At 67.7% G+C, this 112,783-nt stretch carries 110 protein-coding genes; 52 read left to right on the top strand and 58 right to left on the bottom strand.

Translation table 11 applies throughout. The features are described from left to right. Positions 1-806 precede the first annotated feature (806 nt). On the top strand, positions 807-1,727 hold the full coding sequence (locus ON40_RS17285; protein WP_040823598.1) for an SAM-dependent methyltransferase: 921 nt from the start codon (positions 807-809) through the stop codon (positions 1,725-1,727). A 459-nt stretch (positions 1,728-2,186) separates the two neighbouring features. Here ON40_RS17285 and ON40_RS17280 read toward each other — a convergent pair whose 3' ends face one another. The 6 genes from ON40_RS17280 to ON40_RS17250 form a co-directional block, all read right to left on the bottom strand. Next, the gene (locus tag ON40_RS17280) at positions 2,187-2,585 is read right to left on the bottom strand and encodes a hypothetical protein (protein ID WP_040823597.1); all 399 of its coding nucleotides are present in this window, start codon (positions 2,583-2,585) and stop codon (positions 2,187-2,189) included. Beyond that, positions 2,537-3,172: a hypothetical protein gene (locus ON40_RS17275; RefSeq protein WP_040823595.1), complete on the bottom strand. Its 636-nt coding sequence runs from the start codon at positions 3,170-3,172 to the stop codon at positions 2,537-2,539. The genes ON40_RS17280 and ON40_RS17275 overlap by 49 nt, the downstream gene beginning before the upstream one ends. Then, on the bottom strand, positions 3,169-3,477 hold the full coding sequence (locus tag ON40_RS17270; protein WP_051193189.1) for a WXG100 family type VII secretion target: 309 nt from the start codon (positions 3,475-3,477) through the stop codon (positions 3,169-3,171). Before ON40_RS17270 ends, ON40_RS17275 begins: the two co-directional genes overlap by 4 nt. 10 nt (positions 3,478-3,487) lie before the next feature. Then, the gene (locus tag ON40_RS17265; RefSeq protein WP_040824446.1) at positions 3,488-3,811 is read right to left on the bottom strand and encodes a WXG100 family type VII secretion target; all 324 of its coding nucleotides are present in this window, start codon (positions 3,809-3,811) and stop codon (positions 3,488-3,490) included. A gap of 418 nt (positions 3,812-4,229) precedes the next feature. Then, positions 4,230-4,787 (bottom strand): hypothetical protein, encoded by a 558-nt coding sequence (locus tag ON40_RS17255; protein WP_040823594.1) that lies wholly within the window; start codon positions 4,785-4,787, stop codon positions 4,230-4,232. A 1-nt stretch (position 4,788) separates the two neighbouring features. Continuing rightward, on the bottom strand, positions 4,789-6,531 hold the full coding sequence (locus tag ON40_RS17250; protein ID WP_040823593.1) for a DEAD/DEAH box helicase: 1,743 nt from the start codon (positions 6,529-6,531) through the stop codon (positions 4,789-4,791). 157 nt (positions 6,532-6,688) lie between these two features. Here ON40_RS17250 and ON40_RS17245 point away from each other — a divergent pair, with 157 nt between their 5' ends. Both ON40_RS17245 and ON40_RS17240 read left to right on the top strand, forming a co-directional pair. After that, positions 6,689-7,399 carry a TetR/AcrR family transcriptional regulator gene (locus ON40_RS17245; RefSeq protein WP_051193263.1) on the top strand — a complete coding sequence of 237 codons (711 nt, stop codon included), beginning with the start codon at positions 6,689-6,691 and terminating at the stop codon, positions 7,397-7,399. Between the two features lie 151 nt (positions 7,400-7,550). Further along, on the top strand, positions 7,551-8,585 hold the full coding sequence (locus tag ON40_RS17240; RefSeq protein ID WP_085997723.1) for an alpha/beta hydrolase: 1,035 nt from the start codon (positions 7,551-7,553) through the stop codon (positions 8,583-8,585). A 98-nt stretch (positions 8,586-8,683) separates the two neighbouring features. On the opposite strand, the gene ON40_RS54605 is transcribed toward ON40_RS17240, so the two are convergent. Next, positions 8,684-8,878, bottom strand: a complete 195-nt coding sequence (locus ON40_RS54605) for a DUF7455 domain-containing protein (protein WP_029903635.1) — start codon at positions 8,876-8,878, stop codon at positions 8,684-8,686. A gap of 355 nt (positions 8,879-9,233) precedes the next feature. Here ON40_RS54605 and ON40_RS17230 point away from each other — a divergent pair, with 355 nt between their 5' ends. Next, the gene (locus tag ON40_RS17230; protein ID WP_040823585.1) at positions 9,234-9,620 is read left to right on the top strand and encodes a DUF952 domain-containing protein; all 387 of its coding nucleotides are present in this window, start codon (positions 9,234-9,236) and stop codon (positions 9,618-9,620) included. Here the strand turns inward: ON40_RS17230 and ON40_RS17225 are convergent. The 5 genes from ON40_RS17225 to ppgK all read right to left on the bottom strand — a co-directional run bounded on the left by ON40_RS17225 (position 9,559) and on the right by ppgK (position 15,586). Beyond that, entirely contained in the window at positions 9,559-10,365 is an 807-nt protein-coding gene (locus ON40_RS17225) for a rhomboid-like protein (protein WP_051193187.1), read from the bottom strand. The two genes, ON40_RS17230 and ON40_RS17225, sit on opposite strands and share 62 nt — an antisense overlap. 71 nt (positions 10,366-10,436) lie before the next feature. Further along, the gene (locus ON40_RS17220; protein ID WP_040823582.1) at positions 10,437-11,213 is read right to left on the bottom strand and encodes an MHYT domain-containing protein; all 777 of its coding nucleotides are present in this window, start codon (positions 11,211-11,213) and stop codon (positions 10,437-10,439) included. A 350-nt stretch (positions 11,214-11,563) separates the two neighbouring features. After that, the gene (locus tag ON40_RS17215) at positions 11,564-13,132 is read right to left on the bottom strand and encodes a Na+/H+ antiporter (RefSeq protein WP_245567841.1); all 1,569 of its coding nucleotides are present in this window, start codon (positions 13,130-13,132) and stop codon (positions 11,564-11,566) included. A gap of 174 nt (positions 13,133-13,306) precedes the next feature. Continuing rightward, positions 13,307-14,674 carry an RNA polymerase sigma factor gene (locus ON40_RS17210; protein ID WP_040824437.1) on the bottom strand — a complete coding sequence of 456 codons (1,368 nt, stop codon included), beginning with the start codon at positions 14,672-14,674 and terminating at the stop codon, positions 13,307-13,309. Between the two features lie 153 nt (positions 14,675-14,827). Beyond that, entirely contained in the window at positions 14,828-15,586 is a 759-nt protein-coding gene (gene ppgK / locus ON40_RS17205) for a polyphosphate--glucose phosphotransferase (RefSeq protein WP_040823577.1), read from the bottom strand. A gap of 141 nt (positions 15,587-15,727) precedes the next feature. On the opposite strand from ppgK, the gene ON40_RS17200 reads away from it, so the two are divergent. Then, positions 15,728-16,624, top strand: a complete 897-nt coding sequence (locus ON40_RS17200; RefSeq protein ID WP_083895740.1) for an inositol monophosphatase family protein — start codon at positions 15,728-15,730, stop codon at positions 16,622-16,624. Between the two features lie 265 nt (positions 16,625-16,889). Here the strand turns inward: ON40_RS17200 and cei are convergent, their stop codons facing one another. After that, on the bottom strand, positions 16,890-17,567 hold the full coding sequence (gene cei, locus ON40_RS17195; protein WP_040824431.1) for an envelope integrity protein Cei: 678 nt from the start codon (positions 17,565-17,567) through the stop codon (positions 16,890-16,892). Positions 17,568-18,022: 455 nt separating this feature from the next. Here cei and ON40_RS17185 point away from each other — a divergent pair, with 455 nt between their 5' ends. Continuing rightward, positions 18,023-18,325, top strand: coding sequence for a DUF4193 domain-containing protein (locus ON40_RS17185; protein WP_040823574.1), 303 nt, complete (start codon positions 18,023-18,025; stop codon positions 18,323-18,325). 173 nt (positions 18,326-18,498) lie between these two features. Here ON40_RS17185 and ON40_RS17180 read toward each other — a convergent pair whose 3' ends face one another. Continuing rightward, the gene (locus ON40_RS17180; RefSeq protein ID WP_040823573.1) at positions 18,499-18,987 is read right to left on the bottom strand and encodes a DUF3093 domain-containing protein; all 489 of its coding nucleotides are present in this window, start codon (positions 18,985-18,987) and stop codon (positions 18,499-18,501) included. Positions 18,988-19,066: 79 nt separating this feature from the next. Here ON40_RS17180 and dut point away from each other — a divergent pair, with 79 nt between their 5' ends. Both dut and ON40_RS17170 read left to right on the top strand, forming a co-directional pair. Next, complete coding sequence (gene dut, locus ON40_RS17175; RefSeq protein ID WP_083895692.1) at positions 19,067-19,570, top strand: dUTP diphosphatase; 504 nt, start codon at positions 19,067-19,069, stop codon at positions 19,568-19,570. A 2-nt stretch (positions 19,571-19,572) separates the two neighbouring features. After that, complete coding sequence (locus ON40_RS17170) at positions 19,573-20,496, top strand: DUF3710 domain-containing protein (protein ID WP_040824428.1); 924 nt, start codon at positions 19,573-19,575, stop codon at positions 20,494-20,496. Here ON40_RS17170 and ON40_RS17165 read toward each other — a convergent pair. Next, on the bottom strand, positions 20,493-21,218 hold the full coding sequence (locus ON40_RS17165) for an alpha/beta fold hydrolase (RefSeq protein ID WP_040823570.1): 726 nt from the start codon (positions 21,216-21,218) through the stop codon (positions 20,493-20,495). The genes ON40_RS17170 and ON40_RS17165 overlap by 4 nt on opposite strands. A 483-nt stretch (positions 21,219-21,701) precedes the next feature. On the opposite strand from ON40_RS17165, the gene ON40_RS17160 reads away from it, so the two are divergent. From ON40_RS17160 to shbA, 3 genes are all read left to right on the top strand, one after another. Next, the gene (locus tag ON40_RS17160; protein ID WP_040823568.1) at positions 21,702-22,085 is read left to right on the top strand and encodes an OB-fold nucleic acid binding domain-containing protein; all 384 of its coding nucleotides are present in this window, start codon (positions 21,702-21,704) and stop codon (positions 22,083-22,085) included. Positions 22,086-22,088: 3 nt separating this feature from the next. Further along, positions 22,089-22,895 (top strand): DUF3159 domain-containing protein, encoded by an 807-nt coding sequence (locus ON40_RS17155; protein WP_306305388.1) that lies wholly within the window; start codon positions 22,089-22,091, stop codon positions 22,893-22,895. A gap of 133 nt (positions 22,896-23,028) precedes the next feature. Continuing rightward, on the top strand, positions 23,029-23,700 hold the full coding sequence (gene shbA, locus ON40_RS17150) for an RNA polymerase sigma factor ShbA (RefSeq protein ID WP_245567839.1): 672 nt from the start codon (positions 23,029-23,031) through the stop codon (positions 23,698-23,700). 6 nt (positions 23,701-23,706) lie between these two features. Here the strand turns inward: shbA and ON40_RS17145 are convergent, their stop codons facing one another. Then, positions 23,707-24,390, bottom strand: a complete 684-nt coding sequence (locus ON40_RS17145; RefSeq protein ID WP_040823565.1) for a potassium channel family protein — start codon at positions 24,388-24,390, stop codon at positions 23,707-23,709. Further along, a complete protein-coding gene (locus ON40_RS17140) occupies positions 24,387-25,061 on the bottom strand; it encodes a potassium channel family protein (protein ID WP_040823563.1) in 675 nt (224 codons plus the stop codon). The genes ON40_RS17145 and ON40_RS17140 overlap by 4 nt, the downstream gene beginning before the upstream one ends. A 159-nt stretch (positions 25,062-25,220) precedes the next feature. Here ON40_RS17140 and ON40_RS53230 point away from each other — a divergent pair, with 159 nt between their 5' ends. The 3 genes from ON40_RS53230 (at position 25,221) to dxs (ending at position 29,113) form a co-directional block, all read left to right on the top strand. Further along, a complete protein-coding gene (locus ON40_RS53230; protein WP_169541865.1) occupies positions 25,221-25,637 on the top strand; it encodes a hypothetical protein in 417 nt (138 codons plus the stop codon). Beyond that, complete coding sequence (locus ON40_RS17130) at positions 25,630-27,033, top strand: class I SAM-dependent RNA methyltransferase (protein ID WP_040823560.1); 1,404 nt, start codon at positions 25,630-25,632, stop codon at positions 27,031-27,033. Before ON40_RS53230 ends, ON40_RS17130 begins: the two co-directional genes overlap by 8 nt. A 190-nt stretch (positions 27,034-27,223) precedes the next feature. Continuing rightward, positions 27,224-29,113: a 1-deoxy-D-xylulose-5-phosphate synthase gene (gene dxs, locus ON40_RS17125; RefSeq protein WP_040823558.1), complete on the top strand. Its 1,890-nt coding sequence runs from the start codon at positions 27,224-27,226 to the stop codon at positions 29,111-29,113. A 105-nt stretch (positions 29,114-29,218) separates the two neighbouring features. Here the strand turns inward: dxs and ON40_RS17120 are convergent, their stop codons facing one another. Together ON40_RS17120 and ON40_RS17115 are read right to left on the bottom strand one after the other, a co-directional pair. Then, complete coding sequence (locus ON40_RS17120; protein ID WP_040823556.1) at positions 29,219-30,517, bottom strand: HRDC domain-containing protein; 1,299 nt, start codon at positions 30,515-30,517, stop codon at positions 29,219-29,221. 22 nt (positions 30,518-30,539) lie between these two features. Next, positions 30,540-31,178: a DUF3000 domain-containing protein gene (locus ON40_RS17115; RefSeq protein WP_083895691.1), complete on the bottom strand. Its 639-nt coding sequence runs from the start codon at positions 31,176-31,178 to the stop codon at positions 30,540-30,542. Between the two features lie 641 nt (positions 31,179-31,819). On the opposite strand from ON40_RS17115, the gene hemE reads away from it, so the two are divergent. The 3 genes from hemE (at position 31,820) to hemQ (ending at position 35,524) form a co-directional block, all read left to right on the top strand. Then, positions 31,820-32,899 (top strand): uroporphyrinogen decarboxylase, encoded by a 1,080-nt coding sequence (gene hemE, locus ON40_RS17110; RefSeq protein ID WP_040823555.1) that lies wholly within the window; start codon positions 31,820-31,822, stop codon positions 32,897-32,899. A 402-nt stretch (positions 32,900-33,301) separates the two neighbouring features. Continuing rightward, positions 33,302-34,651 carry a protoporphyrinogen oxidase gene (locus ON40_RS17105; protein ID WP_040823554.1) on the top strand — a complete coding sequence of 450 codons (1,350 nt, stop codon included), beginning with the start codon at positions 33,302-33,304 and terminating at the stop codon, positions 34,649-34,651. Positions 34,652-34,828: 177 nt separating this feature from the next. Then, on the top strand, positions 34,829-35,524 hold the full coding sequence (gene hemQ / locus ON40_RS17100; protein WP_040824418.1) for a hydrogen peroxide-dependent heme synthase: 696 nt from the start codon (positions 34,829-34,831) through the stop codon (positions 35,522-35,524). A gap of 389 nt (positions 35,525-35,913) precedes the next feature. On the opposite strand, the gene ON40_RS17095 is transcribed toward hemQ, so the two are convergent. Beyond that, a complete protein-coding gene (locus ON40_RS17095) occupies positions 35,914-36,285 on the bottom strand; it encodes a winged helix-turn-helix transcriptional regulator (protein WP_306305387.1) in 372 nt (123 codons plus the stop codon). A gap of 49 nt (positions 36,286-36,334) precedes the next feature. On the opposite strand from ON40_RS17095, the gene ON40_RS17090 reads away from it, so the two are divergent. Continuing rightward, on the top strand, positions 36,335-36,691 hold the full coding sequence (locus tag ON40_RS17090) for a DoxX family protein (RefSeq protein WP_040823551.1): 357 nt from the start codon (positions 36,335-36,337) through the stop codon (positions 36,689-36,691). A gap of 35 nt (positions 36,692-36,726) precedes the next feature. Here ON40_RS17090 and ON40_RS17085 read toward each other — a convergent pair whose 3' ends face one another. Continuing rightward, the gene (locus ON40_RS17085) at positions 36,727-37,677 is read right to left on the bottom strand and encodes a TauD/TfdA dioxygenase family protein (RefSeq protein WP_063713021.1); all 951 of its coding nucleotides are present in this window, start codon (positions 37,675-37,677) and stop codon (positions 36,727-36,729) included. Positions 37,678-37,814: 137 nt separating this feature from the next. Between ON40_RS17085 and ON40_RS17080 the strand changes: the two genes are divergently transcribed. Further along, the gene (locus ON40_RS17080; protein WP_051193186.1) at positions 37,815-38,390 is read left to right on the top strand and encodes a TetR/AcrR family transcriptional regulator; all 576 of its coding nucleotides are present in this window, start codon (positions 37,815-37,817) and stop codon (positions 38,388-38,390) included. A 58-nt stretch (positions 38,391-38,448) separates the two neighbouring features. Here the strand turns inward: ON40_RS17080 and ON40_RS17075 are convergent, their stop codons facing one another. Next, positions 38,449-39,321: an SDR family oxidoreductase gene (locus ON40_RS17075; protein WP_040823547.1), complete on the bottom strand. Its 873-nt coding sequence runs from the start codon at positions 39,319-39,321 to the stop codon at positions 38,449-38,451. Positions 39,322-39,424: 103 nt separating this feature from the next. Here ON40_RS17075 and ON40_RS17070 point away from each other — a divergent pair, with 103 nt between their 5' ends. Beyond that, positions 39,425-39,859, top strand: a complete 435-nt coding sequence (locus ON40_RS17070) for a MarR family winged helix-turn-helix transcriptional regulator (RefSeq protein WP_040823546.1) — start codon at positions 39,425-39,427, stop codon at positions 39,857-39,859. 50 nt (positions 39,860-39,909) lie between these two features. Here ON40_RS17070 and ON40_RS17065 read toward each other — a convergent pair whose 3' ends face one another. Beyond that, complete coding sequence (locus ON40_RS17065) at positions 39,910-40,404, bottom strand: hypothetical protein (RefSeq protein ID WP_040823545.1); 495 nt, start codon at positions 40,402-40,404, stop codon at positions 39,910-39,912. A 384-nt stretch (positions 40,405-40,788) separates the two neighbouring features. On the opposite strand from ON40_RS17065, the gene ON40_RS51870 reads away from it, so the two are divergent. After that, positions 40,789-41,193 (top strand): hypothetical protein, encoded by a 405-nt coding sequence (locus ON40_RS51870; protein ID WP_157186313.1) that lies wholly within the window; start codon positions 40,789-40,791, stop codon positions 41,191-41,193. A 155-nt stretch (positions 41,194-41,348) separates the two neighbouring features. On the opposite strand, the gene ON40_RS17055 is transcribed toward ON40_RS51870, so the two are convergent. Further along, the gene (locus ON40_RS17055) at positions 41,349-42,119 is read right to left on the bottom strand and encodes a DeoR/GlpR family DNA-binding transcription regulator (RefSeq protein ID WP_040823543.1); all 771 of its coding nucleotides are present in this window, start codon (positions 42,117-42,119) and stop codon (positions 41,349-41,351) included. A 153-nt stretch (positions 42,120-42,272) separates the two neighbouring features. Here ON40_RS17055 and tal point away from each other — a divergent pair, with 153 nt between their 5' ends. The 3 genes from tal to gnd are packed head-to-tail and all read left to right on the top strand — an operon-like array spanning position 42,273 to position 46,489. After that, positions 42,273-43,382 carry a transaldolase gene (tal, locus tag ON40_RS17050; protein WP_040823542.1) on the top strand — a complete coding sequence of 370 codons (1,110 nt, stop codon included), beginning with the start codon at positions 42,273-42,275 and terminating at the stop codon, positions 43,380-43,382. Beyond that, complete coding sequence (gene pgi / locus ON40_RS17045) at positions 43,379-45,040, top strand: glucose-6-phosphate isomerase (RefSeq protein WP_051193185.1); 1,662 nt, start codon at positions 43,379-43,381, stop codon at positions 45,038-45,040. Before tal ends, pgi begins: the two co-directional genes overlap by 4 nt. A gap of 3 nt (positions 45,041-45,043) precedes the next feature. Further along, entirely contained in the window at positions 45,044-46,489 is a 1,446-nt protein-coding gene (gene gnd / locus ON40_RS17040) for an NADP-dependent phosphogluconate dehydrogenase (protein ID WP_040823541.1), read from the top strand. A gap of 617 nt (positions 46,490-47,106) precedes the next feature. On the opposite strand, the gene msrB is transcribed toward gnd, so the two are convergent. The 5 genes from msrB to ON40_RS17015 form a co-directional block, all read right to left on the bottom strand. Beyond that, positions 47,107-47,550: a peptide-methionine (R)-S-oxide reductase MsrB gene (gene msrB, locus ON40_RS17035; protein ID WP_040823540.1), complete on the bottom strand. Its 444-nt coding sequence runs from the start codon at positions 47,548-47,550 to the stop codon at positions 47,107-47,109. A 70-nt stretch (positions 47,551-47,620) separates the two neighbouring features. After that, positions 47,621-47,866: a hypothetical protein gene (locus tag ON40_RS17030; RefSeq protein ID WP_157186312.1), complete on the bottom strand. Its 246-nt coding sequence runs from the start codon at positions 47,864-47,866 to the stop codon at positions 47,621-47,623. A 137-nt stretch (positions 47,867-48,003) separates the two neighbouring features. Further along, positions 48,004-49,356 carry a glycosyltransferase family 87 protein gene (locus ON40_RS17025; RefSeq protein ID WP_174435036.1) on the bottom strand — a complete coding sequence of 451 codons (1,353 nt, stop codon included), beginning with the start codon at positions 49,354-49,356 and terminating at the stop codon, positions 48,004-48,006. A 57-nt stretch (positions 49,357-49,413) separates the two neighbouring features. After that, on the bottom strand, positions 49,414-50,973 hold the full coding sequence (locus ON40_RS17020) for an alpha/beta hydrolase (protein ID WP_040823537.1): 1,560 nt from the start codon (positions 50,971-50,973) through the stop codon (positions 49,414-49,416). Between the two features lie 32 nt (positions 50,974-51,005). Beyond that, positions 51,006-51,779, bottom strand: a complete 774-nt coding sequence (locus tag ON40_RS17015; protein WP_040823536.1) for a pyrimidine reductase family protein — start codon at positions 51,777-51,779, stop codon at positions 51,006-51,008. A 35-nt stretch (positions 51,780-51,814) separates the two neighbouring features. On the opposite strand from ON40_RS17015, the gene zapE reads away from it, so the two are divergent. Continuing rightward, on the top strand, positions 51,815-52,834 hold the full coding sequence (zapE, locus tag ON40_RS17010; RefSeq protein WP_040823534.1) for a cell division protein ZapE: 1,020 nt from the start codon (positions 51,815-51,817) through the stop codon (positions 52,832-52,834). A 111-nt stretch (positions 52,835-52,945) separates the two neighbouring features. After that, a complete protein-coding gene (locus tag ON40_RS17005) occupies positions 52,946-53,755 on the top strand; it encodes a tyrosine-protein phosphatase (protein ID WP_040823532.1) in 810 nt (269 codons plus the stop codon). A gap of 16 nt (positions 53,756-53,771) precedes the next feature. Here the strand turns inward: ON40_RS17005 and ON40_RS17000 are convergent, their stop codons facing one another. Together ON40_RS17000 and ON40_RS16995 are read right to left on the bottom strand one after the other, a co-directional pair. Next, on the bottom strand, positions 53,772-54,329 hold the full coding sequence (locus ON40_RS17000) for a GNAT family N-acetyltransferase (protein ID WP_245567838.1): 558 nt from the start codon (positions 54,327-54,329) through the stop codon (positions 53,772-53,774). A 48-nt stretch (positions 54,330-54,377) separates the two neighbouring features. Further along, positions 54,378-55,589 carry an MFS transporter gene (locus tag ON40_RS16995; protein WP_040824407.1) on the bottom strand — a complete coding sequence of 404 codons (1,212 nt, stop codon included), beginning with the start codon at positions 55,587-55,589 and terminating at the stop codon, positions 54,378-54,380. A gap of 292 nt (positions 55,590-55,881) precedes the next feature. On the opposite strand from ON40_RS16995, the gene ON40_RS16990 reads away from it, so the two are divergent. Next, positions 55,882-56,829: a hypothetical protein gene (locus tag ON40_RS16990; protein ID WP_245567837.1), complete on the top strand. Its 948-nt coding sequence runs from the start codon at positions 55,882-55,884 to the stop codon at positions 56,827-56,829. A gap of 54 nt (positions 56,830-56,883) precedes the next feature. Here ON40_RS16990 and ON40_RS16985 read toward each other — a convergent pair whose 3' ends face one another. Together ON40_RS16985 and ON40_RS16980 are read right to left on the bottom strand one after the other, a co-directional pair. Next, entirely contained in the window at positions 56,884-58,062 is a 1,179-nt protein-coding gene (locus ON40_RS16985) for a sigma-70 family RNA polymerase sigma factor (RefSeq protein ID WP_040823529.1), read from the bottom strand. A 343-nt stretch (positions 58,063-58,405) separates the two neighbouring features. After that, positions 58,406-59,797, bottom strand: a complete 1,392-nt coding sequence (locus ON40_RS16980) for an MFS transporter (protein ID WP_051193184.1) — start codon at positions 59,795-59,797, stop codon at positions 58,406-58,408. A gap of 120 nt (positions 59,798-59,917) precedes the next feature. Between ON40_RS16980 and ON40_RS16975 the strand changes: the two genes are divergently transcribed. The 3 genes from ON40_RS16975 to sigJ all read left to right on the top strand — a co-directional run bounded on the left by ON40_RS16975 (position 59,918) and on the right by sigJ (position 62,918). Then, positions 59,918-60,685, top strand: a complete 768-nt coding sequence (locus ON40_RS16975; RefSeq protein ID WP_085997722.1) for an ArsR/SmtB family transcription factor — start codon at positions 59,918-59,920, stop codon at positions 60,683-60,685. Positions 60,686-60,843: 158 nt separating this feature from the next. After that, complete coding sequence (locus ON40_RS16970) at positions 60,844-62,025, top strand: NAD(P)/FAD-dependent oxidoreductase (protein ID WP_040824399.1); 1,182 nt, start codon at positions 60,844-60,846, stop codon at positions 62,023-62,025. Beyond that, a complete protein-coding gene (sigJ, locus tag ON40_RS16965; RefSeq protein WP_040823524.1) occupies positions 62,022-62,918 on the top strand; it encodes an RNA polymerase sigma factor SigJ in 897 nt (298 codons plus the stop codon). Before ON40_RS16970 ends, sigJ begins: the two co-directional genes overlap by 4 nt. Before the next feature lie 99 nt (positions 62,919-63,017). Here the strand turns inward: sigJ and ON40_RS16960 are convergent, their stop codons facing one another. Next, complete coding sequence (locus ON40_RS16960) at positions 63,018-63,428, bottom strand: DUF4345 domain-containing protein (RefSeq protein WP_245567836.1); 411 nt, start codon at positions 63,426-63,428, stop codon at positions 63,018-63,020. 91 nt (positions 63,429-63,519) lie between these two features. On the opposite strand from ON40_RS16960, the gene ON40_RS16955 reads away from it, so the two are divergent. Beyond that, on the top strand, positions 63,520-64,098 hold the full coding sequence (locus tag ON40_RS16955) for a TetR/AcrR family transcriptional regulator (RefSeq protein ID WP_040823521.1): 579 nt from the start codon (positions 63,520-63,522) through the stop codon (positions 64,096-64,098). A gap of 252 nt (positions 64,099-64,350) precedes the next feature. Here the strand turns inward: ON40_RS16955 and ON40_RS16950 are convergent, their stop codons facing one another. After that, a complete protein-coding gene (locus ON40_RS16950) occupies positions 64,351-65,298 on the bottom strand; it encodes an alpha/beta hydrolase (protein ID WP_040823518.1) in 948 nt (315 codons plus the stop codon). Between the two features lie 244 nt (positions 65,299-65,542). Here ON40_RS16950 and ON40_RS16945 point away from each other — a divergent pair, with 244 nt between their 5' ends. Next, a complete protein-coding gene (locus tag ON40_RS16945; protein ID WP_040824394.1) occupies positions 65,543-66,391 on the top strand; it encodes a 3-hydroxybutyryl-CoA dehydrogenase in 849 nt (282 codons plus the stop codon). 62 nt (positions 66,392-66,453) lie between these two features. Here ON40_RS16945 and ON40_RS16940 read toward each other — a convergent pair whose 3' ends face one another. Together ON40_RS16940 and ON40_RS16935 are read right to left on the bottom strand one after the other, a co-directional pair. Next, complete coding sequence (locus tag ON40_RS16940) at positions 66,454-67,971, bottom strand: glycosyltransferase family 39 protein (protein WP_245567835.1); 1,518 nt, start codon at positions 67,969-67,971, stop codon at positions 66,454-66,456. Between the two features lie 367 nt (positions 67,972-68,338). Beyond that, complete coding sequence (locus tag ON40_RS16935; RefSeq protein ID WP_040824389.1) at positions 68,339-69,553, bottom strand: acyl-CoA dehydrogenase family protein; 1,215 nt, start codon at positions 69,551-69,553, stop codon at positions 68,339-68,341. Between the two features lie 126 nt (positions 69,554-69,679). Here ON40_RS16935 and ON40_RS16930 point away from each other — a divergent pair, with 126 nt between their 5' ends. Continuing rightward, positions 69,680-70,564 (top strand): TetR-type transcription factor C-terminal domain-containing protein, encoded by an 885-nt coding sequence (locus tag ON40_RS16930; protein WP_040823514.1) that lies wholly within the window; start codon positions 69,680-69,682, stop codon positions 70,562-70,564. A gap of 66 nt (positions 70,565-70,630) precedes the next feature. Here ON40_RS16930 and ON40_RS16925 read toward each other — a convergent pair whose 3' ends face one another. Next, positions 70,631-71,437 (bottom strand): AraC family transcriptional regulator, encoded by an 807-nt coding sequence (locus ON40_RS16925; RefSeq protein ID WP_040824387.1) that lies wholly within the window; start codon positions 71,435-71,437, stop codon positions 70,631-70,633. A gap of 49 nt (positions 71,438-71,486) precedes the next feature. Here ON40_RS16925 and ON40_RS16920 point away from each other — a divergent pair, with 49 nt between their 5' ends. From ON40_RS16920 to ON40_RS16910, 3 genes are all read left to right on the top strand, one after another. Continuing rightward, entirely contained in the window at positions 71,487-71,906 is a 420-nt protein-coding gene (locus ON40_RS16920; RefSeq protein ID WP_040823512.1) for a DUF2000 domain-containing protein, read from the top strand. Positions 71,907-72,169: 263 nt separating this feature from the next. Further along, complete coding sequence (locus tag ON40_RS16915) at positions 72,170-72,805, top strand: GntR family transcriptional regulator (RefSeq protein WP_040823510.1); 636 nt, start codon at positions 72,170-72,172, stop codon at positions 72,803-72,805. Then, positions 72,805-74,046, top strand: coding sequence for an MFS transporter (locus ON40_RS16910; RefSeq protein WP_040823508.1), 1,242 nt, complete (start codon positions 72,805-72,807; stop codon positions 74,044-74,046). Before ON40_RS16915 ends, ON40_RS16910 begins: the two co-directional genes overlap by 1 nt. A 99-nt stretch (positions 74,047-74,145) precedes the next feature. Here ON40_RS16910 and ON40_RS16905 read toward each other — a convergent pair whose 3' ends face one another. The 3 genes from ON40_RS16905 to ON40_RS16895 form a co-directional block, all read right to left on the bottom strand. Next, the gene (locus ON40_RS16905) at positions 74,146-74,574 is read right to left on the bottom strand and encodes a hypothetical protein (protein ID WP_157186311.1); all 429 of its coding nucleotides are present in this window, start codon (positions 74,572-74,574) and stop codon (positions 74,146-74,148) included. Between the two features lie 80 nt (positions 74,575-74,654). Further along, positions 74,655-76,103: a CoA transferase gene (locus ON40_RS16900; RefSeq protein WP_040823502.1), complete on the bottom strand. Its 1,449-nt coding sequence runs from the start codon at positions 76,101-76,103 to the stop codon at positions 74,655-74,657. Positions 76,104-76,261: 158 nt separating this feature from the next. Continuing rightward, positions 76,262-77,896, bottom strand: coding sequence for a glycoside hydrolase family 183 protein (locus ON40_RS16895; RefSeq protein WP_040823500.1), 1,635 nt, complete (start codon positions 77,894-77,896; stop codon positions 76,262-76,264). Between the two features lie 391 nt (positions 77,897-78,287). Here ON40_RS16895 and ON40_RS16890 point away from each other — a divergent pair, with 391 nt between their 5' ends. From ON40_RS16890 to ON40_RS16875, 4 genes are read left to right on the top strand one after another with little or no spacing between them, the layout of a single operon-like run. Beyond that, complete coding sequence (locus ON40_RS16890) at positions 78,288-79,367, top strand: ABC transporter substrate-binding protein (RefSeq protein ID WP_040823497.1); 1,080 nt, start codon at positions 78,288-78,290, stop codon at positions 79,365-79,367. After that, a complete protein-coding gene (locus ON40_RS16885; protein WP_040823494.1) occupies positions 79,364-80,224 on the top strand; it encodes an ABC transporter ATP-binding protein in 861 nt (286 codons plus the stop codon). Before ON40_RS16890 ends, ON40_RS16885 begins: the two co-directional genes overlap by 4 nt. Beyond that, positions 80,217-81,206, top strand: a complete 990-nt coding sequence (locus ON40_RS16880) for an ABC transporter permease (RefSeq protein WP_083895685.1) — start codon at positions 80,217-80,219, stop codon at positions 81,204-81,206. Before ON40_RS16885 ends, ON40_RS16880 begins: the two co-directional genes overlap by 8 nt. A gap of 20 nt (positions 81,207-81,226) precedes the next feature. Next, positions 81,227-82,576 carry an LLM class flavin-dependent oxidoreductase gene (locus tag ON40_RS16875; RefSeq protein ID WP_040823492.1) on the top strand — a complete coding sequence of 450 codons (1,350 nt, stop codon included), beginning with the start codon at positions 81,227-81,229 and terminating at the stop codon, positions 82,574-82,576. A 160-nt stretch (positions 82,577-82,736) separates the two neighbouring features. On the opposite strand, the gene ON40_RS16870 is transcribed toward ON40_RS16875, so the two are convergent. The 3 genes from ON40_RS16870 to ON40_RS16860 all read right to left on the bottom strand — a co-directional run bounded on the left by ON40_RS16870 (position 82,737) and on the right by ON40_RS16860 (position 85,733). Next, positions 82,737-83,288, bottom strand: coding sequence for a P-loop NTPase family protein (locus tag ON40_RS16870; protein WP_040823489.1), 552 nt, complete (start codon positions 83,286-83,288; stop codon positions 82,737-82,739). A gap of 237 nt (positions 83,289-83,525) precedes the next feature. Continuing rightward, positions 83,526-84,806 (bottom strand): PucR family transcriptional regulator, encoded by a 1,281-nt coding sequence (locus tag ON40_RS16865; protein ID WP_063713020.1) that lies wholly within the window; start codon positions 84,804-84,806, stop codon positions 83,526-83,528. A gap of 297 nt (positions 84,807-85,103) precedes the next feature. After that, a complete protein-coding gene (locus ON40_RS16860) occupies positions 85,104-85,733 on the bottom strand; it encodes a TetR/AcrR family transcriptional regulator (protein WP_040823486.1) in 630 nt (209 codons plus the stop codon). Positions 85,734-85,867: 134 nt separating this feature from the next. On the opposite strand from ON40_RS16860, the gene ON40_RS16855 reads away from it, so the two are divergent. Both ON40_RS16855 and ON40_RS16850 read left to right on the top strand, forming a co-directional pair. After that, on the top strand, positions 85,868-87,238 hold the full coding sequence (locus ON40_RS16855) for an ABC1 kinase family protein (RefSeq protein WP_040823483.1): 1,371 nt from the start codon (positions 85,868-85,870) through the stop codon (positions 87,236-87,238). 50 nt (positions 87,239-87,288) lie between these two features. Beyond that, positions 87,289-88,020, top strand: coding sequence for a TetR/AcrR family transcriptional regulator (locus ON40_RS16850; RefSeq protein ID WP_051193182.1), 732 nt, complete (start codon positions 87,289-87,291; stop codon positions 88,018-88,020). 32 nt (positions 88,021-88,052) lie between these two features. On the opposite strand, the gene ON40_RS16845 is transcribed toward ON40_RS16850, so the two are convergent. The 3 genes from ON40_RS16845 to ON40_RS16835 form a co-directional block, all read right to left on the bottom strand. Continuing rightward, complete coding sequence (locus ON40_RS16845) at positions 88,053-89,069, bottom strand: AurF N-oxygenase family protein (protein ID WP_040823478.1); 1,017 nt, start codon at positions 89,067-89,069, stop codon at positions 88,053-88,055. 161 nt (positions 89,070-89,230) lie between these two features. Next, positions 89,231-90,124: an LLM class F420-dependent oxidoreductase gene (locus ON40_RS16840; protein WP_040823476.1), complete on the bottom strand. Its 894-nt coding sequence runs from the start codon at positions 90,122-90,124 to the stop codon at positions 89,231-89,233. A gap of 66 nt (positions 90,125-90,190) precedes the next feature. Then, complete coding sequence (locus ON40_RS16835) at positions 90,191-91,291, bottom strand: alpha/beta hydrolase family protein (RefSeq protein ID WP_040823473.1); 1,101 nt, start codon at positions 91,289-91,291, stop codon at positions 90,191-90,193. Positions 91,292-91,372: 81 nt separating this feature from the next. On the opposite strand from ON40_RS16835, the gene ON40_RS16830 reads away from it, so the two are divergent. From ON40_RS16830 to ON40_RS16820, 3 genes are read left to right on the top strand one after another with little or no spacing between them, the layout of a single operon-like run. Further along, the gene (locus ON40_RS16830) at positions 91,373-92,230 is read left to right on the top strand and encodes a tryptophan 2,3-dioxygenase (RefSeq protein WP_040823470.1); all 858 of its coding nucleotides are present in this window, start codon (positions 91,373-91,375) and stop codon (positions 92,228-92,230) included. Further along, the gene (locus ON40_RS16825; protein ID WP_040823467.1) at positions 92,227-93,450 is read left to right on the top strand and encodes a kynureninase; all 1,224 of its coding nucleotides are present in this window, start codon (positions 92,227-92,229) and stop codon (positions 93,448-93,450) included. Before ON40_RS16830 ends, ON40_RS16825 begins: the two co-directional genes overlap by 4 nt. Continuing rightward, positions 93,431-94,276, top strand: coding sequence for a PaaX family transcriptional regulator (locus ON40_RS16820; protein WP_040823464.1), 846 nt, complete (start codon positions 93,431-93,433; stop codon positions 94,274-94,276). Before ON40_RS16825 ends, ON40_RS16820 begins: the two co-directional genes overlap by 20 nt. Before the next feature lie 15 nt (positions 94,277-94,291). On the opposite strand, the gene ON40_RS16815 is transcribed toward ON40_RS16820, so the two are convergent. The 3 genes from ON40_RS16815 to ON40_RS16805 form a co-directional block, all read right to left on the bottom strand. Then, the gene (locus ON40_RS16815; protein WP_051193181.1) at positions 94,292-95,263 is read right to left on the bottom strand and encodes a serine hydrolase; all 972 of its coding nucleotides are present in this window, start codon (positions 95,261-95,263) and stop codon (positions 94,292-94,294) included. 126 nt (positions 95,264-95,389) lie between these two features. Continuing rightward, positions 95,390-96,067, bottom strand: coding sequence for a PASTA domain-containing protein (locus ON40_RS16810; protein WP_040823461.1), 678 nt, complete (start codon positions 96,065-96,067; stop codon positions 95,390-95,392). Positions 96,068-96,119: 52 nt separating this feature from the next. Further along, positions 96,120-96,530 carry a DoxX family protein gene (locus ON40_RS16805; protein ID WP_040823458.1) on the bottom strand — a complete coding sequence of 137 codons (411 nt, stop codon included), beginning with the start codon at positions 96,528-96,530 and terminating at the stop codon, positions 96,120-96,122. Between the two features lie 74 nt (positions 96,531-96,604). Here ON40_RS16805 and ON40_RS16800 point away from each other — a divergent pair, with 74 nt between their 5' ends. After that, on the top strand, positions 96,605-97,462 hold the full coding sequence (locus ON40_RS16800; RefSeq protein WP_040823456.1) for a sigma-70 family RNA polymerase sigma factor: 858 nt from the start codon (positions 96,605-96,607) through the stop codon (positions 97,460-97,462). A 2-nt stretch (positions 97,463-97,464) separates the two neighbouring features. On the opposite strand, the gene ON40_RS16795 is transcribed toward ON40_RS16800, so the two are convergent. Further along, positions 97,465-98,331, bottom strand: coding sequence for a LysR family transcriptional regulator (locus tag ON40_RS16795; protein WP_040823453.1), 867 nt, complete (start codon positions 98,329-98,331; stop codon positions 97,465-97,467). An 83-nt stretch (positions 98,332-98,414) separates the two neighbouring features. Here ON40_RS16795 and ON40_RS16790 point away from each other — a divergent pair, with 83 nt between their 5' ends. Next, complete coding sequence (locus ON40_RS16790; protein ID WP_051193180.1) at positions 98,415-99,659, top strand: MFS transporter; 1,245 nt, start codon at positions 98,415-98,417, stop codon at positions 99,657-99,659. Positions 99,660-99,665: 6 nt separating this feature from the next. Here ON40_RS16790 and ON40_RS16785 read toward each other — a convergent pair whose 3' ends face one another. Next, positions 99,666-100,109 (bottom strand): MarR family winged helix-turn-helix transcriptional regulator, encoded by a 444-nt coding sequence (locus ON40_RS16785; protein WP_040823450.1) that lies wholly within the window; start codon positions 100,107-100,109, stop codon positions 99,666-99,668. A 230-nt stretch (positions 100,110-100,339) separates the two neighbouring features. Here ON40_RS16785 and ON40_RS16780 point away from each other — a divergent pair, with 230 nt between their 5' ends. After that, a complete protein-coding gene (locus ON40_RS16780) occupies positions 100,340-101,029 on the top strand; it encodes a TetR/AcrR family transcriptional regulator (RefSeq protein ID WP_306305386.1) in 690 nt (229 codons plus the stop codon). Positions 101,030-101,051: 22 nt separating this feature from the next. Here the strand turns inward: ON40_RS16780 and ON40_RS16775 are convergent, their stop codons facing one another. From ON40_RS16775 to ON40_RS16760, 4 genes are all read right to left on the bottom strand, one after another. Further along, positions 101,052-102,278 carry an acyl-CoA dehydrogenase family protein gene (locus ON40_RS16775; protein ID WP_040823448.1) on the bottom strand — a complete coding sequence of 409 codons (1,227 nt, stop codon included), beginning with the start codon at positions 102,276-102,278 and terminating at the stop codon, positions 101,052-101,054. A gap of 73 nt (positions 102,279-102,351) precedes the next feature. After that, the gene (locus tag ON40_RS16770) at positions 102,352-103,287 is read right to left on the bottom strand and encodes an alpha/beta fold hydrolase (protein ID WP_051193179.1); all 936 of its coding nucleotides are present in this window, start codon (positions 103,285-103,287) and stop codon (positions 102,352-102,354) included. A 153-nt stretch (positions 103,288-103,440) separates the two neighbouring features. Then, a complete protein-coding gene (locus ON40_RS16765) occupies positions 103,441-103,917 on the bottom strand; it encodes a hypothetical protein (protein WP_040824370.1) in 477 nt (158 codons plus the stop codon). 23 nt (positions 103,918-103,940) lie between these two features. Further along, complete coding sequence (locus ON40_RS16760) at positions 103,941-105,035, bottom strand: DNA polymerase III subunit beta family protein (RefSeq protein ID WP_245567833.1); 1,095 nt, start codon at positions 105,033-105,035, stop codon at positions 103,941-103,943. Between the two features lie 137 nt (positions 105,036-105,172). On the opposite strand from ON40_RS16760, the gene ON40_RS16755 reads away from it, so the two are divergent. Together ON40_RS16755 and ON40_RS16750 are read left to right on the top strand one after the other, a co-directional pair. Next, positions 105,173-107,569, top strand: coding sequence for a beta-glucosidase family protein (locus ON40_RS16755; protein WP_040823445.1), 2,397 nt, complete (start codon positions 105,173-105,175; stop codon positions 107,567-107,569). A gap of 533 nt (positions 107,570-108,102) precedes the next feature. After that, complete coding sequence (locus ON40_RS16750) at positions 108,103-110,166, top strand: neutral/alkaline ceramidase (protein WP_040823442.1); 2,064 nt, start codon at positions 108,103-108,105, stop codon at positions 110,164-110,166. Here the strand turns inward: ON40_RS16750 and ON40_RS16745 are convergent. Continuing rightward, positions 110,153-110,791: a TetR/AcrR family transcriptional regulator gene (locus ON40_RS16745; protein ID WP_051193257.1), complete on the bottom strand. Its 639-nt coding sequence runs from the start codon at positions 110,789-110,791 to the stop codon at positions 110,153-110,155. The genes ON40_RS16750 and ON40_RS16745 overlap by 14 nt on opposite strands. A 70-nt stretch (positions 110,792-110,861) precedes the next feature. Here ON40_RS16745 and ON40_RS16740 point away from each other — a divergent pair, with 70 nt between their 5' ends. Further along, positions 110,862-111,695, top strand: coding sequence for an alpha/beta fold hydrolase (locus tag ON40_RS16740; RefSeq protein WP_040823441.1), 834 nt, complete (start codon positions 110,862-110,864; stop codon positions 111,693-111,695). An 84-nt stretch (positions 111,696-111,779) separates the two neighbouring features. Further along, a complete protein-coding gene (locus ON40_RS16735) occupies positions 111,780-112,268 on the top strand; it encodes a nitroreductase family deazaflavin-dependent oxidoreductase (RefSeq protein ID WP_063713019.1) in 489 nt (162 codons plus the stop codon). A 10-nt stretch (positions 112,269-112,278) separates the two neighbouring features. Here ON40_RS16735 and ON40_RS16730 read toward each other — a convergent pair whose 3' ends face one another. Next, on the bottom strand, positions 112,279-112,764 hold the full coding sequence (locus ON40_RS16730) for a universal stress protein (RefSeq protein ID WP_245567832.1): 486 nt from the start codon (positions 112,762-112,764) through the stop codon (positions 112,279-112,281). Positions 112,765-112,783 lie beyond the last annotated feature (19 nt).

Raw genomic sequence — 112,783 nt, 5'->3', positions numbered from 1 at the left:
TCGTATCCGACCATCCAGCAGACCGCGCTCGATCCGTCTTGCCTCGAGTGCGCACCCCGCCGCGAACCGATGCGCCCGCTCCCCGGGGCCGCGATGAAAACCCGCCGGTCCTGACATCCGGGCCGCTACATCGTCGGCCGACTCGAACTTTCGCCCGTCAGCCGCCACGCGGAGCCGATATGTCTTGGGGGCAACACTTCTACCTCTGCCTGTCACTTGTGCGAGAGTGCAACGGTTGCGATCCCCATCGTCGTCGGGCCAATCGAAGGCGTGTGCTCCGAATCGGTCGGGCAGCTCGGTTTCTCGCTCCTGCTCGGGCAGTTGTGGCAGGTCACATTTGGAGGTGGACGTGCGATGGCGAACGCCAAGGCTGTGACGCACCCCCAACCTGACCGGTCGCCGAATCCGAAATGCCCGGTACGTCGGGATATCGGCTCGATCGGCCGTCGAAACTGAGCTGATCGCCCCCCATAACCATTCAGCGACGACGTTCGGACCGCAATCGACACTGTCGGGCCCCGGCCTCGGCGTTGAACCAGCAGGGTCCAGCTTCGGCGTGGAACTGCTCTGGTCGAAATCTCCTGCTCGCTACCTGCGGTGGGGAAGGCACCTGACGACTCTGGTCGCGGCCATGATCTGCGTCTAACCGGAGGGGCTGGCCTTCGACTGCTTGCATGCCAGGTGTCGGATGACAGCCCCGGCAACGCGTGTCGCTCAGACAAGACCCGCCGCTCGACCTGCGCTGCTCACCTTGAGGTAGCTCATCAATTGCCGCACTGGTGATCAGGCGAGTAAATTGACTTCACATGACGAGCGCGAGCGAGTTCGCGGGAGGAATGTCGGCGCAGTGGGACATCGTCACGGGCGTGGGATTCACTGCGCTCGCGGTCGCGGCGGGGCGGGCGATGGAGACCAATCGTGAGGGTGGATTGGTGTCCGACCCGTATGCGGAGGCATTCGTACGAGCAGCCGACGCGCCGATCGAATTGCCGACTCGATCGGACGCGGCCGAGGAGGATCCCGACGTCCCCTGGTCGACGATGGCCCGCTACATGGGAGTTCGGTCGCGGTATTTCGACGAGTACTTCGGGACCGCATCGGCCGGGGTGTCGCAGATGGTTCTGCTCGCCGCAGGGTTGGACGCCCGCGCGTTCCGCCTGAACTGGCCCGCGGGAACCACGGTCTACGAGCTGGACGCACCGAAGGTGCTGGAGTTCAAGGATCGCGTCCTCGGCGAGCAGGGTGCGCGCCCCAGAGCGGATCGCCGACTGGTAGCGGTGGATTTGCGAGAAGAGTGGACGAGACCGCTGCGAGCGGCAGGTTTCGATCCGACCCGCCCTTCGGCGTGGCTGGCCGAGGGACTACTACCTTTCCTGCCGAACGCGGCGAAGGAGCAACTGCTCCGCACGGTCGACGAACTCACCGTCGCAGGCAGCACCATCGAACTGGAGTATGTCGCCGATCTGGCGAGCCTGCGCCGCGACCCGGATTTCATCGAACGCCGAAACCGCATGGTCGAACGAACCGGCTTCGACATCACGCAACTCTGGCCGGACGAGGAAGAGGACTTCCCCGTCGACACCTGGCTGCGCGAGCACGGCTGGACGGTAGCCGTCGACCACGTCGACGACGTAGCGGAGCGATACGGCGTGCAGTTCGAGGAGGAAACCATGTTCCCAGCGCACGGAGGCCAATTCGTCACGGCCCGCAAATCCGGCTCCGCTTAGAACCGCGCGGCACCGCCTCCTCCGACGACAAGCCCTACCGCATTCCCGAAGCTTCGAACTCCGCTACCGACGCCTCCCGAAGTGTCGGATGCTATGCGTCCCAGCAACATTCCGCCACAGTTCGACCACCTTCGCTGACGACTGCCTGGGTTGAATGCTTACGCGCCACTGGTCTTGCCGGAGTTCTCCCACCCGATTCGGGTTCCTCCGACGGGCGCACCACGATCGTCGAGGCTGACCTTCCTGAGTATGTCCGGTGCCCAAAAATGGCGGGTTGCTGGGCGATGCTGTCCGGGAGGGGGCGCGGCGATCGGCCTCGATTCTTCGTAGCGCGGACAGGAACCACCGATGCGTGAGAGTTGTTGTCCTTCTTCTGAATTCCAGTGCTCAACGTCAGCGACGGTCCAGCCGTCACTGACGACCACCGGCAGCGGTGACGTAGCTTGCGAAGCGGCGCTTCTATGAAGACAGCGCCGGTGAGGTTGTGCCCTTTTGGGTGCTCGGGCCTCGGCGCAACGCCTCGATATCGTCGTAGGTGAGCGGTTCGCCGGTGTTGGCCTTTTGAGTCTTGGCGTCTTGTTTCGCCTTGTCTTCGGTTTCCTTTTTCGCTTGCGCTTCGCCCTTTTTCAGCCGCGCCGCGGCGTCGCGTTCTCTTTTCGCGGCGGCGGCGAGCGTTTTGGTGGCGTCGTAGTCCTTTTCCGCTGTCCGGACTTTGAGCCAGCCGGTGACCATGTCCCGGATGGGAACGGCGAATTCGTCGACTATCTTCGCGATGCGTGCGGCGGTCACAATGGTGGCCAAACCCGCAGTCAGGCAGTTGGCGACCGCGCCGAGGATGATCGTGACACCGACCTGCACGGCCAGTTCTTTCGCCAGCTCCTCGAGCTTTTTTGCAGCTGTTCGCGCAGTCGGTGTAGGTCGTCGTGGTGGGTCTGGTAGGACTTCGCGATCTCGTTGCAGCCGTCGGTGATCGTGCTGGCCGAGAGCTTCATTCCTTGCAGGTCTTCGACCACCTGCGCGGCCTCGGGCGATTTGACCAGCGATACCGACGAGATGATGCGCCCGATGCCATCGGCCAGGCCGCTGATGGCGCGATCGGTGTGCATGGCGGTCCAGGTGCCCGCGATCGAGGCGAGTTTGTCCAGGTCGCCGTCCGGGATGACGATGCCGACCTTCTCGGCGAGGTGGATCGCATCGGACAGGCCATTGCCGGGGCCGCCCGCCGAGGGCGGCGGTTTGCGGCAACTGAGCACCGCTGGAAGCGGGTCGGCAGGCTTGACCGGCGCGGGGCCCTTGGTGCCGATGGTGGCGTTCCAGTCCGCGAGCTGGTGGTTATCCAGCGCATCGGCGCGGTTGTTGAACGCGTTGTACAGGTTCACCGCCGAGGTGTGCAGGGCCGAGGCGGCGGTGTAGTAGATCGATGGCTGGACGTCGATCGTGGTCACGCGTCAGATTCCGAGGGTTTTGCGGTTGGCGGCGATGGCGTCGGTGTACGAGGGTGTGCGGTTTCGGCGGCCGCGCGCATGGCCTCGATGCCGTCGCGGGCCTCGGTGGCCGCTTTCATCCACTCGCGGTGGGCCTCGGCGTGTTTTTCCGCGGCCGCGCCGGTCCAATCCTGGTGTGTGGCGGCAATTCTCGAATCCAGGCCCGATAGGGAATCGGTGATGAAGCTGTGCAGGCCGGCGATGCGGGCGGTCACTGCGTCGAGGTGGTCCAGGTCGACGCTGTATCCGCGGTCGTGGTCGCTCATGGTGTGCTCCTCACGGCAGGTCGAGGGACGAGACGCGCTGGGTGGTGGCTGCCGCGCGGGTGGTGTCCTGGTCGGTGATGCTGGCAGCGGTGACGCCGAGCAGATCGGCCATCGTGTGCAGGGCTTCCAGGACTTCGAGGGCTGCCTTGCGGGCCTCCTCCCAGCCTGCGACGTACGCGTCGGCCGCCGCGCCTTTCCAGGTGGCGGTCAGGCCCTGAACCTCTTTGTCGGCGTTGTGAACACCCGAGACCAGGGCTTCGGCGGTCTGCTGGACGTAGGTACCCGCCGAGCGCACCGTCTCGGGAACCATCGTGAACGACGTTGCGTCTGCCATGTATACGAATCCCCCTCCCTCGACGCCGACCCCACGGTAACCCATGCCGATCCGAGTGGTGCCGCACGGCGGCATCCAGTGAACTGGCCGATGCCGATGCCGATGCCGATGCCGATGCCGATGCCGATGCCGATGCCGATGCCGATGCCGATGCCGATGCCGATGCCGATGCCGATGCCGATGCGTGCGCTGTTGCCGTTGCCGACGCGTGTGCGATCCGGGCCTGTTTCGGAGACAACTACGGTCGCGGCTACCTACCCGGTGACGACAGCGTTGCTGGTGCCCGCGAAGGGAGTATCGCGCGCCGGCGTGAGGGGTCGCCGACAGTTCCCGGGGCCTCGCCGCTGAAGGGGTTGCCGCCAGGGCTATTACCGGATCCCTGATGGTGCGAGTTGTCGTGCTCGGGTAATTCCGCTCATCACGTGGCAACGCCGAAGAACGTTGCGGGGTCGAGGGATGTGATGGGAGTCCAGCGGGGTACCGGTGTCTCGTTCGTCGGTGACTGTTCGGCCGTCGAACTGTGATAACCCTGGAGATCCAGTGCCAGCCAAGGGTTTTCATCGATCTGACGGGCCAAGGCGTAGCAGGTGGCCAGCAGATGCAGGCAGCGCGGAGTGCGGGCGGTGCAGGAGCAGTCGGTGAGATGGAGAGTCGGAGCCACGGTGATTCCGGCGGCGCGGAGTGACACGTGGGTGTCGTCGCCCAGTTCTACTGTGTCCGTGGGGATTCTGGTGGTTATGGCGGTGATCGTCTCGGGTGACAGTGGGGCGAGTTCCAGGTAGGTGATCGAGGCTTGGGAGCCGCGGTGGATGCTCGCTCGTACTGCCGTGCCGTCGATTTCGGTGTGTACGCCGCCGTTGCGGGCGATGCTGCGGGCGCGGGGGAGGAGGGGATCGGGGCGGGTGGTGCGCAGGGGTTCGGCCAGGCGAACCCAGTCCATGCCCCACGCGGTGTAGCCGAATTCGTTGTCGGGCATGTCAATTGCCTCGCTTACGGCGCAGGATGGTGAGCAGGTGGTCGTCGTCCAGGCGGGCCAGTGCGGCGACCGCGCTGTTGTCGGAATCGGCGTCGGTGGTGAGATCGGCCAGTGCGGATTTGCGGTCGTGCATGCTCGCGATATGTTCCTCGACGGTCGTTCCGGTGGTCAGGGTGATGACGGTGACCGTGCGCGTCTGCCCGATGCGGTGCGCGCGATCGGAGGCCTGCGCCTCGACGGCGGGATTCCACCAGCGGTCGTAGTGGATCACGTCGGCCGCGCGGGTGAGCGTCAGGCCGGTGCCCGCCGCGCGCAGGCTCAGGATCAGCACCGGTGGCCCGTCGGGCGACTGGAACCGTGTGACGATCCGGGTGCGTTCATCGATGCTCAGGCCGCCGTGGAAGAACGGCGCGGTGACGCCGAGACGTTCGGCGCAGTGCCGCACCAGCAGTTCGCCGGTGCGCCGGAACCGGGTGAACACGAGCGTCGGATCGCCCAGTTCGACGTTGTTGGCCAGGATATCGGCGCAGACGTCGAATTTTCCCGAACGCCCGGATAATTCGTCGAGATCGCCGGAGATCAGGCCGGGGTGGTTGCACAGCTGACCGAGCGCGGTGAGCACCGCCAGCACGCGCGAATGCCGCTGGACTCCACTGCCGAACCCCTCGGCCTCCGCGCGATCGAGCAGCTCGTCGTACAGTCGCCCCTGCTCGTCGGTCAGATCGCAGATCAGATCGCAGTGGATCTTCGGCGGCAGCGCCGCGGCCACCTGAGACTTCTTGCGAGTCAGCACGATCGGTTCGAGAGTGTCCCGTAGACGCAGCGCCGCGTCGGCCGAGCCCTCGTGGATCGGCCGAACGAACCGCCGCCGGAACTGCGCTCGATGCGTGAATGCCCGGGGCGCAGCGAGATTGAGCAGCGCCCACAACTCGTCGAGATGGTTCTCCACCGGCGTTCCGGTCAACGCGACTCGCGCCTGCGCGCTGATCGAGCGTGCTGCCTTCGCGACCTGGGTGCGCGGATTCTTCAATACTTGAGCTTCGTCGAATACCGCTGTCGCCCATGGGGTGTCGGACAGTGGCCCGGCATGTCCGCGCAACGTCGGATAACCCGCGATGACGACGAGATTCGCTGCGGGCGAGGGTAGTACACCCCCGCGCCAGGCGACCGGTCGCAGACTCGGCGCGAAACGCTCGATCTCGTGCACCCAGTTGCTCACCAGCGAGGTCGGGCACAGCACCAGTTGCGGTCCATCCGCCGCGCGCCCGAGGAGAAATCCGATGGCCTGCACGGTCTTTCCCAGACCCATCTCGTCGGCGAGCACCGCGCCGCCGTGCACCGCCGTGGTCTCCCGCAGCCAGGCGATACCGCGAGCCTGATAGGGCCGCAGACGCGCGCGCAGCGTCGTCTCGAGTTCCGCGCCGACCGCGAGCGTGCCGGTGAGGGCGCGCAGTGCCCGGTCGGCCGAGATGATCCCGGTTTCGGTGGCATTCGGCACCGCGTGTGCGGCCGGTGGCAACGCGCTCGGATCCGCGCGGCCGTCCAGAGCCGCTCGCCAGGCGCGCACGGACGGGGTGCGCCGCGCCATGGTGAGGTGATCCGGTTCGACCAGCGTGCAGTCGACCTGCGCGACGGCGATATCGCCCGTGGTCGACGGAATCGCCAGCGCGATCCGGTCCGGTTCGCCCGCTCCGGTGGGTGCGGGGCCGGGCCGGCGTCCGGTCCAGGTCCACAGGGCGAACATGTGCCGATCGGGCAGATAGGTGGCGTGCGTGGTGGGCAGGGCGTGCCTCCCTTATCGGCGTACAGCGTACGGTATAGAGTAACGCCGTACAGCGTACCGAAATTCCAGGAGCTGCGCCGTGACCGAAGAATCCGCCCTCGACCAGGCCACTCGTCTGATGAGCCTGCTGTGGCGCGATGCGCTGCCGCCCCCGGCGCGAGCGCGCGGCCCTCGACAGGGCCTGTCCGTGGACGCGGTCGTGCGCGCCGGCATCGCGATCGCCGACCGCGACGGCTACCACCGGGTGTCGATCCGTACGGTCGCCGCCGAACTGGGAGTGCGCCCGATGAGCCTCTACACCTACGTGCCAGGTAAGGAGGCGCTGATCATGCTCATGGTCGACTCGGTCGCCGCCGAGGACGCGCCCATCGATGCGGCCCTGCCGGTGCGCGACCGCATGGCGTCGATCGCGCGAGGGGTGCGGGCCGAACTCCTGGCCCATCCCTGGCTGCTGGAGGTGCCGCCGTGGCGTCAGGTACTCGGGCCGGGCCGGATCCGCCGCTTCGAACGCCAGCTCGCCGCGCTCGACGGCGCCGGATTCGATGATCTGGAAATGGATCGCGTCATCGCGGTGCTGTCCGAATTCGCCACCGGGAACGCCCGCATGGCCGTCGCCGCGGCGCGCAGCGCGCAGGAGATGAGCGATGCGCAGTGGTGGGAGGTGCACGGGCCGCTGCTGACGCAGGTCATGCCCGAGGCGGACTATCCGCTGTCCAGCCGGGTCGGCGCCGCGGCCGGACAGGCGTATCAGGCTCCCGGCGATCCCGACGGCGCGTTCGACTACGGCCTCGCCCGGTTGCTGGACGGTATCGAGAACCGCCCGCGATAGCGGCTCCTCGGCTGCCAAACAATCGAATTACCTGTCTGCGAGCCGCGACGGATTGCATCCTGATTTCCGATACGGTGGCTCGCTGGTAGCCAGCCAGCTCGACAGGAAAGGCGCGGAGTTGAAATCTCGTCGGATACGTCGCGGCACACGGATGGCGGCGATCGCCGCGGCCACGATCGTCCTCGCCGCCGTCGGCATCGACACCGGTGCCACCACTGCGCATGCCGATCCGATCATGACGTCCGGCTCGCTGCTGGGCGACCGGTCCGCGCCCGACGGTTCCCGGGTGCAGTCGGCGCACCTGCTCGGCAAACGCGACCTGCGGCTCATGGTGTACTCGGCGGCGATGGGCAAGGCGTTCCCGGTGGACGTGCACCGCCCCGCGGACGCCTCGGTCCCGCGCCCGACGTTGTATCTGCTCAACGGCGCCGGCGGTGGCGAGGACACCGCGACCTGGGATCACAACACCGATATCGTCTCCGGATTCATGGCAGACAAGAACGTCAACGTGATCCAGGTGATCGGCGGCAGGTGGAGCTACTACACCGACTGGATCAAGGACGATCCGACGCTGGGCCGCAACAAGTGGCGGACCTTCTTCACCGAGGAGTTGCCGCCGATCATCAACGCGGCGCTGGGCACCAACGGCATCAATGCCATCGCCGGACTGTCCACCTCCGGGACGACGGTGCTGGCGCTGCCGATCGCGAAACCGGGCCTGTATCGCGCGGCTGCCGCGTACAGCGGATGCGCCCAGACCAGCGATCCGGTCGGCTCGCAATATGTCAAGCTGACCGTCAACGTGTGGGGCGGGGGCAACACGGACAATATGTGGGGCCCGGACGGGTCGCCCGAATGGGCGGCCAACGACCCCTATCTGCACGCCGCACAGCTGCGCGGACTGAACCTGTACGTCTCCTCCGGCAACGGTCTGCCCGGTCCGTACGACACGCTGGACGGCCCGTACACGCTGCCCGGTCCGGGCGGGCTGGCCAATCAGCTCATCATCGGCGGCGTCATCGAAGCGGGTGTGGACTACTGCACACACAACCTCGCCACCAGGCTCGCGCAGCTGCATATCCCGGCGACCTTCAACTTCCAGCCCTCGGGCACGCACTCGTGGGGTTATTGGCGGGAGAACTTCATCCGGTCCTGGCCGGTTCTGGCCAAGGGGCTGGGCGTATAGATCCGGTTCGAGAACAGGAAACGGGCGGCCCCGGAAGGGACCGCCCGTATGCGTACTTCGGAAGATTCAGTTGTCGAGCGGACGAGAGGAGCTGATGGTTACAGCGCCGGTGCCGACTCCGTATCGATCACGGCCTCGAGCTCGCGCAGGCGATCCATGTGCTCGTTGGCGTGATGCTGGCAGAAGAGCAACTCACCACCGGCGGGAAGGACTGCACGCACACGTGCAGCTGCCCCGCAGCGGTCGCACCGATCGACCGCGGTCAGTGGGGTGCTAGTCAGGGTTCCTGGCATGACTCCTCCGTCCTGGCTCCCGGTGCAGAAGACCGTTCGCCTGGGTGTGGGGCCCGCGGTCTCCTCCGCGAGCTCGCTGCCGCTACTTCCCAGCAGTGGTATTGACTACTCTGTCAGACGTTTGGGACGGGGGCTTTGTTCCCGAAGATGTTTCACTGTGTTTTCCGTAACATGACCAGGTGTTTCGCTGTGGGCGAACATACCCGTCGGATACGGTCTCACCTTCTTTTCGGTTGTCGAGAACTTGCCGATCCAGTTGTCTATTTCGGAGATTACCCCGGGGCACCGACACTCACACTCGGGATGCGGCAAACTTCGAGGCCAGAGGGTGCGGCGAATCGGCTAGGGTCGGGGCATGAACGCCACCGAAGCCTCAATCCCGCACGCGCGCAGGCTTGTTCACATGTGCACCCGCGGGGAGTGGGACCGCGCGCGGGCCGACGGGATCCGGCGCACGGACTCGCTCGACGCCGAGGGCTTCATCCACCTCTCCGCGCCACAGCAGGTTCACCTCCCGGCCAACCGATTGTTCGGCGGCCGCGACGATGTGGTTCTGCTATGGCTCGATCCGGAGCTGCTCGACGCCCCCGTGGCCTGGGAGCCGGGCGTGCCGACGGATCCGGAATCGATGCGCTTCCCGCACCTGTACGGCCCGCTGCCGATGCGGGCGGTGGTGTCGGTCACCGAGTATCGGCCTGGTCCGGACGGGAGCTATCCGACGCTGTCGGACCCTCGGGAGTAGCCGCGCGGCGTCGCCGGCCCAGTCGTTCCAGTCGCCGCGAGATCAGCAAGGCGATTCCGCCGGCCGCGAATCCGATCAGGATCGCGGTCAGATGGCCGTAGTCGGTGAAGGTGCGACCACGCCACACACCCAGTGCGTACCAGCCCAGCAGACAGACCGCCCACACGATCCGCGCGAGACCGGGCAGATGGAAGGCCAACGCGGCGAGCACCGCCGAAAAGCCGTACGAGGTACCGACATCCGCGGCGTGCACCACCTTCAGCGGAATCAGGTGATGCTGCACCGCATAGGAGATGCCGGTGACCACGATCAACGTCGCGCCGACGTGACCGGAGGCGAACACCAGGACCCAGCGCACCGTGCCCAGCCAGCGTTCGGCGTAGGCCATCACGACGAGGAAGCCCAGCATCGTCCCCCACGGAAAGCCGCCCTCGGTCCAGAACGCCGAGGCGACCAGCACCTGAACCGGTTCGCGGCGCATATTGGCCAGATTCGTGGACAGCGACAGGATCAACCGGTGCCCGGCGACATCGCTGATCCCGCGCAGGGTCCACCAGGTGACGAACAGGGTGAACGCGTAGGCGCAGGAGGCGGGTGCGCCGCCGAGATGGTGGCGGGCCGCGCGTAGCGCCCGCAGGGTCCGCCCGGGGGAGTGCCACCAGTCCCGCAGTGTCCGGCGGACCGCACCCACATCGACGGTCCGGGTCCAGGGGGACCGGTAGTGGATCAGTGGCGAGGCGGGCACAGGATCATCCTTGCGCGCCCGAGGAGTGCTCGCCTGGCGACGCGCCCTCGAAATCGGGTCGGCGGGTCGGGTCAGTCCCGGCTGGGCCAGTAGCGGCTCGCATGCTGGCCCTGCACGCGCGTGAGGTCGGGTTCGTCGGGATCGGTGATGCCCACTTGCAGGAACAGCAGGATCGTCACCATGCTCACGCCGATGATCAGGGGGGTGAGCAGTGCCTGGGCCGTTGCGCCCGAAGGCATGTGCATCTGGTCCGACAGGTGGGTGTGCATGGCGTACATGCCGGTGTAGTGCATTCCGCAGACCGCGATACCCATGATCATCGCGGCGCCGATAGCGGCCAGGACGCCGTGCACGTGCAGGGAGAACCACAGCGCCGCGGTCGAGGCGAGGATCGCGATGGCGATCGAGAGCAGCACCATCCAGGGGTCGTATTCCATTGCGGCGTCGGACTTCATCGCGTACATGCCCGCGTAGTGCATCGCGGCCACGCCCAGTCCGGTGGCCGTCCCGCCGGTCAGCAGCGAGGCGGGCTCACCCTGTCGGCGGACCACGACCCAGAGTCCGATCCACACCACGGCGATCGCGAGCGCCGCGCTCAGCAGCGTGATGGGGATGTTGTACCGGATGGTCGCGCCGTGGATCGAAAAGCCGAGCATCGCAACGAAATGCATGACCCAGATGCCCGTGCCGCCCAGTGCGACGGCCGCGGTGATGATCCAGCCGCGGGGCTGGGGGCTGGTGCGTGCGCGGGTCATGCATCGCAACGCCAGCAACGACCCGATGACGGAGAGTAGATAGGCGAGACCGGGTGTGAGCCACCCATAGGTGAATTGGTCGATAGCGGGCATGCCGACTCCTTGCTAGCCAGTCATCGCCTCATCGATCGGCGGCGACATCATCGAACAGTAGCCGCATACTCGCTGGTAGCAAATTTAAACTAGAAACTTCCGGTAAATTGCTGGGATGTGGAAACCGAACGGCCCAGGTTCATGCGAGGTCGAGGTGACCGCGCAATCGGTCGGTGTGTCGCGAGTACGTCAATGGCACTGGAACGCCGCGGCTCGCCGACCGGGCGAACCTCGGGCGACCACGGACCGGTATCGGACGGCTCGTGTGGAACATCCAGTCGCACAAGCGATGTCACCATTCGGTACGATCGCCCGCGGATCGGGTGTGCCGCGTCCCGGGGCGGGCGATACTACAGGAACGGCGGCGGTCGCAGGTCGAGTCGGCGCATCATGCGGTCCACCAGCTCCGGCGGCATACCCGGCTCGCGCCGGGCTGTCATCGCCTCGGAACGTCCCGCCTCGAGCACCTCGTTGGTGATCGCGCGGATCGTATTGGAGAACCGCAGCGGTTTGTCGGCATCCTTCACATCGCCCGCCGTCGCCGGATCCGCGGTCGCCAGACGACGTTCGAAGCCCTCGCGCAGGCGCTGGGAGACCGCGGGCGGCAGTTGCTCGTTGTCGACCAGTTCGTCCAGCCGGGTCAGTTCGGCCCGCAGGATCCGCACCCACAGCCCGCGTTCGAGGGCGCGCTCGATCTCGGTATCCGCCTGGACGTGACTCACGCGCACCACCGACGGCAGAGTCGTGCCCTGCAGCAGCAGGGTGAACAGCACGACCGCGAACGCGGTGAACAGGATTTCCGAACGTCCGGGGAACTGCGCACCGGAGTTGGTGGTCAACGGGACGGCCAGGGCCAGCGCGACCGTCGCCACCCCGCGCATACCGGCCCACCACGTCACCAGCGTCTCGCGCCAGGTGTGTGGTTCGTCGGTGGTGCTGCTGTGGAACACGCCCCGCACGATGAGGGTGCTGATCATCAGCCACACCAGCCGCAGCCCGACCACGACCGCGATGACGATGCCCGCCCCGGCCAGCATCTTGGACCATTCGGGTCCGGTGGCTGCCAGGACCGAGCTCAGTTCCAGACCGATCAGCCCGAAGGCGAATCCGGTCACCAGCATATCGATGACGTCCCAGAACGAATCGCCGACGATGCGGTAGTCGCTGTCGCTGAAATCCGTTGCGGCATCGGTCAGATACAGCGCGCACACCAGAACCGAGAGCACCGCGGAACCGTGTGCGGCCTCGCTCAGACCGTAGGCGGCGAACGGCAGCAGCAGGCCCAGCGCCACCTGCCAGGGCGCCTCCGACAGCCGGCGCATGATTCGGCTGCCCACCCAGCCCAGCACCAACCCGACCACGATCGCGACCACCGCGGAGATCACGAACTCCAGAATCGTGTGCAGCGTGGAGATCTTGCCGGTCGCCACGGCCTGGATGGCGACGTTGTAGAGCACGATCGCGGTGACGTCGTTGAACAGGCCCTCACCTTCGAGCACCGACATCAGACGGCGGGGCAGGCCGAGCCGGTCGGCCAGCGCGCTCACCGCGACCGGATCCGGTGGCGCCACCACCGCGCCCAGCGCCAGCGCCGCGGCCACCGGAATCGACGGATACCAGAGGTGGAACACCGCGGCCACGGCCGCTGCCGTCGCGACGACGAGCCCGACGGCGCGCAGCAGAATCGGACTCGCATTACCGGCGAACTGCTGCCAGGAGGTGCGCCGGGCCGAGGCGTACAACAGCGGCGGGAGCACCAGCGGCAGGATCAACTCCGGCGACAGCGTCACATTCGGAACCTGCGGAATGATGGCCAGCACCAGACCGAAGACGGTCATCAGCACAGCTGGTGCGAGACCTGTCTTGCGACCCAATGGTTGAGCCAGGATTGTCGCGAACGCCAGAATGAAAACCAACACCAACTGCTCCACAATTGACCAGTTTGCCAGCATTTGTGTTGTCGGCGAAGGCATGTCGGCGGGGAGTCCGCGAAATTGTCACCGAAGACGTTGCGCGACAATCGAATTGGTGATGTGTACGAATACGGGCGCGCCGCCGGGTCTTCCCGGCGGCGCGCCCGTCGTTCGGATGTCCTAGTCCAGGTAGTCCCGCAGCACCTGGGACCGGCTCGGATGACGCAGCTTGCTCATCGTCTTCGATTCGATCTGCCGGATGCGCTCACGGGTGACTCCGTACACCTGACCGATCTCGTCGAGAGTGCGCGGCTGGCCGTCGGTGAGGCCGAAGCGCAACCGGACCACGCCCGCCTCGCGCTCGGACAGCGTCTCCAGCACCGACTGCAACTGATCCTGCAGCAGCGTGAAGCTCACCGCGTCGACCGCGACGACCGCCTCGGAATCCTCGATGAAGTCGCCGAGCTGGGAATCGCCCTCGTCGCCGATGGTCTGGTCCAGCGAGATGGGCTCGCGGGCGTACTGCTGGATCTCGAGGACCTTCTCCGGGGTGATGTCCATTTCCTTGGCCAGCTCCTCGGGCGTGGGCTCGCGGCCCAGGTCCTGCAGCAGCTCGCGCTGGATACGGCCCAGCTTGTTGATGACCTCGACCATGTGCACCGGGATACGAATGGTGCGGGCCTGGTCGGCCATCGCGCGGGTGATCGCCTGACGGATCCACCAGGTGGCGTACGTGGAGAACTTGTAGCCCTTGGTGTAGTCGAACTTCTCCACCGCGCGGATCAGACCCAGGTTGCCCTCCTGGATCAGGTCCAGGAACGCCATGCCGCGACCGGTGTAGCGCTTGGCCAGCGACACCACCAGACGCAGGTTGGCCTCGAGCAGGTGGTTCTTGGCGCGGTTGCCGTCGCGCATGATCCAGTTCAGATCGCGGCGCGTGGTGACCGGCAGCTTGTCGCCCTTCTCGGACAGCTCGCGGAACTTCTCGGTGGCGTAGAGCCCGGCCTCGATGCGCTTGGCGAGCTCGACCTCCTCCTCCGCGTTGAGCAGCGCGACCTTACCGATCTGCTTGAGGTAGGCGCGGACCGAGTCGGCGGAGGCGGTGAGCTCGGCGTCCTTGCGGGCCTGGCGTAGCGCCTCGGACTCCTCCTCGTCCCAGACGAAGTCGCCGGAGGCCTTGTCGGCCGCGGTGGGCTCGTCGGCCTCGGCCTCCTCTTCCTCGGCGGCCTCCTCGACGACCTCCTCTTCGGTGAGGTCGTCCTCGGAGACTTCCAGATCGCCCAGATCCTCGAGGTCGATGCCCTCTTCGTCCGGGTTCTCCTCGCCCTCGCCGTCGGGCCCGGCCTTCTTGGTCGTGGCCTTCTTGGCAGGCGCCTTCTTGGCCGCAGCCTTGGCACCTGCCTTCTTGGCCGGCGCCTTCTTGGCTACGGCCTTCTTGGCCGGAGCCTTCTTCGCGGCAGCCTTTCGGACCGGCCGTGCGGCGGGGTTGTCTGCGGAGTCGGCCTCGTCGGCCGATTCGGCGGTCTGTCGGGTATTCGTGGCTACCACGTACGCCCTTTCGTGACTGTGTTCGTGCGGCGTCACGCCAGAGTGATCATTCCGGCGGAGCGGTTCTGTCGGGGTATCCCGGCTCTCGTGCCGGGGTCGGTTTCCGGCTCACCGCCGGGCATGCGTTCCATTGTAACTATCCGAACGATGTGCTTACGGCGCGATACCGGCATCGACGGCCATTGCGGCCCCCACGATGCCCGCGGTGTTGCGCAGGTGCGCGGCCACCACCGGAGTTCGATTGCCCAGCAACGGGATCCAATGCTCGGCGTCGCGGCTGATGCCGCCACCCGCCACGAACACATCAGGCCAGAGCAGATTTTCCAGGGTCACCAGCACCTTCGTCACCTGCGTGGCCCATTGCTTGTAGGACAGATTCTTTCGTTCCTTGACCGAGGAGGCGGCCCGGTGCTCGGCCTCCTTGCCACCGATATCGATGTGTCCGAATTCCGTGTTCGGCATCAGCGTGCCGCGGTACATCAGCGCCGAGCCGATGCCGGTGCCGAACGTCAGCAGCATGACCAGACCGTCGATGTTCTTGGCCGCGCCGTACCGGTCCTCGGCCATCCCGGCGGCGTCCGCGTCGTTGAGCACCACCACCTCGCGCCCGCCCAGCGCCAGCGAGAACAGCTGTCGAGCGTCGGTGTCCACCCAGCTGGAATCGATGTTGGCGGCGGTGCGGGCGATGCCGTTGACCATCACGCTGGGCAGGGTGATGCCGACCGGGCCGTCCCAGTCGGCCTTGGCCACCAGTTCGGAGACCGTCTCGGCGATGGCGTTCGGTGTGGCCGGATGTGGCGTGGCGATCTTGATGCGCTCGTGTGCGAGGTCTCCGGTGGCCAGATCCACCACCGCTCCCTTGACGCCGCTCCCTCCGATGTCTATCCCGAATGCTTGTCCCCGAGTGGACATTGACGACTCCTCGTTCCTGTGATGCCGGGCCGAAACAAGTGCGCGCGGCACGATACACGCCGATGTGCGGTGGAGTGCGCGACGGACGATCTGTGTCGTGCATGACAAGCCTAATGCGCGGTGCGGGACATCTGTGATGCGATGGAGGTCGTGCCGGAATCGACCATCTCTGCCGCCCCTGTCCCGACCCCCGAACAGATTGCCGAATTGCGCAGTGTCGCAGTACATCTCGTGCAAACCGCAGCAGCGCACGTGCGGCTGCGGCGGACCCGGATCCGCGGCGCGGCGGGCGCGTTGCGCGCCGACGCCGTGCAGTCCAAGAGCACCCCGACCGACCCGGTCACCGTCGTGGACACCGAGACCGAGGAGTTGATCCGCACCCTGCTCGCCGAGCTGCGCCCCGGTGAGCGCGTGTTCGGCGAGGAGGGCGGTGGCAGCGTCGGCGACGGGTCGCAGATCGTCTGGGTCGTCGATCCGATCGACGGCACCGTGAACTTCATGTACGGCATCCCGGCCTACTCGGTGTCCGTCGCCGCGATGTGGGACGGCCGGTCGCTGGCCGGTGCGGTCGCCGACGTGGCCGGGGAGCAGGTGTACAGCGCGGGCCTGGGCGCGGGAGCCGAGCGGATCGGCCCGGACGGCACGGTCACCGCACTGCGCTGCACCGAGGTCGACACGATCTCGATGGCGCTGCTGGCGACCGGCTTCGGGTACAGCGCCGAACGTCGCGCCCGGCAGGGTCAGCTCATCGCCGAAGTGCTGCCCCGGGTGCGCGATATCCGGCGGATCGGCTCGGCGGCCCTGGACCTGTGCATGGTCGCGGCCGGTCTGGTCGACGCCCACTACGAGCACGGACTCAACACCTGGGACTGGGCCGCGGGCGCGCTGATCGCCGCGGAAGCGGGCGCCCGCCTGCGCCTGCCCGCGGCCGGAACGGTCGCGAAAACCGGTGAACTCGTCGTCGCGGCAGCGCCCGGCATCGCCGATGAACTCCTGGAACTCTTCGACGACCTCGGCGTCGCGAAACCCGTCCCGTAATTTTGGCCTCCGCTCCGCTCCGGCGGGTTTGCGGCGCCCGAAGGCTTACCGCCCGGCCCCGTGTCGGGCACTCGTTCCTCGCACCCGCCACGCGTCCGGGCGGCAAGCCGCGCCGCAAACTAGGGCTGGCGTGGCCCAGGGGCGGTGGAACGAGGTGTGAAGGGCTGTGGATCTGCGGCTGTCCGGGGGCCTTTCACGGTTCGGGGATCATCGAGCCAGCCGAGAGGCGGCCGATGGGTACGAGACGGAGGCCAAAAATTCAGCGTCAGCAGTTGGCGGTGCGGGCGGCGTCCAGGAGGCCGGAGTCGACTGCGGGGTTGCCCGGGGCCGGGTTCTTGAGGGCCTTGAGCACTTCCTCGGCGTTGTCGCTGGGCTGCAGGTCGTTGCCGAACACGGAGCCCAGGGCCAGGTCGACGGTGTCGTCCTTGCGCTGGTCCTCGATCAGTTCCGCACAGGGGGCGACGAGTTGCACCGCTGCGGCGGCGGGGCGGCCGCTGACGCCGAAGCGGATCTGGCCGGTGCAGTTCAGATCGCCGTTGACGTAGACCGGATCGTTGGCGTACTGCGGCGGGGGCGGGCTGGCGAAGCCGTAGTCGCGCAGGCTCGTGGCGATGTGTTCGGCGAGGCCGCGCTCACCCGAGGCGTTGTAGACGCGCACCTTGGACTGTGCCAGCGCTGCTGGTTCCACATCGTGCAGGCGCGAGGGCGACACCCGTTCGCCCAGCCCCATCGGTTGGGCAGACTTCGGGTCGGTGGCCGGAGACGGCGAGTTGCAGACCATGGCGGTATGGCTGTGGTCCTCGGTCGTCAGCGCCTTGATCCAGATGATTGCGCAGATCAGCGCCAGGATCGCAACCATCGCGACCCATGGCTGATAGCGCCGTCGCAGGAACGGACGCCCCTTCTTGTCGATCGGGCTGCCTTCGGTGATCAGTGAAACCACATGCACACCATACGAGTTGGTTGGGCACAACCGAGTATTTGGCCTCGGACGCCTCGGAGGCCTCGGACGTAAAGATCGGGTCTCGTGTCGATCACGGGGCGTGTCAGGAGTGGACACCGAATCGTGTCGGTCCCCGTGTGACGTGTCGATTACCCCTCAGTTTCGACTCACGAGTGTTTTGATTGCGACTTTTGCCCGTACGTCCGCTATTGTCTGGCGGCCTGATTCGAATCGACCGAGGTGAATCAGGTGTGCGTTATCGGGAACAACCAGGGCATGTCCTGCGTTTACCGAGCGCGATCCGGAACGGATTCCGCAGATCCGGACCGGTGTGCGATGGGTGTACACGTGACGTACACCACCGGCGGGGCGGTACTCGCCGAGCCGATTCCGTCAGGGATCGGTGCGGAGGGAACCGGTCCGGGATATACGAAGTAAGGACGAGGGGATACGACATGGCAACCGACTATGACGCACCTAGGCGCACCGAATCCGATGAGGTTTCCGAGGACTCGCTCGAGGAGCTGAAGGCCCGTCGCAACGAGGCCGCGTCCGCCGTCGTGGATGTCGACGAATCCGATACCGCGGAGTCGTTCGAGCTTCCCGGGGCGGATCTGTCCGAGGAAGTGCTCTCGGTACGGGTGATCCCGAAGCAGGCCGACGAGTTCACCTGTACGAGCTGCTTCCTGGTTCATCACCGCAGCCGACTCGCCAGCGAGGCCGGCGGACAGCTCATATGCATGGACTGCGCTGCCTGAACAGGGCGCAGACGCACCACAGGACGGTGTCCGCGTATGTGCCGCACGGGCACGCGAACAGCCGTCCACGCTTCACACAGCTCCCCGCGCAGCCCACGGGAAATACATCCGGCAGCCCGCGCTCGGTACGCCGAGCGCGGCATCTACCTGTGCTGCGCGGATGCGGCCCGGCGCTAGGCCTTGCGCGGCTCGATGCCCAGTGCGGCCAGGACCTTGTCCGGGTGACGGGCACTGATCAGCCAGTACGGCGTCGGATCGTCCGGGTCGTCTAGGACGAGCAGCACCATGGGCCCGATCCAGGGTCGATGCTGCACGAAGGCGGCAGGGTCGAGCTGGCGGCCCATCGCGGCGCTCTTGGCGCTGGTCGGGACTACCGCTGCCCGAGCAACATACGTTACCGGTAGATGAGCCTTGTCCGTGCGCAATTCGAGAGTTCCGTTCGCATCCGGCGCGACTTCCACTCGATGGCGGCCCATCCACAGCAGCACCCACACCGGCACCGGAACCAGAAGGACGTACGGCAGCCAGGCGTGGATTCCCGGCGCGCCCAGATGCAGCGTGGCCGCCAACAAGGCCACGACACCCAGGCCCACCGGCCACCACCACAGCGGCGCCCACTGGCGTTCGGAGTACACGGGCGCGGCGGTCTTCTCGTTCGGCATGGTTACCTGCGCAGGCTGGTCGGACACCACATCAGACTAGGTCAGTCGGTGACCGGGTGACCGCGTAGGCTCCCTGGATGTGACCGGTATTCCATCCATCCCCCTGCTGCGGCTCGATCCCGGCATCCCCGTGCCCACGCGTGCGCACCCGGACGATGCGGGCGTGGACCTGTGCACCACCGAGGACGTCATCCTGGAGCCGGGCGAGCGGGTGCTCGTGGGAACCGGCATCGCGATCGCCCTGCCCACCGGCACGGTCGGCCTCATCCATCCGCGTTCCGGACTGGCCGCCAAGACCGGACTCTCGATCGTCAACACCCCTGGCACGATCGATGCCGGATACCGCGGTGAGATCAAGGTCTGCCTGATCAACCACGACCTCCGCACGGCGATCGAACTGCGTCGTGGGGACCGCATCGCCCAGCTGCTCGTGCAGCGGGTGGAGCTGGTCGATTTCGTGGCGGTCGACCGGCTCGACGACACCGTGCGCGGTGCGGGGGGATACGGGTCCAGCGGCGGACACGCCAGCCTCGATAATGGGAGCAGTGCCGGTGGGGAAGGCCCGGCCGGCGAGGAGGCATGAAGATGTTCGGACGGAAGAAACGCTCCGGAGACGACGCCCGCGGCGCGGGCGAATACGACGACTACGCCTACGAGGACGACTACGACGAGGCGGAGTACGACGATTACGACGAGGACGGCGACGACTACGACGAGCCGGTCTACCAGGAACCGGCTGCCCATCGTCAACGGTCCTACGAGGCAACGCATTACGAGGACGAGGTCGAGGAGTCGGACGAGGGTCCGGGTACCGGCCCCTACGATTTCGACGACGTGGCCGATCTGCTCGACGACGTGACCGACCAGCGCCTGGACCTCGGCTCTGTCATCGTTCCGGTGCCTCAGGGCGGGCAGTTGCAGGTGGAGATGACCCCCGACGGCACGCCGCAGGCGGTCCACCTGGCCACCGAGTACGGCCGCTTGACCGTGGCCGCCTACGCCGCGCCGAAATCGCCCGGACAATGGCGCATGGTGGCCGCGGATCTGGCCGAATCGCTGCGCAACGACGGCGCTCAGGTGTCCGTGCAGACCGGTCCGTGGGGTCGTGAACTGCACGCGGTGACCGACGGGGCCGATCTGCGGTTCATCGGGGTCGACGGATATCGGTGGATGGTGCGCCTGGTCGCGGCCGGGCCGTCCGGTGCGGTGGACGAGGGGCAGCCGCTGGTCCAGGCGGCCCGCAGCGTGCTCGCCGAGACGGTGATCCGGCGCGGTGAGGATCCGCTGCCGGTGCGCGATCCGCTGCCGGTGGTGCTCCCGCAGGAACTGGCCGATCAGTTGCAGGCCGCACATCAGCAGCAGGTGCAGGCCCAGGAGCAGGCGCTGGCGGCGCAGGCCGCTGCCGCGCAGGCGCACGCGACGGGCAGTTACCCGGCGGTCACGCCCGAAGCCGAGAGGCCGCGTCGCGGTTCGGAGGGTTCGGCGATGCAGCAGCTCGGCCTGAACTAGCGGTCGCTGGTCGCCCCGGCCCGGCGGTCCATCAGACCGTCGAGGCCGTGGGCGCCCAGTACCGCCGGGTTCGCGCCCATCTCGGCCAGGGTGATGCGGTGCAGTTCGGCGTGCGGGATCAGCTCGGCCCAGTCCGCGGCGACCGCGGCCGGATGGACCGGATCGTCCACCGCCGAGACGATGACGGTAGGAACCGTCAGTCCCGCAAGGGTTTCCGCTGTCGGCCAGGCATAGCCGGCGGCCTCCTCCAGGGCTCGGGGCAGATCCGGCCACTGGCCGCGCCAGGATTGCGTCAGCGCCTGCGCCAGCCAGGCCGGACTGCTCTGACGCATCCGCTCGACCACGGCCTCCAGGCCGTCCGCACGCAACTGCGCGGCGGTGGCCGCGGCGCTGAGCGCGGCCGGGCAGCCGGTGGTGTCGGCCCCGGTCCAGGCGGGCAGCGCCGCGATCACGCCGAACGCGGATTCAGTTCGCGCACAAGCCCATTCGACGGCGATGGCGGCTCCCAGGGAGATCCCCGCCGCCAGCACCGGACCGGAGCGGGCGGCCTCGTCGAGCGCGGCCCGGCAACTGGCCACCACGTCCCGCGGATCGGGCTCCACCGCGATGAACGGCAGATCCCGTGCGGCACAGGCGGGTTCGAACGCGCGGCGGGCGAAGTCGGCATCGGAGCCGGTTCCGGGCAGGCCGACGACGATCGCCGGGCGGGAGAGATCGGGCACGGGCCGAGCGTAATGGGTGGCGTGCCTGCCTGGGCCGAGCCCGTCGGGCGGAAACGTCTCGGCAGGTCGGTGTGTGGGTGGCCACCGGGCGGTGGCCGCAGGTGACGCCAGGCAGGTCCGGACGCCGTCAGGCAGCCGGTGCTGCGTCCGGGCAGGTGGTCGGTGGGCTCGTCCGAGCGGGCTGTTCGGCGGTCTGCGGGCGCGGAGCGCTGCGAAGTGTTTCGCCTCGTCAGCGTGGATCCGGTCGAGGTGGGTTGACTGGTTGGGACCGGGGGTATCACTGGGGTGACAGCATCGCCGGTGCAATGGCCGTCACATGAGGGCCGGGCACCGTAGCGGGCCTGGTGGGCTCGATCTACAGTGGCGGTGTACGGCCAACCGGCCCGTCGTACGGAAAACCGATGGCGCCCGCGCCGTCAGCAGTGCAGGAAGTGTTGCTACATGCCTTTCTCCGGCAGAAACAGGGCGGGTTCAGGTGCCCTCGTGCGCAAGGCCGGACCCGACAGCGGGTACTTCCGGCGTCTGGGTTACCGGCTGACGGCCGATCTGGACCGGCTCGACGCTCAGGAGCTGGCCGAGACCTCGGAGGCGTCGGGAGCCTGTCAGGCCGCCGAGTGCCGTCGTGGCGAGGAAGTCACCATGCTGGGCCGGCTGCGCAGTGTGGAGGCCTGTCCGAAGGCGGCCAGCGCCTGCCTCGAGGCCGAATTCTTCGACGGCACCGATGCGATCACCCTGGTGTGGATCGGCCGGCGTCGCATACCCGGCATCGAGCCGGGACGTCGTATCCTGGTTCGCGGCCGCATCGGTGAACGTGATGGCGCCAAGGTGATCTTCAACCCCTACTACGAACTCCGCGGGAATTCCTGACGTATGTCGACACCCACGAACGACGAGGGCGCTCTCGTCGCCGACAACGAGCGCCGCGCCGTGTCCCCCGGCGAGCCCCGCTCGTCCGCCACACCCACTGATCGCGGGCCGCGCCACGCCCTACGCGGCGATACCGCGCCCGGTGCGCGGTTCGACTCCGCGGCCGAGGACCCCGACTCGGACGATGCGGACGCCGAGGATCGCGACGATCCCGAAGACACGCTGCTCGAGCAGCTCGGTGGCGTCAGCGGCCTGATCTATTCGACGCTGCCGGTGGTGGTGTTCGTCCCGGCGAACGCGCTGTGGGGCCTGGCCGCGGCCATCTGGACCGCACTGGGCGTCGCGGCCGCGATCCTGGTCTGGCGACTGGTGCGACGCAATCCCATTCAGCCCGCCATCTCCGGATTCCTGGGGGTGGGCGTGTGCGCGTTCATCGCCTATCGGATGGGTGCGGCCAAGGGCTTCTTCCTGTTCGGCATCTGGGCCAGCCTGGTGTACGCGGGGGTGTTCCTGGCTTCGCTGGTGGTGCGCTGGCCGTTGGCCGGGGTGATCTGGGGTGTGCTGAACGGGCACGGCACCGAGTGGCGTTCGGACCGCCGGGCGCTGCGGCTCTACGACGTCGCGACGCTGGTCTGGGTTCTCGTGTTCGGTGCCCGCTACCTGGTCCAATCGCATTTCTACAACGACAACAGCACCGGTCTGCTCGCGGTCACCCGGATCGGCATGGGCTGGCCGTTGACGGCGGTCGCGCTGCTGGTCACGGTGTGGGCCGTGCGTCGCGCGGGGCACGCCCCGGTCGAGCGCGACTGAGCGAACACTCGCCCGCCGGGTGGGAAATCCGGTGGGGTGAGGGTGAATCCACCCCTGGGGTGCCTGGTCGGTAGGCCCGGATCACAGCAGGATTCTCTGTGAGAGGTACGGAGAATCGGCGAAAGGGATCCGAGTGATCACGCAGGAGAACCCGGCGGCATCGACGACGCGGACGGCCGGATCGTCGCGGCACGGTGCGCCCGCCCCCGTTCGTTCGGAGAGCCAGCGGGTCGCCGCGGAACTGGATCGGCTGATCGGCCCGGCCGCGGCCGGGGACGACCGGGCGGTGACTGACATCGTGCGCATCGTGCAGCCGCTGGTGCGGCGCTACTGCGCGGCGCGGCTGGGCTCGGGCGGGAATCTTCAGGTCACCGCCGACGACGTCGCCCAGGAGATCTGCCTGGCGACCGTGCAGGCGATTCCGCGCTACCGCGATCAGGGCAAGTCGTTCCTGGCGTTCGTGTACGGCATCTCGGCCAACAAGGTGGCCGACGTGTTCCGTCGTCCCGCGCAGCAGGCCACCTATCCGGTGCCGGACTTCCCGGACCGGCCCTCGACCCTGCCGGGGCCCGAGGAGATGGCGCTGGCGGCCGAGCAGCGGCACGCCACCTTCGAACTCATGCAGATCCTCGCGCCCGCACATCGCGAGGTGCTGGTGATGCGTCTGATGCTGGGCTGGACCGCGGCGCAGACCGCCGAGGCGATCGGCACCAGCCCGGGGGTGGTGCGGGTCATGCAGCATCGCGCGCTGAACAAGCTGCGCGCGCGGCTCGAGCAGGCCGAACTGCTGCCGGAATGCGCCTGACCGCGCTCAGGAGACCGCAGGGGTGCGAAAACCGTTGACGCCCAGGGCTCTACGTAGTTCGTCCTCGGCCTCCACCGACGCCACGAACAACAGTTCGTCCTCGCCCTCGAGCGGATCGTCCGGCTGCGGCACGATGACCCGGCCGCCGCGCAGAATCGTCACCAGGGCCGCATCACGCGGCAGCGTCAGGGTCCGCACCGCGCGCCCGGCCAGGGGGGTGTCCACGGGCAGGGTGATCTCCACCAGATTGGCCTGGCCCTGCCGCAGCGTCATCAGCCGGACCAGATCGCCCACCGAGACGGCCTCCTCGGCCAGTGAGGCCAGCAGTCGCGGCGTCGAGACCGCGACGTCGACGCCCCAGGACGCATCGAAGAGCCACTCGTTGCGCGGGTCGTTGACCCGGGCCACGACCCGACGGATGCCGAATTCGGTCTTGGCGAGCAGGCTGAACACCAGATTCGCCTTGTCGTCGCCGGTGGCCGAGATCGCCACCTCGTAATCCTGCAGCCCCGCCTCCTCGAGCAGTTCCAGCTCGCAGGCATCGCCGTGCACCCAGACCGCGGCCGGGACGGCGACCTGGTCGATGTGATCGATCCGGCGTTCGATGAGCATCACCTCGTGGCTGCCGCGTAGTAGTTCCTGGGCGATGGAGCGGCCGACCGCGCCTGCCCCCGCGATGACTACCTTCACGACTCCTCCTCGCTCGAGGGTGCGGTAGCGGCGAGGGCGACCGCCTCGCCGACGTGGCCGGAGGTGGCGGCCACGTAGATGGTGTCGTCGGCCTGCAACAGCGTCTTGGCGGTGGGCAGCACCCCTTGGCCGAAGCGGATGATGAACGTGACGCGCGCGCCGATGGCGTCCTCCAGGGTCTGCACGGTGTGCCCGAACCAGTCCTCGTGCAGGGTCAGTTCGGTGATCGCGACCGTGCCGGTGGGGTCGCGCCAGGTGGCGGAGGTGTTCTCGTCGCCGATCAGGGTGCGCAGGAACCGGTCGGTGGTCCACGGCACGGTGGCGATGGTGGGTATGCCGAGACGTTCGTAGACCGCGGCGCGTTTGGCGTCGTAGATCCGCGCCACGACCCGCTCCACGCCGAACGTCTCCCGCGCGACCCGCGCGGCGATGATGTTGGAGTTGTCGCCGGAGGAAACCGCCGCGAAGGCTCCCGCGCGCTCGATTCCGGCGCGCTGCAGCACATCCCGATCGAAGCCGACGCCGGTCACCTGCTCGCCCGGGAAGTCCTTGCCCAGGCGGAGGAAGGCGCTGGGGTCGCGATCGATCACGGCCACCTGGTGGCCGATCCGCACCAGTGCGCGTGCGAGGGCGGAGCCCACGCGGCCACACCCCATGATCACTACGTACACCGTGCCAACCCCATTCCGGAAACCGTGGTGTGCGGTCTGATTCGTTCAGCAGGAACCGTACCCGCTGCTGGTCCTGGCACCGACGTTCCCCTGGACGCATCCGTCGAAACCACCGACATGCTGCGAGGTCGTCGCCGTCACAGTCCTATGCTGACCGGAATGTTCCCCTCGACGCGGACTGCCGCCGCCGAGCGCGCTCGCCCGGCGCCCGACCACCGTCACGGCCCGACCGATTTCCGGACTTGCGGGCCGTCCTGGCGTGATTGCAGCCCGGTCGCTTCGGCGCGCTCGGCCGGCCGGATCGCCGCCGTCTCGGTGCGTCCGGTGCTGTCCGTCCGCCTCGATTCGTTCGAGCAGGTCGCGGTGGCCATGCACGATTTCTCCGCATCGTTCGGGGGCGTGGTTCGCGCGTCCGGTCGGGGAGCGTCCGCAGGCCGACCGGTGCGCCGTCGTGGGGAATGCGGTTGTCCGGAGGCGATCTCGGTGCGGCGTGGTTCGTTCGGTGCGTCAGCGTCGATGAGCGCGACGGCGGGCGTCGTCGTCGAACCCGTTGGGGAGGGGCGTGCGGATGTCTAGTCATGGTGAAGCCGGCTGGGAGGGTTCGGTTTTCGAGGTTCGGTTGGGGGCTCCCGGGCATGGCGGCTTCTGTGTGGCGCGGCACGAGGGGCGGGTGTTGTTCGTGCGGCACGGTCTGCCGGGGGAGTTGGTGCGGGCCCGGGTGAGTGAGGATCGGGGCGGGTCGTTCTGCCGGGCGGAGGCGGTGGAGATTCTCGAGGCGTCCGCGGATCGGGTTCCGGCGACGTGTCCGGTGTCGGGGCCCGGCGGTGCGGGATGTTGTGATTTCTCCTTCGCCACGCCCGCGGCGCAGCGGGAGCTGAAGGCCGCCGTGGTGCGCGAGCAGTTGCGGCGGGTGGCGGGGTGGGAGACCGACGTCGAGGTGGAATCCGTTCCTTTCGGCGCGGCGGCGGCGGACGGCGGGTGGCGCACCCGGATCCGGCTGGCGGTGGATGCGCGGGGACGCGCGGGTGTGCACAGCTTTCGCAGTACCGGGATCATCACGGATCTGCGCTGCCCCCAATCGGTTTCGGGGGCGATGGACGGGATCGCCGGGCGGCGCTGGACTCCGGAGGCGGATCTCGTGGTGGCGGTGGACGGCGACGGGGTGCGTCATATCGTCGAACTCGCTCCCGCGGATCTGACCCGCGATCACGACGAGACCGGGCGAGCGCTGTCCGGGGGTGATCGACGGTCTGGTGATCGGCGGCGCGCACACGGCGGCCAGGGGCGCGCGGACCGGTCCGGCGACCGCCGACGCGGCGGGAGTGATCGTCGTAACGCTTCGGCTCGACGCGCGGCGGCGCATGCACCCCGGCGTGAACAGGTCGTCGAGGGGACCGGCCGGGCGGTGCAGTATGTGGCCGGTCGGCGGTGGGAGGTATCGGCGACCGGGTTCTGGCAGCCGCATCGCGGTGCGGCGCAATGTTATTCGGATGTCGTCGCGGAGTGGGCGGATCTCTCGCCGAGGATGCGGGCCTGGGATCTGTACTGCGGCGCAGGCGTTTTCGCCGCGCGGCTCGGGTCTGCGGTGGGGTCCGGCGGTGCGGTGTTCGGCGTCGAGTCGGCGCGGGCAGCCGTGGCGGACGGCTCGGCCGCGCTCGCCGATATGCCGTGGGTGAGTCTGGGTGTGCAACGCGTCGAACGCTGGTTGAGTGACGGAATTCACCGTGCCACACCGGATGTCGTGGTTCTGGACCCGCCGCGGGCCGGGGCGGGCAAGGCGGTGATCATCCCGCTGACGGCGGCGGAACCGGCACGCATCGTGCACATCGGCTGTGATCCCGCGGCTTTCGCCCGCGACATCTCGCTCTACCGCGCGCACGGCTACGCGCCCACCCGCCTGCGCGCCTTCGACGCCTTCCCGGCGACCCATCACGTCGAATGCCTGGCGCTGCTCGAGCCGGTTCCCGAGTGATGCCGCCGCGCCCGGGCAACGGGCCGGCCGGTGCGTGTGACGAGGATTGCCCGAGACGGTGAATCGGTGTGACGTGGCCGACTGCTCGCCGGTGTGTCGCGGACAGGTCGCTGTTCCGGTCATCGGTTCCCCGAACGGCTCCGTAGACTGTTCGGAACAGACGACACCTCCGGAGTAGGGAGCGATAGCGGTGGGAGTGCTTTCCCGGGTAGAGACACCCGAGGACCTGCGCCGGCTGACGGCACCGGAACTGGCCGAGCTGGCGCAGGAGATTCGTGAGTTCCTGGTCCAGAAGGTCGCGGTCACAGGTGGTCATCTAGGGCCGAACCTGGGTGTGGTGGAGATGACGATCGCGCTGCACCGGATCTTCGACTCCCCGGCCGATCCGATCATCTTCGACACCGGCCACCAGGCCTACGTGCACAAGATGCTCACCGGCCGCAAGGACAGCTTCGACCGGCTGCGCAAGCAGGGCGGCCTGTCGGGCTATCCGAGCCGCGCGGAGAGCGCGCACGACTGGGTGGAGTCCTCGCACGCCTCGGCCTCGCTGTCCTACGCCGACGGTCTGGCGAAGGCGTTCGCGCTGACCAAACAGCGCCGCCACGTCGTCGCGGTGGTCGGCGACGGCGCGCTCACCGGCGGCATGTGCTGGGAGGCGCTGAACAATATCGCCGCCGGACAGGACCGTTCGGTGGTGATCGTCGTCAACGACAACGGCCGGTCCTATTCGCCGACGATCGGCGGCCTGGCCGATCGGCTCGGCGCACTGCGCATGCAGCCCGCCTACGAGCAGGCCCTCGACGCGACCAAGCGGTTCGTGCAGGGGATTCCGCGGGTGGGCGGGTCGGCGTATTCGATGCTGCACGCGCTCAAGGCCGGGATCAAGGACGCCGTCGCGCCGCAGGAGCTGTTCAGCGATCTGGGCCTGAAATATCTCGGCCCGGTCGACGGCCACGACACCGTCGCGCTCGAGGCCGCGTTCCGGCGCGCCAAGGATTTCGGCGGTCCGGTCGTGGTGCACGTGGTCACCCAGAAGGGCCGCGGATATCAGCCGGCCGAGGACCACGAGGCCGATCAGATGCATTCGATCGGCTCGATCGATCCCGAGACCGGTAAGTCCACCGCCGCCAAATCGGTCGGCTGGACCTCGGTGTTCTCCGACGAGCTGATCCGCCAGGCCGAACAGCGCGAGGACGTGGTGGCGATCACCGCGGCCATGCCCGGTCCGACCGGGCTGACCCCGTTCGGGGAGCGGTTCCCGGATCGGATGTTCGATGTGGGCATCGCCGAGCAGCATGCGATGACCTCGGCGGCCGGTCTGGCGCTGGGCGGGTTGCATCCGGTCGTGGCGGTGTACTCCACCTTCCTCAACCGCGCCTTCGATCAGCTGGTCATGGACGTCGCGCTGCTCAAGCTGCCGGTGACGCTCGTTCTGGACCGGGCCGGTATCACCGGCGAGGACGGCGCGAGCCACAACGGCATGTGGGACCTGTCGGTGCTGGGCATCGTGCCTGGTATCCGGGTCGCCGCGCCGCGCGATGCGGCGACGTTGCGCGAGGAGCTGGCCGAGGCGCTCACCGTCGCCGACGGCCCGACCGTGCTGCGATTCCCGAAGAGTGCTGTCGCGGAGGATATCTCGGCGATGGAGCGGCTCGACGGGGTCGATGTGCTGCGGATGCCCGAGGGTGGTTCGGCGCAGACCGTGCGCGGTGACGTGCTGCTCGTCGCGGTCGGCCCCTTCGCGCGGACCGCGATGCAGGTCGCGGATCTGCTGGCGCCGGAAGGTATTTCGGTGACCGTCGTGGATCCGCGCTGGGTCCTGCCGGTTTCGGACACCGTCATGAAACTGGCCGAGAACTACCGCCTGGTGGTGACTCTGGAGGACGGGGGCCTGCACGGCGGCATCGGCTCCACGGTCTCCGCGCGGCTGCGCGCGGGCGGTATCGACGTGCCCACCCGCGATATCGGTGTGCCGCAACGGTTCCTGGACCACGCCTCGCGCGCGCAGATCCACGAGGAGCTCGGCCTCACCGCCCCCGACATCGCGCAGCGCATCACCGGGTGGCTCGGCGGAGTCTGAGGACTCCTTCCGCGGCGGGGCCCGAGAGCGGTCCCGCCGCGAATCGACCGTCCGGGATGATTCGGACGGTTTCGGCGAATCGTGTCCGTCGATCCCGGGACAGCCTCAGCGGTCGCGAGCGGGCGGGGCGGGCTCGGTGGCGAACAGGGCCGCGGCCAGCGGCGCGACATCCAGTTCGCGCTGCCAGGGCCGGGCCCCGCCGGCGGTCAGATAATCGTCGATGGCACGGGCCGGGTCGTCCGGCACTGCGCCGGAACGGAATTCGGGCAGCCCGTCCCAGCAGAGGCGGCGCAGCAGATCCGGGGTCAGCAGATTCTCCACCGGAACCGTGTAGCGCGTCGACAGCTCGCCCATGGCGGCGCGGGCGGCGGTGAGCCGGGCCGAGGCGACCGGATCACGCCGCTCCCAGCGATTCACCGGCGGCGGGCCGTCGAAGGGCTGGCTGAGTGTGGGTAGCTCCGAATCCGGCAGGGCGCGTGCGCGTTCCACCGCGCCGAGCCAGTCCCGCGAGTACCGGCGCTGTCGCGGGCCACCGAAGACCGGCAGGGCGCGCAGTGCGCCGACATTTTTCGGATCAGCGGTTGCGGCCGCCACGATCGCCGAATCCGGCAGGATCCGCGCGGGGGCCACATCCCGGTTCCTGGCCAAAACGTCGCGGGTGGACCACAATTCACGGACCACCGCCAGCTGGCGCGGACGACGCAGGGTGTGAATACCCGAGGTGCGCCGCCACCGATCCGGCTTCGGCGCGGCCGGTTCGATCATCCGGACATGCTCGAATTCCTGTGCCGCCCAATCATTCTTGCCCTGCTCGCGGAGCGATTCATCGACCGCCTCGCGCAATTCCAGCAGCAGTTCCACATCGAGAGCCGCGTAGTTGAGCCAATCGTCGGGTAGCGGGCGGGTCGACCAGTCGGCAGCGCCGTGTCCCTTGCGTAATTCCCGGCCGAGCAATTTGTCCACCATCGCGGCCAGGCCCACCCGCTCGAATCCGGCCAGACGCCCGCCCAATTCGGTGTCGAACAAACGCGCCGGATGTAAACCCAGTTCGGCCAGCCCGGGTAGGTCCTGATCGGCCGAATGCAGCACCCATTCCAGACCGTTGATCGCCTCCGCCAGCGGCTCGAGCGCATCGGCCACCGGAATCGGATCGATGAGAACAGTGCCGGAACCCGTGCGGCGCAACTGAATCAGATAGGCACGATTGGAATACCGGAAACCCGAAGCCCGTTCGGCGTCCACCGCCAGCGGTCCGGTCCCTGCGGCCAAACGCGCCGCGACCTCCTCGACGGCCCGCGCCGTATCCGTGACCGGGGGCACGCCCTCGGCAGGTTCGAGCAGCGGGACGGCGGTATCGTCCCGGCTCTCACCCTGGAATTTCGCGGACTCGTCGGCAACTGACATAGCCAAGAACTTTACGTCGCGGTCAGAACTGGTCGTCGGTATTCTGCGGACGCGGCCGCAAATGGGTTATGCCCGCGGGCGGCAAGCCGGCCGCGTAGGCCAGCACTTCGCAGAATGCCTCGACATGTGGTCCGAGCTCGGGGGAGTCCACCGTCCACGAGGCGCGCAACTCCAGCTGATAGGCGCGCGGCGGCCCGGCGATATCCCCGTACCGGATCGAGCTGGTCGAGGTGACCGTACCGCCCAGCGCTGTGAACGACTCCCCGCGCGACTCCAGCGCGTCCACCAGCCAGCTCCACGCGACCTCCGGCAGCAGCGGATCCCCGGCCAGGGCCGCATCGATATCGGCCTGGATGTACGCGACCATCCGGAACACCCCGTGCCAGGCATCCTGGCCGTTCGGGTCGTGCAGCAGGATCAAACGGCCGAACGCGTCGTCCTCGGAATCGACGGGAATCACATTGGTCTCGGGGTGCTTGACTTCGGCACCGATGGCATAGGAATACGGGGCCAGGCGTTGCGGCGGCCGAATCGGTGCAAGCTCGATCCGGGGATGCACGGAAGCGGTGCCCATCGCATCGACCGCGGCGCGAAACTGGGCAGGTTCGCCGGCTGGGCCCGGGGTCGGTGCGGCGCCGTCGCGGAAGTCGAGCGGTGTCACGATTGTGAACCTATCCCCGAACCGGTCGCTGAGACCGGAGGCGCGCCCTAATTTCGGCCTGCTGGAATTTTTGCCTCCGCTCTGCCCCGGTGTGTTCGCGGCGCCCGAAGGCTCACCGCTCGGCCCGGTGTCGGGCACTCGTTCCCTCGCACCCGCCACGCGTCGGGGCGGCGAGCCGCGCCGCAAATCTGGTGTCGGCGTTGTCCGGGGTTGGTGGCATGAGGTGCGTGGGATCTGTTCTGTGCTTTTGGCATTCGCATTGCTGTGGCGCGGTTGCGGTGCCCGGGGCTTACCGCGCCGCAAGCTTGGTGTTGGCGTTCAACGGGGTTGGCGGAACAAGGTGTGAGGGATCTGTTCTGTGTTTCGGCGCTATGCGGCTCGGCGCGGTATCGGGTCCTGGTTCCGGGTGCCCGCCATGTGTCCGGGTGGCAATCCGCGTTGTAAACCGGGGTTGGCATTTCGCGGGATCGGCCGACCGAGGGGCGAGGGGGGATCTGGGTGGAAGCACGGAGTGGTGTTCGGGGTCTGCCTCTCGTTGGGCCGGCTGCGGGCGTTCGTTTCCGGTACCGCACCGGGCAGCGGGGTGCGGAGTCGTGTGGCTGGTCACCGCTGTCCGGGGCCGGGGTGGTGGGTCGCATACGATGGCCGTGATGAGCACACCAATACGTCGCCGGTTGTCCGACGCGCCGTTCCTCGCCGCTGCCACCGGGGCGAGTCCGAAGCGGCGTCCCGTCTGGTTCATGCGGCAGGCCGGGCGGTCGCTGCCCGAGTACCGCGAGGTGCGTGCCGGGATCGGCATGCTGGAGTCCTGTTTCGATCCGGAGCTGGTCTGTGAGATCACCCTGCAGCCGATTCGGCGGCACGGGGTGGATGCGGCGATCCTGTTCTCCGACATCGTCGTTCCGCTCAAGGCGGCCGGGATCGACCTGGACATCGTGTCCGGCGTGGGTCCCGTCGTAGCGAATCCGGTGCGTTCGACCGCCGATGTGCGGGCGCTGCCGCGGCTGCGGCACGAGGAGGTCGGTGCGATTGCCGAGGCCGTGCGGCTGCTGGTGGGTGAGCTCGGCGACACACCGCTGATCGGATTCGCCGGTGCCCCTTTCACTCTCGCGTCCTATCTGGTCGAGGGCGGGCCCAGTAAGAATCACGAGCGCACCAAGGCCATGATGCTCGCCGACCCGGACATCTGGCACGAGCTCCTCGGTGTGCTCACCGATATCACCATCGAGTTCCTGCGCGCCCAGCTCGCCGCCGGGATCGATGCGATGCAGCTGTTCGACTCCTGGGCAGGTGCGCTGTCGCTGGCGCAGTACCGCGAGTTCGTCCTGCCGCATTCGGAGCGGGTCTTCGCTGAGGTCGCCGCGGCGGCCGGACCGGGACTGCCGCGCATCCACTTCGGCGTCGGCACCGGTGAGCTGCTCGGCGTGATGGGCGAGGCCGGAGCCGATGTGGTCGGGGTGGACTGGCGCCTCCCGTTGACCGAGGCCGTGCGCCGCGTCGGTCCGGGAAAGGCGTTGCAGGGCAACCTCGATCCCGCGACGCTGTTCGCCGGACCCGAGGTGGTCGAGCGCGAGGTGCGCCGCATCGCCCACGAGGCGGACGAGGCGATCACCCTGGGCGCGACAGGCCACATCTTCAACCTCGGCCACGGCGTCCTGCCCGATACCGATCCGGGTGCCCTCACCGCCGCCGTCGAGCTGATCCACAGCCTGCCTGTGTAGGACCGCAGCCCGAAGCCGGCGTGTCCTGATCGGCCGTGCCTGCCGTGACCACGTTGGCCATATGTCCTCGATAGCTGCGGGCGGGTGCGCACTGCCGGTTGATTCCCGGAGCACGGGAGCCATCGGGTGTGCTGTGTCAGCCGCAGGTGGTGGCCGCAGTCCTGGGCGAAGGGCACGCCCTCGAACCGGGCACTGTCGTCGAAGGTCCGCGTGCGGGCTCGATGGTTGAGTCCCGGGGCAGGGGCGGTCGGATCGTGGGGACGGCGGAGTGATGCATCGGCCGTGCGACGCGGTGGGAGGGTGTGAGCCGGGCCGCTGTTGCAGCGGGCGTTCGAGGTCGCCGAGTAGGTTCGGTACGGGCTCGGTGAGGCAGTTTCGTCGATGCGGTGAGGAGTGTGGTCGATGCGGGTCGCGGTGGTCGGTGCGGGGATCAGCGGGCTGGTCGCGGCCTATCGGTTGCGGGCGGCGCTGGGCGCCGAGCTCGAACTGGTGCTCGTGGAGCGGCGCGACCGGATCGGGGGGACGCTGCATACCGGCGTGCTCGCGGGCGGGCCGGTGGACCTGGGTGCGGAGGCATTCGTCGGGCGACGTCCCGAAATCCCGGCTCTGCTGCGCGAATTGGGTCTCGAGGACCAGCTGGTGCATCCCTCCGGGCGACGGCCACTGATCTGGTCCGGTGGCGCGGCGCATCCGCTGCCGACCGGCACGCTGATGGGTATTCCCGCAGAAGCGGAGTCCATGGCCGGACTGGTCGACGAGGCGACGCTGCGGCAGATCGCCGCGGAACCGGACCGACCGCTGCACTGGACGCCCCGCGATGACGTGTCGGTGGCGGATCTGGTCGCCGAACGGTTCGGCGCACAGGTGGTGAGCCGCAGCGTCGAGCCACTGCTGGGCGGAGTGTATGCGGGACTGGCGAATTCGATCGGGGTGCGCTCGGCACTGCCGGGACTGGCCGCCGCGCTGGATGCGGGAGCGTCGAATCTGTCCGAGGCGGTATCGCGGGCCTTGCCGCCGCCCTCGACCGCACCGGTCTTCGGTGGCATCCGCGACGGTTACCGCGTCCTGCTCGACGCGCTGCTTTCCGCGGCCGCGCCGGAACTCGAGATCGATACCACCGCACAGGATCTGACCCGCACCTCGCGCGGCTGGCGGTTGGCGCCGGTGGGGGAGTGTGACGCGATCGTCCTCGCCACGCCCGCACCCGTCACCGCCGATCTGCTGGCCCCGGTACTGCCCGAGGCCGCGCGTGCGACGTCGCGCATCGAGCTGTCCTCCTCGGCGGTGGTGGCGCTGGCCCTGCCGGCGGACACGCCGCTGCCGGAGAATTCCGGCATCCTGGTCGCCACCGGAGAATCGTTGCGAGCCAAGGCTTTCACGCTCTCCAGTCGTAAGTGGCCGCATCTGGCCGATCGTGCCGTCGCGATCGTGCGCGCCTCGTTCGGGCGGTTCGGCGACGACAGCCTGCTGGCGCTGTCCGACGCCGAACTCATCGCCGCCGCGACCGAGGATCTGGCGACGGTGACCGGTATCTCGGTACAGCCGGTCACCGCGGCCGTCCAGCGTTGGCGCGGCGGCCTGCCGCAATACGCACCCGGGCACGCCGACCTCGTGTCCACGATCGAATCGGCGATCGACGCGGTGCCCGGACTGGCGCTGGCGGGCGCCTACCTGCACGGCGTCGGCGTCCCGGCCTGTGCGGCCTCGGGTACGGCCGCCGCCGAGCAGATCCTCGCGGGGCAGACGAACTGAACCGAGGCGGAGGGTGGGTGTCGTCATGCGGAAAACGTTGGCACACAGGGCATTACAAGTCCATAACCGTCTGATTCCCGCACCCGTTACCCGGATCCGCACCCGATGTCCTCGGCGTGTTCGCCGGTAAACGGTGCGGCTGTGTGACCGGGTGATCCGCAGTGGCACCATATGGGTATGGCACGACTCGATTACCAGGCGCTCAATTCGACCATCCGGTATCTGATGTTCTCGGTGTTCCAGGTGCAGCCCGGGGCATTGGGGGAGGACCGCGAGGCGGCGATCAAGGAGGCGCGCGCGTTCTTCGACGGTCTCGCCGACAAGGGCGTCGTCGTGCGCGGCCTGTACGACGTCGCCGGGATGCGCGCCGATGCCGACTTCATGGTCTGGTGGCACGCCGACCGCATCGAGGATCTGCAGGCCGCCTACGCCGATCTGCGCCGCACCACCGCACTGGGCCGGGCCAGCGCCCCGGTGTGGAGCAACGCCGCGGTGCACCGCCCGGCCGAGTTCAACAAGAGCCACATCCCGGCCTTCCTGGCCGGTGAGGAGCCGGGCAACTACCTGTGCGTCTACCCGTTCGTGCGCTCGTACGACTGGTACCTGCTGCCCGACGCCGAGCGCCGCAAGATGCTGGCCGACCACGGCAAGGAGGCCCGCGACTATCCCGACGTGCGTGCCAACACCGTCCCCGCCTTCGCCCTGGGCGATTACGAGTGGATCCTCGCGTTCGAGGCGCCCGAACTGCACCGCATCGTCGATCTGATGCGCGATCTGCGGGCCACCGAAGCCCGGCGGCACGTGCGCGAGGAGGTGCCGTTCTTCACCGGCCCGCGCGTCGAACTCGAGCAGTTGATCACCGCTCTGCCCTGAGCGCGGCCGCACCCCGACGCACTACCGGTTCGGGGCACGCATCGCGAGCCCCGGTAATTCGGGTCATGCGCAGTGCGAGCCCCACACCGTACTGTTCCCCCGTCGCCTCAGTGTGTTGCGTCGTCCGAGGGGTGCAGGCGCAGCGAGATGGAGTTGATGCAGTACCCGCCCGAACATCGTCAGGCCACCTGGCCGGTGAGCGCGGCTTTCGGCTGGTCAGAGGAAGGATTGGTGTTCGACAGGGCGTCGCGTGAATCACTGTGAGGCCGCGTAGATCACGGACGATCAGCCTGAATTCGTTCGCGAAAACGTGCACGACAATCGAGTGCTCTTCGGCGTGGTGATCAACGACACGCCGAAGCATTCGGTTGCATGGCTCTGTCCGGAACCTAGTTCGTCTGGTTCGCGGCTGTCGATTCCTGGAAGTCGACGAGTGCTTCTCCGTATGTCTGCGCCCACTCCGTCAGCATCGCTATCGGCGCCTGGAGTGTCCGGCCGAGCGGGGTCAGGCTGTATTCCACCCGTGGGGGCACTTCGGCGTACCGCTGTCGATCGATGAGGCCGTTGCTCTGCAGGCGGCGCAGGGTCTGGGTCAGCACCTTCCGGGAGATCCCGCCGGACAGAGCGACAAGTTCACTGTGCCGCTTGGGGCCCGCTGCCAGCGCGTACAAGGTGACTACGGTCCACTTGTTCGCGATGACCTCGATCGCTGTGCGCGCAGGGCAGTCGGACATGAACATGATTCCGGCAGGAGAGCTCACCGTCCGAAGGTTACCAAAGGGTACCTATCGGATTCCTAGCGTTGCCATCATGCATATCGCAGCCCTGACCCTGTCCGTCCTGCTCGCTCTGGCGATGCTCCAGTCCGGCGTGATGAAGTTCGTCCGCCCAGCGTGGATACGCCAATTCGCCGAAGCGGTCCACCTCACCAATCCCCAGCTCACCGTGCTCGGGAGCCTGCAGATCGCCGCGACGGTCGGTCTCATCTGGGGCATCTGGTTCCCGCCCTTCGCGATCGCCCCCGCGATCGGACTGGTGCTCTACTTCGGCGGCGCGATCATCGCCCACACCCGCAGCGGCGACCGGAACATGGTGGGAGCCGTGGTTTTCCTCGCGTTCTCGATCGTGACGTCGGTCGTGCTCGTTCTCGATGTTCTCGTCGCCTGAGTCGACAACAACCGGCACCGGAGGACGGCATTTGATCAAACGTTCTGTGTCGCCTGGGCTTTCGTGATTTTTCGTCTGGGGATCGGATCCTCCTGGCCCGCAGTGGGGTAGGCCTCGGCGCCGCTGAGCGAGGTGCTCGGTTGGTCGTGGATATCGACGGGGACATCGCCGACCAGGGTGACTCGGTGTAACAGGCGGCGTTGGTCGCGGTAGTCGGAGACCGCGCGATGCTGTGTGGCGCGGTTGTCCCAGATGGCGACATCACCGTAGTTCCAGTTCCAGCGAATGCTGTGTTCCGGCACGGTGATGTGGTCCTGCAGAAGCTGTATCAGTACTTGCGATTCGCGTGTGTCGAAGCCGACGAGTCGATCCGCGAACCGCCCGAGAAGCAGGACGCGTTCCCCGGTCTCCGGGTGAACCCGCACTACCGGGTGCTCGGTCCGAATGTCCGGCTCTGTGAACGCCGCCGCGAACCAGGCGGCCTTCGCCTTGTCCACGAGTTCGGGTGATCCGGCCTGCTGGACGAAGCCGACCCGGTTGCCGTGTACCGCCCGCAGCGATTCGGCCAACTGCTTCAACGGACGGGGAAGTGACGTGTAAGCCGCCGCGGTGGATGCCCACAATGTGGTGCCACCGTAGGTGGGCAGCGTCACTGCACGCAGGATCGACGCCTTGGGGAAGCTGAGCATGAACGTCATGTCACTGTGCCAGCTCGTAGCTCTGGCCGTTCCGGAATCGATCGGCGTGATCCGGTCGCCGTCACGCTGCGCGTGATGGGCGAAGGGTGTGCCCAGTAGTTCGCCGAATGCGTACTGTTGCTCATCGTCGAGGTGGTGCTGGTCGCGGAAGAAGATCACCTTGTGCTCCAGCAGTGCTTTGTTGATGTCGGCAACCACCAACGGATCCAAGTTGCCGTCCAGGCGCACGCCGTCGATGCGCGCTCCGATGTGCAGCCCCAGCTTGTGAACGATCACATTTGTGCTCATGACTCCTGATCTCTCCATTGTTTCGGGTACGGCGTCGCCCGGCGGAACGCCACTGTAATCAAGCGATTACACCTGCGTGTTCGAGTGTAATCACTCGATTACAGTCCTGAGCTGAGAAAACACTAAGATCGGAAGCCATGGCGACACCACGTGCAGAGGGCAAACCGGTAGGCCGGGACCAGGTGGTAGCCGCAGTTCTCGAACACGCCGCCGATCTCTTCGCCGAGCGTGGCCCCGCGGCCACTTCCACACGTGACATCGCTGCGCGCGCCACTGTCAATCCAGCGCTGGTCTTCCGGCATTTCGGCACCAAGGACCTACTCGTCGGCGCGGTCCTCGACTACCTCGCTGCCCGCTCGGCCGCCGCGCGAAAGGCCGGCGCGGACCCGTCGCTGGCCGAGTCCGAAACCCGACGGCAATGGCAAGTGATCACGCGCGCCCTGATGGACGGCTATCCCGTTGGTCGCCTGCAGCATCAGTTCCCCGGCGTGGCCGAGCTGATCGAGAAGGCCGGTGTCCGATACGACGACGAAGCCGAGGCTCGACTGGCTGCCGCCAACGTGGTCGCCCTCCGCCTGGGCTGGCAACTGGCCGAGCCTTCCGTGCGCGCGGCGGCCGGATTGGATGCCGTATCCGAAGAACGTATACAAGAGGGAATCCGGACCGCTACCGACAACATCCTCGGCAACGGCGACCGCGCCTCGGACCGCTGACCGATCAACCGCAGGCTTCGTCCTGTCCGGCCGAGCGGTGTACCAGGTCGAGGTTCGATCATGGGGTGCGAGCGGTCTGATTCGTGCGGAATGCGTCGATGTTGCGTGTGCACCAGTCGGTGAAGTTTCGGGGTCGGCGGCCCAGCAGGCGTTCGATGGTATCGGTGCGAAATCCGGTGGTGTCGTTGCGCATCAGGGTGAAGCCTTCGAGGATTGCGGCGGCCAGGGCCGGGGGTGCGCCGTGGGGATATCGGGACGCGACGGCCTGCTCGGGGGTAGCGGCCTCGCGCACGTCGATGTCGCGGCCGATCGCCGCCGCGATGACCGCGATTTGCTCGGCGATGGTGAACGTCTCGTCGCCGGTGAGGTAGTACTCCATGCCGTCATGGCCGTCTTCGGTGAGAGTCATGGCGGCGACCGCGGCGATATCGCCCGGATCGACCGGCGCGTATCGGCCGGGACCGGTGGGGTCGTCCACCACGCCTCCGGCACGGATGACCGGCGCCCATTCCAGGGCGTTGGTCATCAAGCCGCCCGGCCGCAGGATCGTATACGGCAGGCCCGCGGCTCTCACGATGCTCTCGCGTTCGTGGTGCCAGCGCCCCATCGCGGGGATCGGATCGCCCATCACGTTGTAGGACGACAGCAGCACGATCCGGCCGACCCCGGCCGCCCGCGCCGCGGCGACCATGTCGCGGGTGTGGTCCAGGCCGATCCCCGGAACGAGCAAGAACAAGCGATCGGCACCGTCGAGCGCGGGTGCGTAGGTGTTCGGATCGTCCAGGTCGCCGACCACGCGGCGAGCACGCTCGGGCAAGCCGTCGGCACGTCGTGGATCGCGGACGAAGATGCGGAACTCGACGTCCCGCGCGGCAAGGGCGTGCACGAGTTCGCGACCGATGTTTCCGGTCGCTCCGGTGAGAAGTATCATCACAACTCCAATCGTTAGCCGTCTATCGAAAAACGATAGACGGCTAACGATCCAATGACAAGCGCGAGGCCGACGGTGGCCTCGCTCCGGCTCAGGAGGCTTGATGCCCGCATTTCTCGACCTTCACAGCCGGACCTCGAAGCTGTTGCGGGCACTGGTCGAGCGCAGTGTGCGCCCGTACGGGCTCTATCCAGGCCAGGACTTGGTGCTCGGCGTGCTCTGGGACCACGACGGCCGCACCCCCGGCGAGGTCGCCGCCGCGCTGAACGTCACCACGCCGACGATCGTGAAAATGGCCAACCGCATGACCGAGACCGGATTACTGACCCGCCGTGGTGACCCCGACGACAACCGGCTCGTCCGGCTGTGGCTCACCGACAAAGGCCATGAGCTTCGAGACCGCGTCGAAAACAGCCGCACATCGCTGGAGAACCTCATCACCGCGGATCTCACCGACACCGAACGCCGATGCCTGCTCACCGCGCTCGGAAAAGTCCATCACTCCGCAGCTCGATTGCTGGAGCAGCCGCACATCTGAGAGCCCGCCGCAAACCCGTAGCCGCTGCCACCGATCGCCCGAGCGCAGCCTCAGATCACCTCGTAGACATCGTCGGCCGGGCGGCCCAACAGGCGGTCGGCCATCTCTGCCTTGAGTTGTGTGAGGTGTGCTTCCTCGGTGGCGGTTCGATCGGGCTTGCGTGCCAGGATGATGAATTCCTCGGTGACCAAGCCGTCATCGCGTAGCTGCACTCTCACGCGATCGCCGCGGTAGGTGAACTCCCAGACGTAGTCCTCGAGCAGGGGCCCGCGTCCGGGCCTGCGTAGCTGTGGGGTGACGATGTACTGCCCCTCGGTCATCGCACGCAGCACCATCTCGATGGCATCTCGCCCGCCGGGGCCGCGGAATCCGGTCCGTACCTTGACTTCTCGGCGATCGACCAGCGGCGCCAGCTGCGGCAGAGCCACCTGCATGGCGGTATAGCCGTGTGCCACACCGCCCGGGGCCGCCGGGCCGTGGTACTTCATCAGTTCTTCGAAGGTGAACTCCAAAGTGGTACTGCCTTCTCGAACTCTCAGTGACATGTCATGCCCTCTCGGTAGAGTTCGGTGGCAGAATCACCACGCCGGCGTAAGCGGGTGTTTCAGCTGGTAGGACTGTCCGTCGGCTGCAGGCGCACCGAGATGGAGTTGATGCAGTACCCGCCCGAACATCGTCAGGCCACCTGGCCGGTGAGTGCGGCTTTTCGGCTGGTCGGAGAAAGGATTGGTGTTCGACAGGGCGTCGCGTTCGGTTGCATGGCTACCTTTTGGCAACCCTTAGCCTACTTGTCTTGTCCCTACTGTGTGGGGCTGCCTGGCCTCTGAGTCGCGTTCGGTCCGCCGCAGTCGGTTGGGGACGGCGTTGCACGACCAGAGCTGATGTCGGGCTGAGTACGCGACCGGAGAGATGGCATCCAGCTGCAATCAGTGGATATTCGTCGCCGTCTTGTCGAACTCGATCTGGTCGCATTACTGCCGGTCTCGGCGATGTCATTGGAGAATCTGCCGAGAGCGCCGGTGAAAGAGCTTCTGGGCGTGCTGATTTCGACGGCAGCTGGTGCGCCTCTTCGTAATGGGCAAGCCCTTGCAGTTCTTTGTACACAACCCGCCGCTGCCGTGATGGTCGCGCGGGCCGGTCGCGCGCTGCGCGAACTCGGCCGTGCTCAGGTCGAGATTGCGCCGGTGCCGGGAGTGGTCACCGGGACCGTGGCCGTCGGGCTGCTGGAGAGCGCCGCGGATCTGCTTGCCGGAGAGTTGATTTCGACTGTCCAGCAGGGATCGGTATCGCGGAAGATGTCGCCAAGGGGCATTGAGTGCGGCGCCACTCTGTGATCCGGAGATTCAGCGGTTAGTTGTGCTGACCATGCTCGGTGCTCGGTGCTCGGTGCTCGGTGCTCGGTGCTCGGTGCTCGGTGCTCGGTGCTCGGTGCTCGGTGCTCGGTGCGCGAGGGGCGATGGCCCTCTGCACGGTTGCACACCGCTGATGCTCAACCTTCGGTTGTCGGCGGGGCCTGAATCACGACGTCGCCGAACTGTTGGGAGTCGGTGGGGGTGAGGTCGGAGTCGGTGAGGATGTTCGTGATTTCGTCGAGTCCGGCGACTTTGGCCAGTGCGCGGCGGCCGAATTTCGAGCTGTCGGCTACGACGACGGCATGTCCTGCGGCGGTGATCATGGCGCGTTTGAGTGGGACTTCGAGGGTGTTCATGTTGGTGACTCCGGCCTCGATGTCGATGGCGTCGGCGCCGAGGAATGCCCAGTCCGCGGTGTAGTCGGACAGGAACGCGATCGCGCGTTCGCCGACGAGGGTGAAGACCGAGCCGAGTAGTTCGCCGCCGGTGACGAGTAGGCGCATGCCGGGGGTTTCGGCGATGTATTTGGCGATGCGCAGGTCGTTGGTGATGACGGTGAGTCCGGTGTGGTTGCGTAGGGCGCGTGCTACTTCGTAGGTGGTGGATCCGCTGTCGAGGATCACTGTCTGGCCGTCGCGTACTCGGTCGGCGGCTGCTTGTCCGATGGCGGCCTTCTCGGTGAGGCGTTCGCCTTCTTTCATGGTGTAGGGCAGTTTGGCGGTGCCGCCGGGGGTGGGGCGTGCGCCGCCGTGGGTGCGTTGGGCTTGTCCTTCTCGCTCGAGTGCGTCGAGGTCGCGGCGGATGGTGGATGCGTCGACGCCGAGTTCGTCGGCGAGGGCTTTGGCTTCGACGTAGCCGTCGGTGACCAGTCGGTGCATGATTTCGCGCCGTCGCGTGCTCGCGAGCAACTTCGCCTCCCGGAACCTGGTCGTTCGTCTGTGATCCTGTCGTGCGGTTTCTGCATGGTACTAGGCGTTGGTGTTGACTTGTTCGTGCAACGGTGTGCATGATTTCAGGCATTGACTGCGCGATTTCGTGCGCAGCAGATGTCGAGGAACCTGATGAATCGCACACTGAAACGGTTGGCCGACGAGGGGGTGTCGGTCTGGCTGGACGACCTGAACCGGCACCTGTTGTGGTCGGGAGACTTGGCGCAGCTCGTCCGGTCGGGCACGGTCGTGGGCCTGACGACGAACCCGACGATCTTCCACAACGCGCTCGGCCAGGACGCGGAATACATCGAGGAGATGCAGGTCCTGCGGCGCCGGGGTGTTTCCGCGCTCGAGGCCGTCCGGACGTTGACCACGGGCGATGTTCGCGCGGCGTGTGACGTGCTCGACCCGGTCTACCGTGCGACCGGGGGACGTGACGGCCGGGTGTCGATCGAGGTCGACCCGCGATGGGCGCACGACACCGAGCGCACGATCGAGGAGGCGCGGGCGTTGTGGCGGCTGGTCGACCGGCCCAACGCGATGATCAAGATTCCCGCCACCGTGGAGGGTTTGCCGGCGATCACGACTTGCCTGGCCGAAGGCATCAGCGTGAACGTGACGTTGATCTTCTCCGTGCGGCGCTACCACCAGGTCATCGACGCATTCTTGGAGGGCTTGGAAAGGGCTCGCGCCGCCGGGCTCCCGCTCGCCGAGATCGGTTCTGTCGCATCGTTCTTCGTCTCGCGGGTGGATACCGAGGTGGATCGTCGTCTCGACGCGCTCGCGACACCGGCCGCCGCGGCCCTGCGTGGGCGTGCCGCGATCGCGAATGCGCGTTTGGCGTATCTGCGCTATGAGAACATGCTGCGCGACCCTCGCTGGCTGGAACTCGGTGCTGCCGGAGCGTCACCGTTGCGGCCGCTGTGGGCCTCGACCGGCGTGAAGGACCCCGCCTACCCCGACACTCGCTATGTGACCGAGCTCGTTGCGCCCGGAACCGTGAACACGATGCCGCCGGCCACTCTCGACGCGGTGATCGCGCACGGAACCGTCCTCGGCGACCGCATCAGGGGCAACTACGACGACGCCTGGGAAGTCGTCACCCAACTCGGCGAGACCGGAATCGACTTCGACGATGTGCTCGAGCAGCTCGAGCGGGAGGGCATCGCGAAGTTTCAGACGTCGTGGCAAGCGATGATCGAGGACGTCGACCGGATCCTGTCGGGCGTTCGCGCATGAGGTCTCCGGAGGGTGCGGGGCGCGGTGATGAGGTACACGCGAGTCCGTTCGAGCTGCCCGTGTGGCACGAACTGGCGACGCACCGTGCGGAATTGGCGTCGACCTCGATGGGCAGGCTGTTCGAGGACGATCCTCGGCGCGGTGTGAAGCTGTCGGCCGAGTTCGACGGTGTGGTGCTGGACTATTCGAAGAACGTGATCACCGACCGCACTGTGGATCTGCTGATGCGTCTGGCCCGCGATCGCGGCCTGGCTGCGGGAATCGACGCGATGTTCGGTGGCACACGGATCAACACGACCGAGGATCGCGCGGTGTTGCGCACTCCCGCAAGTGAATCCGTTCTGCTGGACGGTGTCGATGTCGTGCGTCCGGTGCACGAGGTACTGGGCCGGATGAGCGATCTCGCCGACGCGATTCGGTCGGGACGGTGGCGTGGCGCGACCGGCCGCTCGGTGCGCACGGTGGTGAACATCGGAATCGGCGGATCCGATCTGGGCCCCGCGATGGCCTACCACGCGTTGCGCGAATTCGCGCACGCCGAGGTCGAGGCACGGTTCGTCTCGAACGTCGACGGTCACGACATCGACCGGGTGCTGGGTGATCTGGACCCGGAAACGACGTTGTTCATCGTGTCGTCGAAGACGTTCAGCACGATCGAAACGTTGACCAACGCCCGCACCGCTCGCCGGTGGCTGGTGGATCGTCTCGGTGACGAGGCGGTCGGCAAGCATTTCGTCGCGGTGTCGACCAACGCCGAGCAGGTCGGTGCCTTCGGGATAAATCCGGCGAATATGTTCGAGTTCTGGGACTGGGTCGGTGGGCGGTACTCGTTGATGTCGGCGATCGGGTTGTCGCTGATGATCGTCATCGGCCCCGAGGGGTTCCGGGAGATGTTGGCCGGTGCGCACGCCATCGATGAGCACTTCCGCACGGCTGCGTTCGAGGAGAATCTTCCGGTGTTGCTGGGTCTGTTGGGGATCTGGCATCGGAACTTCTGTGGTGCACAGGCTTTCGCGGTCCTGCCCTATGATCAGCGGCTCGCGTTGCTGCCGGCGTATCTGCAGCAGCTCGACATGGAAAGCAACGGCAAGTCCGTCAACCGGCACGGCTGCCCGGTCGGGGTCGATACCGCACCGGTCGTCTGGGGCGCGCCGGGTACGAACGGGCAGCACGCCTTCTTCCAAATGCTGCATCAGGGAACGACTCCGGTGCCGTGTGACTTCATCGGCGTGCTCGAGCCCGCACATACTCATCGTGTGCATCACGACCTGCTGATGGCGAACCTGTTCGCGCAGACCCGAGCCCTGGCCTTCGGTGATCTCGACACCCCGGAGCCGCCGCCACATCGATCGTTCCCGGGCGATCGGCCGAGCAACACGATTCTGCTGCCCAGCCTGACTCCGTACACGCTGGGGCAGTTGATCGCCCTGTACGAGAACAAGGTGTTCGTACAGGGTTGGATCTGGGGGGTGAACTCGTTCGATCAGTGGGGTGTGGAACTGGGCAAGAAACTCGCGACCAGTATCCACGAGGACCTACGATCCGATGCGCCGCCCGATTTCGACAGCTCGACCAACGCGCTGATGCTGCGTTATCGACACGCCCGGCGATCGGGCCCGGTCGGGCAGCCGTCGGCAACTACTACAGGAGAGATCTGAATTATGGCCTCTACCAATGCAATCGCGCAGATCGGTGTCACCGGTCTGGCTGTCATGGGCAGCAACATCGCCCGCAACTTCGCCCGGCACGGGTACACCGTTGCTTTGCACAATCGCAGCGTCGCCAAGACCGACGCGCTGTTGGCCGAGCACGGTGGTGACGGGCAGTTCGTGCGCACCGAGACCATCGAGGAGTTCCTCGGTGCGCTGGAGAAGCCGCGGCGGGTGCTGATCATGGTCAAGGCGGGCGAGGCGACCGATGCGGTGATCGAGGAACTCGCGGCGGCGATGGAGCCGGGCGACATCATCATCGATGGCGGCAATGCCCTGTACACCGACACCATCCGGCGCGAGGCCGCGATGGCCGCGCGTGGACTGAATTTCGTGGGGGCGGGCATTTCCGGCGGTGAGGAGGGCGCGCTCAACGGGCCTGCCATCATGCCGGGCGGGCCCAAGGAATCCTACGAGTCGCTGGGGCCGTTGCTGGAATCGGTGGCCGCGAAGGTCGACGGCGTCCCGTGCTGCACCCATATCGGCCCGGACGGGTCCGGTCATTTCGTGAAGATGGTGCACAACGGCATCGAGTACGCCGATATGCAGCTCATCGGCGAGGCCTACCACCTGCTGCGGGACGCGCTGGGATCCAGCGCCGGGCAGATCGCCGAGGTGTTCACCGAATGGAATTCCGGCGAGTTGGAAAGCTACCTGGTGGAGATCACCGCGCAGGTGCTCCAGCAGGTCGACGCCACCACCGGCAAGCCGCTGGTCGATGTGATCGTGGACGCCGCCGAGCAGAAGGGCACCGGCCGCTGGACGGTCAAGTCCGCGCTCGATCTGGGTATCCCGGTCACCGGCATCGCCGAGGCGGTCTTCGCCCGTGCCCTGTCCGGGGCGCGTGCGCAGCGCAAGGCCGCTCAGGGCTTGGCATCCGGAAAGCTCGCGGAAAAGCCCAGCGACGCAGCGCAATTCACCGAGGACATCCGCCGCGCGCTGTACGCCTCCAAGATCGTCGCCTACGCCCAGGGTTTCGACCAGATCGCCGCGGGCAGCACCGAATACGACTGGGACCTGCACCCCGGTGACCTGGCCACGATCTGGCGCGGCGGTTGCATCATCCGGGCCCGATTCCTCAACCGCATCAAAGAGGCCTACGAACAGGACCCGGCCCTGCCCAGCCTGATCCTGGCCCCGTACTTCCGCCAAGCCATCGAGCAGGCCGTCGACAGTTGGCGACGGGTCGTCTCCACTGCGGTCCAACTGGGCATCCCGGTGCCCGCGTTCGCGTCCTCACTGGCCTACTACGATGCCCTGCGCGCAGAACGCCTGCCCGCGGCCCTCACTCAGGGGCAGCGCGATTTCTTCGGCGCGCACACCTACGAGCGGGTCGACTCGGACGGCAAGTACCACACGCTGTGGAGCGGGGACCGCACCGAAGTGCGCGTCGACTGACTGCTGCGGCGTCGAGTACGACTCAGCGGTCCATGCGTGATCATCATCGAGTCATGACAAGTCTGTATTTCCGACACGGTCGGATGAACCGGGAGGATGATGTCTGATGGCCGATCACGATGTGGGGTGAGGGAGCGGTGCACGAGATGGACAGCAGCACCAGCCGTGTCCAGCACCGACTCACCCCGCTCGCGCGAGTGTTCAAGAATCAGGCGCCGGCAGCGTCTGTGGGGCGGTCAGTGAGATCGAGGCACTCCTCACTTTGCTCCCAGGGGCCGGGGCCGTAGCTGCCGATCCAGCCCGGAGAGATGATTAATCGCATAAAAGGAGAATGAGACTCTCGCGCGATGTGATCGACCATACACCTTGGTGTCAGCCCGGTCGACGCGGTGTGCAGCCTCCAGCTTTCGGATGCCGATTGGCCGCGCGATCGCCTCGTTCCGGTCGCTGCGGTTCGGATAACCCGCAGCGCACGCCTGGCACGCTGGACGACGTCGTGGATCAGATTCCGACGAGGGCAACGATGCGAACCGGACTGTGTGGCCGTGCAGTCCTGGTGACCGGTGCGACTGCCAACATTGGGCGAGCCATCTCCGAGAGCGACCGGAGTGGGTGTTTCAGCTGGTAGGACTGTCCTTCGGCTGCAGGCGCAGCGAGATGGAGTTGATGCAGTACCGCTTGTCGGTCGGGGTCGGGTATCCCTCCCCCTCGAAGACGTGGCCGAGGTGGCTGTGGCAGTTCGCGCACAGCACCTCGACACGGCGCATGCCCAGCGAGTCGTCGGTGCGCAGGAGTACCGCGTCCGAGTCGGCCGGATCGAAGAACGAGGGCCAGCCGCAGTGCGAATGGAACTTCTCGGTGCTGCGGAACAGTTCCGCGCCGCACGCCCGGCATTCGTAGACACCGGCGGTCTCGGTGTCGGTGTATTCGCCGGTGTAGGGCCGCTCGGTACCGGCCTCCCGCAGCACCGCGTACTCCTGCGGATCGAGTTTGGCTCGCCATTGCTGCGGGGTCAGCACGATCCTGGGTGCGGGCAAGGACGTCTCGGACTCGGAACTCATAGCCCGATTCTAATGAGATGGCAGCCCGCCCGGCCGCCGTGCCGAGCACGGCGGCGCGAACAGTGCGGGCTCAGCCCGCCGACGGCGGGTTGTAGTACCACTTGCCGCTGCCGGAGGGGTATTCGAAGCAGCTGCTGTAATGACCCGTCGCGATCGACGCCTGCTGACAGGCGGCCTTGCCGGTCGGTTCGCCCGACTGGGTGAACGGACCGACCGAATGAGATCCGGGAACTATCGGATCGGCCCCGGCGATACCGGCGAGGCCGCCCATGAGCCCCAGTGACAACGCGCCCACCGCAACAACTTTCGACAACACTGCAGCTCCCAGAGGATGTTGGTGTGAATGTCCGGGTCACAGTAGTGCGAATCGGACACCTCGGAACGGCACGTTGTAATGATGGTTACCGCTGGGCGAGCTTGTCCAGCGATGGCCGGGCGACCGGCCGACGCTGCTCAGCGCAGGACGCCGGCCTCGTTCGGTGCGTTGCTGGGCTCCTCGTCGTCCGGGTCCGCCGGACCGATCGTCGCGGTGGTGTCGGGGACCGGAATTCGCGGGGTCTGCGGCGCATCCGCCACGGGCGCACCGTTGTGTTCGGGCAACAGGAACACCGGATCGATCCCGGAGTCGAGCCGTCCCTCGCGCCGCGCGGTCAGATACCGGTCGCCGAGCACGCAGAACGTCACGAACAGCAGCAGTCCCCAGCCGAAGGTGATCCGCAGATACTCCAGATCCCGGCCCACCACCTGCCAGTGGTCCAGCAGCCACTTGTCGAACGTGGTGAAGCCGAATATCGCCAGCCAGGCGGGCCAGTTCCGCAGTACCGAATTGCGCAGCACCACCGTCATCAGGAACGGGAACAGCAGCATCGAGTAGTACTGCTGGCCCAGGCCGCTGATCAGGAACTCGGCCAGCAGCAGGATGCCGGAACTGGTGCAGATGAAGAACAGTTCGTCGTGGCGGTAGTACCGGTACAGCAGCCACAGCGAGGCCAGTACGAGCACGCCCATGCCGATCCGGATGCTCCAGGTCAGCAGGGACGGCAGACCCAGGTAGGCGGAGATGCCCGGAATCGAGCTGTTGAAGTAGTCGCGAGCCTGTATCGAGTACGGCAGGGTCCGATGCAGATAGTCCATCGGATCCTTGATCAGCGGCAGCGCGATCGCCGTCAGCGCGATCGGTACGCCGAGTGCGGGCAGGAAGACCTTCCACTGGCGACGCATCAGCGGTATCAGCAACATCGGGGCGATTGTCGGTTTCACGGTAATCGCCAAACCCATCACCACACCGGCCCAGAGTTCCCGCCGGGCGAGCAGCAGCGCGATGAAGAGGACCTCCGCGAGCAGGATGCACCCGTTCACATTGCCGAAAGCCAGTGTGTTGATGACGGTTTCGGACGAGAACATGAGCAGCAGCGTCAGCGGCGCGGCATAGGACTTGATGCTCAGCTTGAACAGCTTGAGCAGCAGGTACCAGGCGACCAGCATCGCGATCGCGTTGAGTGAGTCGAAGCACCACTTCGACCGGTCCGGGTCGATGATCGCCAGCGGCGCGATGAGCAGCGTGCCACCCGGTGGATACAGGTAGTGCGGATCGACCAGGTCGAAGTTCTCGGCGTATATCGACCGCCCGTTCAGGAACGCCAGGGACGCCTTGTACACGGGTGCGAAGTCGTCGGTGATGTTGAAGTTCGTCGCCTTGACGAAGACCTGGTGCAGCACTGTCATGACCGCGAACGGCCATAGCGCGAAATTCAGGACCTCGGAGGTCGTACGAGCGGTGCGCGGCTCGAGCTGACGAAGGAACACTGGGGCACGGTACACCGGAAAGTACCCGGACCGTTGCCCGGACCCGCCGAAACGGGGTCAGGCGGGGCAGGTCGTCCCGTCGGCGGGCAACGTCCCGTCCTTCAGGTAGCCGACCAGGCTCTGCTGCACGCAGGCCGAGTGCGAGAAGACCGGGTAACCCCAGCCCTGCCAGGTGACGGTCGACGTACGCGCACCCGCCGACCCGAGCACACCCGTCACCGAGGGCCGCGCATCGCTGCCCGCGACGGGATTCGCGTCGTTGCCCAGAACCAGGGTCGGCAGATCGAACGTGGTGGGCAGCTGCGCAGCATTCGGCGTCGGCCAGGCCGTGCACGCCATGAGACCGATCGCGGCGGCTTTGCCGAAGACGGGATACTGCTTGGCCCAGACGGTTTCGAGTTGTTTCACCCGATCGGGGGTGGCCGGTTTCTGGTTGTCGCTGCAGGTCGAGACGAACTGCCCGTCGGAGTCGGTGGCGGCCGATTCCCGGCCGATCAGCTGGTTCAGTGCGGCGTTGTCGCCGTGGCCCGCGGCGGACAGCGCGTCGGCCAGCTCTGCGGTGTGGTTGGCCTGATCGGCCCGGGGATCGGCGAGGAATCCGGAGATGGCGGTCAACAGCGCGTTCGCCGAGACGCCGCCGAGTTGACCGGCGGCCGCGCGGTCGACCAGTGCGATGATCGCGCCGCGCGGATCGCTGCCCAGCGAACAGCTCAACGCCGCGCAACGCTGTGCGAATGCGGTCAGTGCGGCTTCGGACCCCTTGACTCGCTGTTCGGCACGAGTCGCCGAATCGACGTTGGCGGCCACCGGGGAATCCAGCACGAGTCGGGCCAGATGTTCGCCGTATTTGGCGGCGTAGGCCAGCGCGACCCGCGAGCCGTCGCCGGTGCCCAGCAGTGCGATGTGGTCGACCTGCCACTGCTTGCGCAGTTGATCGAGGTCGTCGGCGGCGTGCCCGGCGTCGAAGGTGCCCTGGTAGGGCTGCAGGAAATCCTGGCAGGCGATGGTCGCGTCCTGACTGACCTTGGCCATCGCGTCGATCTGGTTGCCCCCCGCGGACTGGTCGTTGTCCGCGAGGCTGCGCCGGGTGTCGTCGGTCAGGCAGTTGATCGGCTGGGAACTGCCGATCCCGCGCCGGTCCACCGCGACGATCGGATGCGCGGCCAGCACCGCGGAGGTGGGGCCGGTGGCCAGTCCGGCGAGTGTCGCGGTGGAGGAGCGGTCCGCGCCGGAGGTGAGTACCAGCGGCGCGGCGTTCGCGGGCGTCTGCGGCAGGCGAGCGCGTACGGCGGCATTGCGGAAGGTGCCCAGTACCGCGCCCCCGGCATCGATCGCGGTGGAGTAGTCGGCGCATTCGAAGATCAGTCCGGCCGGTGGCGCGCCCAGGCCCAGCGCGTTGAACGTGGCCGCCGCGCAGTCGTGCCAGCCCAGATCCGTCTTGGGCACTTCGGCCGACGGCGGCGTCGCGGGGGCCGGGCTGGTGGTGGCGGCCGCGCCACCGGAATGCGGGCGGACCTCGGCGATTCCCGGACGGTCGGACGGGCCCGCGCCGCAGGCGGCGGTGAGGAGGATCGTCAGCGATGACGATGCCAGCAGTGCGGCTCGAGTCCTGCGCATGTATTACACCCTGCCAGGTCCGGCGGGCGCTTTCAGCCTTGGGTGCGGGCGCGTTCCCAGCGGGTCAGGATCGTGCCGTCGTCGTCCAGCAGCGCGTGACGCAACGTCATCGGGGTCGGCAACGCCTTGGGGGACACCGCAATTCGGCCCGCCGTACCGCCGATGAGCAGCGGTGATGCGGTGAGGCAGAGTTCCTCGACGACGCCCGCGGCGATCAGGTCGCCGAACAGCGACGGGCCGCCTTCGCACAGCACGCGCAGCAGGCCGCGCTGGGCCAGCGCCGCGCGAATGTCGGCTGCGGCCACCGAGGTCTCGCCGCATTCGATCACTTCCGCACCCGCATCGGTGAGTGCGCGTTTGCGATCGGCCGGTGCGGCGGCGGTGGTGAGGATCATCGGCGGGCGGGTCGTGTCGGTGAACAGCCGTCCGGCCGGATCCAGCGACGCGCTCGCGGTCACCACCGCGATCGGCGGCGGCGCGCCGTCCGGACTGCCGCCGAGGCCGTGGTGGAACAGCCGCAATCGGCGGTGGGCGTCGGTGTGGGCGCCGCCGTAGTTCTCCTGGCGCGCGGTTCCCGCGCCGACCAGGACCACGTCGGCCAGATCCCGCAGGATCTCGAACACCGCGTGGTCGGCCGGACTGCCCAGCGCGCCGGACCGTCCGTCCACGGTGGCGGCGCCGTCGATACTGGTGACGAAGTTGACTCGGATCCAAGGGGATTCGAGCGAGGCCGGATAGGCGTAGAGGCGCAGGAGCTCGTCGGGCCCCAGTGTTGTGAACTGGATCGCATTGGGCACACGCTGCATAAGCACCGATCACACCACGTCAGTACGCTACTTGCGTGCAGCAACGCCTCGTCGATCGCCATCCGGAGGTTCCGGCCGATCAGCTCATCGCCCAGATGGTGCCCCCGCCCACATTCGACGAGGTGAGCTTCGACTCCTACATTCCCGACCCGAACGAGCCGAGTCAGGCCGAGGCGGTGCGCAAGGCGCGCGATTTCGCCGGGCGCGTCGCCTGGATCCACGCCACCGCGAACCGCAAGAGCCTGTTCGGCAAGAAGAAGCACGTCCAGGGTGCGGGCCTGTATCTGGACGGCGGATTCGGCGTCGGCAAGACGCACCTGCTGGCCTCGATCTTCCACGCCTCGCCCGCGCCGAAATCGTTCGGCACCTTCGGTGAGCTCACCAATCTGGTGGGTGCGCTGGGTTTCACGAACGCGGTGGACCGGCTCGCGAGCAACAGCGTGCTGTGCATCGACGAGTTCGAACTCGATGATCCCGGCGACACGACGCTGGTCTCGCGGCTGCTGACCGAGCTGACCATGCGCGGGGTCTCGGTCGCGGCGACGTCCAATACGCTGCCCAGCCAGCTCGGTGAGGGGCGTTTCGCGGCCCAGGATTTCCTGCGGGAGATCAAGAAGCTGGGTTCGCTGTTCGAGACGGTGCGAGTGGACGGCCCGGACTACCGGCACCGCGATCTGCCGCCCGCGCCCGAACCGACCGCGCCCGAACTGCTGGCGGAGAAGGCCGCGGCCACACCGGGTGCCACGCTCGACGACTTCGACGCGCTGCTGCGGCATCTGAGCACACTGCATCCCTCGCGATTCGGCGCGTTGATCTCCGGGGTGAGCGCGGTGTTCATCGCCGGTGTGCACGAGGTGACCGATCAGGCGGTGGCGTTGCGGGTGGTCGTGCTGGCGGACCGGCTGTACGACGCGGGAATTCCGGTGACGGTGTCCGGGGCCAAGCTGGACGCGATCTTCTCCCAGGAGATGCTCGACGGCGGCTACCGCAAGAAGTATCTGCGGGCGATTTCCCGGCTGCTCGCGCTGTCGCGGTACGAGGTGCCCGCGAGCTGATCGAGCGCCGCTCGGGTACCGTGACCCGCGGTATCGAAATTCTGGACGGTCGTCCAGGATGGCGGCGGCCGGTATCGTGCGGGTCGCCGACCCGAGCAGATCGGAGCTGTGATGGTCCATCGTTCGATTCGTGTCGTGGCCGCGCTGGCCGCCGCTACGGCGATCGCCGTGGGGCCCGCGGTGGGCACCGCCTTGGCCACCGACCCGCCCACGGCGACGATCTCGGTCGTGACCGACACTGCCGCGCGTGCCGTCCCGGTGCAGGGCGTGGTCAACGCCCGTGACATCGGCGGTTACCGCACCACCGACGGTCGCGTGGTCCGCTCCGGTCTGGTCTACCGCACCGGCGAGCTGACCAAGGCCACCGACGCCGACCTGGCCACCCTGACCGCACGCACGGTCCGCTCCATCCACGATCTGCGGACCTCTTACGAGCGCCTGCTGTCCCCGGACCGCGTGCCCGCGGGCGCGACCGAGAACTGGAACGACGTCATCGGCCAGGCTCCGCCGCAGGTACTCGCCTCGACCCTGTTCGCCGGCGCCGACCTGTACCGGGCGTTCATCACCGCACCGGGTGCGAATCAGGCCTTCGCCGATGTCCTGCACGACATCGCCCGCACCTCCGACGGTGCGGTGCTCTACCACTGCACCGCCGGTAAGGACCGCACCGGTTGGATGTCCGCGGTGCTGCTGACCGTCCTGGGCGTGGACCGCAAGACGGTCGACTACGACTATCTGCTGTCGAACTACTACCGCAACGCCCGCGACGGCGACATGGTCGACGGCGTCTCCCAGTCGGCGCTCGACGCGGCCTTCGACCAGGTCGACAAGTCCTACGGCACCTTCGACAACTACGTCCACCAGGGCCTGAAGCTGACCGACGCCGACATCGCCGCGCTGAAGACCAAGCTGCTGCGCTGATCGGCCGGAACGGGATTCAGCTCGTCGCGGCAGGCTCCAGGGCCTGTTCCATCAGATAGTCGTGGCACACCGTCGCGCCGACGGTGAAGGTGCGCGTGCCCACGATCCGGAATCCGCGCTTGGCGTAGAACCGCTGGGCGCGGGCGTTGTCCTGGTTGACGCCCAGCCACACCCCCGCGTAGCCGTTGTCGCGGGCGTGGTCCAGGGCCGCGTTCATCAGGGCGGTCGATACGCCGCTGCCGTGCTGACCGGACAGCACGTACATCTTGTTGATCTCCAGCACCGGCCGCAGTTCCACGGCGCTCGCGACGACCGGATCGGTGGGGCCGCCCGCGATCAGCATGGTGTAGCCGACGATCTGCCCGCCGGATACGGCCTTGAGCACCGTGCGATTCGGATCGCTGAGATAGTCGCCGAACCGTTCGTCCGAGAGGGCCTCGTCGATGTAGGTCTCGATATCGGCCGTGTCGAGTCCGGGCGGGCAGGCGAGCGGGAAGGTGGCCGCGGCGACGTCGGAGATGGCCTCCGCGTCCCAGAGTCCGGCGCGGTCCACGGTGACCAGGGTGTCGTTCACAGGTCCATGGCACCACATCGCGCATCCGCCGGGGCGCAGACGTGCCGGTTACGCTGCTTCGGCGTCCGGTTCGCCCGCCCGCGCGGTGGTGCGCGCGTGGAATGTGCGGGCGAACAGCACCAGTGCGGCGGCGAACAGCAGCGGTATGACGAATCCGATGCGCAGGCTCGATACGTCGGACACCGCACCCACCACGCCACCGCCGATCAGCGTGCCCGCGTAGTTGAACAGGTTCAGGCGCGCGATCACCGCGTCGAGCCCGGAACCGCCGGTGAGCCGTCCGGCTTCGCTGAAGCACAGCGGCGCGATCACCGGCAGGCCGATTCCGGCGATCAGGAATCCGATCAGCGCGGCCACGGGTCCGGGCGCGCTCACCACGACCAGCAGCCCGATCACGCCGATCGCGGCCGCGGCGACCACGACCGGGCGCGGCCCGAATCGCCGCACCCACAGATCCCCGGTGAGCCTGGTCAGCAGTGAGGCTCCCTGATAGGCGGCCAGCGCCAGCGCCGCGGTCGCCGAGGAGGACAGCAGTTCGTTCTTCAGATACAGCGCCGACCAGTTGCCGACGGCCAGGTCGATGGCGAACACCAGCGCCATCGCGATGCCCAGCGCCAGATAGGCCCGCAGCGGTACGACGGCCGCATGCGCGGCTTCGGTGGGCTCGGCCTCGGCCTGGCGCGTGCCCAGCAGTCGCGGTCCGAACACCAGCCCGGCCACCAGCACCACCAGCGCCGCGACGAATACCGCCTCGGTCCGCGTGACGTGGAATTTCTCGCAGCCGGAGACGAACAGCGCACCCAGGATCGATCCCGCACTCCACGCGGCGTAGAACGACGACAGCACGAACCGTCCGTATCCGTGCTGGATGAACACCGCCTGCATATTGGTGCTGGCATCGACGATGCCGACCGCGACGCCGTACCCGCTCAATGCCGCGAACAGCACCGCCTTGTCCGGCGCGAAGGCGATCAGCACGCCGGTGACCGCGATCAGCCCGAGTCCGATCCGCAACGTCACCCGGCTGGACCATCGCACGGCAAGTTGTTCGGCCACAACACTTCCCACCGCCGCCAGCAGCGAGATGACCACCACCGCGACCAGGATCAGGGTGTCGCTCAGGCCGAACCGCGACTGCGCCTGCGGTAACTCGGTGAGGATCACGGCCAGAAAGAAACCCTGTAGTGCGAACGCCACCGAATTGGCCACCCGCGCGGCGCGGAGCGGCGACGATACATTCGTGTATTCGGTGGGAGTCACCAGCGCAGCGTAACGGGCGGGGTTCGGCGCGCCAAGGTCGAAATCGTCTCGGCGAGACCGTTCGGTGCCGCGCGCGGCTCTCATGATCACGCGCGGCTCCCGGTTGCATAACGAAAGTAGTCAGGAGGCGGTGCCGACCGGCGATCTTTACGGCACTCTAGAGGGGGCGGTTTCGGATGTGCCGCCGGTGCACGGTGTAGGGGCGGTGGATCGCATGGGCGAGCGTAGCGAGCGGGTAGTGGGCACGGCCGAACCGCCGGCACGTGTCGGAGCCGAGCGTCGAGGTGCGGGCATGGTCGAACGTGAGAAACGCAGCGATGCCGGGCCGGGGCAGGCATTACTGCTGACGGCGCCCGAACCCGCGGATCTTCCTGCGGTGGAACCGAATCCGCGTGGACATCAGCCGGGAGAGCGGTGTCGCGAGCCTGGCTGTGGCGATTGTCACTGGGATGTGCAGCGGTTCAAGTACTGGTTGCGTGGACGGCTGCTGGCCGAGGGCGCCGACGACGCCGAGGTCGACAGGTCGGTGGGCGCGCAGACCCCGGGTCTGTTGTGGCGCAGCGGATCTCGGATCTGCGCGATCGAAGTGTGCAGCGCGCCGGTACATGTCGGATTCGCGCTCGAGCGCACGGCCCGACTGCGCGCGGTGGGTGTCGACGAGGTGCTGTGGCTGTGCCCGCCCGGATTCTGGGTGGCGCAGGTGCCGGGTGTGGCCGTGGACGATTTCGCGGCCGACGGTTGTGACTATCGGGTGGTGTCCGGCCTGCTCGAGGCCGGTCCGAACGGGCTCGCACGGCCGCGGGAACAGGCGTGGACGGTGCGGGAATTCATGCAGGAGTGGGTCGCCGCGGAGGTTGCCTTCGGATATCGCGACGAGACCGCAGGAGGTTGGGCGACGGTGAGCACGTGGGAGCAGCACACGCGGACGCAGGCCGCGGTGATCGCGCAGCAGCGTCAGGAACTGGTGAATCAGCGCACGGCACTGGCCTTGGCCCGCAAGGCGACTCGGGACAAGGCAAAACAGGTGCACAAGCTCCTGCACCGGCTCGAGCGGGCCGAGCAGGTCGCCGAGGAACTCGACGGCGCGCGCCGTCGCCTCGCCGATCACAGCCGGATCGATGCCACGTTGCGTCTGACGGTCGCGCGCCAGCGCACGGCGGTCATGCACTGGCAGTTGATCACCTGCTTCGCCTTGATGGTGATTGTGGCCTTCGTCGCCTCGGCGATGATCCTGCGCTGAGCCGATCGGCGAACACGGGGCGAACGGCGCTGTGGGCGAACTGGTTCGGGCTGATCACCCCTGGCGGATCAGCCGGAACGGTCCGCGCTCCCAGCGCCAGCCGTGCCGCAGCACCATGGCGCTCAGATCGGTGAGCTGGATATCGCTCTCGCCGCGGTAGCGGCGGAATTCGGTCCAGTCCACCGGCCCCTCGGCCAGTCGGTTGCGCAGAATGTTCTCCGCATGCGCGGGAACCGTGTGCGCGCGCAGGTCCGGTTCGCTCATCCGGCTTCCGGTGAACACCAGGTGACCCCAGCCGCGCTCGTGTGCCGCGGCGCGAGCGGCCGCGAGTTTGATCCGGTTGCCGTGCACCGCGATCCGGGCCAGCGGGACGACATCGATCAGCAGCGCCCGCCCGTCGGCGAGCCGGGCGGCGGCGGTGGGGTAGTGCAGCCGGTCGACCTCGTCGAGGCGGTAGTCGACCGCGAGCGGACGTTCGGTGTAGGTGGCGACCTGTTCGCTCTCGTCGAGCATGCGCAGCAGTCGCGCCTCCAGCGCCGTGTCGAAACTCGTTTCGCGGCCGAGCTTCTCGGCGAATATCGAACCGCGGGCGTCGTCGGCGGTGTCCACCGTGGTCAGTGGCAGCTCCGGCAGCGGCGTGGGGTTCCCGCTCGTCCAGTCCGTGTGTCGGATCAGTGGAATCAACTGTCCGGCAACCGGTTCGGTGAATCGCGGGACGGCGTGCCAGCGGCCGCGCTGCTGCCATCCGGCGATCTGCTGGAAGACGAAGCCCGCCACGCGTTTCGCGTCCATCAGAGCGTGCCCGGCCAGCCGCAACCGCAGATAGGCCAGATCCTGTCCGGCGATATCGGTATCGGTCGCGTAGATCTCGCCGAGCAGGGTCCGTACCAGCCGCTGATCACCCCAGTCGACCGGATAGCGGGCGGCGAAGATCGCGGTATCGGGCAGGCCGGTGGCCTGCACCCGGCGCACCATCTGGCCGACGGCGCGAGTATACAACTGGCGCACGCGATCTCGGGACAGTTCGTAGCGGGCCCCGATGAGGGTGAGCGTCTCGGGGCGTTCGCCGTCCAGGCCGAGCCGCTGGGTGATGAACTCACCGTCGCGCGGACGCTCCTGTGCCTGCTCGGCGACCATCGCGGCCACCGTCTCGTCGATCTCCTCGAGTTCGAACGTGACGGTGTCGCGCAGGTCGTCGGGCACGCCGGTATGCCCGTCCACGGTCCGGCTCATCCTCACCACCTGTATTTTCGGCCTCCGCTTCGCTCCGGCGTATTCGCGGCCCCCTGAGTCTCGCCGCTCGGCCCCGTGTCGGGCACTCGTTCCTCGCACCCGCCACGCGTCCGAGCGGCGAGACGGGCCGCGAACTGTGTTGCTGGTGTCGCTCCGTTTCGGCGGGTTCCCGGGTTTGCCGCTCGGCTCGGTGTCGGGCACTTGCTTCTGGCGCCCGCTACGCGTCCGGGCGGCAAGTTGTGCCGCGAACCGTCTGCTTTCGCTCGTTCGTTCGAACAGCCTAGCCTGGCGGCCGGTCAACGGATGGGAAGCGGTGCTGTGTCGGCTCGCGCGGTTGCCGGGTTCAGTCGCTTTCCGGACGTCCCGCGACGCCGTAAACGGTCGCGGCCAGCGCTACCGCCCAGCCTGCTGCGGATGCGATGGCCAGCAGGTGGATCGCGCCGATGAAGTGTGCGCCGGTGGGGGACCCCGCGATCGCGCCGAAGATCGCCACGCCGCCGGCGGTGCCGATCTGCCGGGCGGTATTGGAGGTGCCCGTTGCCAGCCCGGAGCGATCGCGTGGTGTCGCACGTACCACCGCCGCCACGACCGAAGCGGTGACCAGTCCCGCACCGCAGCCCAGAAGTCCGAATCCGGCCAGCAGCCAACCGATTCCGCCGTCGGCCGACAGCCGGGTCAGCAGTAGTGTTCCGACGATCGCGATGACGCATCCGGTGGCGACGGCCGTGCGCGGACCGCGTCGCGCGGTGATGCGGCCCGATACCGGCGCGAGTACGACCAGCGGCACCGCTAGTGGCAGCACCGCCAGCCCGGACAGCAGTGGCGAGCAGCCCCGGACATCCTGCAGATACAGCGTGGTCACGAACAGCAGTCCGTTGAAGATCAGGTTCATGGTCAGTGCCACCACGTTGGGGCTCAGGAAATCCTTGCGGCGCAACAGGTCCAGGGGAAGGACCGGATTCGCGCCGCGTGCGGAGGAAGTCAGCGCGGTGGTGAGGGCCGCGGCGGTGACGACAGCCGCGGCGGTGATCGTGGGCCATCCGGCGTGGTGGCCGATCGAGATGACGGTGAACACCAGTCCACCCAGTCCGACGACGAATCCGGCCAGGCCGACCGGATCGATCCGCTCGCGATCCACGCCCGGACGACCCGGCACCGTGCGCAGTGTCGCGAGGATGACCAGCGCGGTCAGCGGCACGTTGATCCAGAACACCGGACGCCACCCGAGCCACCCCGTGAGCAGCCCGCCCAGCAGCGGCCCCGCGGGCAGGGCCAGCGAGGAGATCGCCGCCCAGGCGCCCAGCGCGCGCGCCTGGTCACCGCGATCCGGGAACACCTCCACGATGACCGCCATCGTGCCGGGCAACAGCAGCGCCCCGCCCACCCCCTGCACGATTCGCGCCCCGATCAGCACTCCGATATTCGGTGCGAGCGCACAGATCAGCGAGGCCGCACCGAATACCGCGAATCCGGTGAGCAGTACGCGCCGATGCCCGATCCGGTCGCCGATGGTGCCGCCCGCCAGGAGCAGTCCGGCGATGGCGACGACATATCCGTCGACCACCCACTGCAACATCGCCACATCCGAATGCAGTCCATGACCGATGCTGGGCAGCGCGACATTGACGATCGTGACGTCCAGCAAAACCAGAAACATGCCCGCACACATCGCGCCCAGTACCCGGCCCGGCCGAACCCGCTGAGAGTGCCCGACATTCGGGCTCGAAATGCTCATGCCGCCAAGTGTTTCCCCGAAAAACTTCGGCGTGCGCCGAAGAATGAGCGCGCGGCCGTGGCATCAGGATGCGGTCATATTTCGGTGATTACCGAAGTGTCGGCGGGGCAGACTGGTGGGATGACGGATGAGCGGCCGCTGTACGGATATGCCGATGTTGCGGCGATCGGGGCGCTGTTGGCGGATGCGACGCGGGCGCGGGTTCTGCTGAGCCTGGCCGATGGTCGGGCGCTGCCGGCGTCGGTGCTCGCGGCGGAGGCGGGGGTTGCGGCCTCGACGGCCAGTGAACATCTCGCGCGGCTGGTGGACGGGGGATTGCTGAGTGTGGAGCGGTCCGGCCGCCATCGTTACTACCGGCTGGCCGATGCGCGGGTGGGTACCGCGCTCGAGGCGGTGGCCGCGCTCGCGCCGACCCGTCCGGTGCGTTCGCTGCGGGAGTCCGGGCGGGCGGCGGCTCTGCGGCGTGCTCGTAGCTGCTACGACCACCTGGCCGGTCGGCTCGGCGTTGCGGTCACCGAGGCGCTGCTCGACCACGGGGCCCTGATTCGCACCGACGGTCTGCCCGGGGCCGAACGTGCCGACGGGGACCGGTTGTCCGCCCCTGTGCGCGCGCATCCGTACGAGTTGGGCCCCGACGCCGAGCCGGTCTTCGCGGCCTTGGGCGTCGACCTGGGCGCTGCTCGCGCCCAACGCCGCCCGCTGCTGCGTTTCTGCGTCGACTGGAGCGAACAGCGCCACCACCTCAGCGGAGCCCTCGGCGCGGCACTGCTGACCCGGATGGAATCAGCCGGTTGGGTGGTCCGGCACAACACTCGCCGGGCCCTGCAACTCACCGATCCGGGCGCTCGCGCTCTGGACCGCATCCTCGGCGTCGAACTCGCCGCCTGAGCCAGGAGTGAATTCGAGAGCTGTCGAACAGGATTCGTGCGGATCGCAGTGTTCCGGCGACGTGGTCTGCGTTCGGATCGTCGAACCGGAGGATGTCGTGTGATGTGTATCACATTTGCGTGCTGTCATATTTCGTCGGCCGGCGGTGTCTCGGGGGCATGACTGAACACAACACACAGCACAGGGTGGTCGTCGTCGGGGGCGGGTATGCGGGGACGGTGGCGGCCAATCGGTTGCGCAAGCGGGACGACGTTCACATCACGATGGTCAATCCGCGTCCGGCCTTCGTGGATCGGGTGCGGTTGCATCAGCTGGTGGCCGGGACCGGTGTGGCGACGATCGATTACGAGACGTTGCTCGGTGCGGGGATCGAGCTGGTGGTCGACACTGCCACGCGTATCGACACCGCCACTCGCACAGTGCGATTGGCGTCGGGGCGCGGGCTGGGCTACGACCATGTCGTCTATGCGGTCGGCAGCACCGAGGCCGCGCCCTCGGTGCCCGGTGGGGACGAATTCGCCTGCCGTATGGGTGAATTCGAGTCCGCGCGCCGGTTGCGGGCCCGGTTGGACGAACTGCCCGCCGATGCGCCGATCACCGTGGTCGGTGGCGGGCCGACCGGTATCGAGACGGCCGCCGAACTGGCCGAGCAGGGATGGGGCGTGACGCTCGTCTGCGGTGGGACGCTGATGCCCTCGCTGAGTGCGTCGGGTCGCCGATATGTCGCGAAATGGTTGTCGCGGCAGGGTGTTTCGGTGCTCGAATCCGATCCGGTCGGCGAGGTGCGCGCGGATGCCGTCGTGCTGTCGGGTGGTGCGGTGCACCCGAGTGGCTTGACCATCTGGACGACAGGTTTCGGCGTGCCACAGCTGGCGGCTGCGAGCGGACTGCGCACCGACGCGATCGGCAGGTTGCTCACCGATGAGACGTTGACCAGCATCGATGACGACCGCGTCGTCGCGACCGGTGACGCCGCTGCACCGTCGGGTCAGCCGCTGCGGATGAGCAGCCAGGCCGCCGGGGCACTCGGCGCGCAGGCCGCCGACACGGTGTTGAGCCATATCGCGGGGGCCCCTCCGGCTGTGGTCGACGTGGCTCTGACCGGAACATGTCTGAGCCTGGGCCGCCGCATCGGCGTCCGGCAGCTCGCGCACAAGGACGACACCGCGATGAATCTGTACATCGGCGGTCGCGCGGGCGCCAGAATCAAGGAGGTGACCTGCAATTTCGCCGTGGGAAAGATTCGCCGCGAGGCCCGCAAGCCCGGTTCGCTGGTATGGGTGAAGGGCGGCCCGCGCCCCGATTCGCGCGATGTCGCGCCCGCGGTGACCTCGGTATGAGCGCCGACGAGCATGCCGAGCGGTTCACCCTGCTGCGACCACTGCTGTTCACGATCGTCTACGAAATCCTCGGCTCGGCAACCGAATCCGACGACGTCCTGCAGGACAGCTATCTGCGCTGGGCCGAGGTGGATCTGGCGACGGTCCGGGACACCAGGTCGTATCTGGCCCGATTGGTGACCCGCCAAGCGCTGAACGCGGTGCGCGCCGGCGCCCGCAGACGCGAGGACTACGTCGGCCCGTGGCTGCCCGAACCGCTGCAACTCGCCGAACCGGACGCCTCGGCGGATGTGGTGCTCGCCGAATCGGTCTCGATGGCCATGCTCGTCCTGCTGGAAACCCTCGGCCCCGACGAACGGGCGGTCTTCGTGCTGCGCGAGGTGTTCGGTTTCGAGTACCCGGATGTCGCCGCCGCGGTGGGCAAATCGGTCATGACGGTGCGTCAGGTGGCGCACCGTGCTCGCGAGCACGTGCGGGCGCGGCGCAGACGTTTCGAACCGGTGGATGCCGCGCGGATCACCCGGATCACCGAACAGTTCATGACCGCGACGAGCACGGGGGACACGCGCGGACTGCTCGACCTGCTGGCCCCGGACGTCGCGTTCATCGCCGACAGCGGCGGCAAGGCCGTGGCGGCGCGGCGGCCGGTGCTGGGGGCGGCGCGGGTCGCCCGGTATCTGATCGACCTGTTCCGCAAAGCCGAGAACGCACCCGGTCTGCGGATCGAGACGGTCAACTGCAACAGCACTCCCGCGATGGCCGTCTACTCCGGTGATCGGTTGGAGGGGGTGTATCTGATCGAGGTGGTGAACGACGTCATCACCACCTTCTACGCCGTTCGCAACCCCGACAAGCTCACTGCGGCAACGGTTCCCCGGCATATCAGCCGCTAGCGGCGGCGAATCGGTGGCGTGGGCGTCCGAGGCAGTTCGCCGCGGTTGTTCACGCCACCGCGGGCCCGCGTCGCGAACGGTATTCGAGTCCTGCCGGACCTAGTGCGTCAGCTCGGCCAGGTCCGCGCCGATCGGCCGACCGGTGACCTGCCGAAGCAACGGCGAATAGATCAGCGGCACAACGATTTCGACGACGATCATGGCGATGTAGAACCAGTGGGGCCAGCCGACGTAGGCCACGGTCAGCAACCGGACCAGCCCGCCGACGAAGAACACCAGCATCAGCAGGTGGATCAGGCCCGCGTAACGGTCCAGATCCCTTGCGGCCCACACGCACAGCAGCCCGTAAGCCAGGAACAGCACCATCACCATGCGCATATCCCCGTCCAGGGTGGCGTTCGGGGTGTTCGCCCCGATGATCGTGCGCGGTCCGATGAAAATGTGCGCCAGCGCGATGAGTGCGCAGGCGACGCCGAAAATGATGAGGAACCAACGCAATACGGCTCGCACAGCTGTCCCTTCCCCTGGGCTAGTAGACATGTGTCAACTAGTGTTTCGAGCGTAACCGCGTTAGTACACACGCGTCAACTAGTCTGGGGTGATGCCGCCTCGTCGCCGACTGACGCCCGAACAACGTCGCGCCGAACTGCTCGACGTCGGCGCGCAGGTGTTCGCCGAACTGCCCTACGACCGGGTGCAGATGGATCGGATCGCCGAACGGGCCGGGGTATCCCGCGCCCTGCTCTACCGCCATTTTCCGACCAAGAGCGCCCTGTTCGCGGCGATCTACCGTCGCGCGGCCGAGGCGCTGCAGGCGGTGGTGCACATCGATCCGGAGCTCCCGCTGACCGATCAGGTGGCCGCGGGTCTCGACGCCCATCTGGAGTATTTCGCGACGAACCGCAATACGGTCCTGGCCGCAAACCGCGCCCTGTCCGGCGATCCGGTCGTCCAGGCGATCGTCTTCGGCGAACACACCGCCATGCGCGAGGTGATGCTCACTGCCCTCGGGCTGGCCGGACCCGCCCGCGAACTGATGTCCTCCCTGCTCACCGCATGGCTCATGTTCGTGCACACCCTCTGCCTGGAATGGCTCGAGCACGACACGCTCACTCGGGAGCAGGTCCAGACCACCTGCCTCGGCGCACTGGAAGGCGCACTCAGCGCCCTGCGGACCTGACCTCGAGCCGGTCCCACTCGGCCGACTCGGAACCGGCGACGATGCGGCCGGTGACCAGCCCGTCCGCCGAGAACCTCACGCCGCTACGAGGTGACCGGGCGATTCGATATGGCGAATCGTCCCGCGCAGGTGACCCTGGAACTGCATCGCGGCACGAAGGTCTCGCCGCCGCCGATGGACAGCAAGAAATCGGATCTCACCCCGCGGGCCGGTATCAGCACCCAGAGGTCGGACCCGACGACGTCCGCCGACTCAGCTCCCGGCGGACATGCCGTCGAATTGCCGTGCCGGACCGCTGAATTCGCCGTTCTCTCGGGCCACGATGCATTCGGCGGCGAAGGCCAGGACCTCGAGGTGGTAGGCCGTCGCGGTATGTCCGATGCTGATGTTGTGTCCGGAGTTCTGCTGAATGTTCAGCACCAGGCGCGGAACGGCGGAAAACAGTTCGGCGATCTCGAGCAGACCGGCGGGATCGTTGCGCCAGACCTGCTCGTGGTCGGCGACGGTGAAACGCACCGGAATCCGTACGCGCGGGCCCAGTTCCGGGAAGTGTTCGGCCGCCCACTCCTGCACCAGCTTCCCTTCGAATCCCGGTCCGCTGGAACCGATCAGCCCGCCGCCGACATGTTCGGGCGGGTACAGCCGCGCGGGCTCCCACAGCAACCGGCCCACCTTCACATTGTCGGGCCGGGGTCGCACGGCGAGGATCTCCTCGGCGGCGGCCTGCCGCTGTCGTCCGGTGCCGGAGAGTTCCAGGCCCAGGAGTTGCGGACCGCGCTCGGCGTCGGCGGCCATCCGGACCGCGGTCTCGCACCCGGCCGAATGCGCCAGCAGAAACACCCCGGCGCCGCGCGATGCCGTGTCCAGATGATGGTCGATGGCGCGGTACATGAGTTCGACGCGTAGTTGCGGGTCTGCCAGCTGCGTGCCGTACGGGTGCGATCTGCCGTAACCGGGCCGGTCCAGCGCCAGCACGGTGAATCCGGCGGCGGCCGCGGTGCGCAGCAGCGACAGGTCCGGATGACCCGGGCAGTCGAAGTACAGCGACGTGGTTGCGCCGCCGTGCAGTGCGACCAGGGTCGCGCGCGGATTACGCGCCCGCGCGAGCAGTCCCGAGATCGGGATCCCGTCGATCTCGGCGACGACCGGTTGTGGATCGCCGTCGGCGAGGAGGGGGAGGTCGTTGTCGGTGACGGTCATGCGGGGATCCTTTCCGCCCGTGGCCTGCGCATCGGTACCGGCCCGACCGGCGCTGATCTTGCGAGAATCGTCCTCTCGTTGGATCGAGATTATCTTCTCGGTTTTTGAGAATACAAATTACAGCCCGAGTTGTGAGGAATGTCCCATGAGGTGGTGGGGTGGCGGGCGCTGTCGTCGTCCTTCGTATCCTGAGCTGTGGCCCTGGGCCGGGAACTGTTGTCGAACAGGATTTGGAGTGGTGACTGTGAAACTGATCGGTGTGATCGGTGGCGGCACGATGGGCGCGGGCATTGCCGAGGTATGCGCCAAGGCCGGAAGTGAGGTCCTGGTTCTCGAGACGAGGCAGGAGCTGGTCGAAGCCGCGCAGCAGCGGGTCGCCGCGTCGATCTCGCGCGGTGTGAGCAAGGGCAGGATCAGCCAGGAGGACGCCGACGCGGCGATCGCGCGCGTGCGGGTGACGCTGGACATCGACGACTTCGCCGATCGTGATCTGGTGGTGGAGGCGGCTCCGGAGATCGAATCGCTGAAGTACGAGATCTTCGGCAAGCTCGACAAGATCGTCAAGCCCGCCGGAATTCTGGCCACCAACACCTCCTCGATTCCGGTGATCAAGGTCGCGGGCGCGACCCAGCGTCCGGAGCAGGTGCTGGGCATGCACTTCTTCAACCCGGTCCCGGTGATGCCGCTGGTGGAGATCATCTCGACGCTGGTCACCTCGCCGGAAACCGCCGCCGCGGTCACCGATTACGCGAAGAACACGCTGAACAAGACCACCGTGCAGGCCGGTGACCGGTCCGGGTTCATCGTGAACGCGCTGCTGATCCCGTACCTGTGTCAGGCGGTGCGGATGCTCGAATCGGGCTACGCGTCGGCCGAGGACATCGACGACGCGATGAAGGGCGGCTGCGGCTACCCGATGGGTCCGCTGACGCTGCTGGATACCGTCGGCCTCGATATCGCGCTGGCCGCGTCGGAGTCGCTGTACGCCGAATTCGCCGAACCGCACTACGCACCCCCGGCGCTGCTGCGCCGCATGGTCGATGCGGGTCGCCTGGGCCGCAAGACCGGTCGCGGTTTCTACAACTACAGCTAGACGAGCCCGGCGGGCCCGAGGCAGGGCCCGCCGCACCTCGTGTGCCGCTCGTCGTGGCGATCTCAGTCGAGGTGTCGCAGGCCAGGCCACAACTGTGCCCAGGTTCCGAGTGGCTGGGTGCACAGGTAGATGGCGGCGTGCTGGGCGGTCTCCTGATCGGTCAGTCCGTCCGGCAGGGTCAGGGGTGCGATTTCGATGACCTGGGACCAGAAGCGGTGCAGGTAGGTGGTGTTCCACTGGCCCACGCACGGGACGGTGTCGGGTGTGCCCGGCGGCGGACCCCAGAGCAGATAGTTGTTGTGGCCGCTGAGCACCGTGCGGTGCAGTCCGGCCGCGGGGCCCAGGATGCTCACCGCACCGGCCTCGCCGTAGTTGCTGGCGAAGATGGGGACCTCGGCGGGCAATGGTGCTGCGGCACGGGCGATCTGGTCGACGAAGCCGGGCCAGCCGTAGGTCTCCATGGCCTGCGGGTCGACCGGCCGCAACGCGGTCTCCGCGCGGGGCGGGAGCACCGGCAGACCGATCACGATCGCGAGCAGTGCGGATACGGCCACCGCGAGCGGCCAGCGCCAGCGTTTGGGCGCGAGCCCCTCGACCCGTACCGCCCCGGCCGCGAACAGGCCCGCCAGCACCGGAGCGGCATAGTAGACCTTGCCGCCGCTGACGGTGAACAGCAGCAGGACTACGACCGAGGCTGCCAGCAGCCAGCGGTGCTCTCGCCCGTCGTGCGAAATCAGGTGGCGCACACCGGAATACCACAGAGCGATCAACGGCGGACCGGCCAGCAGCGAGACCAGTGTCGGGATCTGGGTCAGCGCACCGAGCGGGCCGCCCTGCTGATCGGCCAGCGCCTGCGCCATGTGCAGATTCGCCCACTGATGTCGCGCGTCCCAGATGATGTTCGGCACCGCGATCAGGATCGCCAGCACCCCGGCCAGCCAGGGGCCGCGCCCGCGCAGCGCGTCCCGTCGGAACGCCAGCAGGCCCACGACGATGCCGATCAGCAGCACCGCGAGAGTGTCCTTGGTCTGCAATCCGATACCGGCCACCAGCCCTGCGGTGAGCCAGGCACGGGTCGTGCCGGACCGCAGGGCCCTGGCCGTCAGCACGAGTACCGCCACCCAGCTCAGCTGATCGAGCACCGTCGTGCCGAACAGCATCGAGGCCGCCACGAACACCGGGCACGCGGCGACCGCCGCCGCGGCCAGGGTCTGCGCACGCCGTCGACCGCCGAATTCGGCGGCCAGTACGGAAGCCAGTAGGACACAACCGATCTGCGCTGCGATCGCCAGCAATCGCAGCGGCAGCACCCCGCCGGGCAGCTCGGCGGCCAGCCGCGCCAGCAGCGGGGCCAACGGCGGCTGATCGACATAACCCCAGTCCGGATGCCTGCCGCACAGGACGTAGTAGAACTCGTCGCGATGCCAGCCGAAGCGTGTGGCCACCAGCAGATGCACGATCGCCGCCACCGCCGCGATCACGAACACCGGCCGTCGAGCGATCGGCGGCCGCCCGCGATCCTCGGATCGCCCAGGCGGAACAGGATTCTCCGCGATGTCTGCCCGGTCGCCCTCGGTCACGGCCCACTCCTCGAAGTGAACGGCTCGAACGCAGTCGCCGGAACGAGTGCGATCCTGCCGCAGCTGACGGACCGTTCTGCGGCTGGTCGAGTGGCCGAGCATCGCCGAGCGGGGTCGGATGCGACGCCGCGTGAAATATGCAGTCACACATCGTCACTGCCACTGCGAAGCCTTACCGGCCACGGAGAACCACCGAAATCCGTGCTCCGGGACACCCATTGGCCGTCACGTTCACCCGAGAGGCGGTACATGTGCATCGTCCGCGGCGACGGCGAGGCGTGCTTGGACGACATCCCGCTGAACTGGAGTGCCGCCGTGCCCGACTGGCCGCACAGGAGGTGTGACGGCCGTGGGGAGTGAAAGCGAATTACTCCGACTCGGCCTCGCGGCGTGCGCGGCGGGCCGCGCCGACGGCGCGTTTGGCGATGGCCCAGCGGTGTACCTCCGAGGGGCCGTCGTAGATGCGGAACGGGCGTACTTCCCGCGAGAGCCGCGCCAGCGGCAGATCTCCGGATACGCCCAGGCCGCCGCACATCTGCACGCTGCGATCGACGATCCGGAAGATCGCTTCCGCGGCAAAGGTTTTCGCGATGGAGGTGGCGTTGGCGGCGGGCTCGCCCCGATCGAGTTCCCAGCACGCCTGGGTGAGCAGTGCGCGGGTGGCCGCGATATCGATCTCGTTGTCGGCGATCATCTTCTGGATCATGCCCAGATCGCCCAGCCGCGATCCGAAGCCCTGACGTTCGGCCACATGCGCCACCGCGACGTCGTGGCCGCGGCGAGCGGCGCCCAGCCAGCGCATCACATGCGTCATCCGGGCCGGGCCCAAGCGCACCTGCGCGTATTCGAAACCGCGGTCGACCGCACCCAGCACCGCCGAATCCGGGACCAGTACGTCGTCGAAGAACACCTCGCAGTGCCCGCCGATCATCGACTTGTCCAAGGTCTCGATGTGGCGTTCCACGCGGATGCCGGGAGTGTGGGCCGGGGCCAGGAACATCGTCGCCCCGCCGCGCTGGCCCGGCTCACCGGTGGTGCGGGCCATGATGATGAAGAAACCCGCGCCGTCGGCGCCGGTGATGAACCATTTGTGGCCGTTGATCCGCCAGCCGCCCTCCGCGCGCACCGCGCGGGTGGCCAGGGCCGAGGGATCCGAACCCGCCCCGGGAGCCGGTTCGGTCATCGCGAACGCCGAACGGACGTCGCCGCGGGCGAGGGGTTCGAGGAACTGCTGTTTCTGTTCGGGATTCGCGATGTGGGCGAGCATGTGCACATTGCCCTCGTCGGGCGCCGCGATATTCAGGGCGGTCGGGCCGAACAGTGAGTATCCGGCCTCCTCGAAGACCGGTGCCCGATTCGACATGCCCAGACCGTGTCCGCCGTACTCGACCGGCGCGTGCGGTGCGAAGACGCCCGCGTCGCGGGCGGCCTGCTGCATCTCGACCCGGTTCGCGTCCCCGCCCGCCGCGGCGATGTCGCCACCGTGCGCGTCCTCGATCGGCAGGATCGTGGTGCGGACGAATTCGCGCGTGCGCTCGGCCAGTTCGCGAATTTCGGCTGGGTGGGACAGATCGATCGCCACAGTCACTCCTCACCTGTCGGCCCGAACGTACGCTCGGCTGGGGTTCGTAGGAACATTGCCATGCAGCGATTACCTCTGTCAAAAGCGGAGATGTGCGAACTTCGAGTGTTCGGATATCCTGAACAGATGGATTCCGGGGACCGTTCCGCAGACGATATCGGCGCTCGGCTGCGAGCCGCGCGGACCGCGGCCGGTATCTCCCTTCGGGAGACCGCGCGTCGCATCGGCGTCAGCCCGGCCACGCTCAGCGCCATCGAGAACGGCCGGACCGGCGTCTCGGTACCGCGGCTGCGAACCCTGGCGAAGGAGTTGGGCACGACGGTGCCGCTGCTGATCGGTGAGCGGGATTCCGCACCGCGGCCCGATCGTCCCGAGCGAGGCCGCGCGGCTACCGCCACCGAGCGATCCGACCGCAATTGGCGTGAATTCCCGCCGCTGCCGACCGATCCGGTGCTCGAGGCGGCCGTCGATTCGTTCGTGGAGACGGGGTACCACGGTGCGACGATGCGTTCGATCGCCGACCGGGCGGGGATGAGTGTGCCCGGCGTCTACCACCATTACCCCGACAAGCAGCAGTTGCTGGTGCGAGCCTTCGATCTGACGATGGAGGAGTTGCACTGGCGGGTACCGGCCGCACGCGGGCAGGGCCGGACACCGGTCGACCGGCTGGCCTGCACCGTCGAGGCCCTCGCGCTGTTCCACACCCACCGCAGGAAGCTGGCATTCATCGGCGCCAGCGAGATGCGCAGCCTGACCGAACCGAACCGCAGACGAATCACCGCTTCCCGCAACGAGATCCAATATCAACTCGATGCGGCGATCGCCGAGGCCGCCGATGCGCACGGCCCGGCCGACGACCGGATCCACATCGCGGGCCGCGCGATCGCGACCATGTGTACCGCACTGCCGCAATGGTTTCGGCTCGACGGGCCCGTCACGCCGGAGCAACTCGCCACGCGGTACGCCGATTTCGCGCTACGGCTGATCGGACTCGATACAGCCCGACCGTGAACTCCGGTACGGCGATCGGCGATGATCCGATCTCAGCGCACGTCGGGGGACATCGATCGGGTGCGTTCAGTACGCGGGACCACTGCGCGCGTATCGGGCCGGTGTCGTGCCGAGGATCCGCTTGAAATGCCGGGTCAGATGCGGCTGGTCGTGAAAACCCGTGGCGGCTGCCACATCTCGCGTCGGCATACCGCGCAGTAGCAGTGGCCGGGCCAGATCGACCCGGCGCGCGATCAGGTACCGGTGGGGCGGCATACCGAACTCGCGGCCGAAGGCGCGGATCAGGTGGGTGGGGTCGGCATGGAGTTCGGCCGCGGCCTCCTCGAGGGAAATACCTTGCGCAACATGGGAATCGAGCAGATCTCGGAGGCGGTGCGCGAGTCCGGGATCGGCGTGCCGAGCGGGTGGATCGATGCCCTGCAACAGGGTGTCGAGGCGATCGTGGATGAGCGTGAGACGTCCGGCGGCCTCGAATTCCTCACCCGGAGTGGCGAGTACGGCATGCAGCTGGCGGATGCGCAGGTGCAGTAGCGGATCGGCGAACGTCGGTGTGTCGACCGCGGAGCCGATCATCGTCTCGGGCAGGTGATCGGTGTCGAGGTAGAGCACCCGCTTGCGGAATCCGTGCGCGGTCGCGGCCTGACCATTGTGCGGGACGTGCGGCGGCAGCAGCGAGACCGCCGAACCCAGGACGCCGTATTCGTGTCGGTCCAGGTCGTAGCGAACCGCGCCCTCGTCGACGATGAGCAGAGTCCACGCGTCATGCGCGTGCATCGGATAGACGTGCTCGACGAATCGGGCATGAAACACCTCGACGATGCCCGGAACCCGGGGCTGCCAGGCCCGGACCTGCTCGACTGCGCCGGCAACCATGCCAGAATCGTACAAGCCTTCGCGGACCCGACCGGCGCAGAGTCGTCGCATGGAGAATGTGCGTTTCGATACCAAGATCGCGGTCCTGCTGCGCGACGACCTGCCGGTGTGGCAACGGTTGAATGTGACGTCCTTCCTGGTCAGCGGGCTGGGGACGGTGCTGCCGGAGGTGATCGGCGAACCGTACGAGGATGCCGACGGCACCGCGTACCTGCCGATGTTCCGGCAGCCGGTCCTGGTCTTCGAGGCCAGCAAGGAGACGTTGCAGTCCGCACACTCGAAGGCGCTCGCGCGCGGACTGCACACGGCGGTGTTCACCTCGGACCTGTTCGCCACCGGCCACGACGCCGCCAACCGAGCCGCGGTGCGCGCGGTCGGCACGGATTCGCTCGACCTGGTCGGACTCGCCGTCTATGGACCGCGCAACGTCGTGGACAAGGTGAGCAAGGGTGCGCGCATGCATCCGTGAGCCGTGAGCCGTGAGCCGTGAGCCGTGAGCCGTGAGCCGTGAGCCGTGAGCCGTGAGCCGTGAGCCGTGAGCCGTGAGCCGTGAGCCGTGAGCCGTGAGCCGTGAGCCGTGAGCCGTGAGCGCATCGGTTGGCCCGGCGACGCGGATCGGTCATCACGTGAGCGATGTGGGTGTGCGGCGGCTGCGCACGGTTGTGACGTGGGTGTTCGCGGGGGTCGTCCAGGATGCGGTGTGGCGGTCGAGCTAAGATGCATCTTGTGTCTATGACGTATTCATCCGCCGAGCGGGCCTATCGAGAGGTCAAGGAGCGGATTCTGGGCGGTGCGCTGCCCGGTGGCGAATTGATCAGCGAGGGGGAGGTCGCGGCCGATCTGGGAACTTCGCGCACTCCGGTGCGCGAGGCATTTCTGCGGTTGGAGGCAGAAGGGTGGATGCGGCTGTATCCCAAGCGCGGTGCGCTGGTGGTGCCGGTGCCGCCGGGGGAGGCCGAACATGTCGCGCACGCTCGGTACGTCGTGGAGACGGCCGCGGTCCGTGCGCTGGCCACCCTCGACCGGACCGCGCTGCTGGCGGAGTTGCGCTCGGTGATCGAATCGCAGCGCGAGCTGGCCGCGGCGGGGGATCTGGAGCAGTTCGCGGCCCTGGACACCGAGTTCCACCGCGGGGCCGTGGCCGCCGCGGGCAATCCGCTCCTGACCGGGTTCTACGACTCGTTGCGGGAGCGGCAGCGTCGAATGAACAGCCTTGCGGTGCAACGCCGTTCGGGTAATGCGGCGCAGATCGTGGCGGAGCACGCGCGCCTGGCCGATGCAATCGAGTCCGGTGATGCCGACGGCTTCGCCGCGTTGCTCGTCGAGCATCTGTCCGGGGTGCACCAGTTGGAATTGCGGGGTTTGTGATGACGAGTTCGGTGGTCGAGGTCGAGCGCGCGCCCGGTGTGCTCGCCGCGCCGCGGGCCTGGCGGGGCGTGGGTGCGGCGATGTTCGTGATCGCCTGGGGCGGTAACGAATTCACGCCGTTGCTGGTGATGTACAAGAATCACGGGCTGTCGGTCACCACCGTGGACGTCCTGCTGTTCGACTACGTGCTGGGCATCGTGCCCGCACTGCTGATCGGCGGCCCGCTCTCGGATCGGTTCGGACGGCGCAGGCTGATGCGCCCGGCGCCGTTCATTGCCGCGGCGGCGTCGTTGCTGCTGGCTTTGGGAGCCGATTCGGTGGCGCTGCTGTCGGTCGGCCGGGTGCTCTCGGGCGTGGCGCTGGGGTTGGCGATGGCCGTGGGCGGTAGCTGGGTCAAGGAGTTGTCGCAGCCGCCGTATTCGTCGGCGGCGGCGGTCGGGACCGGTGCGCGGCGTTCGGCGATGAGTCTGACCGCGGGATTCGCACTCGGCGCAGGTGTGGCCGGAGTGCTGGCGCAGTGGGCGCCGTGGCCGCATTCGCTGGCATATCTGGTGAATGTCGCGCTGTGTGCGGTGGGCGCGGTCTGGGTGATGCGTGTTCCGGAAACTGTGGTGCGACAATCGAATCCGGGGCGTCTGCGGGACGATCTGCGTATTCCGTCGCCCGGACACCATCGGTTCCTGGGCGTCGCGCTGCCGGTGGCGGTGTGGGTGTTCGCTTCGGTCGGCACGGCCTACGCGGTCCTGCCGACGTTGCTGGCCGGAAAGGCGCACAGTCTGCAGATCGGCTTCTCGGCACTGCTCACGGTGTTGACCCTGGGCTGCGGATTCCTGATCCAGTCGGTGGCCCGGCGGATCGATCGTCCCGGGGTGGCGCGGATCGCGGCGCTCGCGCTGGTGCTGGTCACGGCCGGAATGGTGCTCGCGGCGGTCGCGGCCACCACGCTGACGCTCTGGATCGCGTTGGTCGCGGCGGCGGTGCTGGGTGCCGGGAACGGCATCGGACTCGTCGCCGGGTTACAAGAGGTCGAGCGCATCGCCGAACCGCAGGATCTGGCGGGGCTGACCGCGGTCTTCTACTCGGTCTGCTACATCGGCTTCGGCCTGCCCGCCCTGCTGGCTCTGCTGAATCAGACCACCGGGCTCGGCTATCCGGTCATGCTCGTGGCCGGAGCGCTGGTCGCACTGGCCTGCCTGGCAGTGGTGCTGCGGAACTACCGTGCGAAGCTCGAAATAAGCTGAGCCCCAATGATATCCGGCCACAAGCCGGAGGAGGGAGCGGCCGGGCTCGTGGTGTGATGGACGCCGCGAGCCCGGCCGTTGTATATCGGCAGCCGGTGGCTAGCCGGCGCTGCCGGTGGGTGCGCCGCCGGTGACGGTGACCGTCGTGGGCGCCGTGGACGAGGTGTAGTCGTGTGAACCCAACGGCGGGGTGTGGTACGCGCAGAACGCCTGCGCGTGGATCGGGCCGTTCGGCAGATTCCGGATCGAGACGGTGATCGTCCGGCCGGGACCGGCGTACGAATCCTGGCCGCCGCTGCCGAAGACGGTCTTGTTGTCGGTGTCGGTTGCCCAGCACACGGTGCCCTGCTGGGTGTTCTTGTTGTGCACGGTCGCGGTGACCGTGCCCGGTCCGGACGCCGTGAACTGCACGTCCGGCGCCGCCAACGCGGGCGCGGCCGAGGCCGCGGGCATCACGAGTACCGCGAACGCCGCGGGGGTCGCGACTGCCACGGCTGCCGCCACACGTGTCCATGCTGGTCGTCGCATCTGTGTAATCCTTTGTTCGGATCGACCTTCCGGGGACATTGTTGCCCAATCCGCTCGGTCACGCTGACGGAAAGCTCGGCTCATACGGTTCGCCACTGCGGGCGGCTCGAGCCGCGAGGCACCAGCGGCGGGTCCGGCCAGGCGGGTGCGGTGTGCGAGAAACGGACCGGCGGAGCGAGCATGTGCACGTCGCCGAGCGGGCTCGCGGCGTCGTAGGCGGCGGGGTCGAGCAGGGTGTGCCGATCGGCCGAGCCCGCGTCGGCCGGATCGACCAGGCCGAGCGTTCGATACCACATCGCGGTGCGGGTGAGGTTGACCGTGACGTGCCACGAACCGCCCTCGGTACTGCGTTTCACGAGTGCGGCCAGCGCGCCGATGGCCCCCATGTAGCCGGTGATGAAATCGTTGATCATGCCGGTGACGGGCAGTTTCGGATGCTCGTCGCCGCCCTCGATGCTCATCAGGCCCGAGGCGGCCGAGCCGTTCATGTCGAAGCCGCCGCGGGTCCGCCACGGACCTTCGGAGCCGTAGCAGGTGACCGAGACGACGATGATCCCCGGATATCGGGCCGCGAGCTGCGCCGGATCGAGACCGAGCCGCTCGAGTTTGTCGCCGCGATGGTTGTTGACCACGATGTGCGCATCCGCCAGCAGCCGCTCGGCGCGTTCGCGGCCGGAGTCGGTATTCAGGTCGACGTAGGCGCTGCGGGAGCCGACGTTGGCCTCGGCATAGATGAAATCGTGCTCGTAGTCGTTGGGGCGGGTGGCGCACAGTACGTCCGCACCCTGTTCCGCGAGGGTGCGCCCGACGGTCGGACCGGCGATGGCGTGGGTGAACGACAGTACTCGGATGCCATCCAAAGGCCGTGCGGCCGAACCGAAGTCGGCTACCGGCGCGTCCGCGATGCGCTGTAGTCCGATCACCGGCCGGGTGGCCAGCAGCGCGCCCTGCGGGTGTGCGAGCCATTCCTCCGGGGTCCGCGCCACACACAGCGGGAGTCCGGCGGCGTTCGCGGCTTCCTCGAGTTCGAAGGCGTCGCGTGCGGCGAATGCCGCGGCGACCTTCGCGTAATCCGGTGGGACGTCCAGGAATCGGCACCATTTCGCGGCCAGATGCGGATACACCCCCGAGGCCATCACGGTGCGACCGTCCGCGGTGCGATACGGCGCGAGCAGGAACGGATTGTCCGCGACCAGCGGGAACGGCGGCAACTCACCGGCGAGGGTGGGATGCCAGAACGCGTGCGGGGTGATGCCGTGCACGGCCTGGCGCAGGTCCAGGTGCAGATCCTGCGCGGGCCCACCGCGACGACGATGCACCGCGACCGCGCCGACGGCCGCACCCATCAGCGGGATGCCGATGGACGCGCCCAGCCGATGTCGCGCGGCCAGGATCGGATCCTGCCCCTCGAAGGCGACCGCACCCCCGGCGTCGGCTGCCGACAATCCGGTACTCGCGAGGAGATCGTCCAGCGCGGCGAGGTGATCGAGCTCGCCCTCATCGGCGACCGGTCGATGTTCGATGGTCATGGCGTCTCCTGCCGGTTCGGGAATCTATCGGCTTGTGTCGCTTGATATTTCGGGTAGTGGGCGGGGCGAGGACGAGATCGGCCGACGGCGCTGGGACATCGGCGTCGTCGATTCCCTCGCGGCCGGTCGGTCATGAGATGGGCAGCTGCGGGCCGAGGTCAGTGGATGGATGCGTGCATGAGGTAGACGTTGTAGTGCCGCCATTCGGACAGGGTGAAGTACAGGTCGTGGTCGGTGGACCAGGGGTGCATGAAGCCGCCGTACCCCGAGGGGTAGTCCGCGGTGCTCAGCAGGGTGGCGGGGGCGGACCAGATGCCCTGCGGGGTAGTGGATCGACGCAGCACCAGCACGTTGTTGTCCGCGTCGAGGTAGCTCATCTCCCAGCGGCCCGCGGCGGTGTCGTAGCGGACCGAGAGCTCCCCGGCGATACCGGACATGATCGGGCTGGCCGACAGTTCCATCCCCGTGCCGCCCGGTGAGGGCGCCTGGAGGGTCGGCCGCCAGAAGCCGTCGATCCAATATTGGTATGCCGATTTGTTCAGCACGTCGGCCTGCGGGACGCGTGCGAGCGCGATGGTGCCGAAACGTCCGTTGGGCGTGCCGAACATGTAGACGTATCCGTCGTGCGGCGCCATCGCCACCACCTGGAACTGGCCCTGACCGAAGACGTTGTCCCATCGGACGTGCTCGTCGTCCACCCAGGTCTGCCCGCCGTCGTCGGAATAGGCCAGGCCGCCGTAGTTGGTCCACCAGCGACTCGGCTTCTTGGACCAGCGCGCCACCGACATGTAGCTCAGGTACTGCCGATCGCCCAGCGCGAAACCGGACGTCGGGATGACGGTGATCTCGAAGTTGTTCACCTTGTAACTGCCGAGCACCTCGGTGGCGTGACACGGCGCGTCGGAGACCATGGTGTCGATCTTCATCCCGTGCGCGAGGTCGCGATCGGAGCTGAAGCCCAGGACATTGCTGCGCCAGTCCCCACCGCTGGGTCCGCCGTCCTGGAATCCGGTGCCGAACGTGTCGCCGAAGGCGACGGCGACCCGGCCCGGTGCGGATTCCCACATCAGGCCCAGATCGGTGTCGTTCACCTGCCAGCGCATATCGGTGCGGTTCTGCGATCCGGGTCCGGTCAGCTGCGTCACGGGGTAGACGTCCCCGATCCGGAACGGCGCGAGCGCGTGCGTGACGGGTGCGGGTTGCACCGGCGGGTGAACCACGGGCGGAAGTGGTTGCGGGCGTGGGCCGGTGACGTCCGGGCCGAGCAGTGTGACGGGCAGCGGGATCACCTCCGGCTGCGGGACGATCTGCAGCTTCGGCAGCTGCCACGGGGTCGGGGGTGCGGAACTGGCCGGGGGTGTGGTGCTGGGCGGCGTGGTGGTCGGCGACGTCGTGGTCGCCGGCTTCGGCGGACCTTCGGGCCAGGTCGGCGTGCCCGGCGGGATCGGATACGAGGTCCGCGCGCGCCCACCGGCCAGTTGCGGGCACGGATTGGCGCACAGATCGGCCGGGAGCGCCGCCGGTGCGATCCGGGTGTTGTGCACCTGCTTGGGAATCTTCACCGGGGTGATCTTGGGCTGCACCACCTGAACCTGGATGGTCGGCGGCTGCGCCGGTGCGGGCGGCGGGACCGGGACGGCCGGATTCGGCGTGCGGGCCTGCGGATCGAAACCGGCTTCGCCACAGGCGTTCACGGGCGCTGGCGCCCACGGCAGCGGGGCGGCGGCGCCGGGCTGCGCGGTGGTCACGGTCATCACGATCACCGCAGCGGCAACGGTAGCGTCTCGCAGCACCCGGTCGGCTCCTCGCAGGGGTTCACAATCCAGTTCTCACCACAGACCTTAATCCGTATGCCCGCGCGGCGCGCCCACACCACCGGGCGACCGGAACAGGTATGGGCTCGCCCTGCGCACAACCCTTGTCGCAGGCCGGGCGTGCGGCCATAGTTCGTCGATACGACGTGTTCCCTACGGTTGCAAAGGAGCTGGGATGATCCTGATCGTTCCGCTGACCCGGCGCCGCACCGTCGATCTGATGCGCCTGGCCTCGGCCACCTGTCGCGGCTGATCGTCGGCGCCGGTCCGGCGCCGCATCCACCGCATCGGTACGTCCCGTGGCGTACCGCTGGTTCAGTCGATCCGTAACACGCTGTATCACAGGCGTATTCAGTGAAAGTTCCACCTCATGCTGTTCCGATTACGGCGATCGCGCATGGTGCGCGCCCTCGCCTGCACTCTGGCCGTCCCACTCGCGGCCGCCGTCCTGAGCGCGTGCGGCACCCACGGGGTGAGCACCACCGCGGACGGTAAGACCGTCCTGCGGTATCAGGGTTCCACCGGCACCGTCACGCCCTTCGAGCTGGCCGCGGATCTGGGGTACTTCGCCAAGACCCGGCTGCAATGGCAGGGGGATACCACCAGTGGTCCGGCGAATATCCAGGCCGCGGCCACGCAACAGCTCGAATTCGGCAGCGCGTTCAACGGCGCCGTGGTCAAACTGATCGCCGGTGGGGCGCCGGTCACCTCGGTGCTCAGCTCCTACGGGGCCGACGAGCAGTCCTACACCGGTTATTTCGTGCGCGACGACTCCGGGATCGCGACCGCTCGGGACCTGATCGGCAAGAAGGTCGGCGTCAACACTCTCGGCGCGCACCACGAATTCATCACCCGTGAGTGGTTGCACGAGCAGGGACTGAGCGACGCGGAGATCGCCCGGGTCCAACTCGTGGTGCTGCCGCCCGCCAGCACCGAGGAGGCACTGCGCACGGGGCAGATCGATGTGGCCGCCCTGCAGGGCGTGTTCCTGGAAACCGCCGTCGCTCGCGGCGGAATTCACACGCTCTACACCGACAAGAATCTGTTCGGCCAATTCGATTACGGCACATACGTGTTCCGCAACGACTTCATTCAGCAGCATGCGGACGCGGTCGGGGATTTCGTCCAGGGCACCGCCCGCGCGATCCGCTGGCTGCAGGTGACACCGCGGGATCAGGTGGTGGCGCGTTTCGCCGACATCATCCACAAGCGCGGGCGCAACGAGAACACCGGTCTGCTGAAGTACTACAAGAGTTCCGGCATTCCCGTTCCCGGAGCGGTGATCGCGGACAAGGAACTGCAGATCTGGATCGACTGGCTGGTACGCAACCACCAGTTGACGGCGGGCAAGGTCGCCGCGAAGGACATCTACACCAACAAGTTCAATCCCTATGCCAACGGCACATATCCGCCGATCAGCGGACCCGGCGGCGAGAAGGTGGCCAAATGAGCACATCGGCGAAACTCGTGCTGAGCGGGGTGCGCAAGGAGTTCCGGGTTCGCGGCACGCGGGAGAATTTCACCGCGCTCGACGATATCGGGCTGGAACTGAACGACGGTGAATTCCTCGTGCTGGTCGGTCCCAGCGGTTCGGGTAAATCGACGCTGCTGGATCTGGTGGGTGGTCTGAGCAAGCCCAGTGCCGGGCAGCTGCTGCTGGACGGGCGGCCGATCACCGGGCCGGGTCTGGATCGTGGCATCGTCTTCCAGCAATACGCGCTGCTGCCGTGGCGCACCGCGCGGGGCAATATCGAATTCGGCCTCGAGGCCAAGGGGATTCGCCGCCGGGAGCGTCGCTCGATCGCGGAACACTACCTGGAACTGGTGGGGCTCGACGGATTCGGTGATCGGTATCCGCACGAGCTGTCCGGCGGTATGAAGCAGCGCGTGGCCATCGCTCGCAGCCTGGCGTTCGACCCGGAGGTGCTGCTGATGGACGAGCCGTTCGCCGCACTCGATGCCCAGACGCGGGAGACGTTGCAGGACGAACTGCTACGGATCTGGCGTAGCACCGGCAAGACCATCCTGTTCATCACCCACGGCATCGACGAGGCGGTGTACCTGGGCCAGCGCGTCGCGGTGCTGACCTCGCGCCCGGCTCGGGTCAAGGCCGTCGTCGAGGTCGATCTCGATCGTTCGGACGATCCGGGCCGCGACACCGAGACGGACCTCCGCTCCTCCGAGCGGTTCCGAGAAATCCGCCACCACATCTGGACGCTGCTGCACACCGAGGTCACGCGGGCCGAACAGCTCGCCGACGCCGCGGCGTCCCCGCAGGGAACCGACCGGAGGTCCGCACATGTCTAGTGCACTGTCCAGCGCCGACCAGGCGATCGATATACAGCAGCTTGCCGCATCGACGCCGGACGAACTCGCACGGCTCGACGCAGCGCCGACCACGGATTCCGTTGTCGGGCAACCGCATCCGGGTGCGCTGCGATCCGGCAGCGTGGATCCCGTTGCGGCACGGGCCGATGCCGCCGCGCCAGGCAGGTATACCGCTGTGCGGCTGCTGCGTGCGACCGTCCGGATCGCGTGGCGGTTCGGCAAACCGCTGGTCGCGATCGCGCTGTTCCTGGCGTTATGGGAGATCGCGCCGCGGATAGGGCTGGTCGACCCGGTCTTCCTACCGCCGTTCTCCACGGTCGCGCAGTCCTTCGCGGAGCTGGTCCGCAACGGGCAGATGTGGGAGCACGTCTCCGCGAGCCTCGGTCGGTCACTCGTCGGTTTCGCGCTCGCCGTGGTCACCGCGGTGCCCGTGGGTGTGGCCATCGCCTGGTACCGGCCGGTGGCCGAGTTCCTCGGACCGATCCTGGAACTGTTCCGCAACACCGCCGCCCTGGCGCTACTGCCGGTGTTCGTGCTGATCCTCGGCATCGGCGAGACCTCCAAGGTCGCGCTGGTGCTGTACGCGGGCTTCTTCCCGATTCTGCTCAATACGATCACCGGTGTCCGCACGGTCGACCCGCTGCTGGTGAAATCCGCTACGTCGCTGGGGTTCTCCTCGGTGCGACTGTTCCAGAAGGTGATCCTGCCCGCGGCGCTGCCCGCGATCTTCACCGGTCTGCGCATGGCGGCCTCGAGTTCGATCCTGGTGCTGATCGCCGCCGAAATGATCGGCGCCCGAGCCGGACTCGGCTATCTGATCACCGCGGCCCAGCAGAACTTCCAGATCCCCGACATGTATGCCGGCATCATCGCCATCTCTTTGGTGGGGCTGGTGTTCAACGGCGTACTCCTGGCCGTAGAACGACGACTCTCGCGCTGGCGCACCAGTTCCGGTCAGTAAACACCGAAGGATTCACATCGATGTCGCACTCCGGCAAGACCTTTCACATCAACGCCTTCCTGATGGGCGTCGGCCACCACGAGGCCGCCTGGCGGCATCCGCGCACCGAGGAACATCGGCTGCTGGACGTCGAGCACTTCCGGGAGTTGGGCCGCATCGCCGAACGCGGGCGGCTGGACTCGGTGTTCTTCGCCGACAACCTGGCCGTGGGCCCGCGCATCGAGCGCAACGCGCCGGCGGTGTTCGAGCCGATCACCCTGCTGTCGGCGATCGCCACGGCCACCGAGCACGTCGGGCTGATCGCGACCGCGTCGACCAGTTACAACGAACCGTTCAATCTGGCACGCAAATTCACCTCGCTCGATCACATCAGCCACGGCCGGGCCGGATGGAATATCGTCACCTCCGGAAATGCCGAGGAGGCGTACAACTTCGGATACGACGCCATTCCCGAACATGCCCGGCGCTACGAGCGCGCGCAGGAGTTCCTCGATGTCGCGCTGAATCTCTGGGACAGTTGGGAATCCGATGCGCTCGAACTTCGAACCGCCTCCGGCGTCTTCGCCGATCCGGACAAGGTGCACCGGATCGATTACAGCGGTGAGCGATTCCGGGTGCGCGGCCCGCTGAATTCGCCGCGCAGTCCGCAGGGACGTCCGTTGCTGGTGCAGGCCGGATCATCGGAGAGCGGAAAGGAATTCGCCGCCCGGCACGCCGAGGCGGTGTTCACCGCGCAGCGCACCCTGGAGGAGGGCCGCCGCTTCTACCAGGATCTGAAGTCGCGGCTGCCCCGGTACGGCCGGTCGCCGGACGAGCTGAAGGTGCTTCCCGGTCTGGTGCCGTTCATCGCCGACACCGCCGAGCAGGCGCGGGCGCTGGAACAGGAGTTCACCGATCTGATCTCGCCCGACTACGCCCTGCGGCAACTGTCCGGCATGCTCGGTGTCGACCTGACCGAACACGCCCTCGACGCACCGCTGCCCCCGCTACCCGCCGAGAGCGACATCCAAGGCGGCAAGAGCAGATTCACCCTCGTGAAGGAACTCGCCGAACGCGAGGAGCTCACCGTCCGGCAGTTGATCGGCAAACTCGGCGGCGGCCGCGGACACCGCACCTTCGCCGGAACTCCCGAGCAGATCGCCGACGAACTGCAATCCTGGTTCGAGTCCGGTGCGGCCGACGGCTTCAACATCATGCCCCCATACCTACCCGGCGGCCTCACCGATTTCGTCGACCGCGTAGTCCCGATCCTCCAGCAGCGCGGCCTGTTCCGAACCGAGTACACCGCCACCACATTGCGCGGCCACTACGGCTTGCCACCTGTCGAGAGCCGCCGCTTCACCCCGATTCCGACCGCCGCGGGCGCCTGAAACCGGCCTCGCTACGCGGGCCGGGGCCGTCTGCGCGCGGCACCTTGCTCGAGGGGACAGGGCCTGTGGCAATTGACGGCACGCCCTGCCGATCGATCCCCAGCGGTTCGTCGGTGTCCGGGACCGGCGACCTGGATGTGCGGATACCGACTCGGGCGGTTCACATCGAGCGGCGGAGGTCGGCGAGAAATGCGTCGGCGGCGCGATGCGATCGGATGCGAACGAATTCGATGTGCCGGTAAGCCGGGTCGTCCTGCGCGGCCTCGTAACGTATTCGGTTGGTGGGGTGTGATTTCCAGGACCAGATGATAATCGACCGTTGCGGATCGAGCGAGATGAGATCTCGCCAACTCTCCCGGTTGCCGTTCCACAGCGTGCGCCGGGTGAGTACCCGGCCCAGCGTCCGCAGGACGATCTGCCGCAGAACCAGGGTGCGCGGCAGATCGAACCAGATCACGGTATCGGCGTTGCGCCACAGCAGATCTCCGAGTTTGCTGTGATAGTTGCCGTCGGCCACCCACGTCCCGGTGGTGATTCGCTCGGCGACCGCGGCGCGGAATTCGTTCTCGGGCATCGGAATCCATCCCGGTTGATGGTGGATGGCGTCGAGTTCGATGTGCGGTATGTCCAGCTGCCGGGAGATCCGTTGGGCCAGCGTGGTTTTACCCGATCCGGACGTTCCCGCCACCACGATCCGTCGTCGGGTCACCATCGGTTTGCCTCGCCGGGCCGGTCACGTCTGCGGAATGCCGAAGCGGGCCACCGTGGATCGCGGCTGCTCGCGGCCTCGAATCCGCGCATGTGCCCCCTCCGGTGCGCTCCGAATCGGCTGGACTCTCGTGGCTCGTCGCCCCGAACAGAGGATACCGCTGCGGGATGCGGAACCGGGCTGCTGTTCGACGCGGTAGTCGCCCCGGTCGGGGATGCCTTGGCGGACAAGCGGTTCGGGTCAGGCGCAGTCGCTGTCGAGGCGGTTCGTGTCGTGGGCGGCGGGCAGGCGCAGGGGGGTTGCGGGGGTGAGGTGTCTGCCCATGCGGGCGACCAGCGCGGAGTGTAGGTACCACAGACCGGTGGTCTGGGACGGGTCGAAACCGGTCAGGCCCGCGATGCGGCGGAGGCGGTAGTCGACGGTGTTCGGGTGGACGTCCAGTAGGCGGGCGGTGCGGACGCGGCTGAGGTTGGCGGCGATGTAGATCCGCAGGGTCTCCAGGAGATCGGGGTGTTCGTCCAGGGGGGTGAGCTGGGTTTCGAGTGCGTCGCGGGCGATTCCGGGGCGGGTCAGCTGGTATTGCAGGGCCAGTTCGGTGAAACGGTACAGACCGGGGCCCAGGCCCAGATGTTGCACGGTGTCCAGTAGTTCGTGGGCCAGGTGGGCGGCGCCGGGGACCTCGTGCGGGCGGGCGGTGACGACCGTGACGGTGATCGGCGTCCGGGCCGCGCGGGACAATCCGCCGACCAGGCCCTCGAGTTCGGAATCGGTTGCGGCCGTGGATGGTACGAGAACGGTGCCGCCGTCGACGGAGAGCAGCGACAGCGCCTCGCCCGCGAGGGCGGTCGCCAGCTCGGCCTGCACCCGACGCAACTTGCGCCGGGCGACGACCTGGCGGTCCAGATGCGGGCGGGACTCGTCGGGATGGGCCGCCAGGCCCAGAGCCAGGACGAAATACCGGTCGGCGATCGGCAATTCGCGCGCTCCGGCCGTCGCGGTACTGGTCCCGGCGAGCAGCGCGGAGGTCAAGCTGTGTGCTGCGGTTTGCTGTTCGGCGGCCTCGGCGCGACGCTCGCGCACGTACGCCATGCCGACCGCGGCGGTGAACACCTTCGACAGTTCGAGGATCGTCATGGTGGCGGTATGCACGCCGGCACAGTTCGCGGGACTCGTGCGCGCGAACATCTGGTCCAGCACCACGGTGGACCCCGTGCGAATCGCGGACAACACCGCATCGATGGGGATGTCGGCGCGGGCGCATCCGGCCGCGGCGTTCTCCAGGCGTTCGGCGGGGCAGGGGAGCGGTCCGCCGTTCATGCCCTGGATCATCAACTCGGTGCAGGCCCGCACGACGTTCTTGATATCCGCGGCGATGAATTGCTCGGACTGCTCGGAGATTTCGGCGGATTCGGCGAGCCGGGCCAGCACGACGCGGGTGAGTGTGTCGACTTCGCGTACCGACGGGGACATCGGCTGTTTCAGAGCATGCGGTTCGAGGCGGGCGAGGCTGTCGATCGTCACGTGTGACCTCCTGTCACCGTCGTCCCCGCGCCGGTTGCACACGGGGCGGGCGTCCGGTCGGTCGGCTGCTTTGCTGTTACCGAACGTCTGCCCTATCGAAGACGGTAATCCGAGCGGTAGCTCACCTTCTACTCCTCTTCGGGTAATTCTCAGCGGGCGCTAATTATGTCTCCTACCAGCGCATATGGCAGTGGATGGACGGTCCTGCGGAGTGGCGGTGACCCCGATAGATGGCAGAGTGCTCACCTTTGGCCTCTGCCGGGTCTCCAGTGGCGTGCGGGAACGATCGGCGGCGTGTCACGCGGCCTGCGCGGCGAGCTGGGCCTCGCACCAGGCCGCGATCATCTGCGCGGTCATGGCGATGGCCTCGTGCCGCTCGGTGCTGTCCACCTCGAGCGCCGAGGCCCGCAGCACGGCGGCGAAACAGGTGTTCATCAGTACGAAGCTGGTCATGTCGTAACGGTGATCGTCACCGGGACCGAGGATCTGGATGACCATCACCTTCACCAGCAACCGCAGTCGCGGCTCGAACTCGGGAATTCCGCTGTTGTAGAACTGGACTCCGGCCACCAGGGCCCGCACCAGCCGGGCGTTGTCCACCAGCTCGTCGGTGATGACCTCGAGGATGCGGGTCACCTGTTCCAGGATGGACCGATCGGACAGCCCCAGCGCATGCTGTGTGAGCCGCTGTTCGACACTCTCCAGCAGGCGGCGCAACAGCTCCTCGACGATGACCGCGCGATCGGAGAAATAGCGGTAGACGGTGCCGATGCTGATTCCGGCCTCGGCCGCGATCCGGTTTGTGGAGGTGTCGGCGATACCGCGCTCGCCGAACAGTCGCGCGGCGGTGTCCAGGATGAGTTCCCTGGTCGCCCTGGCACGTTCCTGGGTCGGACGGCGACGCTGGCCAACAGATTTCGGCGGCATCGCTACCCTCCTGCCTGCGATCGGAAAAGATGAGCGGCGCTCAGCTTAGACCGGCTCGGGTTGCCGAGATCGGGAAAATTGCGAAGAGTGTGGCGCACCCGCGCGTCGCGGCGCGGGTGAGGGAGGTTCGGACAATGGGTGCTCGGGTGCCGAAAGGCCGTCTGGCGCGCGGCGGCAAACTGGGCAGGCTGGCCGCGGAACAGACCATCCGCGGGGTGGGCACGCGGTTGTCGATGCTGGGCCGCACCGAGCAGGCCCGGCAGGTCCTGGCCGAACGCTCCACCCTGCGGGCGGCGCAGCAGCTGGTCACCGTACTCGGCGGGTTGCGCGGTGCGGCAATGAAATTGGGGCAGATGCTCTCGGTGCTGGACGTCGATCTGCTGCCCGCCGAACATCGGGAGATGTTCCGCGGCAAGCTCGCCGAGCTGCGCGACCACGCGCCGGAGGTGCCGTTCGACCGGATGCGGACGGTCATCCAGGACGATCTGGGTCCGTTGTCGCGAGTGTTCGCCGATTTCGACGAGACCGCGGTCGCCGCGGCCTCGATCGGACAGGTCTACCGAGCCAGGTTGCGCGATGGCCGGGAGGTCGCGGTCAAGGTCAAATATCCAGGCGTGGACGAGGCCGTCGAGGCGGATATGCGCAATCTGGCGATGTTCAGCAGGCTCTGGAAATCCATTCTGCCGAGCGCGGCCGACGGTGACGTACTGGACGAGATCGCCCGCAACATCGGCAGTGAACTCGACTATCCCCGCGAGGCCCGCAATCAGCATCGCGTGGCGCAGCGCTATCGCGGCCACCCGTACATCACCGTGCCGGACAGTATCGAAGAGTATTGCGGGCCAAGCGTTCTGGTCACCGAATTCGTGGACGGCCGGTCCTTCGACCGGCTTCGGGACCTGCCCGACGCCGAGCGCGATCGGCTCGGCGAGCTGATCTATCGCTTCTACATCGATCCGGTGTTCACCGATTACGAATTCTGCGGCGACCCGCATCCGGGCAATATCCTGCTGGGCGCCGACGGACGCCTGGCCTTCGTGGATTTCGGGCTCTACCACAGCATGGATCCCGCACACGTCGAGCTCGAGCGCGCGGCACTGCAGGCCGCGGCCGAACATCGCGGCCAGGATCTGCACGACGGGTGGGCGAGCCGGGGGATCATCGACCCGGATTCGGGTGTGACCGTGCAGGAATGCCTGGATTACGTCTGGGCCGCGACCGGCTGGCATCTGCTCGACGAGCAGATCACCCTCGATCCCGAATTCGCCACCGGTGCGGTGGTTCTGGCGGTCGATCCGCGCTCGGCGGAGTTCCGCGGCATGCGCAGTCAGCGGCTGCCTCCCGAACATGTGTTCTCGCGTCGGGTGGATCTGTTCACCCTGGCCGCGCTGGGGCAGCTGCACTGTACGAACAACTGGCACCGGCTGGCGCGGGAGTGGATGTACCGCGAACCGCCTGTGACCGAGATCGGCCGTGCGATCGCGCGCTGGCAGGACTCGCGCTGATCTCTGCGCGACCGGCACGGGCGCGGGCGGCCTGGGCCTACACTGCTGGGGTGTCCACAGCAGCGGCGTCCCCGGAGGTGGCGGGCGGTCGACAGACGCGCTGGCAGCCGCACAACGACCAACGCCGGGCGCTGATCGTTCAGGCGGCCATCGAGCTGGTGGAGGAGACTCCCGCCGGTGCGGACATCTCTGCCCGGCAGATCGCCGCTCGGGCGGGTCTGGCCAAATCGGTGCTGTACCGCCAGTTCTCGGGCCGCGAGGAACTCGATCGCCGGGTGCGTTCGGCGATCGGTGATCGTTTCACCGACGCCCTGGACGCGGCCCTGGACATCGGTGAGGGTTCGATCGCCGAGATCCTGACCCGTGCGGTGGGCGTGGTCGTCGACTGGATCTGCGACCATCCGCGTCTGCACGAATTCCTGCGCACCGGCCCCGCCGAGGGCGACGAGGAGGGCAGCGACGCCCTGAGCGGTCTGCTGAGCAGCATCACCCGGCGTGCCGCGCGACTGGTGACCGGTCTGGGCGGTGTGGTCGGCGTCGCCGACCCGCCGGTGGTGGACACCATGACCTTCGCGATCGTCTCGATGACCGAGGCCACGGTCACGCGCTGGTCCCGCGACCCGAACCCGCCGCTGTCCCGGCAGCGGCTGATCGCCGAGGTGGCGAGCTACGCGTGGAACGTCCTGGACGGCGTGGCCCGCACGCACGACGTCGTCCTGGACCCGAATCTGCCGCTGCTGCAACTGATCGAGGCGCTGGCCACGGCCGAGCCGCAGCCCTGACCCGCGCACCGTGGTCCGGCCGGGTGGCGGCGTCAGGATGCGGCGGGGCGGGCGGTCGGCGGGTTGAGCCGGCGAGGGGGCTCGCTGCGGTAGCGGGACGAGTCGCCCTCGATGTGCAGCAGTTGCCAGACCTTGCGCGCCAGCGGGGGACGCAGGCCCAGGTCGTCGGCCAGTTTGCGGACGTCGTCGAAGTAGCTGGACAGGATCCGGCGGGAGTGTGGCCCTCGCCAGAATGCCTCGCGGAAGACCTCGCGGGGGATGTCGAATCGGGTCGCGAAGGATTTCGGCGGGGTCATGATCTCACCCGCGAGCCAGCGCATGGCCAGCGGGAATGCCAAGGCGCACACCGCTTTTCCGGACGTCCCCATCTTGGCGATGTGGGCGGTGAGGAATTCGTGCGCGAAGGAGATGTGCCGGGCCTCCTCGGCGATGTGGATCTGCATCGTGCGCAGCACCGCGGGCGGCAGGCGGTCTCCGGCCCGGATCATCGCCTTCTGGTAGTGGTCGATGGGCTCCTCGCCGCCCAGGATGCCGATGACCAGGATGACGTGCGCATATCCGCCCGCGACGCCGATGAACGGCGACAGCGCCCGGAAGGCCGGCCGCATACCGGGGACGTCGACGCCGATCCGGTTGACCAGCTCCTGGAACATCTGGATGTGGTTGCACTCCTCGGTCATCTCGTGCATGCAGTACCGGAATTCCGGCGCCCCGTTGGGCAGTTTGAGCACGTACTGCATCAGCCCGCGGATCAGCACCGTCTCGAAGGCCAGACCGACCTTGACCACATTGGCCACGCGCCATCGGCCGATCTCGATCTGCCGTTCCAGCGGCAGCGCCCGATACCAGTCGGTCGCGCCGAGCGGATCGATCTCGGGATCGAGCACCCAGCGCGGGTCGTCCGGATCGATCGCCAGTTCCGGGCTGTCCCAATCGATGTCGAGATAGGGGTCGAAATTCCGGTGCACCGATCCGTCGGACAGTGTCGCCAGCATGTCGCGGTAGTGCGCGCCGAACGGGTCGGCGCGCCGGGTATCGGACAACGTCATCGGTGCCTCCTGAGCCAGTGCCGGCGATCCACCCCGGTTCCTGCGGGTGCGATACGCCGGCTCGTCCCTCCAGGGTATATGGGACTCGGGGTCTCATACAATCCCGTTATGGTCGAATGTCGGGAGGTCGCCGGGTATCGGGGGCGTTCGCCGGAGTCTGATCAGCCGATCTCGGCGAGGCGGGGGGCGATCTGCTCGCCGAATCGTTCGACCCAGCCCGCGGGGTCCGGGTTGCCGGGCAGCGGGCCGACGTTGAGCAGGTCGAATCCCAGGGCGGCGCACGCCTCCGCGTTCTTCAGGTAGGCGTCGGTGTCGGTGAACGGATCGGTGAAATGTCCGGTGTGCATGCGGATTTCGGCAGGGTCGCGGTCGAATGTCTCGCAGTGCCGGTGCAGCACCTCGATCTTGTGCGGCAGTTCGGACAGCGGTGCGTTGGTGTGCCAGACGTCGGCGTACTGGGCGACCATGCGCAGCGTCTTCTTCTCGCCGCTGCCGCCGAGCAGGATCGGCGGGCGGTTCCGGATCGTGCCGCCTTCGGTGGCGCGGATCGGCTGCGGCCGGCAGATGGTCTCGGCCAACTGGTAGTGCTTGCCCTGGTACGGGCCGTCGTTCTCACTCCACATCTGCAGGCAGATCTGCAGGGTCTCCTCGAGCATCTCGAACCGGTCGCGCAGCGGCGGATACGGCACGCCCAGGGCGGTGTGTTCGCGCTCGTACCAGGCCGCGCCCAGGCCCAGCATGGATCGTCCGCCGGACAGCACGTCCAGGGTGGTGGCGATCTTCGCCAGCAAGCCCGGATAACGGTAGGTGACGCCGGTGACCAGCATGGTCAGGGTGATCTTCTCGGTCCGCCCGGCCAGGAAACCCATACTGGTGTACCCCTCGAGGAACGGATCCTCCGCCTTGCCCACGGCCTCCATCTGGAAGAAATGGTCGGCCAGGGTGAATATCTCGGCGCCGGCGCGCTCGGCGGCAACGGCGGTGCGGGACAGGGTGGGGCCCAGGGCGGCGGGGTCGCCCGGCAGGAAGTCGATGTAGTGGACGGCGAAGCGCATGGTGGTGTTCCTTCCGTCGGTTGGATGTGTTCGCCAGTCTAGATTAGACAGTGCCAACTGTACAGTTTATCTGTCATGATTTGCCGCTCGCGCGATCTCGGCGACCGTGCGGGACCAGAGTTCGTCCGCCGGGTCGATGACGGCGAAGTGGTTGCCCGGCCCCTCGATGTACGTCACCGGATCGTCGAATGTCACTGCCGTGGAATGGTATTCGCGGCTCATCTCCAGGAGGTTCGGATCGTCGTGCACGGCGCTGACGACCAGGTGTGGCAGGCCCAGTGGTAGCCGGTCGATGGGGGACGAGCGTCGATAGATCTCCGGTTGTTCGGACCGGTGGCCGCCCAGCGCTCCGGCGGTCGCGTTCTCGCTGAGTCCGCGCGCGTCGGCCAGGCGCAGATCCAGCACACCGGCCAGGCTGATCGCCAGGATCGGGCGGACGGCCGCATGCTCGGCGACCGCGTCGGCCGCGGCCCGCAGGGCCAGCTGCGCCCCGGCCGAATGTCCGGCCAGCACGATCCGCGCGGGATCGGCCGCCTCGATCTCGCCGAGCGCCCGCACGGCGGCGGCGGTGTCGTGAGTCGTTGCCGCCCAACCGTATTCATCGGGACGGCGGTATTCCACGTTCCAGCTGAGATATCCCCGGGCGGTCAGGTCGATCGCGAGGGCGTCCATGAGATCCGCGGCCCAGCGGGACCGCCAATAGCCGCCGTGGAACAGCGCGACGGCGGGAAATGGGCCGTTCCCGTCGGGGATGCGCAGTTCGGCGTGCTGCTCGTGCTGGTCGCCGTAGGGCACGACCGTGGCTGGATGCAGGCGGTGGTGATACCAGCTGTCCACCGCGAAGCGCAGGCCGTCGAGGCCGCGTTCGCGGATGTGCGCCCGGATGCCGACGGACCGATCGGCGGGCGCGCGTCCGAGGTCCAGCCGGATCGCTCCGGTGGGCGGCGCGGTGAACTCGGCGCCGTCGCCGGGAATCGCGATGAACTCGCCGCGTTGCGCCGCGGATTCGGCGGCAGCGGTGAATTGCGCTGCGTCCGCGGCGAAGACGACCTCACCGATCAGCCTTCGGGCATGCAGTGCGCGATCGATCAGGGCGGCGGCGGTACGGCGATCCGCCACGGTATCCGGGGCGAAGACGATGTCGACATGGGCTGTGGAGGTGTGCACGAGCGGCTCCCGATGACATGGATGCAGCGGTCGTCAGAATTATGTAATATGTGAGGGTAGTCGAATACCGGTGAGGTCAGCATGGGCGCACATTCCGGCAGCAGGGCCATCGAACCGGGCGTCGTCCGGGATTTCCGCGCGCGCCTGAGCTACGGCGAGTATCTGGACCTGGACACGCTGCTCAGCGCCCAGAAACCGGTGAGCCGCCCCGAACATCACGACGAAATGCTGTTCATCATCCAGCATCAGACCAGCGAGCTGTGGCTCAAACTTGTCCTGCACGAAATCCTCGCCGCGCGTGCGGCTCTGGACGAGGACGATCTGGGCGCGGCGCTCAAGGGCGTGGCGCGGGTCAAACACATCCAGAAGACGCTGACCGAACAGTGGTCGGTCCTGGCGACGCTCACGCCCACCGAATACGCTCAGTTCCGCGGCTTCCTGGGCAATTCCTCGGGATTCCAGTCCTATCAGTATCGCGCGGTCGAATTCGTACTCGGCGCGAAGAACGCGGACATGCTGGAGATCTTCGACGACGATCCGGCGGCTCGCGCGCTGCTGAGCGGCCTGCTCGGTGAACCGAGCCTGTACGACGCGTTCTGGCACTGTCTGTCCCGCCTCGGCTACGCCGTGCCCGAGTCCGCGCTGACCCGGGTGGTGAGCGCGCCCTACACGATGAATCCGGAGCTGATCCCGCTGATCGGCTTCGTCTACGAACATCATCGCGAACACTGGGCGGCGTACGAGGCATTCGAGGAGTTCGTCGACCTCGAGGAGAACTTCCAGCTGTGGCGCTTCCGGCATATGCGCACCGTCCTGCGCACCATCGGGACCAAACCCGGCACCGGCGGATCGAGCGGTGTGGGATTCTTGCGTAAAGCGCTGGAGCTGAGCTTCTTTCCCGAACTGTTCGCGGTCCGCACGGAGATTGGACGTCGATGACCACTGCACTGCTCGCCCGCGCCGCCGAGCTGGATGCGCGAGATCCGTTGCGCGCCTGCCGCGATCTGTTCGTCGGCTCGGATGATCCGGCGGTGATCGCCTATCTGGACGGCAATTCGCTGGGCCGCCCGTTGCGGGCCAGCGCCGAGCGGATCGGCTCGTTCGTCACCGACGCGTGGGGCGGGCGGCTGATCCGCGGCTGGGACGAACAATGGTTCGACCTGCCGATCACCATCGGGGACATGCTCGCCGACACCGTCCTGGGCGCGGCTCCGGGCCAGACCACCATCGGCGATTCCACGACCGTGCTGCTGTACAAGCTGGCTCGCGGTGCGATCACGTTGCGGCCTGGCCGAACCGAGATCGTCGTGGACCGGGACAATTTCCCGACCGACCGCTACATCCTGGAATCCATTGCGCAGGACCACGATCTGACTCTGCGCTGGATCGAACCGGATCCGCGCGGCGGTGTCGGCGTCGAGGAGTTGTCCGCGGTCGTCTCCGAACGCACGGCGCTGGTCGTCCTCGGACACGTCGCGTTTCGCTCCGGATACCTGCTGGATGCCGCGGGCGCGGCGCGGGTGACGCACGACGCGGGCGCGCTGCTGTTGCTGGACCTGTGCCACTCGGTCGGCTCGGTACCGCTCGAACTCGATTCCTGGGCAGTGGATCTCGCGGTCGGATGTACCTACAAATATCTCAACGGCGGTCCGGGATCACCCGCGTTCGCGTACGTCCGGGCCGAACATCAGGACCGGTTCCGGCAGCCGGTGTGGGGCTGGATGGGCCGCGAGCAGCCGTTCGAGATGGCGCAGGGATATCGACCGGCGCAAGGGATTCGGCAGATGATCAGCGGTACGCCCCCGATTCTGGGCATGCTGGCGATCCAGGACACCCTCGCGCTGATCGGTGCGGTCGGCATGGCCGCCGTGCGCGCGAAATCCATTGCGCTGACCGAATATTCCTTGGATCTCGTGCGCGAGCTGTTGGCTCCGCTCGGTGTGGAGATCGGATCACCGCAGGACCCGGCCCGGCGCGGTGGTCACGTCATCATCGATCATCCGCGGTTCGCCGAGATCACCGGGAAACTGTGGAGTCGCGGCGTGATTCCCGACTTCCGGCCGCCGCGCGGGCTGCGAATCGGATTGAGCCCGTTGAGTACGAGCTTCGGTGAGGTGGCCGCGGGCATACTGGCGATCCGTGACGAACTCATCGCCTGAGCACGCGATCCTGGACGATTTCGACTCCCGTCCGGGCAGCGCGACCTCACTCATCCGCACCGTCCTGGGAGCGTATCGAGGTGAACTGGGCGGCTGGGCGGCCATCGCCGAACTCGTGGAGCTGATGCGGGAGTTGGGCATTGCCGCCGATGCGACCCGGATCGCGGTGACCCGGCTCAAACGCCGGGGCGTACTGGTGTCCGCGGTCCGCGACGGTCGCGCCGGATACCGCCTGACCGCCCAGGCCGAGGCGATGTACGCGCGCGGTGATCGCCGCATCTTCGGATTCCGGCAGATGACCGACGCCGACCCGTGGCGGCTGATCTCGTTCACCATCCCCGAAACCCTGCGTGCCACAAGGCATCAGCTGCGTCGCCGACTCGGCTGGATCGGCTGCGGAACCGTCTCCCCGGGACTGTGGATCGCACCGGAGTACCTCGCCGCCGAGGTCACCGATATCGTTGCCGCACTGGGCCTGTCGGACTGTGTGACGACTTTCCTGGCCACTTCGGCAGTGGTTCCGGACTCGATGGCCGAGGCCGCGGCCCGGTGGTGGGATCTGGAGGGCATCGCGGCACGCCATCGCGAATTCCTCGCGCACCATGCGAAATCCGCCGACGCCCGGCAACTCACCCCGCGCGAGGCATTCGTGGAATTCGTTCCGCTGCTGGACGAATGGCGGATCATCCCGTACGTCGATCCGGGGTTGCCGCCGTCGATGCTGCCCGCCGACTGGCCGGGCGTGCGGAGCGTCGGCCTGTTCGCCGCCGCTCGTGATCGGTGTCTGACGACCAGCCGCGAATGGGTTCGGACCCTGCGGCAGTAGCGGATCCGCGGACAATCAGTCGACGGTTCCCTGTAGGACGCGCACTCCCGCGGTGAGCGCATTACCCCCGGCGGTCCAGCTGACCCCTGCGGGTTGGCGGCTCAGCACCACGACCACGTAACGCAGTGGCTGCCCGGCTCCCGCGCCGACCAGACCTGTGGTGTCCAGAGTGGTGGAGTCGTCCAGGGACATCCAGCCCTGTTTGATGGCCCAGTCCGCGCCGGTGAGTCCGTCGGGGATGCCGAAGTACTGGTCGGTGCCGTCGGCGGCGGTCTGCTCGGCGCCCTGCAGATCGGTCATGATGACATCGCGGGCCGGTTGCGGGACCGTGCTCAGCAGATACCGGTACACGGTCACGACATCCTGTGCGGTGGTGAGTGTTTCACCCCACTGGCTGGCATCGCTCGGCGCGCTGGTGCCGCTCAGGCCCATCAGATCGGCCATCCGGGTGACGATCGCATCGCCGCCGTCGGCGTCCCACAGCGTATCGGCGATATCGTCGTCGCTGGCCGAGAGCATCTGCTCGAGCTGCCCGGTGGTCGCCGGATCGGTCTGCCAGCCTCGGGAATTCAGCTCGTCCAGGGCGATCAGCAGTTTGACCACCGACGCGGTATAGAACTGCTGACCACTGTCCAGATCGGCGACCGTCGCACCGGAGGTGGTGTCCACGACATCGATGCCGACCTGCGTGCCGGGGGAGGCGGACTGAATCGCGGCCTGCATCTTCTGTGCCAGCGCCTCCGGTGACACCTGCGGCGCGGTTCCCGCGGAACCACTCGGCAACTGCGGAATCGGCAGGCTCGGCACAGGTACCCCGACCGCCGATGCGGTGGGTGCGCTACTGTGCTGTGCGGCAACGGAATTATGTGCCGCGGCCCGAGCCAGCGGCGTCGCGATGACGCCCACGATGATCGCCACGACGGCGACAGCGCCGACGACGACCCACAGCCATCCACGTCGCGCCGAGCGCGGCAATATCGAGTCCATACTTCATTCATCGGCACCAGCCTGTGTGGACCTCGAGATGGCGATGCCAGCTTGCTGCCAACCGGTCTCGACAGCGCGGAATCACGAGTGCGGCGGCCTGTTTCGGTGACGACCGCCACAGGCGAGTCAGCTCGCGGTCCGACCGGTCGGTTCGGGCAGCTCCGGAATCGATCGCAACGGCGGCATCGGCTGACGCGGCTCGCGCACACCGGAGCCGCCGTCGTTGCGCCGCAACCACAGTCGCACGGCCGAACCGCCGGCCACCCGGGCACCGGATTCCGGGCTCTGATCGGTGACGAACCAGCCCGATTCGGCCGGATCCGGCAGTGCGGCATCCGGATCGGCGCTCGCGGCGGCCAGCCCCTTGCCGGTGAGCGCGCGCAGGGCCGCGGCCCAGTCGAGTCCGACGACCGAGGGCACTTTGACGTTCGCGCGCCGGCGCCGATCGGGCGCACCGGCCTCGAGCAGATCCCTCTCCCACTCGCTGACCTCGACCGCGGCCGATTCCGCTGCCGGACGGGAGGATTCGACGCCCTCGGGCGTGGGTTCGGAATCCAGATCCCGCCAGCGCTCCCAGGCCGACTGCCTGGTCACGCCCAGATATGTGGCGATCTCGGCCCACGACTTGTTCCGCCGGCGCGCGATCCGCACCGCGTCGAGTTCCCATTGATCCAGCAGCCTGCGCACCGCGCCGATATCGGCCAGTGCGGTGAGTGCGTCGTCACCGCTTCGTGATCCGCCGCGACGAGAAGTGAGCCGACGCCATGCGGCCCCGCCCTCGTCCGGTACCTCTGCCTTCGTCATGCTGTAAGGATATCCTGACGCGGCGGATCGGCCCAGGGGTCGCGCCACGCCCTCAGCGAACAGCGGGCCCCGGTCGTCGGCTCGGCGGGCGCAGGGCCCACGACAGGACCGTCAGCGCGGTCATCACCGTCAGCACGGCCACCTCGCCGACCGCGTACCGCTCGGTCAGATGAGACGCGATGGCTCCGGTGTAGACGAAGAACGCGCCCGCATACGCCCATTCCTTGACCACCGGACGCCCGGGCATCAGCAGCGCGATCGCGCCGAGAAACTTCCAGATGCCCAGCAGCACCAGGAAATACGTGGGATACCCCAGGTGCACGACCAGATCGCGGACATAGGGGATACGAGCGATGTCCCAGACGCCACCCACGCCGAGTTCGGCGGCGATGAGCACGGTGGCGGTCCAATAGACGATCGAGCGGGTGTGCGTGGCGGGCGAAGACAAGGTCGATGCGGCCATTTCGGCGGCCCTCCTGACTAGGCTGGTGAATACCTCTCACACCTATGGCGGATGCCGTCCGGGAGATGTGACAGATGGCCGATTCCCTCACGCGAGAACTCGAGCAGAGCCGGGCCCGGCTGCGGGCGATGGCCTATCGGATGCTGGGTTCGGTGAGCGATGCGGATGACGCGCTGCAGGAGGTGTGGTTGCGCACCCGGCGCACATCCGAGGATGCGGTGCACAATCCGGGCGGCTGGCTGACGACGGCCCTCGCACACACCTGCGTGGATCTGCTGCGCTCGCGCAGCGCGCGGCACGAGGTTCCGATCGGGGTACGCCTGCCCGATCCGATCGTCACCGCCGACGGCCATACGACACCGGAAACCCAAGCGTTGCTGGCGGATTCGATCGGTCTGGCATTGCAGGTGGTACTCGATCACCTGGATCCCGCCGAACGGGTCGCCATCGTCCTGCACGACAGCTTCGCGGTGCCGTTCGGCGAGATCGCGGCGATTCTGGACCGCTCACCCGAGGCAGCACGGCAATTGGCCAGCCGGGCGCGACGCCGAATCCGTTCGGTCCCCGCCCCCGAAGGCTCCCCGGACGATCAACGTCGCGTCGTGGACGCCTTCTTCGCCGCGGCTCGACGCGGAGATCTCGCCGCGCTGGTGCGGGTTCTGGCTCCGGATGTGGTCCTGCGCGGTGATCTGGGAACCGGAAAGCTCTGGGAGAGCACCGGATCCGAGGATGCCGCGGCCCAGGCGGTGCGATTCGCGCATCCGCGTGCGGTGTTGCGGCCGATCCTGGTGAACGGCGCGGCCGGGACACTGGTCACCGTCGACGACCGGGCGGCGTCCCTCATGGCGTTCACCGTGACGGGCGGTCGAATCGCCGAGATCGACGTACTCGCCGATCCGCACCGGATCGCGGCCCTACTGCCCGATGGGTGAGCTCACCCGAGGTTTCGCAGCGTCTCGATGACGGTCTGCGCCGCATGTGACGGAGTGCGCTGCGCATCGTGCGCCACGGTCAGTTTCCAGGGGATCACGCCGTCCGCGGGAACGATGTGGACCAGGTCGTGCCGGCGTTCGGCGACCGAGCGCGGCACCAGCGTGACTCCGAAGTCCTGGACGGCCAAGTCCAGCGCGAACTCCTGATCGGCGACCTCGATCACGCTGCGGCGCAACGGGAATCGTTCATCGGCGATGGTCCGGATGCCCCAGCCCGGCGGATAGTCGATGAACCGCGTTCCGGCCAGTGCCGCGGGCGGGAACGGCCGCCCGGCGAGCGGATGGTCCGGCCGCACGCACAGCACCACGGTCTCCTCGATGATCGGATACAGGTTCAGGCCCGGTATCTCGTCGGCGGAACCGGCCAACAGGGCGATATCGAGACTGCCGTCGCGCAGTCCGGCGATATTGCCGCTCATTCCCGAGATGCTCTGCCGCATCTGCAGGGTCAGCGCCGGATAGCGCCGATGCATATCGGCGAGTACGGCGGCCAGGTCCAGGGAACGGATGTTCATCAGATTGCCGATCACCACCTCGCCACGGACCTCGCCGCGGGCCGCGGCGATCGCTTCGACGATCTCGCGCCGGGAGCGCACCATCGATCGGGCCGGTGCGGCGATGGCGCGTCCGGCCTCGGTGAGTTCCAGCCCGCCCGGAGTCCGGTCGAACAGCCGCGTCCCCAGTTCCCGTTCCAGTTTCGCCACGCTCGTCGATACGGCGGACTGCACCAGATTCAGTGATCGCGCCGCCGCGGTGAACGATCCGGCCTCCCGGCAGGCCAGGAAGCATTCGATCTGACGCAGTTCCATCTCGCGAGCCTATCGACGACATCCACGACAGTGATGGGGGTATCGAAATCCATCGCTTCCATTGATCGGCCGGGTGCCGGACCATGGATGGAGTGAGTGTTTCGACCGTCGCCGCGCCGCAGCAGGCCCGGCTCACCCGTCTGCTCGTGCTGGTGTTCGCGGTGACCGCGGGATCGTCCGCGGGGTGTCTCTACTATCTGCAGCCGCTGCTGCAACAGGTCGCGAGCGATCTGCGCATCTCGACCGCCACCGCGGCGCTGCTGGTCAGCGGCGCCCAGGTGGGATATCTGTGCGGGCTGGCGCTGCTGGTGCCGCTGGGGGATTTCCTCGAACGCCGCCGGATGGTTCCGGGTCTGCTGGCCGCCTCGGTGGTGGCTCTGGTCGTCTCGGCCGTCGCGCCGAACTTCCCGACGCTGCTGGTGGCCGTGTTCGTCACCGGGATCACCGCCTCCGCGGCGCAGGTCGTGGTGCCGTGGTCTTCGTCACTGGCCGAACCGGGACGTCGCGGTCAGGTCGTCGGCACGGTGATGAGCGGACTGCTGCTGGGCATCCTGTCCTCGCGGGTGCTCTCCGGTGCTGTCGCGCAACTGGGCGGCTGGCGCACGGTACTGGTCGTGGCGGGGGCGATTCAGCTGGTGATGTCGGTGAGCGTCTATCTGCTCACGCCCGCCACCGGCCGGGCCGCGAGTGGTGAACGTTATCGCGAGGTGCTCGTCTCGATCCTGTCGCTGATCCGCCTGCACCCGATGCTGCGGCATCGCATGCTGCTGGGTTTCGTCGCGATGGCTTGCTTTTCGGGTGTGTGGACCGCGCTGGCCTTCCTGCTGGCCGGTGGGCACGGGAGCCACTATCACTATTCGGAGGTCGTCATCGGACTGTTCGGCATCGCCGGTGTGGCCGGGGCGCTGGGCGCGCCCGTGGTGGGCCGGTTGTCCGATCGGGGACATCTGCGTCCGGTGACGACGCTGGTGTGGGTGGTGCTGCTGGCCAGCTGGGCGCTGCTGGCCTGGGGCGGACATTCGATCATCGCGCTGATCGTGGCGCTGCTGGTCTTCGACTTCGGAATCCAGGGCATCCAGCTGTCCAATCAGAGCGCGATCTACGCGCTGGATCCGGCCGCGCGCAGTCGGCTCACGACGGCCTACATGGTGATGTACTTCCTCGGCGGCGTCGCCGGATCGGTCACCGCGGGCGCGGCCTACCAATCCGGCGGCTGGTCGCGGGTCTGCGAGATCGGTGCGGGTGCGACGGTCGTCGGGATCGCGCTGTGGGCGGTGTTCGCCCGGCACATTCCGGCCCATGCGACCACCGCGGATACGCCGGACTAGATCCGTTCAGGGACGTGGCCACGGACGGCCGTGATAGTGCTCGATATCGGTGTTCAGGCGCTCGAGATAGCCGACCAGCGCGCCCAGATCATCCCGGGACCAGTCCGCGAGGATGGTGTCCAGGTGGCGGACCGCGGCGGCTCGATCGGCCTCGAGTTGTTCGGCCCCCTGCTCGCTGACCTGGAATTTGCGGGCCATCCCGCCGTCCGGATCCGGAATCCGGTCGACCAGTCCCGCGCGGCGCATGGCGGCGGTCTGCCGGTTCACGGTCGAGGCGTCCAGACCCAGGGCCTCGCTCAACTGGCCGATGGACATCGCGCCTTCCATGCGCAGCCGGTACAGCAGCGTGTACGCGCTGCGATCCAGGCGGCCCGCACCGCGCTGCGAGGTCAGGCTGTAGCGACCGAGCAGCATCGTCTCGAACTCGAGCAGGTCCGTGAGCTTGTCCATGCGGTCCTTTCGCCTCGGCGTGCGATATGCGAATGTCGGTATACCACACGCAAATGTGTACGCCCGCCTCGTATGTACGGTGCATATTATATGCATAGTGCATATCAATTCCTACTGTGAGTATGCCGTGAACGTGACGGCTCACCGGCGGATTCCGGATTCGGCAACCTGGATGCGAGCGAGTCACGCTTTCCGAAGTCGACGTCGGATTCGATTCCTGCGGTGATAGCGTGGCGATCGGCAAGCGAGGCGTCGGCGTACGGGAGCAGGTGATCGGGGTGGTTTCGGAAACCGTTGCGGGCCAAGGGAAATCCGGCCGTGCCGCGCCCCGCACGCGGCGCGGGATCCGGACCCGCACGGCGCTGATCGAAGCCGCGCGCAAGGTGTTCGAACGCGACGGCTACCTCGAGGCCAAGATCTCCGACATCTCCGCGACCGCGGGCGTGGCCTCGGGCTCGTTCTACACCTATTTCGACGGTAAGGACGAGATCTTCGCCGCGGTGGTCGAGCAGGTGCAGGAGGAGATGCTGCATCCGCACGTGCGCGAGCGCAGCGGCATCACCGACCCGAGCGCGCTGATCGAGGCCGCGAACCGCGAATATCTGCTGTCCTACAAGCGAAATGCGCGTCTGATGGCGGTCTTCGAGCAGGTCGCCCAGGTCGACGAGAACTTCCGGCGGATGCGCATCGAACGCAGCCGCGCCTTCGTCCAGCGCAATGCGCGAATGATCCGGGCCCTGCAGCGATCCGGCCGGGCCGCCGCCGATCTGGACCCGACGATCACCGCGCACGCGCTGTCGGGCATGGTGAGCCGGATGGCCTACCTGGTCTTCGTCCTGGACCAGCGGATCCCGTTCGAGAAGCTGGTGGAGACCCTGACCGCCCTGTGGGTCAACGCCCTGCGGATCGAGCCGGAGTGAACGCGGCAGTCGGGCCGCCCGCTCACGCCTTGGGGCTGCGCTGCCGGTACTTGCCCAGCTCGGCCCGCGCGATACTGCGCTTGTGCACCTCGTCGGGTCCGTCGGCCAGGCGCAAGGTGCGCAGATGCGCCCAGAAGCTCGCGAGCGGGAAGTCCTCGGTGACCCCGCCCGCGCCGTGCAGCTGAATCGCCCGGTCGACGATCTTCAGCGCCATATTCGGCGCGGCGACCTTGATCGCGGCGATCTCCACCCGCGCCTGCTTGTTGCCGACGGTGTCCATCATCCAGGCCGCCTTGAGGGTGAGCAGGCGGGTCTGCTCGATCTCGATGCGCGCCTCGGCGATCCAATCCTGGATGTTGGCGCGTTCGCTGAGCTTCGCGCCGAAGGTGGTGCGCGATTCCGCGCGCCGACACATCAGTTCCAGGGCGCGCTCGGCCATGCCGATGGCCCGCATGCAGTGGTGGATGCGGCCAGGTCCGAGCCGGGCCTGGCTGATCGCGAAACCCTCACCCGGACCGGCGAGTACGTCGCTGCTCGGAACGCGCACGTTGTCGAACACGATCTCCGCGTGGCCCTCGCGATCGGAATATCCGAAGACCGGCAGATTCCGGACCACCTGCACCCCGGGCGCGTCGATCGGCACGACCAGCATGGACTGCTGGCGGTGCGGCGGGGCCTCCGGATCGGTCTTGCCCATCACGATCAGCACCTTGCAGTTGGCGTGCAAGGCGTTGGAGGCGAACCACTTTCGGCCGTCCAGGACATAGTCGTCGCCGTCGCGGCGCATGCTCATCTCGATATTGGTCGCATCCGAACTCGCCACGCCCGGTTCGGTCATCGCGAATGCGGAGCGGATGGTCCCGGCCAGCAGCGGTTCGAGCCAGCGCTGTTTGTGCTCCTCGGTGCCGAACAGCGTGAACACTTCCATGTTCCCGGTATCGGGGGCCGCGCAGTTGCACGCCTCGGGGGCCAGCGCCGGGCTGCGGCCCATGATCTCGGCCAACGGCGCGTATTCCAGATTGGTCAGGCCGGGACCCCATTCCGGATGCGGGTGGAACAGATTCCACAGCCCGCGCTCGCGCGCCTGCGACTTGAGATCCTCGAGGATCTGCGGGTGGTGGTGCGGGTCACCGGCGGCGCGCATCTGCTCCTGATAGACGGCTTCGGCCGGGTAGACGCGCTCCTGCATGAAGGCCGTGAGGTCCTCGATATACCGCTGAGCGCGTTCGGAACCGGTGAACAGGTCCATCGGGTCTCCCATCGATGCGTGCCGCACCGCTGCGGCAACGGAGTGAATTCCAACTGTAGTTCGGCGCTCGGGATCAGTTCCCGGGCAGGCTGCGGGCGAAATCGATCAGCGCGGCGCTGACCTCGTCGGCGCGTTCCTGCTGGATCCAGTGGCCCGCGCCGTCGAGTAGCAGGGTGCCGCGCAGGTCGGTGAGGACGGCGTCCATCTTGGTCAGCGGGGTGAAGCGCAGCACCGCGTCGTCCGCGCCCGCGATGAAGTAGGCGGGTGCGGTGATCTTCGCCCCGGCCAGATCGGCGGACAGTTCCCAGTCGCGGTCGAGGTTGCGGTAGTAGTTCAGCCCGCCGGTGAAACCGGTCTCGGTGAACGCGTCCACGTAATACTGCATTTCGGATTCGGAAAGCCATTGCGGTGGAAGCAAATTCGTGCTGTCGCCGGTCATATCGGCGGCGCTCACCACCTCGTCGCGCAGCAGGGTGCGCCGCACATCGGCGGCCAGGGCCGCATCCGCGACGCCCGGCTCCTGGAACCAGCACATGTAGAAGTTCTCGCCCAGCCGGGAGCGGAAGATCGAGATCGGCGGCGCCTTGGGGCGAGGCGCGACCGGAACGCTCAGACCGGCCACCGCCCGCACCCGGTCCGGATGCCGCAGCGCGGTCTGCCAGACGACCGAGGCGCCCCAGTCGTGTCCGACGAAGATCGCGTCCTGCGCGCCGACCGCATCGAGCAGGCCGACCAGATCACCGCAGAGGGTGGCCATGGCGTAGTCCTCGATCCGGTCCGGCCGCGAGCTGCCGCCGTAACCGCGCATATCGGGGGTCAGCGTGCGGAATCCGGCCTCGGCGAAGGCGAAGACCTGATGCCGCCAGGAGAACCCGAGCTCGGGGAAGCCGTGGCAGAAGACCACCAGTGGGCCTTCGCCGTGTTCGACGACTCGGAGTTCGATCCCGTTGACCGCGATCTGCCGGCTGCCCAGCGCCGTCCAGTCCTGTACCGGGGTCTGTGTACTCACGTTTCGCGCCCACCTCGCCTGCCGAGTGTCTGCACCGCGGTCGCGGTACTCGATACGGTATTCAAAGTTGACGCCGGATTCAACTATGGTCTGTAAATGCTTGGTGTATAGGAGTTTTGAATCGAACGCATCGACAATTGTGGCGGTGAGGACTCAGGAACGACCGGTCGGCGCGCTGTCCCGGCGCTCGGTCGAACGGGCGCGCACCGCCGCGGCGACCTCGTCGGCGGCGGATCGGATGCCGTCGCCGTAGGGATCCGTGCCGAGCGCGTCGAAATATTCGCGCGCGGCGTCCAGATGCTGGTGTGCGGCCTCGAACGAGCCCAGGCGGCGCAGGTTGTCGGCCAGGTTCAGGTGCAGGGAGGGGTAGAAGCCGCGTACCCGCAAGGCCGGGTGGTGCCGCCGGGCGCGCTCGTCGGTGAGCGCACCGGCCGCGTCCAGTGCCCGGACGTCCCAGATCAGCGCCTGTGCGGCATCGTCGTACAGGTCGGCGAGATAGTGGGCGAGGGTGCAGCGGTGTAGTGCGTCGCCGAGCGGCCCCATCGTGTCCCAGAGGTTCAGCAGCGCCGTGCGGGCCGCGTCGGGGTCGCCGTCGTGGCCGTGCCGGACCGCGGCGCTGATGGCGGTCATGGTGTCGTCGGGTGCGGTGGTGTTCACGGATGGTCCTTCTGGGTGGTCGAGGTACGGGTGGGCATGGCGGGGGTGGTGAGATCTCCCGCGGCGGCCGAGCGGATGACGACCGGTTGGTCCGGTGCGGTGATGTCGAGCATGATCTCCGGGCCGACCGCGGTGCGCAGCGCAGGGGATAGGGTGCCGGGATCGAAGGCCAGTGCGCTTCGAATTCCGTTGACAGCAGCGGGAATTCGATGCGCCGGACCGTTCTGTCCGATCGATGTTCGCAAGGCGTCGGCATCGATCACGCAGTGCAGGGTTCGCGTCCCGGCCTCCTCGGCGGCTGCCAGCAGTGGATCGCGGGCCACCACCACGCGGGTGCGGGCCGGAGGCAGTTCCGCGAGCATGCGCCGATAGTCCGGATACGGCTCGGTGATGGCCGGACAACGGATTTCCTCGGTTCCGGTCAGCACGAGAGCGTCGGCGATCGAGGAGATCAGGATCTGTTCCTGTTCGCGCAGCCGGGTGATCCGTGCGGCGAGGTCGGCTGCCGAAACGACGAGTGACCAGGGCCGGCCCGCCGCTCGCGCGGGAACCAGCGACCGGGTGGTGAGCCGATAACGATCCGTCGCGGTCAACACCACCGAATCCCCGTCGGCCTCGATGAGAATCCCGGTCAGCACCGCGATCGAGGCGTCCCGTGCGGTCGCCGAGCGGACCTGCTCGATCGCCTCGGCGAACTCTCGCCCGCCGACCGCGACGAGATGCGGATCGGATTCGGCCCGCAGGGCGTACTTGATGGCCTCGGCCGCCGCCGCGGCCTCGTGCGCCCGGCGTTCGAGTTCCGCGACGTGCTCGTCCAGCAGTCGCCCGCCGACCTCGACGCCACCTGCCAGCACCGCGGCGACGGTCTCGAGCGACATACCGATCTCCCGCAGCCGCCGAATGGTCACCGCTCGCTCCCGCTGTCCCGGCGTGTAATACCGGTACCCGCTGGAGGAATCCACCCGCGCGGGCGGCAACAATCCGCAGTCGTCGTAGAACCGCAGCGCCGTCGCGGTGAGCCCGCTCGCCCTGGCCAACACTCCGATCGTGACGAGCTCGTCCGGCCCGTCCTCGAATTCCGATTCGATCACGCGGGTCATCATGGAGCTTCGGGTAACCCGAAGGTCAAGCATTGCCCACCCGGCGCGGCGGGCGTTTGCGCATCGGACCGGTTGGTCGGTCGGGTAGCGTCGGTGGCGGCGGTCGAGTCGCGACGAACGGGGTCGGTATGCGGGAGCGGATCGAGGAACTGCTGGGAAAACTGGATCTGGCGGACAAGGTGCGGCTGATCTCGGGTGCGGGGATGTTCCGGATGGCGGGGCATACCGGGATCGGGCTGGCCGAGATGCCGGTGTCCGACGGTCCCTCGGGGGTGCGCGGGGAGAACTGGGACGAGCGGGAGCCGTCGGTGAGTCTGCCCTCGGGTACCGCGCTCGCGGCGACCTGGGATCGGGAATTGCTCGACGAGATCGGGGCGTTGATCGCGGCGCAGGCGCGCGCGAAGGATGTGTACGCCGTGCTCGGGCCGACCATCAATCTGCATCGATCCCCTTTGGGTGGTAGGCATTTCGAGTGTTTCTCCGAGGATCCGATGCTGAGCGCGGAGATGGCCGGTGCCTATGTGCGGGCGGTTCAGGCACACGGCGTGTCGGCCTGCCCGAAACACTATGTGGCCAACGACTCCGAAACCGACCGATTCAGCGTGGATGTGCGCGTGGACGATCGCGCCCTGCGTGAGCTGTATCTGTATCCGTTCGAGCGCAGTGTCGCGGCCGGTGCGTGGATGGTGATGGCCGCCTACAACTCCGTGGACGGCACGACCATGACCGAGAATTCGCTGCTGGACGAACCACTCAAGGGCGCTTGGGGTTTCGACGGTGTGGTGGTCTCGGACTGGACCGCGGTGCGTTCCACCGAGGGCGCGGCGGCGGGCACCGATCTGTGTATGCCCGGCCCGCCGATGCTGTGGGGAGCTCCGTTGGAGGCGGCCGTGCGCGCGGGCGAGATTCCCGAATCCGCGATCGACGAGAAGGTCAGGCGCATACTGCGTTTCGCCATCCGAGTCGGTGCTCTGGACGGATCACCCCGTCCCGCACCGGAATTCGGCGATCAGCGGGCCGCTGAACTGGTGCGCCGCGCGGCCGCCGCCGCGATGGTGCTGGTGCGCAACGATGGTGTGCTGCCGCTGCGTGCCTCCGCGGCCGGGCACACCGTCGCACTGCTCGGGCCGGGTGCGGCCGATCCGCGAGTCATGGGCGGCGGCAGTGCGACCGTGATTCCCGCGCACACCACCACACCGCTGACGGGTCTGAGCGCGGTGCTGCCCGTCACCCACACGCCCGGTGTATGGCTCACCGAAGGGCTGAGCGCCGTTGCGCCCGAACTGATCACCGATCCGGACACCGGCACGCCCGGCCTCGCACTGCGATATCTCGCCGACGGCGAGGAGATCGGCCGCCAGCACCGCGCCACCGGCACTCTCGTGCTGTTCGGGGATGCGACGGCCGAGCGGGCCACCTCGATCGAATTGCGCACCCGGCTGCGTGCGGAGACGAGCGGCGAGTGGCGCATCGGCGTGGGCGCGATGGGACGGGTCCGGCTCGAGCTGGACGGGGAGCTCGCCGACGAGGGCGAGTTGACCATGTCCGGGGCGGATCCCGTCGCAGCGCTGCTGCATCCGCCGCAGCGGGCGGTCACTCGGACGTTGCGCGCCGGGCAGGTGGTCGACATCCGGATCACCATCGAGAATCTGCTGGCCCTGCCGGGACTCGGCGTCTTCCTGGGCCTCACCCTGGGAGTGACTCCGCCTCGCCGTTCCGAGGCCGAGGAGTTCGAGGCCGCGGTGCAGGCCGCGCGCGCCGCGGACGTCGCGGTCGTGGTGGTCGGCACCACCGAGCAGATCGAGAGCGAGGGCGCCGACCGGACCACGTTGCGCTTGCCGGGCCGTCAGGACGAACTCGTCTCGGCGGTCGCGGCGGTGAATCCGCGAACCGTCGTGGTGGTGAATTCCGGTGCGCCGGTGGAGATGCCGTGGCGCGAGGAGGTCGCCGCGGTACTGCTGTCCTGGTTCCCGGGGCAGGAGTTCGGCGGCGCTCTGGCCGACGTGCTGACCGGCGTACGCGAACCGGGTGGCCGATTGCCCACCACCTGGCCGGTGACGATGGCCGATGTGCCGGTGCTGGACACCACACCGGCCGCCGACGGAACGCTGACCTACGGGGAGGGTGTGCACATCGGTTATCGCGCGTGGCTGCGCTCCGGTGTCGAGCCCGCGTATCCGTTCGGGCACGGGCTGGGCTACACGACCTGGGAACTGAGCGATCTCGCGGTGTCCGCCCGGACCGCGACGGTCACGGTCCGCAATACCGGTGACCGGCCCGGCAAGTACGTCGTGCAGGCATATCTGTCGCGCGCGGACAGCACGATCGATCGGCCCGTGCGCTGGCTGGCGGCATTCGCCACGGTCACCGCGGACGCGGGGGAATCGCGTCGCGTCGAGATCACCCTGCCGCAGCGGTCTTTCGAGCACTGGACCGGGCAAGGATGGGCCGTGGAACCGGGTACGTTCACCCTCCACGTGGGTGCTTCGGTGACCGATCTCCCATTGACTGCCGAGGTCGGCTGAGTCCGCGGAACCGCCGAAATCGGGTTTGCTGGGAACCATCTGTCAGTCGACGTAGAGTTCCAGCAGAGTGGGGTTTCATCCATTGTCACTCCTCTTGCGCGGCTGTACTTTTCGGATGTCTCCAGATAATCGAAAGGTCGCTCCATGCTTCTCGCTCTCATCATCGCCGGGCTCAGCGCCACTGGTAGCGCGGCCGCCGGCATCCTCGGCAGCGCAGCCACCTACGCGGGCAACGTCTGAACCGTCCCCGCACGAACCGTCCGGTGTTCCGTGAGCCGGCACCGGTCGGCGAACGCCCGGTGAGATCGCGAATCCGATCTCGCCGGGCGTTCGCCGTATGTGTGCGCGGGGACGCTTCTCGGTGTGCCGCGCGGCCTGACCGGTGCATTCCTCGATGATGTAGCTGCGGGCTGGCATACTGGACAATTGACCAGTACGCTGCGCCGAACAGGAATACGGCATGGTGTGGAGCACGGTGCCGCCCGGACGAGTCGGGCGTCACTTCCGCGCGTCACGACACGAAGGAGCCCTCGGTGACGGTTTCGCGTCGATCGGTACTGGCCGGTACTGCGGCCGCGGCGATGGCGGCGGGTGTGACCGCGGCGAATCCCGCAGGCGCACAACCGCTGCGACACCAGGCCGACGATCAGGGGTACCTGATCGGATGCGGGATCGGGGATATCACCGGCGCGCCCGCGGGCCAGGGCATGATGGGTTACTCCGAGGCCGATCAGGTCGCCACCGGACTGCTCTCGCGATGTTGGGTGCGCGCGTACATCGTCGTGGATCGGGTCAGCGGGGATCGCATCGCCTTCGGCACCGCCGACAACGCGTGCCTGTTCCAGTCGGTGCACCTCGAGGTGCTGCAGCGGCTGGCCCGGCGATTCGGGAATCTGTACACCGAGCGCAACGTCAACATCAACGCCACGCACAACCACAACTCGTGCGGCGGGACCGCCCGCGAATACGCGTATTCCCTTGCCGCGTACGGGTTTCAGTCGAACTCGTTCGAGGCCGAGGTGAACGGGATCGTCACCGCGATCGGACAGGCCCACGATCGCCTCGCCCCCGGGACGATCATGCTCGGGCACGGTGAACTCCACGACGCCAGCGCCAACCGCTCCCGGGTCGCCTTCGAACTCGATCCAGCGCCGGACAAGGCCGTCTTCCCCGGTGCGGTCGACCCTTGGGTGACCGTGCTGCGGCTGCGTCAGGGCGGCCGGGACGTCGGGGCGATCACCTGGTTCGCCACCCACGGCACCTCGCTCACCGACCGCAATACGCTCATCTCCACCGACAACAAGGGCTACGCCAGCTACCGCTGGGAACACGACGAGATGGGCGTGCGGCACGGTGACGGACAGCCGCACTTCCTGGCGGCGTTCGCGCAGACCAATGCGGGCGATATGACGCCCAATCTGAACTGCATCCCCATGCACCCGTCCGGGCCGACCGAGAACAACCGGCTCAACTGCACGATCATCGGCGAACGGCAGTATCGGGCCGGACGCGCGGCCTTCGCCTCCGCGCGCGCCATGAGCCGCGGCGGTGTGGACGCGGTCGCGCACTACGTGAACATGGCCGATGTCGCCATCGACGGCTCCTACACCCCCGATGGCAAATCCGCCCGCACCGCCCCGGCGATGATGGGCGCGTCCGCCATGGCGACCAGCGAGGAGGACAACTGGAACAGTCAGCTGTCGTTCCTGCAGGAGGGGGATACGAATCCGATGGTCGCCGCGCTCGGCGGCATCGACGCCCCGATCGAACAGTGGATGCGAGATGTCCAGGCGCCCAAGCTGATCGCCGCCCCGCTGGGCATCCTGCCGCCGCGGCCGTGGAATCCGCAGGTGCTGATGATCCAGATCATGCGGATCGGTGATCTGATATTGGCCTGCGGCCCAGCGGAATACACCATCGTGGCCGGACTGCGGATCCGGCGTCTGGTCGCCGATGCGCTCGGTGTGCCGCTCGAACACGTGCTCATGCAGGGGTACTCGAACGGCTACAGCCAGTACGTGACCACACCCGAGGAGTACGTCTCGCAGCAGTACGAGGGCGGGGAGACCCAGTTCGGCCGCTGGACGCTCCCGGCCTATATGCAGGAATTCGACCGGCTGGCACGGGCTCTGGCCGCGCGCACCGATCCGGGCCGCGGCCCGGCGCCGCTGGACTGGGCGTCCGGACCACAACCGAACCTGCTGCCGCCGGTCCCGCCGGACGTCCCCGTCGCCGGGCGCGCCTTCGGTGATGTGCTGACCCAGCCGTCGAACGGCGTTGCGGGACAGACCATCGCGGCCGAGTTCTGCGGCGCCCATCCGAACAACGACTTCCACACCGGTGGAACCTATTTCGAGGTCCAGCGCGCGAATGGCGCGGACTGGCAACGCATTCAGGACGACAACGACTGGTGCACCGAGATGCACTGGCGGCGTCCGGACGGCCAGCCCGCCGCCTCGATCGTGCGTATCCAGTGGACCGTCCCGAACGGAACCCTGGCGGGCCGCTACCGCATCCGCTACACCGGCGACAGCCGAGACGTCGCGGGTGAGCGCACCCGATTCACCGGTACGTCAACGGAATTCACCGTCGCGTAGCGTCGTTCGCCCGGCCGGTGTGCGAGGGCGCATCGTCGGAGGTCTCGGCACCGGCCCGCAGGGCGATCTCGAGCTGAGCGCTCATGGCTCGTCCGGCCGCGTGCAACGGCTCGGGGGAGTGCAACGTCCTGCTCAGGATGAACGCTCCCTCCAGCGCGCCCAACATCGCCACCATCAGCTCGCGCGCCGGAACACGACGTACACCCCGACCCACGAGGTAGTCGGTGCCCTGCTCGATCCAGGATTCGACGACCTCCGCGGCCACCTCGCGCAGCGCGGGCCGACTGTCGGCGATCTCCCCGGCGACGGTGCCGACCGGGCACATGTTCATCCATCCGGACTGCTCCATATCGGCCGCCGCCGCGGTGAACGCGGCCGGAACCGCCTCGCGCAGATCGTCGTACGGATCCATCAGCAGCGGCAGTAACTGAATGTAGGCCGCGCCGCTGGTGCGCAGCGCCTCCGCGGCGATCTGCTCCTTGCCCTCCGGGAAGTGGTGGTACAGCGAGCCGATCGGCGCACCGGCCGTGACGGTGAGCTCCTTGACGGTGGTCGCGCCGTAACCCTGACGACGCATCAGCTCTGTCGCGGCGGTGATGATCCGCGCGCGTGTGCCGGTTGACATGTTCTCCGCCATACCACCACACTAGAACACATGCTCTAGAGCAACCGTTCTAGCGAAGGGGTCGGTTCGAATGCCAGTTGTCGAGATCGCCGCGGGTCGGGTGCACTACGCCGAGGTGGGGCAGGGTCCGCCGGTGGTGCTGCTGCACGGGGTGCTGATGAATCACACGCAATGGGATCGGGTGCTGCCGCTGCTACCCGAGGGGTTCCGGTACATCCGCCCGACGCTGCCGCTGGGCGCCCATCCCGAACCCATGCGCCCGGACGCGGACCTGAGCATGCGTGGCCTGAATCAGGTGATCGCCGATTTCCTCGCGGCATTGGATCTGCACGGGGTGACGCTGGTGCACACCGACTGGGGTGGCGGGTTGTTCCTGACCGCATACGGACTCGACGAGCGTATCTCGCGGCTGATCGTGCTGCCGTGTGAGGCATTCGACAATTTCCCGCCCGGACTGCCGGGCAAGATGACCGTCGTCGCGGTCTACGCTCCGGGCGGCCTCACGCTGGCGTTGCGTCAGTTGCGTATCGCTCGGCTGCGGCGACTGCCGGTGATGCTCGGCTGGATGGCGCGTCATCCGCTGCCCGACGATCTGGTGCGCGGCTGGACCGAACCGGGTCTCCGTAGTGCCGAAGTCCGCCGCGATCTGCGCAAATACGGAAAGTCCCTGCCGCCGCGGGCCGAGTTGATCGCTCACACGGAGGCGCTGTGCGAGTTCGCGGGCGAGGCGCTGGTGCTGTGGTCCTCGGCGGGAAAGGTGATGCCGCGCGAGCACGGCACCCGCCTGGCGCGCCTGCTGCCCAAGGGACGACTGCGGGAGATCGACGACGCCTACGTGCTGTCGATGATCGACCAACCCGCCGCCGTCGCGCGGGCGATGAGCGAATTCCTCACCGGCACATGAGGGCCGAGGCGGTCGCGCCGGAATAAACGGGGCAGTCAACCCGTTAGCATCGGAGAGAGTGCCACGACATGACGGAGGGATACGGTGAGCCGCGTACTGAGGAACCCGCTACCCGCCGTAGGTCGCGCACTGGGACGTCGCCGGACGGTCATGCGCATCGCGCCCTTCGTCGTCGTGTTGGAACGCCTCGTGCGCCGGATCAGCCGGGGGCGGCACGGGGTGTTGGACGTGGCCGGTCTGCCCTCCATGGAACTCACCGTCCTCGGGCGCAAATCCGGTGTGCCGCGTACGGTTTCGCTGCTCTACGTGCCGGACGGACAGGACGAGTTCCTGCTGGTCGGCTCCAATTGGGGCCGGCCGCAGCATCCTTCGTGGTCGGCCAACCTCGTTGCCGCCGATCACGCCGAGATCCACAGTCGCGGAGAACGTTTCAAGGTGCGCGTGCGGCGGCTGACCGGCGCTGAGCGAGATCGGGCCTGGGGTCGGGCAATCGAGCGCTGGCCCGGTTACACGATGGAGCAGAAGATGGTCCCCGAACGCCCTTTCCGGCTGTTCGAACTGACCCGTATCTGAGCGCTGCCGGTCAGGGCACCACGGTCACCGGCCATCGCCCGGCCTTGACCAGCCGGACCGCCACCGAGCCGATGAATCGGTGCCCGGCCTTCTCCGATGCCCCGACGATCACCGCGTCGGCCTTGAGTTCGTCGGCGGCCTGGGCCAATCCGGTGTACGGATCGCCGCGCCGGGTGAAGAACTTCCAGCGCGTGGTGTAGACGCTCTTGACCCGTTCGGCGTGTTCGGAGATCTCGCGGGCGAGGTCGTCGGCAACCTCGGCGGTCGCGCCCTGCACGTCGGCGCCGTACACCCCGGACATCGCCATGTACGGCTGGACGTAGACCAGTGCCAGCAGCGCGTTCTGCCGTCTGGCCAGGCCACCGGCGTAGGCCGCGGCACGCCAGGACGCCTCGGTCCCGTCCACGCCGGCCATGATCACGCGCGGACCGTCGGTGCCCAATTCGAAGCCGGTGCCCTTGTCGGCCGCCCACTCCGGAGTCTTCTCCTGCGCCACGAATCGAGCCTAATCGAGT

The organism is Nocardia jiangxiensis NBRC 101359 (genome assembly GCF_000308615.1).
In the GTDB taxonomy this organism is placed as follows: domain Bacteria; phylum Actinomycetota; class Actinomycetes; order Mycobacteriales; family Mycobacteriaceae; genus Nocardia; species Nocardia jiangxiensis.
This window is presented reverse-complemented; position numbering and strand designations above follow the sequence as displayed.

Coding starts and splice junctions, on each gene's coding strand:
- ON40_RS17285 (WP_040823598.1), top strand. CDS start 807: ATGACGAGCGCGAGCGAGTTCGCGGGAGGAATGTCGGCGCAGTGGGAC.
- ON40_RS17270 (WP_051193189.1), bottom strand. CDS start 3,477: ATGAGCGACCACGACCGCGGATACAGCGTCGACCTGGACCACCTCGAC.
- ON40_RS17265 (WP_040824446.1), bottom strand. CDS start 3,811: ATGGCAGACGCAACGTCGTTCACGATGGTTCCCGAGACGGTGCGCTCG.
- ON40_RS17255 (WP_040823594.1), bottom strand. CDS start 4,787: ATGCCCGACAACGAATTCGGCTACACCGCGTGGGGCATGGACTGGGTT.
- ON40_RS17250 (WP_040823593.1), bottom strand. CDS start 6,531: ATGTTCGCCCTGTGGACCTGGACCGGACGCCGGCCCGGCCCCGCACCC.
- ON40_RS17245 (WP_051193263.1), top strand. CDS start 6,689: ATGAGCCTGCTGTGGCGCGATGCGCTGCCGCCCCCGGCGCGAGCGCGC.
- ON40_RS17240 (WP_085997723.1), top strand. CDS start 7,551: ATGGCGGCGATCGCCGCGGCCACGATCGTCCTCGCCGCCGTCGGCATC.
- ON40_RS54605 (WP_029903635.1), bottom strand. CDS start 8,878: ATGCCAGGAACCCTGACTAGCACCCCACTGACCGCGGTCGATCGGTGC.
- ON40_RS17230 (WP_040823585.1), top strand. CDS start 9,234: ATGAACGCCACCGAAGCCTCAATCCCGCACGCGCGCAGGCTTGTTCAC.
- ON40_RS17220 (WP_040823582.1), bottom strand. CDS start 11,213: ATGCCCGCTATCGACCAATTCACCTATGGGTGGCTCACACCCGGTCTC.
- ppgK (WP_040823577.1), bottom strand. CDS start 15,586: ATGTCCACTCGGGGACAAGCATTCGGGATAGACATCGGAGGGAGCGGC.
- ON40_RS17200 (WP_083895740.1), top strand. CDS start 15,728: ATGGAGGTCGTGCCGGAATCGACCATCTCTGCCGCCCCTGTCCCGACC.
- ON40_RS17185 (WP_040823574.1), top strand. CDS start 18,023: ATGGCAACCGACTATGACGCACCTAGGCGCACCGAATCCGATGAGGTT.
- ON40_RS17180 (WP_040823573.1), bottom strand. CDS start 18,987: ATGCCGAACGAGAAGACCGCCGCGCCCGTGTACTCCGAACGCCAGTGG.
- ON40_RS17170 (WP_040824428.1), top strand. CDS start 19,573: ATGTTCGGACGGAAGAAACGCTCCGGAGACGACGCCCGCGGCGCGGGC.
- ON40_RS17155 (WP_306305388.1), top strand. CDS start 22,089: ATGTCGACACCCACGAACGACGAGGGCGCTCTCGTCGCCGACAACGAG.
- ON40_RS53230 (WP_169541865.1), top strand. CDS start 25,221: ATGTTCCCCTCGACGCGGACTGCCGCCGCCGAGCGCGCTCGCCCGGCG.
- ON40_RS17130 (WP_040823560.1), top strand. CDS start 25,630: ATGTCTAGTCATGGTGAAGCCGGCTGGGAGGGTTCGGTTTTCGAGGTT.
- ON40_RS17120 (WP_040823556.1), bottom strand. CDS start 30,517: ATGTCAGTTGCCGACGAGTCCGCGAAATTCCAGGGTGAGAGCCGGGAC.
- hemE (WP_040823555.1), top strand. CDS start 31,820: ATGGCCGTGATGAGCACACCAATACGTCGCCGGTTGTCCGACGCGCCG.
- ON40_RS17105 (WP_040823554.1), top strand. CDS start 33,302: ATGCGGGTCGCGGTGGTCGGTGCGGGGATCAGCGGGCTGGTCGCGGCC.
- hemQ (WP_040824418.1), top strand. CDS start 34,829: ATGGCACGACTCGATTACCAGGCGCTCAATTCGACCATCCGGTATCTG.
- ON40_RS17090 (WP_040823551.1), top strand. CDS start 36,335: ATGCATATCGCAGCCCTGACCCTGTCCGTCCTGCTCGCTCTGGCGATG.
- ON40_RS17085 (WP_063713021.1), bottom strand. CDS start 37,677: ATGAGCACAAATGTGATCGTTCACAAGCTGGGGCTGCACATCGGAGCG.
- ON40_RS17080 (WP_051193186.1), top strand. CDS start 37,815: ATGGCGACACCACGTGCAGAGGGCAAACCGGTAGGCCGGGACCAGGTG.
- ON40_RS17075 (WP_040823547.1), bottom strand. CDS start 39,321: ATGATACTTCTCACCGGAGCGACCGGAAACATCGGTCGCGAACTCGTG.
- ON40_RS17070 (WP_040823546.1), top strand. CDS start 39,425: ATGCCCGCATTTCTCGACCTTCACAGCCGGACCTCGAAGCTGTTGCGG.
- ON40_RS17065 (WP_040823545.1), bottom strand. CDS start 40,404: ATGTCACTGAGAGTTCGAGAAGGCAGTACCACTTTGGAGTTCACCTTC.
- tal (WP_040823542.1), top strand. CDS start 42,273: ATGAATCGCACACTGAAACGGTTGGCCGACGAGGGGGTGTCGGTCTGG.
- pgi (WP_051193185.1), top strand. CDS start 43,379: ATGAGGTCTCCGGAGGGTGCGGGGCGCGGTGATGAGGTACACGCGAGT.
- gnd (WP_040823541.1), top strand. CDS start 45,044: ATGGCCTCTACCAATGCAATCGCGCAGATCGGTGTCACCGGTCTGGCT.
- msrB (WP_040823540.1), bottom strand. CDS start 47,550: ATGAGTTCCGAGTCCGAGACGTCCTTGCCCGCACCCAGGATCGTGCTG.
- ON40_RS17020 (WP_040823537.1), bottom strand. CDS start 50,973: ATGCGCAGGACTCGAGCCGCACTGCTGGCATCGTCATCGCTGACGATC.
- ON40_RS17015 (WP_040823536.1), bottom strand. CDS start 51,779: ATGCAGCGTGTGCCCAATGCGATCCAGTTCACAACACTGGGGCCCGAC.
- ON40_RS17005 (WP_040823532.1), top strand. CDS start 52,946: ATGGTCCATCGTTCGATTCGTGTCGTGGCCGCGCTGGCCGCCGCTACG.
- ON40_RS16990 (WP_245567837.1), top strand. CDS start 55,882: ATGGTCGAACGTGAGAAACGCAGCGATGCCGGGCCGGGGCAGGCATTA.
- ON40_RS16985 (WP_040823529.1), bottom strand. CDS start 58,062: ATGAGCCGGACCGTGGACGGGCATACCGGCGTGCCCGACGACCTGCGC.
- ON40_RS16980 (WP_051193184.1), bottom strand. CDS start 59,797: ATGAGCATTTCGAGCCCGAATGTCGGGCACTCTCAGCGGGTTCGGCCG.
- ON40_RS16975 (WP_085997722.1), top strand. CDS start 59,918: ATGACGGATGAGCGGCCGCTGTACGGATATGCCGATGTTGCGGCGATC.
- ON40_RS16970 (WP_040824399.1), top strand. CDS start 60,844: ATGACTGAACACAACACACAGCACAGGGTGGTCGTCGTCGGGGGCGGG.
- sigJ (WP_040823524.1), top strand. CDS start 62,022: ATGAGCGCCGACGAGCATGCCGAGCGGTTCACCCTGCTGCGACCACTG.
- ON40_RS16955 (WP_040823521.1), top strand. CDS start 63,520: ATGCCGCCTCGTCGCCGACTGACGCCCGAACAACGTCGCGCCGAACTG.
- ON40_RS16950 (WP_040823518.1), bottom strand. CDS start 65,298: ATGACCGTCACCGACAACGACCTCCCCCTCCTCGCCGACGGCGATCCA.
- ON40_RS16930 (WP_040823514.1), top strand. CDS start 69,680: ATGGATTCCGGGGACCGTTCCGCAGACGATATCGGCGCTCGGCTGCGA.
- ON40_RS16925 (WP_040824387.1), bottom strand. CDS start 71,437: ATGGTTGCCGGCGCAGTCGAGCAGGTCCGGGCCTGGCAGCCCCGGGTT.
- ON40_RS16920 (WP_040823512.1), top strand. CDS start 71,487: ATGGAGAATGTGCGTTTCGATACCAAGATCGCGGTCCTGCTGCGCGAC.
- ON40_RS16915 (WP_040823510.1), top strand. CDS start 72,170: ATGACGTATTCATCCGCCGAGCGGGCCTATCGAGAGGTCAAGGAGCGG.
- ON40_RS16910 (WP_040823508.1), top strand. CDS start 72,805: ATGACGAGTTCGGTGGTCGAGGTCGAGCGCGCGCCCGGTGTGCTCGCC.
- ON40_RS16905 (WP_157186311.1), bottom strand. CDS start 74,574: ATGCGACGACCAGCATGGACACGTGTGGCGGCAGCCGTGGCAGTCGCG.
- ON40_RS16900 (WP_040823502.1), bottom strand. CDS start 76,103: ATGACCATCGAACATCGACCGGTCGCCGATGAGGGCGAGCTCGATCAC.
- ON40_RS16890 (WP_040823497.1), top strand. CDS start 78,288: ATGCTGTTCCGATTACGGCGATCGCGCATGGTGCGCGCCCTCGCCTGC.
- ON40_RS16885 (WP_040823494.1), top strand. CDS start 79,364: ATGAGCACATCGGCGAAACTCGTGCTGAGCGGGGTGCGCAAGGAGTTC.
- ON40_RS16880 (WP_083895685.1), top strand. CDS start 80,217: ATGTCTAGTGCACTGTCCAGCGCCGACCAGGCGATCGATATACAGCAG.
- ON40_RS16875 (WP_040823492.1), top strand. CDS start 81,227: ATGTCGCACTCCGGCAAGACCTTTCACATCAACGCCTTCCTGATGGGC.
- ON40_RS16870 (WP_040823489.1), bottom strand. CDS start 83,288: ATGGTGACCCGACGACGGATCGTGGTGGCGGGAACGTCCGGATCGGGT.
- ON40_RS16860 (WP_040823486.1), bottom strand. CDS start 85,733: ATGCCGCCGAAATCTGTTGGCCAGCGTCGCCGTCCGACCCAGGAACGT.
- ON40_RS16855 (WP_040823483.1), top strand. CDS start 85,868: ATGGGTGCTCGGGTGCCGAAAGGCCGTCTGGCGCGCGGCGGCAAACTG.
- ON40_RS16845 (WP_040823478.1), bottom strand. CDS start 89,069: ATGACGTTGTCCGATACCCGGCGCGCCGACCCGTTCGGCGCGCACTAC.
- ON40_RS16840 (WP_040823476.1), bottom strand. CDS start 90,124: ATGCGCTTCGCCGTCCACTACATCGACTTCCTGCCGGGCGACCCCGCC.
- ON40_RS16830 (WP_040823470.1), top strand. CDS start 91,373: ATGGGCGCACATTCCGGCAGCAGGGCCATCGAACCGGGCGTCGTCCGG.
- ON40_RS16825 (WP_040823467.1), top strand. CDS start 92,227: ATGACCACTGCACTGCTCGCCCGCGCCGCCGAGCTGGATGCGCGAGAT.
- ON40_RS16815 (WP_051193181.1), bottom strand. CDS start 95,263: ATGGACTCGATATTGCCGCGCTCGGCGCGACGTGGATGGCTGTGGGTC.
- ON40_RS16810 (WP_040823461.1), bottom strand. CDS start 96,067: ATGACGAAGGCAGAGGTACCGGACGAGGGCGGGGCCGCATGGCGTCGG.
- ON40_RS16805 (WP_040823458.1), bottom strand. CDS start 96,530: ATGGCCGCATCGACCTTGTCTTCGCCCGCCACGCACACCCGCTCGATC.
- ON40_RS16800 (WP_040823456.1), top strand. CDS start 96,605: ATGGCCGATTCCCTCACGCGAGAACTCGAGCAGAGCCGGGCCCGGCTG.
- ON40_RS16795 (WP_040823453.1), bottom strand. CDS start 98,331: ATGGAACTGCGTCAGATCGAATGCTTCCTGGCCTGCCGGGAGGCCGGA.
- ON40_RS16790 (WP_051193180.1), top strand. CDS start 98,415: ATGGATGGAGTGAGTGTTTCGACCGTCGCCGCGCCGCAGCAGGCCCGG.
- ON40_RS16785 (WP_040823450.1), bottom strand. CDS start 100,109: ATGGACAAGCTCACGGACCTGCTCGAGTTCGAGACGATGCTGCTCGGT.
- ON40_RS16775 (WP_040823448.1), bottom strand. CDS start 102,278: ATGGACCTGTTCACCGGTTCCGAACGCGCTCAGCGGTATATCGAGGAC.
- ON40_RS16765 (WP_040824370.1), bottom strand. CDS start 103,917: ATGACCGCCATCAGCGCCGCGGTCCGGCACGGCCACGACGGCGACCCC.
- ON40_RS16755 (WP_040823445.1), top strand. CDS start 105,173: ATGCGGGAGCGGATCGAGGAACTGCTGGGAAAACTGGATCTGGCGGAC.
- ON40_RS16745 (WP_051193257.1), bottom strand. CDS start 110,791: ATGTCAACCGGCACACGCGCGCGGATCATCACCGCCGCGACAGAGCTG.
- ON40_RS16740 (WP_040823441.1), top strand. CDS start 110,862: ATGCCAGTTGTCGAGATCGCCGCGGGTCGGGTGCACTACGCCGAGGTG.